We start from the raw sequence: 113338 nt of genomic DNA, 5'->3' as shown, positions 1-113338 counted from the left end.
GGAATTCACCTGGACGAGAACCGCGTCGCACCACCTGGAGTGCTACCGTGTCGCCGGTGCTAGCTAGCCGACGCCTGAGCGTTCTCGTAGTACTCGGCTGAACCAGCGACGGCGGCTGCGAGCACGAGGTCGCCCTGGCCGCCCACGACTTTCGACCAGTACGCAACGGTGCTCGTTGACCCCGTGCGGTGCAGGAGCTTCTGGAAAATGGAGTTGACCCGCACGCCCAGAGTCTCGGACGACTGGTAGAAGCTGTATGCAACGGTGACGCGAGCGACTCCTGATTCGATCGTCGAGACCCAGTAGTTCACCCCGCTCGTTTCGCCGGTGCGCAGCAGCAGCTTGTCGTACAGGTCTGCCACCCACGTTCGGTTCTTGCTCTCGCCGACCGTGCGGAAGTACTCGGCCGAGGAGTAGAACGCCGCCGCGATCTGTGACACAGGCATTCCGGAGCGAGCCAGCGACGTCCAATATGCCAAGCCGCGTGCGTCTGGCTCACGCTGCAGCGTGTCCCTGTAGTACCCGGAGATGACCGTGCTGATCCACTCGTCGGATTGCGACAGCGCGGTCGCGACACCATGGGTGTTCGTCGATCCGGCAGCCAGCTTCGACATCCACATCGACTGCTCGGTTGAGGTGGCTTCGCGGTTCAGGAAATCGCGATAGACCTGCTGCACGAACAACCGGTCAGACAGGTCAGAAATAGTGACATCAGAGCGGATGGAGGCCGATGAGCTGCTGCCCGACCGATGGATCAGAATCACCTTGTGCGCACCAGCCGTTACATCGCGCAGAGGGATGACGAACGATCCTGATGTTGCAGAGACTCTCGCGAAGTATGACGACGACCCATCGAGGTAGGCGTCGACAACACTTCCCGAGGTTGCACCAGAAACGGTGCCCTGGATCGAATCGAACTTGGTACGGTCTGTGGGCGTGGAGACAACGGGACTCTCCACGGTTGTCGCGAGGGTCCAACTCGAACCATAGATCTTTGCGACGCTTGCTTTTCCTGCCGCCGAATCCATCGGGAAGGCCCCGGCGGCGTAGCGGGAGTCCCCGCAGGACACCGTGCCGCTGCTGTCCGAATCGACCGACCATGACGTCACTCCCACCGCGACGCTGCCCATCACGACAGATCCACCGCTGTCGCCAGGGCGCGTGCAGGCGGTGGTGACCACGGAGTTGACGGTCGACCCCTGAACGTTCGCGTCATAGTCGACCTCACGCACGACCCCGCAGGTCCATCCGGTGGTGCTTCCCGACTTGCAGACGCTCGCGCCGACGGTGGCGGCGGAGCGGCCGGTGATCTTCAACGGCGTCGATGACAGCGGCGCGCCGGTGCTTCCACCCCAGGTGAGCACGCTGGGAACGGCGTTGACCGCGGAGGGCACCGAGATGCGACCAACGTCATATCCCCCTGTGCTCACAGACGTGGTTCCCGGAACGGGGTACCCGAGAGTTGCATCCTTGGAGCCCGCTGCGTCCGGAGCGGTCATCTGGAGAGACCACACACCGCCGCGAACCGTGTTCGTGCAGTGCCCGGCGGTCAGGAATTCCTTCGCACCGCTGGAGGCAAAGCCGTTGAACCCAATGGAGCAACGAAATGCCGTGTTGTTTGCAGCTTCGTAGTAGTAGCCCTGCCCACCGTAGATATCTGCCGAAAACGAAAGGACCATGTCGTTGATGTCGAAGGGAGCCGGCTCGCCAATCTCTGCGGCAGCTCCGGCGCTCGCTACGACCGCCTCGTCCGCGGCGTCAGCAATATTCACGACGAGGTTTGTGCCGTCCATGCGGGAACCGAGCACATCGACGCCCACGGCAGTGAGCGACTCAACCACCTCAGGCGCCCGCACCGCTGCTGCCGATTCGGCCAGGTATTGCTCGCCGGAAATGCCGAGATCCCGGTTTACTGCTTCAACAAGCTCAGGGGGCAGCGCGCGTGCCTCATCGACGAAATCTCCGGGCGCAAAGTCGATCATCCGCTCGACGTCGACCGGGGTATCTGCGATCGACGGTGCGGCAGGAACAACGACAAAACTCGCGGCAAGGAGCGCGACGACGCCGGCAGACAGCGCAGTACTGTGGAAAAACTTCACGAACGACCCCCGATGGTTCCCGGCGTGACGCATGCACGCGCGAACACGCCAGTTCACAGATTTTAGGGCTGGCGCCAAGTGAAAGACAATGCAGCGCTTTACCCCAGTTCGGGGAAATCGGCCAGCAACTATCATGGCTATGCCATGCACAGCCACAACCCGCCAGCACACCAACCCCGGGTCACTGTGCTCCTCGCGACCTTCAACGGCAGGCGCTGGCTGCCCGACCAGGTCACAAGCATCCTGAACCAGCGCGGGGTAGCCGTGCGGGTTGTCATCATGGACGACGGATCGGTCGATGGCACCGTCGACTGGATCAACGACCTGGCGTCGCGCGAACCGCGGGTTACAGTATTGCCCGCCGACGAGCCGTCGGGAAGCGCCGCCGCAAACTTCTATCGACTCATCGAACGCGCAGACACCCACGACGCTGACCTCGTCGCGCTCGCCGATCAGGACGACATCTGGGTGCCAGACAAACTGGAGCGTCACGCCGAGCTGATCCTTGCCCGCAGGGTCGCAGCCGTCTCATCCAGCATCACGTCTTTCGACGCCGACGGCCGACGCACGCTCGTGCGCAAGAGCTATCCGCAGCGCAGGTTCGACTACCTCACCGAAAGCCCCGGGCCCGGATCCACGTTTCTCATGACCCCCGCGGTGGTTGCACTGGTTCGCGATGTGCTGCGGGACGATCCGCTGGCCCGCACTGCTGAGTACCACGACTCGTTGATCTACGCGATCGTCCGGGCCCGCGGCTGGGGCTGGCACATCGATGCCGAGCCGACGGTCGACTACCGACAGCACGAGAACAACGTGATGGGTTCCAATGTGGGCGGCGCCCCTGCATTGGCGCGACTGCGCCTCATCCAGAGCAAATGGCACAGGCAGCAGGCGCTCATCCACGCCGAGGTTGGGCTGAAAGTCGCGTCGGATGCCACCCGGCCGGGGCTTCAGCGCATGAACTCCCTGATGGCCGATACCGGTGTGCGGTCGCGGCTCGCGCTCGCCGCAACGGCTGGGTCGCTCAGACGCAGGCCCAGGGATCGGTTCGTCATCGGGGCGCTTATCGCCTGCGGGGTGTGGTGAACGGCGGCACTGGTAGGCTTTCACCGACTTATTGGGAGCGCAATTGACTACGACGCTGCGCGTGATCATCGATCAGATGGTTGCAGCTGTACCAGGCGGAATCGGCCGGTACACCGAAGAAATAACCCGGGAACTCATCAACACCGCCCCATCCGGCTGCGATGTCGTCGGCATCGTCTCATCGTCTCCGCAGAGCGCGTACGACGAGATTGCGGCGAAGCTTCCCGGACTGTCTGGCCTGTACAAGAGTGCCCTCGCGCGGCGAGAACTCACCACCGCCTGGCAACACGGCTTTACGCGACTGCCCGGGCGAGGGATGCTGCATTCCACGAGCATGATGGCCCCACTCCACCGCCATGATCGACTCAACCGAGGCGATCAGGTCGTCGTCACCATTCATGACACTGTTCCGTGGAGCCATCCCGAGACCCTGACGCCGCACGGTGTCGCCTGGCACAAGGCCATGGCGAAGCGGGCGGAGCGGTATGCCGACGGCGTGGTGGTCCCCACTCACGCTGTCGCAGAGCAGCTCTCTGAGATCATCGACTTCGGCGACCGCATCCGCGTTATCGGCGGAGCCGTCAGCTCAACGCTCGAGGTCCCCGCGGATGGTGATGAGCGAGCAGAACGGCTCGATCTCCCCGAGCGTTATGTCATGGCCGTCGGCACTCTCGAACCCCGCAAGGGCCTCGACCGGCTGATCAGGGCGATGGCCTCCACCTCGGATGCCGACATCCCCCTCATCATCGCCGGCCCGAAAGGCTGGGGCGACGTCGATGTTGACGAGCTTGCCGCCGCAGCAGGGGTAGCACCGGAGCGTGTCAAAACTCTCGGCTACCTCTCGAACAGCGATCTCGCTGTGGCAATGGACAGGGCGACAGTGTTCGCCTACCCCAGCCTCGCCGAAGGGTTCGGGCTCCCCGTACTCGAGGCGATGCATCTGGGCACTCCGGTCATCCACACCGATGTGCCAGCGCTAATGGAGGTCGCCGCTGACGCTGGTCTCGTCGTGGCCCTCGATGATGACGCAACGTTCGTCGAACGACTGGCTGGCGCGATCGACTCTGTGATCGACGATTCCCAGCTCGCCAGCCGTCTCGGCTACGCGGGCATGGATCGTTCGAAGGTCTTCAGCTGGCGAAATTCCGCCGACAAAGTCTGGCAGCTGCACGCCGACCTCTAAGTCGTCAGGTCAGGGAGCGGTGCTCAGCACCAGTGCCTCTGAGGCGAGCTGGCGCACATACTCGTAGTCGGGCTGCTCGGGATCGACGTTCGGTGGCACGAGTTCGACACTCGCGATCTCCTGTGTCCGCGCCTTGCCCGCCAACTGGACGAAGTATCCCAGCATGCCCTGAGGGATGTCCGTCTTGACGACCTCGGCGCCCGCCTCGGCTATGCCCTGGAACTTGGTGAGCACGTTTGCCGGTTCGAATTGCTCGAGAACAGCTTCCTGGACTTCGCGCTGGCGCGCCATCCGGTCGTAGTCGCTGGTGCTGTACCTGGAGCGTGCGTACCAGAGGGCTGTGTACCCGTCCATCACCTGCACGCCCGGCTCAATCCATCCATCTACGTCGATCGGGTTGCCGGCCGCGTCAACGTCGCCGTTGATGGGGTAGCGCCCCTGTGAGTTGATCGTGATTCCCCCGAGGGCGTCGATCAGCTGGCTGAAACCCTGCATGTCAATGAGGGCGTAATACTGGATCTTGATCCCGAGGATCCCCTCGGCTGCGTCGCGCATAGCCTCGATTCCCGGACTGCTGCCCGCAGCCTCGGCGTCGGGGTAAAGGTCAGAACTCATGAGCTGCACTTCTGTGTAGATCGAGTTCAGAAGGCACACGTCAACGTTGCAGCCGTTGACTCCGTAACCCTCGGGGTATTCGGCGATCATGGGTGAATCGGCCGCGAACGGCGCGTACTCCAGGTTTCTCGGAAGGCCGAAAATCGTCGGCTTTCCGGTCGCTGCCTCGATGCTCACGACCGAAATGCTGTCTGGCCGCAGCCCGTCGCGATCGGGACCGGCGTCGCCCCCGAGCAACAGGATGTTGTACCTGCCATCGACGGGATCTTCGATCTGGCCGCCCGAGAAGATGGAGTCGACAGTGGACCGGGTGACGCCGGCGACCATCGCGCCGTACGCGACGGTTCCGCCGGTGGCGACCAAAGCCAGCACGGCGACCCCCGCAACGAACCCTCTGGCACGCGGCCCGACCCGCACGAGGCGAATCAGACGCACCGTGTCGAGGGTAAGCACGACCCACAGCACGATGTAGAACACCAACAACACCTGCACGACCCACAGCGCCCAGTAGTTGGTGGCGACGGAGATGAAGGCTGCCTGCGCAAGCACGAAAGTCAGGCCGCCCACGATGACGAGTGCCCAGAGTACGAAGGTCGCGCTCACACCGAAACGCCCGAGCTTCTTATTGCCCGCCAAAAGCTGTGCGGAGCCGGGGATCAGGACGTTCATCACCACGAGCACCCACGCGCGCCGGGTCATCACGGGCTGTGAGCCCGCGTCCGGATATCGGACGGGGTAGGCGGAGGCGAGCGACGTCTGGCTCATAGCGACCTGATCAGGGCGGCGTTCTTCTCTTCCACCATCGCTTCGAGGCTGCTGGCGAATGCCGCGAGCTTCGCGCTAAGCGCTTCGTCCCCTGAGCCAATGATTCGTGCGGCGAGGATTCCCGCGTTGCGCGCACCCCCGATAGAGACGGTCGCCACCGGGATGCCAGCAGGCATCTGCACGATGGACAGCAGCGAGTCGAGGCCGTCGAGTTTTGCGAGGGGCACCGGCACACCGATCACGGGAAGGGTGGTGACTGACGCAAGCATTCCGGGCAGGTGTGCTGCCCCTCCGGCGCCGGCAATGATGACGCGGATGCCCCTGGCTGACGCCGCCTTGCCAAAGGCGATCATCTTTTCCGGGGTGCGGTGCGCAGAAACGACCTGCACCTCATGGGCGATCCCGAACTCGCGCAATGCCGCCGCAGCGTCTGCCATGACGCTCCAATCGGAATCGGAGCCCATGACGACCGCAACGAGGGCAGCTTCTACTTCTGGTTCAGACACGCACCAATGGTAGGTGTCATTTCTCAAAGAACGCCGCTGCGGCACGCGCGCTGTAGACGGCGGTGTCCAGATCGGCACCTCCAGCGGTGACGTGCCCGACCTTTCTGCCGGGCCTTGGTGTTTTTCCATAGAAGTGATATTTCACCTCTGGTTGATCCGCCAGAGCTCTCGGATAGTGATTTTCGCTGGTGCCGCCCAGAACGTTAACCATGACGCTCCATGGCTCGCGCATGGTGGCGGGGCCGAGCGGCAGGTCGAGCACGGCTCGCAGGTGCTGCTCGAACTGGCTCGTCGCCGAACCATCGATGCTCCAGTGGCCGCTGTTGTGCGGGCGCATCGCGAGCTCGTTGACCAGCAGCCGGTCATCCGTCGATTCGAACAGTTCGACGGCGAGCACACCCGTCACGCCGAGCTGCTCGGCGATCTCGGTGGCGATATGCGCAGCCATGTCCGAGATCCGGCCAGCAGACATCGGTGCCGGAGCGATCACCTCGGCGCAGACCCCGCCCACCTGAATCGACTCGACGACGGGCCACAGGGCGATCTCGCCAGACGGCCGCCGGGCGAGCACCTGCGACAATTCGCGGCGGAAGTCCACGAGCTCCTCGACCAACAGCGAGACATCGCCCTCGAACCAGTCAGCAACCTCGGCGGAGCTGGAAACGACACGCACTCCCTTGCCGTCGTAGCCACCCGTCGCCGTCTTCACAACGGCACGTCCACCGTGATCAGCCAGAAATGCGTCTAGTTCGACCGTGGATGCCACGGCTGCCCAGTCGGGCACGGGCAGGCCAAGCTCTGACAGCCGCTGTCGCATCAGAAGTTTGTCCTGGGCGAACTGCAGCGCATCCGGCCCCGGATTCACGTTGACACCCTGTGCGACCAGGGCCCTCAACACGTTCTGTGGCACATGCTCGTGATCGAACGTGACGACATCCACTCCATCGGCGAACCGCAGTACGTCGTCGACGTTTCGGTAATCGCCCAACTGGGTGACGGCAATTCCCGCGGATTCGCCCGCTGTCTCGGCGAACACCCGTAGCTCGATACCAAGCTCTACAGCGGGGGGTATCATCATCCGAGCGAGCTGGCCCCCACCGATGACGCCGACAATGGGGGGCATCCGCAACTCCTGGATCAATTCGACGTGCAATGTTTGGCGGGCGGCTGGCGTAAAGCCGACGCACAGCCTGAAGCGATCTGCGGTAGCTACGCTTTTAGACGCGTGACCACATCACGTACATCCATTCTGACGTAACGAGGACCCATGCGCCGCTTCATCACGCAGCTCGCGCGTTTCGGGCTCGTCGGGCTCGTTGGGCTCGTCATCGACGTCGGTGTGTTCAATCTGCTGCGTGCAACGGTTTTGGAGCCGTCGGTCCTGCATGAGGGCCCCTTCCTCGCAAAAGTCATCTCGACGACCCTCGCCATCGCCGCCAACTACGTCGGCAACAGGTATTGGACTTTCGCTGCGACGAAGCGTTCGGCGGTGGTGCGTGAGGGCCTCGAATTTCTTGCCGTCAGCATCGGCGGAATGCTGATCGCGCTGTCGTGCCTCTGGATCTCCCACTACGTGCTGGGATTCACGTCGTTGCTTGCAGACAACATCTCCAGCAACGTCGTCGGCCTTGCGCTCGGCACAGCCTTCCGCTTCACCTTTTATCGTTACTGGGTTTTCCACCCGAACCGGCAGCGCCCGCTGCGACCGGCGGTCGAATCCGCGCTGGAGCCCGAGGCGGCTACCACTCAGCCCCGGAAGGCTGCGAGCCCTCAATAAGGTCGTGAAGAGCCTCCTGCACGAGACCGGCTGACGGCACATCCCGCAACACCACCGGGTTGTGCTGGCCAGCGTTCAGGATCACGTCGCCGCTGCGGAACACCGACTGCAGCGCTCCCCGCCGCAGAGTGACGTCGTGGGCGCGGCTGTGCAGCAACTCCTGCCTGGACCGCACAAAGATCCCGCTGCGCACCACGATGCGCCTCGTCGTGATCGTGTAGCGGCGAGACAGCCAGCGGCACAACGGAAAAAACCAACCGATGATCACCAGCAATGCAGCCGCCGCGAACACCGTGATCACCTGCCATTGTTCGGCAGCGAGCCCGGCCACGTACCCCACCGCGCCGGCCACAACGACCAGCAGCACCGTCGGCCAGAACAGTGCCCTGGAGTGCGGCCGTAGCCGCACAATCACCGATTCTCGGTCTGGATGCACGCTCATGCGTACCTCAGGTGCGTCACGTCCCCTGCCGCGATCGCCCGCACACCATCGAAACTCGTTCCCGACACCACCAGCCTGCCGGATTCGTCGATGGCGGTGGCCGTCCCGAAGAGCTGGTCACCGTCGGGAAGATCGACCCGGACACTGCGTCCGATGGTGCTGCATGCCGCAGCGACCTGCGACCGCAGGCCACTGTCGTCGGCGTCGAAAGCCGCGGCAGCAAGGCCCGAGTAGAGCGAGTCGAGTTCGACGAGGTACGCACTGAGGGCGGCATCCACCATCGCGTCGTCCGCGGTGGCGCTGCCGTCTCCCCATCCATTGAGGGCAAGGGACGTGGATGTCGGCGTCGGCAGCTCGCTCGCCGTCGTCGTGAGGTTGAGCCCTGCACCGATCACGACGCCGACACCCGGAATCAGTTCGGCCAGGATGCCCGAGATCTTGAGACCGTCCACGTGCACGTCATTCGGCCATTTCAGGCTCACATCGTGGTCATCGATCAGGGAGTCGACGGCACGGGTCATGGCAAGACCGGTGATCAGGGGCAGCCAACCGAGACGGTCCGGCGAGACAGCGCCGGTGGCGAGAAAGACCGAAACCGCCAGCGTCTTGCCCGCCGGAGCCAGCCACGTTCGCCCCAGTCGACCGCGCCCCGCGGTCTGGTCTGTGGTCACCAGCACCGAGAAGTGAGCAAGGGCTCCACCGGATGCCAGCGCCACCAGTTCGGCGTTGGTTGAGCCTGTGCGCGGCAGCACATCGAGCCGCGCAGCGCGCGCGTTCGACAGTGGAAGGTGCATCCCCACAGGTTAGGCCCCCGTTTCTGTAAGGTTCCGCCAACGACATGCCCAACTCGCTGGTGGGTAAAGTGACAAGGTGACTTCCGACGCCGCACCACACATCCCTGACCTGACGACGACCGCAGGCCGCATCGCTGACCTCAAGGTGAGGTACCACGAGGCGGTCACCGCGAGCGGTGAAGCCGCCATCGAGAAACAGCATTCGAAGGGCAAGAAGACCGCCCGCGAGCGCATCGAGCAGCTTCTCGACCACGGGTCGTTCGTCGAGCTCGACGAATTTGTGCGCCACCGCACGCACGCGTTCGGCATGGAGAAGAAGCGGCCATATGGCGACGCAGTGGTGACCGGGCTCGGCACGATCCACGGCCGCCAGGTAGCGGTGTACTCCCAGGACTTCACCATCTTCGGTGGTTCTCTCGGCGAGGTCGCCGGCGAGAAGATCATCAAGGTGATGGATCACGCCATCAAGACTGGTGTTCCCATCATCGGCATGCTCGACTCCGGTGGCGCCCGCATCCAGGAGGGCGTCGTCGCCCTCGGCAAGTACGGCGAGATCTTCCGCCGCAACACCCAGGCATCGGGTGTCATCCCGCAGATCTCGATCGTCATGGGCCCTGCTGCCGGTGGCGCGGTGTACTCCCCCGCCCTGACCGACTTCGTGATCATGGTCGACAAGACCTCGCAGATGTTCGTCACGGGCCCCGACGTCATCAAGACCGTCACCGGCGAGGATGTGGGCATGGAGGAGCTGGGCGGCGCCCTCACGCACAACAAGATCTCCGGTGTCTCGCACTACCTTGCAAGCGACGAGGATGACGCACTCGACTATGCGCGGACCCTGCTCGGATTCCTTCCGGACAACAACCTGGCCGAGCCCATCGTTTACGAGAGCGAAGTGGAGCTCGAGATCACGGATGAGGATCGCAAGCTCAACACGATCATCCCGGACAGCCCCAACCAGCCGTACGACGTGAAGACGATCATCGAGCACATCGTCGACAACGGCGATTTCCTCGAGACGCAGCCGCTGTACGCCCCCAACATCGTCGTCGGCTTCGGTCGCGTCGAGGGTCGCACCGTGGGTGTTATCGCCAACCAGCCGCAGGCGATGGCAGGCACTCTCAACATCGAAGCGGGCGAAAAGGCCGCGCGGTTCCTGCGCTTCTGCGACGCGTTCAGCATCCCGATCCTCACCCTCGTCGACGTTCCTGGCTACCTGCCCGGCACCGACCAGGAGTGGACCGGCGTCATCCGTCGCGGCGCGAAGCTGCTGTACGCCTACGCGGAGGCAACCGTGCCGCTGGTGACTGTCATCACCCGCAAGGCCTACGGCGGCGCGTACATCGTGATGGGCTCCAAGCAGATGGGCGCCGACCTCAACTACGCCTGGCCGACCGCCGAAATCGCCGTCATGGGCGGACAGGGCGCCGTCAACATCCTCTACCGCGGCGAGATCAAGGCAGCAGAGGCCGCAGGAGAGGATGTCGCGGCGGTACGCGCACGTCTGGCCAACGAGTACACCTACAACGTGGCATCCCCGTTCCTCGCCGCTGAGCGCGGCGAGCTCGACGGCGTGATCGAGCCGGCGGCGACCCGAGTGGCTGTCGTCAAGGCGCTGCGTGCGTTGAGAACGAAACGATCGTCGATGCCAGCCAAGAAGCACGGGAACATTCCGCTGTGACCCAGCCGGAACGCGGCGCGATCGACCTGCGGATCGTGTCACCGGGCATCACGCCCGAGGAGGTGGCGGCGGTGACCGCGGTCATCCAGGGCTCCCTCGACGAGCTAGCCGACGATATGGCTGTCGATGCGGCAGCGCGCGTATCGGGCTGGCAGCGCAGTCAGCGGGCCATCCGCACCCCGCTCTCGCCCGGGCCCGGCATGTGGCGCAATTTCTCCGGATAGCCCCCTAAACGGGGGTCAGAGTTGCGGATGCTGCATATTGGCGGCCTCGTGGCAACGAAATCCGCAGGTTCTCCAGTGCAAATCCCCCGAACTTTGCCCGAATTCCTGCCGGAAAGCGCATCCATCGAGGGCACGTACCCCGGTTTTCCGTACATCCGACGGGTGAAATCGCGCCAATACGGTGGATATTCTCACCCCTGCCGGCACATTGTCCCCCGACCGTCCCCCAAAGAGACGACTTTTCATCATCATCGGATCACTGCATAGTTGTTATTGCTAGGTGTCTCACATTGTGATCGACACCACCATTCATCGGCGGACTAGGGTAAGCGCGCCGATGATATGGGGGCGAGTCAGGGCGATATTCGGGTTATCGCCCTGACTCGGAATTTAGCGAAGGGCCGAAGAAGTGCTCACTGAGCCACTTCGGCCCTTCTGCTATTTCCCGGGCAGCGCCTACGGGGCAACCGGGCCTACGGCGTGACCGGCACTCGTGGGATCTCGAGCCACAGGTCAACCTCGTCGTCTTCGAGCGAATCCTGATCGAGGGCCACGGACTCACTGTCCGCAAAGCTTCGCAGGCCGACCACCGTCACGGCGACATCGGATCCCTCGGGAACCGTGCGGGCGATGATCTTGTCGGCGTTGCTCTCGCGAATCGCCAGTGCGAGCCTGTTGAGCACTCTCTCGAACTCGTCATCTGAGAGGTCGTCGATTCCACCCTCATCGAGCAGTGTCACAGTAGCCCCACGCCGGCGAGCCAGCATCACCTCTTCGCGCACCGCGTCATTCAGCAGCTTCCTGCCACGAATCTCATCGCGGATGGCACCCTCGAGGTAGAGACACTCGTTGCGTTGCAGCTCAGTGAGCCGCCCCTCGCTCGCCTGGATCTGCTGCAGCATGTCCAGGGCCATCGCGCTGGTCTGCCCAAGCCGGAATTGACGCTCATGCACGTGCGCGTCCTGGGCTGCCTGCCAATCCGTCGCTTCGCGCTCGGCCAGAGCGAACCGTTGTGCGTCTTTGGAGGCCTTGGCCATGGCCACGCTCAGCAGGTGCGACACGCCCACCCACGACGCGCTGCCGACAATTCCGAGGCTGAAGATTCCCGCAGGGCCGACATCCCCCACGATCGCGATCGTGTGCACCACGAGGAATCCGATACCGAGCCACGCGAAGGTGTGCCTTCCGCGTGTTGAGGTGATCGTGAGCAGTGTGCCGCTGGCCGCCACGTACCAGCTTGAGTAGCCGGCGCCGCCGGGGCGAGCAAAATCCAGCTCGTTGGCGACGAGCAGGGTGATCGCGATGACGACGGCAAAATTGAAGGCCGCCATCGGAATCGGCATGCGGGCGGGCCCGAACGGCAGGAGGCTGATGATGGTGGCGATTCCGTAGATGGCCATCGCAACGAAAATCGGGCCCACGGCCCGTGGCTGGTCGATCGTGAAGACCGCGAGCAGGATGTGGAACGCAGAAAACAACGCGGCGATGCTGATGAACATGTATCGGGGTACAGAGATATTCATCGTGACCCTCCGTCGTGAGTGACTACGTCGATCGGGGCTGGGGCGGGCCCCGCTGGCCAGCGAACGGTAACGACGGTGCCCTTGCCTGGCGCTGTGTCGATGGTCGTAAGCCCGCCAGCATTGGCGACGCGCTCGACGAGCGACATCCGCACTCCGAGCCGCTCATTCGAGATGCCGGAGAGCTCGAACCCTGCACCCGCGTCGCCCACGACGACCTCGATACAGTTTGGAGTTCGCCCGCGCACCGTGACCCAGCGGGATCCAGCGTCCTCCCCCGCGTGCTGCAGGCTGTTCATCATCGCCTGCACCGCAGCCGAGTGGACGGCGTCTGCCGCCTGGGCCGGCATCGAGCCGCTTCCCGGATTGCGCACGGTGACGGCGAACGGGGCGGACAGCTCAGACACGCTCTCCCTGATCCTCCCCGCGAGCACCGAATAACGCACCATGGTGCCGTCATCGGGGTTTACGGCTGCGGCGTCCCTGAGATGCCCGATCGCGTTGCCGGCCATGGTGGCCGCCAGCGCCTGGGCCTGGTCCGTGTGCGCACGCGCCGCCGAGATAAACGTCGTCAACACGCTGTCGTGAACGATCGAATCGACCTCGACGCGTTCGACCTCCATCGCGTGCTGACGCACCGCGAAACCGTACCGGTCGAGAGCGTTCGCCTGAGCGTTGTCGACCTTCGTTGCGGCCTGCCGCAGCATGGTCACAATGATCTGGATCGCGGCGCCAAGGATGAACGCGTAGACGCCCTCAACGACGGCGAGTTCCCACGAGGCGCTACCACCCTGTTCCGTCATGCGCACCAGGGTGTAGATCGTTGGCGCGGCCACCAGGTAGATGATGCCGACGCGCGTGCTGTAGGCGATGGCGGCCATTGCCGTGGCGACAGTGATCAGGTAGTTAAGCCAATGGATGCCCTGAAAGACCTCCACCCCGGGAATGACGGCGAACGGCCAGGTGACAAGCGCGCCCATATAGACAACGGTGAACAGTGCGTGCGCCGCACGCACTGCCACCTGCACGATCGACATCACCAGCACGATGATGAGCGAGCCGAACAGCGCTGGGACGACTATCCACAACCAGACGGGATACGCCCCGTCCATCTGTCCCTGCAGCCAGGGAATCATCTGCGCCCCGAAGACGATGCCAAAGCCCGCGACACTGCGGGAGATTACCTTCTCAACCTGCTTGCGGCTGATCGGGTTGCGCGGCTGCTTGATTTGCGGAAGCGGGCCGACGGCGACGCCGCTACCTGCCATCTCCGCCATCCGAGTCGAGCCCTGGGAGGATGCCGTCTTCTACAGCTCGGCGCAAGAGGTCGACCTTCGTGGGTGCTGGGCGACCGACCTCGACATACTTCACTCGGATGCGGTCCAGGTACTCACGTGCGGTGGAATACCCGATACCCAGTTGCTGGGCTGCGAGTTTCAGCGGCAATCCCGATGCATACAGATGCAGGATCTCGCGTTCGCGGCGCCCGAGCTGGGCTTTCGCGAAGTCACGGTCTGCATCGATCGCGGTGGCCCACTCGAGGTTGTTGAGCACGTCACCCCTGGCGACGGTCGCTGCGGCAGCGAGCACGGTACGCGTCGACGACGACTTGGGGATGACTCCCGCTGCACCGGCGGCGAGTGCCTCACGGACGCTCGCGACCCGGTCGGCGATGCTGTGGACGAGCACCGCGGAACCGGTGGCCTGCACGCGCTTCACATTGTCAGTGACAGTCGAACCGTCGCCGAGGGAAAGGTCGAGCACGACCACATCCACTTCGCGGCCGGCCAAACGCTCGACGAACTCGTCAACCGTCGCTGCTTCGACCAGGAAGTCATATCCCTGATCAATAAACGCAGCCTTCAGACCGAGACGTACCGACTCGTGGTCGTCGACCACGGCGACCCTCACGCCCGACATGCTGAGCGGTGCCGGAGCGTCGGTCACGGTAGTTTCATTCAAAACATTTCCGATCTCGCAGGGGCAATAGTCCATCGTAACTCTGCGGCGAGCCAACTTTGCGTCGACTCCCGCGCAAGGTCAGGTTCGTGACAGCGTTCCTACCGCCTCGACGTGGTGAGTGTTCGGGAAAAGATCGAACGCCCTCAGGCCCGTGAGCGTGTAGCCGTGGCCCGCGAAGAAATCGACGTCGCGGGCGAAGGCAACCGGGTCGCAGGCCACGTAGATGACCTGGGCCGGGGCGAGGGAGGCGACGGATGCGACGACGTCGCGGCCGGCACCCGAGCGCGGAGGGTCGAGTACGACGGTCGCCCTGGCGAGCCGCGACTTTTCCGTTGCGCTGGCCGATGCGGCAAGATCGCGAACCCAGCGTTCGACCCTGGCGGTCTCGGATCGCGCGCCGATCCACTCGGCGAGGTTGTCTGCCGCGTAGTCGGTCGCGATGGCGTCACTCTCCACCGTGGTGATCCTGGTGGCCGGTCCGAACCTGTCCGCGATGGCGGCCGCAAGCAACCCCACACCGCCGTAAAGGTCGAGGTTGTGGGCCTGCGGGTCGAATCTCTCGGGATCCACCGCATCCTGCACCGCCTTCGTGAGGGTTTCCGCGGCGTTTCGATGCACCTGCCAGAAGCCGGAATCGGCCAACCGGAATTCCCGGTCGCCCACGATCTCTGTGATCGTGCTGCGCTTCTGGGCCTTCTTGCCGCCGATGATCAGCCGGACGCCTCCTGACGACGGCGCGAGCACGTCGACGTGCTCCGATCCGGTGAAGTCCTGGTCGAGCGGTGCCGCGGCCGACAACTCATCGGTCGCCAGCGGAAGCTCGCTGACAGGGATGACCCGGTGGGATCGGGCCGCGAACGGGCCGGCGCGCCCGGTGTCGTCGACATGCAGCCTGACCCGGGTGCGCCATCCTGTGCCGCCGCGTTCCTCGTCGCCGGGCAGCGCCTCGACCTGAACGTCGCTTTCGACCTTCGCCATGCGCTGCAGCGATTCTGCGAGCACCTGCCGCTTCAGTTCACGTTGGTGCGCCAGGTTGATGTGGCCGAATTCTGCGCCGCCGGCCCGGTCTGCCGGGTCGCGGTCGATGGATGCGGCACTCCAGACGTGGGGCTGGCGATGCTCGCTCGGCGACACCACCGATACGGTCTCGGCGCGCCAGAACGACTTCTTGGAGTCTTCGCTCACCCTCGCGACCACCCGCTCCCCCGGGATCGCGTCAGCCACAAACACGACCCGTCCGTCGTGGCGTGCGACCGAAACTCCGCCATGTGCAATGTTGGTAACGTCGACCTCGATCGACCTGCCTGCGAATTCACCCATTGTTCGAGCATAGGAGCACCGTGCGGCTGTACCTCGCGTCAACGTCTCCGGCGCGACTCGCGACCCTCCGCGCGGTGGGGGTCGAACCCGTGCTGCTGTCATCCGGTGTGGATGAGGATGCCGTCGCCGCGACTGCGGGACCACTGAGCGGCCCCGCGCTCGTCCAGCTGCTCGCACGAGCCAAAGCCGAGGCGGTCGTCGGCCGCTCACCGATCGACGGATTCATCCTCGGGGGAGATTCCGCCTTCGAGATCGACGGAACGCTCTACGGCAAGCCGCACCTGCCTGAGGTCGCCCGCGAGCGCTGGCGTGCACAACGCGGGCGCACGGGGATGCTGCACTCGGGTCACTGGCTGATCGACCACCGAGGCGGCACACTGGGTCGGGCCGTCGGTGGAGTGTCAACGGCATCCGTCACCTTTGCCGACACGATCACCGACGAGGAAATCGACGCATACGTTGCCACCGGTGAACCGCTGCAGGTCGCCGGTGCCTTCACCATCGACAGCCTCGGCGCGCCCTTCATCTCCAGGGTCGACGGCGACCCGCACGCCGTCGTCGGACTGTCTGTCGCCCTGGTGCGCACCCTGCTTCTCGAGTTCGACGTTCCGTGGCATACCCTGTGGAATCGTCAGGAGCTGTAGAAACCCGCACCCCGGCTCCCGCTGTTTTTGTTTCTACCAACCAAAGGCCTCAGCGCCCTCACACCTAAGCTAGGTAACTATGGCTCGCATCACGAAGGTACTCATCGCCAACCGTGGAGAGATCGCAGTGCGCGTCGTCCGCGCTGCAAAAGACAGCGGCATCGCAACCGTTGCCGTGTACGCAGACCAGGACAGGGACGCCCGGCACGTCAAGCTCGCCGACGAGGCGTACGCGCTCGACGGCACGACGTCTGCGGAAACCTACCTCGTCATCGAAAAACTGCTGTCCGTCGCCCGGCGCTCCGGCGCTGACGCCGTGCACCCCGGCTACGGATTTCTCGCCGAGAACGCCGCGTTCGCCCAGGCTGTCATCGATGCCGGCCTGATCTGGATCGGCCCGTCCGCCGCAGCGATCGAGCAGCTGGGAGACAAGGTCTCGGCCAGGCACATCGCCGAAAAGGTCGGGGCGCCCCTCGCGCCCGGCACGCTCAACCCGGTCTCGGGAGCCGCCGAGGTGCTCGACTTCGTCGACATCCACGGGTTGCCTGTCGCCATCAAGGCCGCGTTCGGTGGTGGCGGTCGCGGACTCAAGGTCGCCCGCACCCGCGAAGAGATCCCCGAACTGTTCGAATCGGCCACCCGCGAGGCGGTCGCAGCATTCGGTCGCGGCGAGTGCTTCGTCGAGAAATATCTCGACCAGCCGCGTCACGTCGAGACCCAGTGCCTCGCAGACAGCTTCGGCAACGTCGTCGTCATCTCGACGCGCGACTGCTCGCTGCAGCGTCGGCACCAGAAGCTCGTCGAAGAAGCACCGGCACCGTTCCTCACCGACGAGCAGAACGAATTGCTGTACTCGTCCTCCAAGGCGATCCTGCGCGAGGTCGGCTACGTGGGTGCCGGAACGTGCGAGTTCCTGGTGGCTCGCGACGGAACCATCTCGTTCCTCGAGGTCAACACGCGACTGCAGGTCGAGCATCCCGTCTCTGAAGAGGTCACCGGCATCGACCTCGTGCGCGAACAGTTCCGCATCGCCGCCGGCGGCAGCATCGACTACGACGACCCCACCCCGGTCGGCCACTCGTTCGAGTTCCGCATCAACGGGGAAGACCCCGGACTGAACTTCATGCCGTCGCCAGGGCCCGTCCATGTGCTCAGGATGCCGGGAGGCCCCGGCGTGCGAGTGGACAGCGGCGTCACCACCGGAGACGTCATCAGCGGCGCGTTCGACTCGCTGCTCGCCAAACTGATCGTCACCGGATCAACGCGTGAAGACGCCCTCGAGCGCTCACGGCGCGCCCTCGACGAGTTCGAGGTCGCCGGACTGCCGACAGTGCTGCCCTTCCACCGCAAGATCGTGCGCGACCCCGCCTTCACGTCGTCGCCCTTCAGCATCTACACCCGCTGGATCGAGACGGACTTCGTCAACGACATCGAGCCCTGGAGCGGGTCACTCACCGACGGGACACCGCCCGTGGCCCGCCACAACGTCGTCGTCGAGGTGGGGGGCAAGCGCGTCGAGGTCTCCCTTCCGACGAAACTCGTCCCGACCACCGGTGGTGGAACGGCTCTCGCCGCTGCACCCAAGCGGCGGGCATCCAGCTCGGTGAGCACCGTCACGGGCGACTCGCTGAAGGCGCCCATGCAGGCCACCGTCGTGAAGCTGGCCGTCGCCGAGGGCGACCGGGTGGTGAAGGGCGACCTGATCCTCGTGCTCGAGGCGATGAAGATGGAGCAGCCTCTCGTCGCCCACAAGGACGGCACCGTGACCGGCGTCAACGCGACCGTGGGCGCCACCGTGGCATCCGGTCACCTGCTGCTGAACATCGTCGACTGACCCCGCGGCGCGACCCCGCCGCGCGCCCGCCCCACCGCCCGACCCCGCCCACCGCGCCCTCCCGGCGCGACCGCCGTCGTGCGCACGCCCGCGGTGGCGCCGAACGGCCGCGCTCGGCGGTCACCGAAGCCCCGCGGCCACAAGGTGTGCCCGCAACGTCGGCAACGACATCGCAACTGCCCAGCCCCACCGTGACATGCCTCGGCCGGATGCGCGCAGTCGATCCTCGCGCTTCTTCTCGTCCGCGAGCGCCCTGGCGGGAGACCGCCCGCGAAGGTACACCGGATTCGTGTATTTGCTGGCTCCATCGAACTCCCCCATCAGCCTGTGGTGCTTCCACCAAAAATCGGTGTAGCCGATGAGCCCGTGCCGATCGAAAAACGGCTGCTGAAGGATGGGCGGCGGAAGGTGTAGCAGGTGCATGCCCACCCGGCTGCACGACTCCCCCGGGGAGCCGGATGCCCCATCCGCGAAGTCGACGACCGCCCGGGCCTGCGCCACACCCCGCCCGCGGCCCGCGCTCACCAGCTCCTCGAAGAGCTCGGCCTTCGACAGCGGATTTCGCGTGACTGCACCCGCAGCATCCCTCGCGCCGCTCAGCGCCGCGTCGGCAACGCACACGGCTTCCCGGAAACTCGCCGTGCGGGCGACATCGATCACGGTGCGCTGCAGCGAGGTCACGTGAAGTCCGTCGATGACGCTGACCTCCCCCGGGTCGGTTCCGTGCCGCGTGAACTGCTTCGTGGATCTGCCTCCGGCCGCAGCCCCAGACGCCACATGCAGCAGTGGGGGCAGCGGTTCGACGGCAGGCAGACCCCACGCCATCGCGGCGCTGCGATGGGAGAAGATCGGGGGCGTCGGTTGCACCACCTGCGCGGCGTGCATCCTCACCAGGTAGCGCTGAAGCGTCCGCTCCTGCTCGGGAAGGATGGAGTCGACCGGCGGCGCGTACGTGCCGCGTCCGACCTTCACCAGCTCGCCGCGCCTCACCGCGGCGACGAGGGCGGCTCGGGCTCCCCTGATCCTGAGCTCAGCGTCGCGCTGGAAGTGGTCGCGCCACTCGGTTCGGGGCGTGGATGTCATCCACCGAGGCTCCCGGAACGCGGCCCCGGGCATCGTGCCGCAGCCGTCTCGGTGCACACCCGCCCGCGGACGGCCGCTGTGGACGAGGGGACCCAGCGCCGAGCGCTGCCCCTCGGCGCGAGCGCGCCCGACCGCACACGCGCGGCGGAGCCGAACGGGCGCGCTCGGCGCCCGCGGGCCTAGTCGACGATGTGCATCGCGCGGGCGGCATCCGTGATGCTGCCCGTCAGCGACGGGTACACCGAGAACGCACGGGCCAGCTGGTCGACGGTCAGACGGTGCTCCACGGCGAGCGCGACCGACATGATCAGCTCGGATGCGTGCGGTGCCACGATGATGCCGCCAATGACGGTGCCCGAGCCCGTGCGGGCGAAGAGCTTCACGAAACCGTCCTTGATGCCCATCATCTTGGCGCGAGGGTTCGACGCGAGGGGCAGTTTGTAGACCTCACCCTGAGCGACGCCATCCTCGATCTGCTTCTGCGTCCAGCCGACTGTCGCGATCTCGGGCTGGGTGAAGATGTTGGATGTCACGTTCCGCAACTCGATCGGAGTGACGCCGTCACCCATCGCATGAAACACGGCCGTGCGCCCCTGCATCGATGCGACGGAGGCGAGCGGCAGGAAGTCCGAGCAGTCGCCGGCCGCGTAGATGGACGGCATGGATGTTCGGGCGACCCTGTTCACGCGGATGTGGCCGGATTCGGTCAGCTGCACTCCGGCCTCCTCGAGGCCGATCCCTGCCGTGTTGGGAATGGATCCCACGGCGAGGAGGCAGTGGCTGCCTTCGACGGTCCGTCCGTCGGCGAGGGTGGCGATCACGCCTGTCTCGGTGCGGGCGACGGACGCGGCACGGGACTTGGAGAGCACCTGCATCCCGTTGCGCTTGAAGACATCCTCGATCACGCGCGCGGCGTCGGCATCTTCGCCGGGGAGGACCTGGTCGCGCGATGAGATCAGCGTGACCTCGGAACCGAGCGCCCGGTATGCGGACGCGAACTCGGCACCGGTCACACCGGAACCCACCACGATGAGGTGCTCAGGCACCTGGCTAAGCGTGTACAGCTGCGTCCAGGTCAGGATGCGCTCGCCATCCGGCACGGCGGTGTCAAGGATGCGCGGGCGGGCGCCCACGGACACCACCACGGTGTCTGCGTCGATCTCATCGAAGTCGGTGCCGGCGGTGCCCTTGCCCGTGGACACGACGAGACGCTGGGGGCCGTCGAGGCGGCCCTCCCCCTGGACGATGCGAACCCCGGCCTTGATCAGCTGGGACTTCATGTCTTCGGACTGCTGGCGCGCGAGCCGCATGAGGCGGGCGTTGACGGCAGACAGGTTGACCGTGACCTCGGGCCGCACTGCCCTGCCCGATTCTGAGCGGGTGAAGAACTGCACGCCGAGGTCGGCGGCTTCGCCGATGCCGTTGGTCGCTTCGGCGGTGGCGATGAGAGTTTTCGACGGCACCACGTCGGTGAGAACGGCCGACCCGCCGACACCTTCGCGCTCAACAAGGGTCACCTCTGCGCCTAATTGCGCCCCGGCCAGAGCTGCCTCGTATCCTCCAGGCCCACCTCCGAGTATCGCGATGCGTTGCGTGCGCTCGAATTCATAGGCCATTGCTCAATTGTCGCAGAATAGAGTGGGGGAATGTCGCAGCCGACCTTCTCCCATCCCCTTGATGATCCCGCTTCCGATCCGTTCGCGATCGCAGCCACCGCCGCCGCAGAAATTGCGGAGAGAACCGGTGTCGAGAAGCACGACATCGCTCTGACTCTCGGCAGCGGCTGGGCGAAAGCCGCCGACCTGATCGGCGAGACGACGGCCACGATCACGGCCCAGGACATCACCGGTTTCGGCGCCCCGGCGCTGGCTGGCCACGTGGGCACCCTGCGTTCAGTTCTTCTGCCGAGCGGCAAGCGCGCCCTGGTGATCGGGGCACGCACTCACTACTACGAGGGGCACGGTGTTCGCCGCGTGGTGCACTCGGTGCGCACCGCGGCCGCGACCGGCGCCACCACGATGATCCTGACCAACGGCGCTGGGGGCATCCGTGAGACGTGGAAGCCCGGCACGCCCGTGCTCATCAGCGACCACATCAACCTGACGGCCGACTCCCCCCTCGAGGGCGCCACGTTCGTCGACCTCACCGACCTATACAGCGCACGCCTGCGCGACCTCGCCCGTTCCGTGCAGAGCGACCTCGATGAGGGTGTCTATTGCCAGTTCCGCGGTCCGCACTACGAGACTCCCGCTGAGGTCCAGATGGCGAAGACGATCGGCGGCCACATCGTGGGCATGTCGACCGCGCTCGAGGCGATCGCCGCCCGGCAGGCGGGCATGGAGATCCTGGGCATGTCACTGATCACGAACCTGGCTGCGGGCATCCAGAAGACACCGCTGAGCCACGAAGAGGTCATTCAGGCCGGCAAGGACGCCGAATCCACCATCAGCAGCCTTCTCGCACGCATCGTGGCAAGCCTGTGATCGCCGAGCTGCTGGCCGACGCGCGTTCCTGGCGCGACCAGGATCCGGATGCCACGACCAAGGCCGAGCTCGATGACCTCGTTTCGGCGACCGAGGCCGGCGACCCCGTCGCTGAGGCCGCTCTCGCCGACCGCTTCTCGGCCCGGCTGGAGTTTGGCACCGCGGGCCTTCGCGGCGAGCTGGGTGCTGGCCCACGCCGGATGAACCGTGTGCTCGTCACACAGGCTGCCGCGGGGCTCGCCGCCTACCTGCTCGGCCGCGAATCGAACCCGAGCATCGTCATCGGCTACGACGGTCGCCGCAACTCCGAGGTCTTCGCGCGCGACACCGCCACGATCATGGCCGGCGCCGGCGTCACGACCACCCTGCTGCCCCGGCACCTGCCGACCCCCGTGCTTGCGTTCGCCGTGCGCCACCTCGACGCGAGTGCGGGTGTGATGGTCACCGCGAGCCACAACCCGGCCAACGACAACGGCTACAAGGTCTATCTGGGGCGCGATGATCACGGTTCGCAGATCGTGCCGCCGGAGGATGGCCTGATCGCCTCCGCGATCGATCTCGTGTCGACCGTCTCGATCGTCGACCTTCCGCGATCGACCGACTTCATCGTCGCCGACGACACTGTGCTCGACGAGTACGTTCGGCGGACGGCGACCCTCGGCCACTGCGCCACGCCCGTGAGCTTCGTCTACTCGGCGATGCACGGCGTGGGATGGGAGACGGCCGAGCTGGTGTTCGCGGCCGCCGGGTTTGGCACGCCCGCTGTCGTAGCCGAGCAGATCGAACCGGATGCCACCTTCCCGACTGTCGCGTTCCCCAACCCGGAGGAACCTGGGGCGATGGATCTGACTCTCGCCAAGGCTGCCGAGGTCGGGGCCGATCTCGCGATCGTGAACGACCCTGACGCAGACCGGCTCGCCGTGGCGGTTCCGGGACGTGACGGGGAGTGGCGCAGGCTGAGCGGAAACGAGGTCGGTTACCTGCTCGGCTGGAGGGCGGCCGAGCGAGCCGTCGCCGGGGGTGCGACCCAGGGCGGCACCCTGGCCGCATCCATCGTCTCAAGCCCGGCGCTTCGGGCCATTGCGGCCGACTACGGGCTCGGCTACGAGGACACTCTCACCGGTTTCAAATGGATCTCACGCGCCGAGAACCTGATCTATGGTTTCGAGGAGGCTCTCGGCTATCTCGTTGACCCGCAGATCGTCCGCGATAAGGACGGCATCTCGGCCGCCATCGACTTCCTTTCGCTCGCCTCTGAGCTGAAGGCCGCCGGCCGCACCATCGACGACCACTTCGACAGCTTTGCCGACCGTTTCGGCGCGTACGCCTCTAGCCAGATCTCGCTGCGGTTCTCCGATCTCACGCAGATTTCGGGAACGATGACGAGGCTGCGGTCGCAGTTGCCCAGCCAGATCGGCACGATCGCCGTCTCCTCGGTTGACGACTTCGTCGCCGGCTTCGAGCACTACCCGGCCGGTGACATCCTGCGCATCCACCTCGTTGGAGGAGCTCGCGTGATCGTGCGGCCCAGCGGCACGGAGCCAAAGCTGAAGGTCTACATCGATGCGTCGAGCACCGAAGGCACCGCCGCCGAACGACGCGCAGCCGCCGAGGCCGTCGTGGCCGAGCTGGATGCCGGAATGCGGACGCTGCTGGAGGCCTGACCCCCTGTCGCAGGTGGGCTACGAGCCCAGCGACGCCTCAAGTTTGACCGTCAGTTCGTCGGTGTCGAAGTAGTTCTCGATGACAATGACGTCGGCGAATGTCGCGCCGATGGCGTCCACGAATTCTGCCGACGTGAGGATCACCTGGGCGTCTGCTGCGACCTCCTTGACCGAGGAGATGTCGGCGGCAATCACCGTGGCCTCGATGTCCAGTTTGCGCAATACCCGCTCGGCATTGACCTTCAGGATGCCCGAACTGCCGATTCCGGCGCCGCAAATGGTCACGATCTTCATGCCGTCACGTCCATGATCGCCCGCACTTCGGCCGGTGTACTGGCGGCCGCCAGGTCGGCGATCGCCGAGGAGTCGTTGAAGACGTTCGCGACCGCGGCAACGGCCGCAAGATGGGTGTCTACCGATGCGATGGCCAGCCCCAGGATGACGCTGACCGGATCGTTGTGCGGATGCCCGAAGTTCACGGGCGTCGCGAGCGTCACGATCGACAGCCCATCGGAGATGACCTCGGGGCCGGGCCGGGCGTGGGCCAACGCCAGCCCGGGGGCGATGACGACGTATGGGCCGAACTGCTCGATCATCCGGATCATCTCGCCCGAATAGCCGGGCTTCGCGGATCCGGAACGCGCGAGCGCCTCCCCCGCGAGTGTCACGGCAGCGCGCCAGTCCGCGGCCTCCGCTGCGATGACGATGGCGTTCTCTGGAAGCGGGGGGAGGCTCATGATCAGGCCGCGTCGAAGCCGGCCGTGATGATGTCGGCGAGCTCCTCGCGCTCCTCCAGCGGCAGGAACGCCGACGCGGCAGCGTTGAGCTGGAATACGGCGAGATCGGTGAGGTCGTAGCCAAAGGTCTCGGCCAGCAGGTACAACTCCCGCGTCAGTGACGTGGCGCTCATCAGCCTGTTGTCTGTGTTCACCGTGACCCTGAAACCGAGCTGGTAGAGCAGGTCGAAGGGGTGGTCGATCAGCTCGTCACCCCACTGCTCGATGGCGCCGGTCTGCAGGTTCGAGCTGGGGCTGAGCTCCAGTGCGATCTCGCGGTCTTTCACCCACTGGGCAACCGGCCCCAGCGTCACGTAGGTGTTCTCGTCGTCTTCGCTCGAGGTGGCGATGTCTTCGGCGAGGCGCACGCCATGACCGAGACGCAGGGCCCGACCGTCGAACAGCGCACCACGAATGGACTCAAGACCGTCGGCTTCACCCGCATGAACGGTGGTGGGGAGGTAGTTGCGAGCAAGAAGATCGAAGGCGTCGCGCATGTTGCTGGCCGGGAATCCCGCCTCGGCACCGGCGATGTCAAACCCGACGACGCCGTTGCCGCGGTGGCGCACTGCCAGCTCGGCGATCTCGAGCCCACGGCCTGCATGGCGCATGGCACTGATCAGCTGGCCGACCCGGATGCTTCCGCCGCCGTTTGCGACGTCGTCAGCGCCCGCATCCAGCCCCTCCTGCACCGCCTCGACAGTCTCGTCGAGGCTGAGCCCGCGAGCGAGGTGCTGCTCCGGCGCCCACCGGATTTCGCCGTAAACGACGCCGTCTGCGCCAAGATCCTGCACGAACTCGCGAGCGACCCGCGTGAGCCCCTCCTTGGTCTGCATCACACCGGTGGTGATGTCGAACGTCTTCAGGTACTCCACCAGCGAGCCAGAATCTGACTGGTTCGCGAACCAGGTCGCGAGCCCATTGGCGTCAGAGACAGGTACCGGCATGCCCACGGCATCCGCCAGCTCGATGATGGTCTGGGGGCGCAGCCCACCGTCAAGGTGATCGTGCAGGGAGACCTTGGGGAGGCGAGCGATGTCCGCTCCGCTTCCGGGCAGGATGTACTCGTTGACCGCGCTGTTCATAAGGTTCAATCTACCGGGTGGCGGCTGAGGGGTAGCCTCATGTCTGATGCCAACCAAGATCATCCTGGACTGCGATCCGGGCCACGACGACGCCATTGCCATGCTGCTCGCCTGGGGCAGCCCTGATATTGATTTGGTCGGGGTGACCACGGTGATGGGCAACCAGACCATCGAGAAGGTCACCCGCAACGCGCTGTCGGTGGCCCGGGTCGCCGGAATCACGGGCGTGCCCTTTGCGCGCGGCGCGCACCGGCCGCTCGTGCGGCTGGTCGAGGTGGCGGAGACCATCCACGGGGAGTCGGGGCTAGACGGCCCGGTGCTGCCCGATCCGACAATCCAGCTCGACCCCCGTCACGCCGTCGACTTCATCATCGACACCGTCATGGCCGCAGACATCGGAGAGATCACCCTCGTCCCGACCGGCGCGCTTACCAACATCGCGCTGGCCGTGCGCAAAGAGCCACGCATCGTCGAGCGGGTGAAACAGGTCGTGCTGATGGGCGGCGGGGTCAACGTCGGCAACTGGAGCGCGACGAGTGAGTTCAACATCGTGATCGACCCCGAGGCGGCACACATAGTTTTCAACGAGTCGTGGCCGCTGACGATGGTTGGGCTCGACCTGACCCATGAGGCGCTGGCCACGCCCTCCGTCGTTGCTGCGATCGCGGCCGTCGGCACCTCCCCCGCGAGGTTTGTCGGCGAGTTGCTTGAGTTCTTCGCTGAAACCTACCGAGAGCACCAGGGCTTCGAGTTCCCTCCCGTCCACGACCCGTGCGCGGTGGCGTTCGTCATCGACCCGACCGTGATGCAGGTCACGCGCGTGCCCCTCGATGTCGAGCTCACCGGCACGCTGACGCTCGGGATGACCGTGGCCGACTTCCGCGCGCCGGCCCCCGACGACTGCACGACGCAGGTCGCCGGCAAACTCGACCACGCGAAGTTCTGGGCGCTCGTCGTCGACGCTCTCGAGCGCATCGGCGACCCCGAGCTTGGGCAGCCGCCGCACTACCGTCGAGGTCGCCCCCTCAGCTAGCGAGCCCGCCCGCCAGCATCGAGACCTCCACTTTTGCTGCCTCCAGACCATGCGAGGCAGCAAAAGTGGAGATCTCGCTGGTTTTGACGAGAGCCCGAGCGGATCTCGGTCAGTCGATGCGGCCGGCGAGCAGCGGCCCGCCATCGTCGATCGTGTCGCCGGCGTCACCGATGCGGTAGGCGCCGTCGAGAGCCTCGATCGCACGCTCGAATCGGTCCGACTCGTGCGTGTGCATGATGAACAGGGGCTGTCCCTTGACGACGGCGTCTCCGGGCTTGGCGAGCAGGTCGATTCCGGCCGCGTGATGCACCGGATCCTGCTTTCGCGCGCGACCGGCACCCAGCCGCCAGGCCGCGATGCCGAAGGGCAGCGCCTCCTGCGCGACGAGCACGCCGTCACGCTCGGCGAGCACGGGCTGTGACTCGAGCGGGGTCGGCAGCGCAGCATCCGGATCGCCGCCCTGGGCCGAGATCATCGCGCGCCAGGTGTCCATCGCGCGCCCGTCGGCGAGAGCGGCCTCGACATCCGCGTCCGGCTGTCCGGCAAGCGCGAGCATTTCGCGCGCAAGGGCAACCGTAAGTTCGACGACATCCGAGGGTCCGCCGCCTGCGAGCACCTCCACCGATTCGCGCACCTCGTTGGCGTTGCCGATGGTGAGCCCCAGCGGAACATTCATGTTGGTCAGCAGCGCCACGGTGTTGACGCCGGCATCCTTACCCAGTCGAACCATGGTCTCGGCAAGTTCGCGGCTGCGGGCTGGATCTTTCATGAACGCGCCAGAGCCGAACTTCACGTCGAGCACCAGGGAGGCGGTGCCCTCAGCGATCTTCTTGCTCATGATGGATGACGCGATCAGCGGTATTGCCTCAACGGTGCCCGTGATGTCGCGCAGGCTGTAGAGCTTTCCGTCCGCGGGCGCGAGGCCGGTTCCTGCCGCACAGATCACGGCACCCACCGACCGCAGCTGGGCATAGAACTCGTCGTTGGACAGGGCTGCACGCCAGCCCGGGATGCTCTCTAGCTTGTCGAGCGTGCCGCCGGTGTGGCCGAGGCCGCGCCCGGACAGCTGCGGAACCGCGACACCGAACGAGGCGACAAGTGGCGCGAGCGGGAGGGTGATCTTGTCTCCAACGCCACCCGTCGAGTGCTTGTCCGTGGTGATCTTGCCGAGGTCGTCGAATGAGAGAGTCTCGCCGGAGGCAATCATGGCCATCGTGAGGTCGCGTATTTCTTCGCGCTCCATGCCGTTCAGGAAGATCGCCATCGTCATGGCGGCCATCTGCTCGTCCCCGACGTACCCGCGTGTGTAAGCATCGACGAGCCAGTCGATCTGAGCGGTGGTGAGCGCGCCGTGATCCCGCTTGGTGTGGATGAGGTCGACGACATCGAATGCTTCAACGGCCATGGTGATTCCTTACGATCGACAGACGCTACTCGGCGCGGTACGCCTCGAGAGTGCGAGGTCCGAACGCGTCCGGGATCACCTCGGCTATGGTGCGGATTCCGGAGACGGTTTCGAGAAGCATGCCGTCAGCGGAATGTTCGAACAGCAGTTGCCTGCAACGCCCGCATGGCATGAGCGCGCCGCCGTTGCCGTCGACGCAGGTGAACGCGACCAGCTTGCCGCCGCCGGTCATGTGCAGCGACGAGACCAGGGCGCACTCGGCACATAACGTCAGGCCGTACGACGCATTTTCCACGTTGGCGCCGGAGATGATGCGACCGTCGTCAACTATCGCGGCTACGCCAACCGGGAAGTTGGAGTAGGGCACGTAGGCGTGGGTGAGTGCCTCGTTCGCGACGGCGCGCAGGGCATCCCAATCGATGGATTCCGAGTCAACGCTGCTCACGATTTTACGTACGCCTTCCCGGATGCGGCCGGCGCTCTCACCTGACCGACCAGGCCCGCGACGGCGAAGATCGTGACGAGGTACGGCAGCATCAGCATGAATTGGCTCGGCACGGGAGATCCGACGATGCTCAGCACGCTCTGCAGGTTGGAGGCGAAGCCGAAGAGCAGCGCGGCCAGCGTCGCCCGGATCGGATCCCACCGTCCGAAGATCACGGCGGCGAGGGCGATGAATCCGGCGCCGGCCGTCATCTCCTTGTTGAAGGCACCGACCGATCCGAGGGTGAAGTACGCGCCACCGAGGCCGGCGATGGCGCCAGCGAGCGAGACGTTCCAGAACCGCGTGCGATTCACGTTGATACCGACAGTGTCAGCCGCCTGCGGGTGCTCACCGACCGCGCGCAGGCGCAGGCCCCACTTGGTCTTGAACAGCGCGAACCACACCGCGGCAACGGCCACGTACATGATGTAGATGATGATGGTCTGGCGGAAGAACACCGGCCCGATGATCGGAATCTCGCCGAGCAACGGAATCGGAAGCCGCGGGAAGCGTGGCGGCGAGTTGAGCAACGCGGCGTTCGGGCTCAGCAGCTTCGAGAACAGGAAGCTGGTGAGACCGATGACGAGCACGTTCAGCACGACTCCGACGATCACCTGGTCGACGATGTACTTGATCGAGAACGCTGCGAGCACGAACGACACGAGCATTCCGGCGATCACCGCGGCGAGCAGGCCCAGGACCGGCTGCTGGGTGATGGATGCCACGACAGCCGACGCGAAGGCGCCGGCGAGCAACTGACCCTCGATGGCGATGTTGACCACGCCGACGCGCTCGGAGATGACGCCACCGAGAGAGCCGAAGATGAGCGGGGCGCTGAGTCCGACGGCGCCGACCAGCAGACCGGGAACGGGGATCAACTGCCCCGCAGCGGCCCACGTGAGGAACGCGACAAGAAACAGCGCGGCGAACAGTGCGGTCATCCACAGTGGCGTTCGCATCGCCCGATACGACAGCCAGGCCGAGTACGCGGCCATCGCGAACAGCAGGATGACCACGACGGTGGTCACGATCACCACGTCAGCCGAGATGGCGGGAAGCTGGATCAGGTCGCTGCTCGTCGACAGCCGGAAGGTGGTGATGCCGCTGCGGGCGCCGACGGTGAAGAGCAACAGGGCGATGATCGCGAAGATGCCGAAGCCGATGGGCGGCTTCCAGTTCCTGACTGCAGCCTTCGAGAGGCTCACGGTCTGGGCGGGGCTGGTTGAGGTAGCGACGCTCACTTGGTCACCATCGCATTCGGGTTGAGCGCCTTAGCTCGGCGCATGGAGCCTGGGACCGGCAGTCGGAAGATCGCTCTCACGAGTGGCGGTGCTGCGATGAACAGCACGATGAGGGACTGCACGACGAGCACGATGTCGACGGGCACCCCCTGCGCTGCCTGCATCGAGTAGCCGCCAGCCTTGAGCGCTCCGAACAGAATTCCGGCGAAGAACACTCCGACAGGTTTGGAACGACCGAGCAACGCGACGGTAATCGCATCGAAGCCAATGCCGGCATCGATGCCCTCGCTGAAGCCCGTGGTGACGGTGCCGAGGATCTGGGCGACGCCGGCGAGGCCAATAAGGCCACCGGAGATGAGCATCGCGTACACGTAGATGTTCTTCACGTTCATGCCGGCGACCCGTGCCGCGTGCGGATTCGCACCCACAGCGCGGAACTGGAATCCGAGGTTCGACCTGTTGATCAGGTACCAGACCCACACGGTCGCTGCGATCGCGAAAATGAAGCCCCAGTGCAGGTTGTACTTCGCGCCGAGCAGATCCGGGAACACCGCGCTCGGCAGCATGGCCGGCGACTTCGGGTTGTTCGAGCCCGGTGCCTGCAGGGCGCCCTGCGTGCGCAGCAGATACGAGATCAGGTAGAGCCCGATGTAGTTGAGCATGATCGTCACGATCACCTCGTGGGCCCCGGTGCGTGCCTTCAGCAGGCCCGCTATTCCGCCCCAGATCGCACCGGCAGCGACTCCGGCGATCACCGCGACGATAAGGTGCAGCGGGAACGGCATCGGGAAGGTGAAGGCGACATAGCCGGCAGCACCGGCCGCGACGAGCATCTGTCCGCGACCACCGATGTTGAACAATCCGGTGCGGAACGAGACCGCCACGCCGAGGCCCGCCGCGATCAGCGGGGTGGCGAAGGTGAGCGTCTCGGTGAGCGGCTTGATCCCATCGGCGAATCCGGGGCGCCTGAAGTTGTAGATGGAACCCTGGAACAGAGCCGAATACGCCCCGGCCGCGGCATCCCAGATCGCCTTCAGGGTGTCACCGGGCCGGGAGAAGAAGTACCCGGATGCCGCCTGGACGTTCTTGTCTGTGACGGCGATCAGGATCGCTCCGGCGATCAGGGCGAGCACCACGGCGAGCACGGAGATCATCGCGCTGCCACCGAGGATGTCCCGAAGCACCTGCTGTGAGCGGGAGCCTTCCTGGGTCTCGGGCTCTGGCGTGACCGGGGTTACGGTCTCTTCCGGCTGCACGGGCGGGGGCAGTTGTTCGCTCATGCTGCACTCTCTACGGATTTGGGTGCTTCCCCGGCCATCATCAGGCCGAGCACTTCTCTGGGGGTATCACCGGGCACGATGCCGACGATCGATCCTCGATACATCACGGCGATGCGGTCAGCGAGCGCGACAACCTCGTCGAGTTCGGTGGAGACCACCAGCACGGGGATGCCGGCGTCGCGTGTCTCCACGATGCGGGTGTGGACGAACTCGATCGAACCCACATCGAGTCCTCGCGTGGGCTGGGCGGCAACAAAAAGGCGCAAATCGCGGCTGAGTTCGCGGGCGAGCACAACCTTCTGCTGGTTTCCGCCCGAGAGTCGACCGACGTGGGTGGTGATTCCCTGGGCGCGAATGTCGAACTCCTTGACCTTCTCGCGCGCAAATTCGTCGAGGAAGCCCAGCTGGAGGGTGCCGCGCTTGACGAATGGCTCCTTATTGGAGCGGTCAAGCATGAGGTTCTCGGCGATGGTGAAGTCGGCTACCAGGCCATCTTCGGTGCGGTCTTCCGGTATGAAACCGACGCCGGCATCCAGAGTCTTTCTGACCGAACCGCGAATGGACTTGCCATCGAGTGTGATCGAGCCCGTCACCCTCGGCTGCAGCCCCAGGATCGCCTCGACGAGCTCGGTCTGCCCGTTGCCCTGCACTCCGGCGATCGCAAGCACCTCGCCCTCAAGCACCTCGAAGCTCACGTTGTTCACGACGAGCTGGTTGCTCGGGTCGATGACAGACAGGCGGTCGACGACCAGTGCCGGCTTGCCGAGCTTCGCCGGCCCCTTGTCGACGGTCAGGTCGACTGCGCGGCCAACCATCAGCGAGGCAAGTTCCTCGTTCGTGGCGGTGGGCGATGCTTCGCCGACCACCTTTCCGAGGCGGATGACCGTGATGCGGTCTGCGACCTCGCGCACCTCGCGCAACTTGTGGGTGATGAAAACAATGGATGTGCCCGACTCCTTGAGCTGGCGCATGATGGCCATGAGCTCGTCGGTTTCCTGCGGGGTGAGCACTGCTGTCGGCTCGTCGAAGACCAGAACCTTTGCATCGCGCGAGAGCGCTTTGATGATCTCCACCCGCTGCTGCACGCCGACAGGCAGGTCTTCGATCCGCGCATCCGGATCGACATGGAATCCGAACCGTGCCGAGATCTCGCGTACCTTCTCGCGCGCACCAGCCAGGTCGAGGCGGCCGCCGAAGGTGGTGTCCTCATGGCCGAGCATGACATTTTCGGCGACTGTGAAGACCGGGATGAGCATGAAGTGCTGATGAACCATGCCGATGCCTGCGGCCATCGCATCTCCGGGACCGGCGAAGTGCTGAACCTCATCGCCGAGCAGGATCTGACCTTCGTCGGCGCGGTACAGACCGTAGAGCACGTTCATGAGCGTGGACTTGCCTGCACCGTTTTCGCCCAGAAGGCAGTGGATCTCACCTGGTTCAACCGTGAGATCGATGTGGTCATTGGCGACCAGCGAACCGAATCTCTTGGTAATTCCGCGAAGTTCTAGCTTCATGTCAACCAATCTAACCTGCAGTCAACTCTGACTGCGTTCGGGATAAAACGAGGGCGGGGAGGCCAGCAGCGCTGACCTCCCCGCCCCTTATTCTCCGAGGAGAACTCGTTACGACGATATTAGCTGAGGTACGACTTCACCGTGATCGTTCCCGCGATGATGTCCGTCTTCAGCTTGTCGAGCTCGCCGGCGAGTGCCGGGTCGACCTTCGACTCGAAGTTGTGGAACGGTGCGTATCCGACTCCGTCGTTCTCGAGCGTGCCCACGTAGGCGTCGGTCGAGAAGTCGCCGGCGGCAGCCGCCGTGACAACCTCAGACACCGCGGTCTTGATGCCCTTGAGGATCGAGGTCAGGATGACGTCCTCGGTGTCGGGGTCGGTGACGAAGAGGTCAGCGTCCACGCCGAGGAGGGCGATGTCCTTGCCCGAGTCAGCGATGGCGGCGACGGCGCTCTGGTAGATCGGTCCGCCGACGGGCAGAAGAACGTCAGCACCCTGGTCGATGAAGTTTTGCGCCGTCGACTTGGCAACGTCGTTCGCTTCAAATCCACCGGTCACCGTGTAGGTCTCGGGGGAGGCTGGGTCATAGCCGAGGACCTTGACGGCCGCGCCCTTCTCCATGTTGAAGTGCTCGACACCCTGGGCGAATCCATCAGAGAAGATCGACACGGTCGGGAACGGCAGGCCGCCCCACGTCGCGACGATGCCCGACTTTGAGTAGCTTGCAGCGGCGTATCCGACCAGGAAGGCCGACTGCGCGGTGTCGAAGAGGATCGGCTTGACGTTGGGAGCGTCGAGCTCGCCATCGAAGTCGTTGTCTGCTGCGTCATCGATGATGGCGTACTCGACGTCCGGGTTAGCGAGGGCCGACTCGACCGTTGCGGCCGACAGCGCGAAGCCAACGGTCACGATGAGGTTGCAACCCTGGGCGACGAGGCCGTCGAGGTTGGGCGCGAAGTCGGTCTCTGCGTCTGACTGAACCGTGATGGGCGTAACGCCGATCTCGTCGGCTGCCTCGTTCAGGCCCTCGAAGCCGAGCTGGTTGAAGGAGTTGTCGTCGAATCCGCCGCTGTCAGAGACCATGCAGGGAAGGAAGTCGTTCTCGGGAGCGGCATTGCCGCCGTCTGTGGTTTCGGGTGCTGCTGCACAACCGGCGAGAACGATTGCGCTCGCTCCGACCAGTGCAATGCCGCTGACGACGCGGCCGCGTGAGGTGATTCTCAAGGTGTCCTCCAAGGTGCTGTCCAACCATCAGGGCTGGGACATAGTGGGTACAGGCTACTAATTTCGGGCTCCCGCGAGTAGCGGAATCCAGAGACGACGCTGAATGGTTACCAAACCGCGACTGCCCGGAAACCGGCCAGACATCTGCCGCGAACGCGCCTGAACGGCGCGAAGTACTAGCGGGGTGTGCTCGGACTCGTCACCGAAACGGCCCCGGAGATGATGGCTGCCCTCAACTGGTCGATCTCGTCCATCAATTCAGGGGTGACCTTGCTTTCGAGATCGTGGAATGGCGCGATATCGACTCCCCCGTTTTCGAGCGTCCCGATGTATGGACTGTTGTCGAAGGTTCCGTCGATGCTCGACTTCACGATCGAAACAACGGCGTCGCCCGTGTTCTTCAACACGGAGGTGAGGATGACCGGGCGGAAGTCGGGCGAAAGCACGTCATATCCGTCGGTATCAACCCAGATGATGGATGCTCTGCCGCCCGAGTCGAGTGCGGCGCGAACCGCGCCCTCGCCGACCTGGCCCGCGACGGGGAGGATGACATCGGCACCCTGGTCGATGAGGCCCTGGGTGACGGTGAGGCCCTTGTTGATGTCTTCGAAGTCGCCGGTGAAGACGCCATCCTGCTGCTCCTTGTTCCAGCCGAGCGAGATCACCGCTGTGCCGTGCACTTCGTTGTATTTCGCGACGCCGTCAACGAAGCCATCCATGAAGAGGGTGACGGGAGGCTGGTTGCCGCCACCGAACGTTGCAACCTTGCCGGTGGTCGAGACCCCGGCAGCGAGGTATCCGGCGAGGAAGGCGGCCTGGGCTGTGTCGAAAACCAACGGCTTGATGTTGGGCGCATCCGCCACATCATCGACGATCGCGAAGTTGACGTCAGGGTTGCTCGCCGCCTGCTCGATCGTCGCCGGGGTGAGCTCGTAGCCGACGGTCAGGATGAACTCGCACCCGGTATCGACCGCCTGCTGCACGTTGGGGGCGAGGTCGGTCTCAGAGGTCGAGACGAGCACATCGACGTTGATGCCGAACTCATCCGCGGCATCCTGCATGCCCTTCCAGCTGGCGTCGTTGAACGAACGGTCGTCGAGACCACCCGAGTTGGTGACCATCCGCGCGCAGGACTGCTCGCCGCCGCCGTCGTCGGTGTTCTTGTCTGGAGCCGCGGCACATCCGGCCAGCAGCAGCACCGCAACTGAGACGAGTGCGCCGACGCGCACAGCTGGTGACTTCGACATGAGTCGGCTCCTTTGAACTGACCGCCGGGACGGCGATCAACTGCAAACGACGCTAGCGCACCGACCGTCCTGGTGAGGCTAGAGAACGTCGTTGCGGCCAGACAATTTGAGCGCGTCGACGACCGACTTCACGCGCTGGGCGTTGGCCGTCGTGGTCACCAGCAGGGCATCCGGTGTGTCCACCACCACGATGTCTGTGACACCGATCAGCGAGATGAGGCGACCGGTCTGACTGATTACCACGCCAGTGGAGGCGTCGGCGAGCACCCGCGCGTTCTCACCGAGGATTGCGAGGTCAGACTTGCGGCCGCCGGAGTGCAGTTTGGCGATCGAGGCGAAGTCGCCGACGTCATCCCAGTCAAAGGCGCCGGGGATGACGACCAGCTTGCCTGCCGCCGCGGCGGGCTCGGCCACGGTGTAGTCGATCGCGACCTTCATCAATCCCGGCCAGATCTTGTCGACGACGGCGCCACGCTGCGGGGTATCCCACGCCTCGGCGAGTTCGGTGAGCCCGGCGAGAAGTTCCGGCTGTGACTCACCCAGCTGCGCGAGCAACACATCAGCGCGCGCGATGAACATTCCGCCGTTCCACAGGTGGTCGCCGTCGGCCAGGTATCGCTCGGCGGTCGCAAGGTCGGGTTTCTCGACGAAGGACTCGACGGTCACCGCGTTCGGGGCGCCCTCGATGGAGAGCGCCTCACCGCACTGGATGTAGCCGAAGCCGATCGCAGCATCGGTCGGGGTGATGCCGATCGTGGCGATGTAGCCGGCACGGGCTGCGGCGATGCCCTCAGCCACAGCGCGTCGGAATGAGCGGATGTCTTTGATCACGTGGTCGGCCGCGAATGAACCCACAATCACGTCAGGTTCACGGTTCATGAGGATCGCCGCAGCGAGTCCGATCGCCGCTGAGGAGTCTTTGGGCTCGCTCTCGAGAACTACGTTCCGGTCGAGGAGGTGCGGCAGCTGCTCTTCGACGGCCGCCCGGTGGGCGCGGCCGGTCACCACCATGGTGCGGTCGGCGCCCGACAGCGGCTCGAGCCGGTCCCAGGTGTCTCGGAGCAGCGTCTTGCCAGACCCGGTGAGGTCGTGCAAAAACTTTGGGGCGTCGGCACGAGACAGTGGCCACAGCCGGGAGCCGATGCCGCCCGCGGGAATCACACTGTAAAAGTCGTCGAACGCCGAGGGGTTTTCCATGCCCCAACCATAGGCTTAATGCGGCATTCACTCCGCGGACACCTTGCCTGCTTAGCGTCGGATCACGGCGATCGAGCGGAGTCGGCATGCGGGTAGCAGTGGTCAGCGAGAGCTTTCTCCCCACGGTCAACGGCGTCACCACCAGCGTCAGGCAGGTGCTGGACCACCTGCGGCGCGAGGGCCACGAGGCGATCGTGATCGTGCCGGCGGCGGGCGCGCCCGAGAGCTACGCGGGCTTCCCCGTTTTTTCCGTGCCCGCGATCGCATACCGCCAGTTTCCGGTTGGGCTGCCGAACCCGCAGGTGCAGCGGCTCATCACGGACTTCTCGCCCGACGTGATCCACGCGGCATCCCCCTTTCTTCTGGGCGCGCAGGCGATCGCGGCGGGCGGACGCCTGGGAGTGCCGTCGGTTGCCATCTTCCAGACCGACGTTGCCGGATACGCCCGGCGCAACCACCTCGGTGCCGCCACCAGATTCGCCTGGCGCGTGGTTCGCTGGATTCACGACGGGGCCGATGTCACGCTCGTGCCGTCGAGCGCCTCCATGTCCGACCTTGAGGCAGCGAGAATCCGTCACCTCGCGCGCTGGGGCCGCGGGGTCGACCTGATGACCTACCACCCACGAAACCGGTCGAGCCCTGCCGCCGCAGCGCTCCGCGAACAGATCTCGCCCAACGGGGAGGTCGTCGTCGGGTACGTCGGGCGCATTGCCCCCGAGAAACAGGTGGAGCGAATCGCCGCGCTCCGGGGGGTCGCCGGGGTCAGGTTCGCCATCGTGGGCGACGGTCCCTCCGCAGCCAATGTCAGGAGGCAACTGGCAGGGATGCCCGTCAGCTGGCTCGGAAAACTCACCGGTGCCGACCTTGCCGCTGCGTTCGGCAGCTTCGACCTGTTCCTTCACACCGGAACCGAGGAGACCTTCGGCCAGACCATTCAGGAGGCGCACGCGAGTGGCATCCCCGTGGTGGCTCCGCGCGCCGGCGGGCCGATCGATCTTGTCGATCACGGGGTGAACGGCTTCCTGTATGAGCCGTCAAACGACTCGGATCTCCGCGCGCGCGTGACGGCACTGGCAGCGGATGCCGCGCTCAGGTCGCGCATGGGAGAGGCGGGCAGGCGCGCCGTACTCCCCCGCGACTGGCACTCGATCTGCACCGAACTCCTCGAACATTACGCTCGCGCAATTGCCGGTCGCGCCGCTCCCATTGCCCGGCAGGTCGCTCCCAGCGGCCGCTGAAAGGACTCGGGTTGTTTCGATTTCGCACCGTGGGCTCCAAAATTAGGTGGGCCTAACCAACGCTCATGCTTTCGTCGGAATAGACTGATTAGGTCCGTCAACCGGACATTCGTCGGCCACTGCATCGATGGCCTGATATCCGCAAGGAGGGTTGATCGTGTCCGATAAGTCGGCCGGTACCCTGGCAGGCGACACGCCTGCTTCGTCCACCATCGCCATGCCCAAACGGCCGGCTGGGACGCTGTATCGAGGAAACGAAGGCATGTGGTCGTGGGTGATGCATCGCATCACCGGTGTCGCCATCTACTTCTTCCTTCTCGTTCACATCCTCGACACCGCCCTCGTGCGGGTCAGCCCCGAGGCGTACAACGCGGTGATCAACCAGTACAAGACGCCCCTCATGGGCCTCGGCGAGATTGCCCTCGTGGCGGCGATCGGCCTGCACGCCCTCAACGGGCTGCGCATCATCCTGATCGATTTCTGGAGCGTCGGCACGAAGCACCAGAAACTGATGTTCTACATCGTTCTCGGATTGTGGGCCGTGCTTATGATCGGCTTCGTTCCGCGACAGCTCATGCACATCTTCGGAGGCGGCGAATGACCACCATCGACGCACCTCGCACCCCGGCCCCCGTTCGCCGCCCCCGTCGCGGCGTGAACTGGGAGAAGTGGGGCTGGATCTACATGCGCGCGAGCGGTGTGGTTCTCGTCGTGCTGATCTTCGGCCACCTCTTCGTCAACCTCGTTGCCGGCGAGGGAGTGAAGGCAATCGACTTCGCTTTCGTTGCCGGAAAGTGGGCAGACCCGTTCTGGATCGTCTGGGACACGCTGCTGCTCTGGCTTGCGCTCATCCACGGCGGCAACGGGATGCGCACCCTCATCAACGACTACGCCACCAACAAGCTCGTGCGCACTGTGCTGCTGAGCGCAGTCGCCGCTTCAACCGCAGTTCTAATCATCTTGGGGACCCTTGTTATCTTCACGTTCGACCCGTGCCCTGCAGCCTCGCCTGCTGACTTGCTGCCCAGCTTCTGCCCGGTGCGCTAAGTGACCGGTGTTGAGAACGGCATGGTCGAAGACGGCGCCATAGTCGACGGAGTTCACTACCACCAGTTCGACATCGTGATCGTGGGCGCCGGCGGCGCCGGCATGCGCGCGGCCATCGAGGCCGGTCCCGGTGCCCGCACCGCGGTCATCTCGAAGCTCTACCCGACCCGATCCCACACGGGCGCGGCGCAGGGCGGCATGGCCGCAGCTCTGGCCAATGTCGAAGAAGACAACTGGGAATGGCACACCTACGACACCGTCAAGGGTGGTGACTACCTGGTCGATCAGGATGCCGCCGAGATCCTGGCGAAAGAGGCCATCGACGCGGTCATCGACCTCGAAAACATGGGTCTGCCCTTCAACCGCACTCCCGACGGCAAGATCGACCAGCGTCGTTTCGGCGGCCACACCCGCGAGCACGGCAAGGCGCCGGTACGTCGTGCCTGCTACGCCGCCGACCGCACCGGCCACATGATTCTGCAGACCCTGTATCAGAACTGCGTCAGGCTCGGCATCAACTTCTTCAACGAGTTCTACGTGCTCGACATGGTGATGACCGAGGTGGATGGCGTAGAACAGCCGTCCGGCGTCGTCGCCTACGAGCTCGCCACCGGCGACCTGCACGTCTTCCAGGCCAAGGCGATCATTTTCGCGACCGGCGGCTTCGGCAAGATCTTCAAGACCACCTCGAACGCACACACCCTCACGGGTGACGGCGTCGGGATCATCTGGCGCAAGGGTCTGCCGCTCGAGGACATGGAGTTCTTCCAGTTCCACCCGACCGGCCTCGCTGGCCTGGGCATCCTGCTCTCTGAGGCCGCCCGAGGCGAGGGCGCCATCCTCAGAAACGCGGAGGGCGAGCGCTTCATGGAGCGCTACACCCCGACCCTGAAAGACCTCGCACCTCGCGACATCGTTGCGCGGTCGATGGCGCTCGAGATTCGTGAAGGTCGCGGTGCAGGCCCCAACAAGGACTACCTGTACCTCGACATCACCCATCTGGAGCCAGCCGTCATCGACGAGAAGCTGCCGGATATCACCGAATTTGCACGCACGTACCTCGGCGTCGAGCCGTACACCGAGCCGGTACCCGTGCTCCCGACGGCGCATTACGCGATGGGTGGTATCCCCACCAACGTGATGGCCGAGGTGCTGCGAAATAACACCGACGTCGTGCCCGGGCTCTATGCGGCCGGCGAGTGCGCCTGCGTCTCGGTCCACGGGTCGAACCGCCTCGGAACCAACTCGCTGCTCGACATCAACGTCTTCGGCAAGCGCGCCGGCAAAAACGCGGTCGAGTACGTGCAGACCGCCGAGTTCATTCCTCTTCCGGAAAACCCGACAGCGGGCATCCAGTCGATTCTCGACATGGTGCGGTCGGGCAACGGAACTGAGCGCATCGCGGTCATCCGCAAAGAGCTCCAGGATTCGATGGACCGTAACGCTCAGATCTTCCGCACCGAGGAGAGCCTCAAAGAGGTCACCGATCTCATCGAGACGCTGCGTGCCAGGTACAAGAACATTCAGATCCAGGACAAGGGGAAGCGTTTCAACACCGACCTTCTCGAGGCGATCGAACTGGGATTCCTGCTCGACCTCGCCGAGGTGCTGGTGTACTCGGCACGATCACGCCACGAGTCACGCGGTGGTCACATGCGCGAGGACTTCCCGAAGCGTGACGACGAGAACTTCCTGGTGCACACGATGGCGTACCGCGTCGGTGACCCCGAATCTGCAGACGCTGGCGAGCACATCCGCCTCGACTGGAAGCCGGTTGTCATCACCAACTACCCGCCAATGGAAAGAAAATACTGATGAGTAACGCGGTCATGGAAAGCAAGCCGAGCATTCCGGAAGAGATTCCGACATTCACGGCCACGCTCATCATTCGACGTTTCGACCCCGAGGTGGACGATGAGCCGCGTTGGCAGGATTTCGACGTCGAAATGCACGGCACCGACCGTGTGCTCGACGCCCTGCACAAGATCAAGTGGGAACAGGATGGGTCGCTGACGTTCCGTCGCTCGTGCGCGCACGGCGTGTGTGGCTCCGATGCCATGCGCATCAACGGCCGCAACCGGCTCGCCTGCAAGACCCTCATCAAAGACCTCGACATCTCCAAGCCGATCTACATCGAGGCCATCAAGGGCCTGCCGCTGGAGAAGGACCTCGTCGTCGACATGGAGCCGTTCTTCGACTCCTTCAAGAGCGTCAACCCGTTCCTGATGGCAGGCGGCCTTCCCCAGGGCGGCAAGGAGCGCAAGCAAAGCCCCGTCGAGCGTGCACGCTTCGACGACACCACCAAGTGCATCCTGTGTGCGGCCTGCACCTCGAGCTGCCCGGTGTTCTGGACAGACGGGCAGTACTTTGGCCCCGCCGCCATCGTCAACGCACACCGCTTCATCTTTGATTCACGTGACGAGAATGCCCAGGTGCGCCTCGACATTCTCAACGACAAAGAGGGCGTCTGGCGCTGCCGCACCACCTTTAACTGCACCGACGCCTGCCCCCGTGGCATTCAAGTGACCCAGGCCATCGCCGAGGTCAAGCAAGCGATTCTCAGGGGCAAACCCTAAGTTCTGAACGAAAGATTCACCGTGTCAACGAAAACAGCTAATCCAATCGTCGGCACAAACCCCAAGTCACGGGTTGTTATCGCGAGCCTTATCGGCACGTCGATCGAGTTCTACGATTTCTATGTCTACGCAACGGCCGCAGTGCTCGTCTTCCCGACGCTGTTTTTCGCGAACGCCGACCCGACCATCTCGCTGCTGTCGTCATTTGCGGTGTTCGGGGTCGCGTTTATTGCGCGTCCGATCGGGTCGATAGTCTTCGGTCACTTCGGCGACAGGATCGGCCGCAAGCAGACGCTCGTCGCCTCACTACTCACGATGGGAATCGCGACCTTCGTCATCGGCCTGCTGCCGACGGGCCTTACACCGGGCTGGGAGATCCTCGCGCCCGGTGCGCTCGTCGTGCTCCGCTTCGCGCAGGGCCTCGGGCTTGGCGGGGAATGGAGCGGCGCAGCACTTCTGGCGACCGAGAACGCGCCAGAGGGTAAGCGTGCGATCTACGGCACGTTCCCCCAGCTCGGTGCTCCCATCGGATTCATTCTCGCCAACACAGTGTTCCTGATCTTCTCGCTCAACCTCTCGAGCGAGCAGTTCCTCAGCTGGGGCTGGCGCGTACCGTTCCTGGCCAGCGCGCTGCTGGTAGTGGTCGGGCTGTACGTTCGGTTGCGCCTGTTCGAAACGCCGGCCTTCCAGAAGGTCATCGAGAGCGGCGAGGTGGCCAAGGTGCCGCTGGCGAGGGTCTTCGTCACAAGCTGGCGTCCGCTCATTCTGGGCACCTTCATCATGCTCGCGACGTACACGCTGTTCTACCTGATGACCACATTCACCCTGACCTTCGGCACCGCACCCGCTACGGTCGAGGCGGCGCAAGCCGCGGCGGATGCCGCCGGAAAGCCGTTCTCACCAGACGCATTCATCGCGGGCCTGGGATACACCAGAGTCGAATTCCTGGTGATGCTCATCGTCGGTGTCGTGTTCTTCGGCATCTTCACCATGGTCTCCGGCCCTCTCGCCGAGCGCTTCGGACGTCGCGCGCACCTGGTCGTGACCACGATCGGAATCATCGTCTTTGGGTTGGTCTTCGTGCCCTTGTTCGGCGGAGGCTTCGTCGGCGTGATGGCATTGCTGATCATCGGGTTCGTCCTGATGGGACTCACCTTCGGGCCGATGGCGGCTGTGCTGCCCGAGCTGTTCCCCACGAACGTGAGGTACACCGGATCCGCGCTGGCCTACAACCTGTCGAGCATCCTCGGCGCCGCAGTCGCGCCGTTCATCGCCCTGGCCCTGTGGGCCGCGGCCGGTGGAAGCCCTGTGCTCGTGGGCGTCTACCTCAGCGCGATGGGCGTGATCACCCTGGTCGCCCTGCTGATCAGCAAAGAGACACGCGACGTCGACTACTCGTAGCGATCAGCTCACAAGGTTGATGGTGATGCCCGAACTGCCGCTGGACAGCTGAAGCGGCCTCACCAGCGCGTTGATGAGTGCGTCAACGGTGCCGAGCACGGTGGCGAGAGCTCCGCCACCGGGCAGCAGGCTCTTGAGGTAGGCGCGATCCACCTCTTGCACGAGGTCGAGAGAGCCGACTCCTCCGGGAATCCCGGTCGCGTTGATCGACCAGCTGCCGTTGGCGCTTACCGTCGTTGTGGCATAGACGTGCCCGCCCGATTGCAGTGACAAGCGTGCGCCTGGCGTCGCGCTGCCCGAAAGCGAGAGCGAAATATCGGCTAAGGGGCCGCCGCCAGTCACAGATTCCGTGACAGAACCAACGACACCACCGACAGCGCCGCCCACTCCTCCGACGACACCCCCCACGGCGCCGCCAACGGCACCGCCGACTCCACCCACGACACCACCGACACCGCCGACCACGGAACCAACGCCGTCGACGACACTTTCGACCGCTCCCCCGAGATTGCCTTTGAGCCCCTGACCGACGCCGCCGACGATGCCATCCACACCCTTAAGGACACCGCCCCCGGTATCGTCGTTGGCGATGCCATCCTGTGTCGCGGCGTCGATGTTCGTCGGGTCATCCGACCGGTTCGTCAGGTTGTGATTCACGCCGGGCACTCGGCCGCTTGCGATGGCCGAACTCGCGTCGACCTGCGTCACCGAGGAAGTGCTGTCGTCGGCCAGCTCGGTCTGCGCGGGGTCGAGCACAACTGCCGATCCCGAGACCGCGACAACGAGCGCGAGAGTCGCAACAACGGCGATGGGAGCTCCGGCAACGCCGAAAAAACCGAGCGCGGCCGCAGTCGACGCGCCCGACGTAAGGGCAGCACCCGGTCCGAACGCGGCCGGGAGAGCCGGGATGGTCCCGGCGCTGGCAACCATGGACGATCCGGCGGTACCGTACGAGGCCAGGATGGCGCCGCCTGCAACACCACCGAGCAGGATGGGGAGCATCACGAACGCGAGCCGCGAGCCGACTTCGTCAACTTCCTCGCTGATGATCACGCACTTCGCGCACGTGGCGAGATGGAAATCCATTCGTTCCGTGTCGCGCGCTGAGAGCCCCTTGCGGGCGTGCTCGCCGATCCGCGAGATCGTCCACTGGCACTCGCCCGACGCCGTGGCGTCGTTGATGTGGGCCTGCAGCCAGGCTTTACGCAAACCTTCGCGCGCCCGGTAGGACAGGGCGGCAACACCGTTCGCGGTCATGCCGAGCACCGGCGCGACCTCGTGCGGATCCATTCCTTCGACCTCGGTGTACCAGAGCACCGATTGCCAACGCTCAGGGAGACTGCGGAAGGCGCGGGCGGTTAGCGTGCGGTCGAGCGCGATCGCCGCCGGGTCGTCAAGGGTGGTGGGGTCTTCAAAGTCAGCAATCTCGTCGACCTGCACGTGCCTGGATGCCGCACCCCAGGTGGACGCAAGATTGCGGATGGTCGTATAGAGGTAGGGGCGGAAAGCGCCAGTGGGGCCGCCGCCCGCCAGAACACGCTGATAGATGCGCGTGAAGGCCTCCGAAACGAGGTCATCAGAATCTATCGACGACGTGAATTGGCGTGCGACTCGCGACCCCGAACGGTAGTGACGGCGCCACAATTCAGCAAACGCGCGTTGATCCCCCGCGCGCGTCTGCTCGATCAGTGTCTGGTCCGAGGTTGTTTGCCCCGTGTCGTCGATACTGTTCATCCCCCTGGTCCAATCCCCCGGAACAATTTCTCAATTGTCTCGCACCGGGTTGTGGCTGCACTAGCTGTCCCTCAACTAGAGAGACCCCCAATGCGGGGAACTATGACGCCAAATGCGAGACCAATTCGGAAAAACTTTTGCGGGAGCCCGAAAGACCAGAAATTCAGTGGCCTGCCGCGGCCGCCGCAGCCCGCGCGCCAGCTGCCGTTGAGGCTCCCAGAGCCGCGGTCGCGCGCGCACGCGCCTGCTCGAGGGTGACACCGACCAGCTCGGCGCGCACGTCGGCGAGCGCCGCTGGCGTCATCGACAGGGTGGTCGCGCCGAGTCCGACCAGCACAACGGCAAGTTGCGGGTCTGCCGCTGCTTCGCCGCAGATACCGACGCCCTTTCCAGCAGCGATCCCCGCGTCACCGAGCATCTTGACGAGGCGAAGCACCGCAGGATGCCAGGGGTCCTGGTAGCTGGCCACCGAGCCGAGCATCCTGTCTGCCGCCATCGTGTACTGGGTCAGGTCGTTCGTTCCGATCGACACGAAGTCGGCGGCCGCCAGCACCTGATCTGCCATGACAGCGAGTGACGGCACCTCGGCCATCACCCCGACGGTCTTCAGACCGAGCGCCTTGCCAAGCTTGACGAAGTACTGGGACTCTTCCGCGTCGGCGACCATCGGGGCCATCACCCAGAGGTCGGCCTCCGTTGCATCCTGCGCCCCCTTCAGAGCGGTCAACTGGTCGAGCAGGATCTGCTCGCTCACCCTGAGCGCACGAAGGCCACGCAGGCCCAGTGCGGGGTTTTCTTCGTGGGCCGAGTTGAGGAAGGCGAGAGGCTTGTCGGCGCCGGCGTCGAGCGCGCGCACGACGACCTTCTGGCCGGGGAAGAACGACAGCAGCTCGGTATATTTCGCCTGCTGGTCGGCCACGGTCGGCGCGGTCTTCGAGTCGAGGAACAGGAATTCGGTGCGGAACAGGCCGACACCTTCCGCTCCGAGTTCGACAGACTCCGGGCCGTCCTTCGGTGAACCAACATTGGCCAGCAGCGGAATCTTCGTCCCGTCGGCGAGCGCGCCGGGCACGATCGGGATGGTCGATGCGGCAGCGCGAGCGGCGATGCGCGCCTTCGCGTCCGTGACGAGAGCCTCGCTCGGGTCGGTCGTAACGAGGCCGGCCGCGGCATCCACCACAACGATCGTGCCATCGGCGATGTCGAGGGCACCCGTCACGCCGACGATCGCAGGGATCGACTTCGAGCGCGCAAGGATCGCCGTGTGGCTGGTCGGGCCGCCGTCCCGTGTGACGAGACCGAGGACCTTGTCGAGATCGAGCAGCGCAGTGTCTGCTGGTGCGAGATCGGGAGCGATCAGGATGAACGGGGTATCGCTGGTGGGAACGCCCGGCGCCGACACACCGCGGAGGTGCGCGATGATGCGCTGCGAGACATCGCCCAGGTCGGTGGCGCGCTCGGCCATGTATCCGCCCATGCCGATGAGGATGTCCTGGAACGCAGCGAACGCCTCGAACACCGCACGCTCGCCGGTCTTGCCGGATTCGATGCGGTCCTTGACGTCGTCGGTCAGGGTCGGGTCCTGCGCCATCATGGATGCCGCCTCAAGCACGGCCTGGGCGTCACCGCCCACTGACGCACCCTTGGCGGCCAGTTCGGATGACACGGCCGCGAGCGACTCCTGCACCGTCGCGTACTCCGCGGCGGCGTCGCCGGCGTGAGATTCGTCGTTCGGATCCGGCAACGGATCGGGCATCCTCAGGATCGGTCCGACCGCTATTCCTCGACCGACTCCTACACCGTGTAGTTCCATGGGCTGATCCTCTCCATCGGAGTTATCGCGATCCCGAGCCGACGCTGGCACCGAAACACTGGCTCCAGCCTAGCTATGGTGGAGAGATGGCGTTGATGCAGAAAGTTACGGCGATCGTCGCGCGGGTGATGAAATTCAAGCCCGTGCGGGTTTTCACCCAGTACGGCGAGCACAACGGGCCACTGCTGGCGGCGGGGCTCTCCTTTCAGGCGCTCTTCGCGGTGTTCGCGGCGATCTGGGTAGGCTTCGCCATCGCTGGCTTTGTTATCAGATCAAACCAGCAGTTCGAGGACGCCTTTCTCGGCCTGCTTCGCACCAATCTGCCCGGCCTGATCGGTGGCAACGGCACTGGGGGCGCCATCAACCCCAGCGAACTGTTCTCGACCGGCATCCTCAGCTGGACCGGTGCCATCGCCGCCGTCGGGCTGCTCTTCACGGCGCTCGGCTGGCTCGCCTGGGGCCGCGACGCCGTGCGCAACATCTTCGGACTCCCATCGGCGCCGACCAACTTTCTGATCCTGAAACTCAAAGACCTCGGTATCGCCGTCGGCTTCGGCGTCGCCCTCATCCTCTCGGCATTGCTCACCGTGTTCAGTACCGCTGCGCTGACCTCGGTCTTGGGCTGGTTGGGCATCGGCGCGACGTCGAGCTTCACCGAGATTGCGGCCCGCATCGTCGGCCTGCTGATCGCCCTCACCCTGGATGTGTTCATCCTCGGTGCGTTTTACCGTGTCGTCTCCGGCATCAAAATCCCCTGGCGAATCCTCGCCAACGGCACCATCATTGGTGCCGTCGCGCTGGGGGTGCTGAAAGCCCTCGGTAGCACCCTGCTCGGTGGCGCGACCAGGAACCCGCTGCTGGCCTCGTTTGCCGTGATCATTGGCCTGCTCATCTGGTTCAACCTCATCTGCCAGGTCATCCTGCTTGCGGCATCCTGGATCTCGGTGAGCGCCGAGGATAAGGGCGTGAGCCTCGCAAGCGGCCGCAAGCTGGGTCAGAAGACAGACAAAGCACCCAGCAAGACGGCGACCGCGCTCTAGGGCCGCGCGGAGTCGGCAGCGTCGGCGGCTCTCAGTAGGCTCGAAGCATGGCCACACCGCTGCGCATTGCTTCCGTCAACACCAACGGGGTACGCGCCTCATACCGCAAGGGAATGGGCGACTGGCTCGATGCTCGCGGCGTCGACATCCTCGCGCTGCAGGAGGTTCGGGCATCCACCGAAGACCTCGAGGGGCTTCTCGGCCCTGAATGGACCATCCTGCATGATGCCGCGACGGCGAAGGGCCGCGCGGGGGTGGCTCTGGCATCCCGGGCGGAGGCTCACGTTCACCGCGTCACGCTCGGCGCCGACGATTTCGACAGCGCCGGACGCTGGCTGGAAGCCGACTATGAGGTGGGCGGGCGCATCGTGACCGTCGTCAGCACCTATGTGCACTCGGGCGAAGTCGACACCCCGAAACAGGTCGAGAAATACAAGTTCCTCGACGCGATGACGGAACGGATGCTCGAACTCACGACCCACACCGACCTCGCCGTGATCGTGGGCGACCTCAATGTCGGGCACCGCGAGCTCGACATCAAGAACTGGAAAGGCAACCGCAAGAGCGCCGGATTCCTGCCGCAGGAGCGCGCATATTTCGACAGGTTCTTCGGCGCCAGGGGCGAATCCGTCGAGTGCATCGACGGCTCCGTCGGTACCGGGCTCGGCTGGATTGACATCGGGCGGCGGGCCGCCGGGGAGGTCGAGGGGCCGTACACCTGGTGGTCCCAGCGCGGGCGGGCGTTCGACACCGACACCGGATGGCGCCTCGACTACCACCTCGCCACACCCGAGCTTGCGGCATCCGCTACCAACTACACGGTTGACCGGGCCGCCGCACACGACCTGCGCTGGAGCGACCATGCCCCGGTCGTTGTCGACTACGAGGTCTAGTTTCTTCTGGGAGAATATGCCAATGAGCACCAAACCCCGACTTTTCTCCGGCATGCAGCCATCTGCCGACTCCCTCCAGATCGGCAACTACATCGGGGCGCTCCTGCAGTGGAAAGAACTGCAAACGACTCACGACGCCGTCTTCTGCGTCGTCGACCTGCACGCGATCACGGTTCCGCAGGATCCGGCCCAGCTGCGCGCCGCGACCAGGCGCACCGCCGCCCAGTACATCGCGGCCGGGATCGACCCTGCGGCGTCAATCCTGTTCGTGCAGTCACATGTGGCTGCGCATCCTCAACTCGCTTGGTTACTGAACACCATCACCGGCTTCGGCGAAGCCTCGCGGATGATCCAGTTCAAGGAGAAGTCGCAGAAGCAGGGATCGGACGGCACCAACGTCGGGCTGTTCACCTACCCCGTGCTGCAGGCAGCAGACATCCTGCTGTACGACGCTCAGATCGTGCCGGTGGGCGAAGACCAGCGCCAGCACATCGAACTCACCCGCGACCTTGCCAACCGGTTCAACACGCGCTTCGGCCAGACCTTCGTCGAACCCGAGGCGATCATCCAGAAAGAGACGGCCAAGGTCTACGACCTGCAGGAGCCAACCAACAAGATGAGCAAATCGGCGTCGTCGACCGCCGGTGTGGTCTGGATTCTCGACGAGCCCGCCGTCACCGCAAAGAAAATCAAGTCGGCCGCGACAGACAGCGATCGCGAGGTGCGCTTCGACAGCGCAGCAAAGCCGGGAATCTCCAACCTGCTCACCATCTACTCCGTGCTCTCGGGCCGCACCATCGCCGACATCGAGCGCGAGTATGAGGGCCATGGCTACGGGGACTTCAAGAAGGGGCTGGCCGAGGTCACCGTCGAGACGTTCGGGCCGATCCGCGCCCGCACACTAGAACTGCTGGATGACCCGGCCGAACTCGACCGCATCCTCGCCGCCAACGCCAACCGCGCCGCCGAGATCGCCGACGCCACCCTCGCGCGCGCCTACGACCGCATGGGCTTCCTCGCGCGCACATGATCCCGGTCACGCTCACAACGGCGCGGTTGCAGCTGGACGCGGTGACCCGCGGGGATACCGACGCGGTTTTTGAGTACTGCAACGACACCGCCTTGCAGGGTTACGTTCCCGTTCCCGTGCCGTACACCCGGCACGCGGCGGCGAGCTACACGGAAGGGTACGTGCCCAAGGCGCCGTGGCTGTGGGCGATCCGGCTCATCGATGACCCAGCGCTGCTGGGGGTGATCGAGCTGAAGCCCGGGGAGCTGCGGTCGGCCGAGCTCGGCTACTGGCTCGGGCATCCACACCGGGGCAACGGCATCATGACAGAGGCCGCCGCGGCGGTGATCGACTTCGGATTCAGCCGGGCGGGGGCTGCCCTCGTCCACATCGGCTGGAGCGCCATCGTCGGTAACATCGGCTCGGCCACCGTCGCGCAGAAGATCGGGATGCGCTACGAGGGGATGCGCCGGCAGGGGCTGCCGCACCGCGACCACCGGCGTGATGCCTGGGTGGCGAGCATCCTGAGCACGGATGATCGCGCCCCGCAGCCCGGCTGGCCCCTCTAGCTGCCTGGGCGGCCGCCGCGCCGCTGGGCGGCGAGCGGGCACGGCGGGCGCATCCATCGATCGGTGGATGCCGCATCAGCCGGTGCACGGCTGTTGCCGCCGTGCGGGCGCGGGCACTATTGACTCATGACAACCACCGAGCCGGTCGTGAGTGTTCGAAACCTCCACAAACGATATGGCAGCTTCACCGCCCTCGACGGGGTAAGTTTCGACATCCACCGCGGCGAAACTTTCGCCCTGCTCGGCCCCAACGGCGCGGGAAAGTCGACCACGATCGAGATTCTCGAGGGCTACCGCGACCGCACCAGCGGTGAGGCGAGCGTGCTCGGCGTCGACCCCGGCACGGGCGGCCTCGCGTGGAAAGCCAGGCTCGGCATCGTGCTCCAGTCGACCGGCGAGAGCGGAAACGTGACGGTGCGCGAGCAGCTCACCCACTTCGCCGGCTTCTACCCGAACCCGCGCGACGTCGATGAGGTGATCGCCGCGGTAGGGCTTCAGGACAAACAGAAGACGCTGATCCGCAAACTGTCTGGCGGGCAACGTCGGCGCGTGGATGTCGCACTCGGTATCATCGGACGCCCCGAGCTGCTCTTCCTGGACGAGCCCACCACCGGCTTCGACCCCGAGGCCCGTCGCCAGTTCTGGCAGCTCATCGACAGCCTGAAACAGGATGGCACCACCATCCTGTTGACGACGCACTACCTCGACGAGGCTGCGCAGTTGGGCGACCGGGCCGGCGTCATCGCCGGGGGCAGGCTCATCGATATCGGCGCCATCGACGAGATCGGCGGAGCCGAGGCGCGGGTGCCGATCGTGCGCTGGAAGCAGGACGGCGAACGGAAGAGTGTGCGCACGAGTGAGCCAGGGCTGGTGGTGGCCAAAATTGTCGCCCAGCTTGGCGAACCGGAGGCTCTGGAGATCATCCGTCCGAGTCTTGAAGACATCTACCTGCAGCTGGTAGCCGACCACGCGGCGGCCGAGGCCGCCGACCTGATGGAGAACGCATCATGACCACCACGACCATCCCGACATTGCCGGCGGGCCGCACCATCAAGCTGGGGCTGAGCCGCATCCGGTACGAGGTGAAAACCTACTTTCGCCAGGGCGATGCGGTGTTCTTCTCGTTCCTCTTTCCGCTGGTGATGCTCACCATCTTCTCGGTGGCATTCAGCGAGCAGAGTTTCGGGTCTGAGGCGGCCCCGCTCAGCGCTGCGGCCTTCTACCTGCCCGGCATGCTCGCCGCAGGGCTGCTGCTGAGCGGCCTGCAGAATCTCTCGATCGACATCGCGGGCGAGAAGGGCGACGGAACTCTCAAGCGGTTCGCCGGGACTCCCCTCCCCGTGCTGAGCTATTTCATCGGCAAGATTGGCCAGGTGTTCGCGACGGGCATCCTGCAGGCGGCGATGCTGCTGTTCGTGGCGGGTGTGGTGTTCCAGGTGGAGCTGCCCAGCGAGCCGGCGAAGTGGGCGACGTTTGCCTGGGTATTCCTGCTTGGGGTGTCGACGTCGGCAATTCTCGGCATCGCCCTCAGCGGGCTCCCCCGCACCGGGAAGAGCGCCACGGCCGTCATCATCCCGATCGCCCTGGTGTTGCAGTTCATCTCGGGTGTCTATCTGGGCTTCTCGCTGCTGCCCGAGTGGCTGCAGAATGTGGCCAGCGTGTTCCCCCTGAAGTGGATGGCGCAGGGCATGCGAGCGGTGTTCCTGCCCGAAGATTTCGCCAGCCTCGAGCAGGGCGGAACCTGGGATCTGCCCGGCGTGCTGGTGGTCACCGCGATCTGGCTTGTGGTCGGGTTGGCGGCGACCCGCATGACGTTCCGTTGGATCCGCAAGGATAGCTAGATGAGAAGCCTGCGCTGGTGGGACGTCGCTGTCGTCGGGATGACTGTCATCCTGGCGGCCATCGCGGTCGGCACCGGCTCCGACAGTCGGGAGACGGTCGGCGGGCTCGCCTCGGCGGGGGCTCTGGCTGTCGTGTGGTTCGCGCTGGCCCGGCGGGCGTTGCGCCGGCCGTCAACCTCGGCAATTCTCGTCGTCGCGGTGATCGTGATCTGCGCGGTCGGCACGGCGTTCCTGCCGGCGTTCGCCACGGTGCAGTGCATCGCGTTCCCGCTCGTCTGGACATTCGTTCGCGGCACCCGGCGTGCGATCGCCGCCAACGTGGTGCTGGGCGTCGGCGTCGGGATCGGCACCTGGCTCAGCACCGGCTCGCTGCTCCAGGCGTTCGCCGTGCAGGGTGTGTCGATCGCGCTGAGCATCTCGCTCGGCCTGTGGATCACCTCGATCGCGCAGCAGAGCGAGGAACGCCAACGGCTGCTCGACGAGCTGCGCACGGCACAGGAGAAGCTGTCGGCACTCGACCGGGACGCTGGGGTCGCCAGTGAACGGGAGAGGCTGGCCCGCGAAATCCACGACACCATCGCCCAGGATCTGACCGGGCTCGTGATGCTCGCCCAGCGGGCCCAGCGGGAGCTGTCGAGCGGGGTTCCCGCTGCAGAGACCCTCGGGATGCTGGAGGTGAGCGCCAGAACGGCGCTGGCCGAGACGCGTGCGCTGGTGGCATCCGGAACGCCGGTGGCCCTCAATGGCGGCATATCGGATGCGCTCGACCGTCTCGGTGAAAGGTTTGCGCGCGAGACCGGGCTCACGGTGACCGTCGCCGCCGACGGCCTCCCCGAGCTCGACCGCGATACCGAGGTCGTGTTGTTGCGCTGTGCGCAGGAGGGGCTCGCGAACGTCCGCAAGCATTCTGGTGGCCGCACCTCGACGGTGACCGCCTGGGCCGACAACGGGAGTGTCGCCCTGCGGGTGACGGACGATGGAACAGGTTTTGATCCGGATGCCGCGACCGACGGTTTCGGTCTCGATGGCATGCGCAGCCGGCTGGCCCTGGTCGGTGGCGCGCTCGACATCTCGACCTCGCCGGCGGGAACCGTGCTCACGGCGACACTGCCGCTGCGGGTGAGCGCGTGATCCGCGTACTGGTGGCGGACGATCACCCGATCGTGCGCGGCGGGATCGTCGCACTGCTGGCCGCCGCCCCCGACATCGAGGTGGTGGGCGAGGCGTCCGACGGGCTCGAGGCCGTCGCCATGGCCGCAACGCTTGCGCCGGATGTGGTCCTGATGGATCTCAGGATGCCCGGCCTCGACGGTGACGCCGCGACAGCCCGCATCCTCACCGACCGGCCCCAGGCCCGGGTGGTGATCCTCACGACCTACGAAACGGACGCGAGCATCCTCACCGCGATCGAGGCCGGCGCGAGCGGCTATCTGCTGAAAGCCGCGCCGCAGGACGAGATTCTGGCCGGAGTCAGGTCGGTCGCGCGCGGCGAAGTTGCGCTCGCCCCGGCCATCGCGGCGATGCTGGTGAACCGAGTGGCGAAGCCCTCGATCTCACTGAGCCCACGCGAAACCGAGGTGCTCACCCTCGTGGCCCAGGGCGACAGCAACCCGACCATCGCGAAGAAGCTCTTTGTGGGCGAGGCCACGGTGAAGACCCACCTCCTGCACGTGTTCGAGAAGCTCGAGGTCAGCGACAGGACCCGCGCCGTGACGCGGGCCATGGAGCTCGGCCTGCTTTAGTAATTTTGGATGTCGGCGCACAGCGTCACCCATCGAGACCTCCACTTTTGCTGCCTCGCCGCCGTTCTAACCCGCAGAAGTGGAGATCTCGGTGAACAGTGGCCGCTGCGCGCCGCCCGGCGCGACGGGTCTAGAGCTGCATCCCGATCATCACGGGCTCTGCGTGTAGTGGCACCCCAAACTCGGCGTGCACCCGCGCCTGCACGAAGCGCGCGAGCTGTGTGACCTGGTCGGCTGTGGCGCCACCCCGGTTGGTGATCGCCAGGGTGTGCTTGGTGGAGATGGCCGCGTTGGAGCCCGGGAGCGAGAATCCCTTGCCGATGCCGGCCTGTTCGATGAGCCACGCAGCGCTGAGCTTGACGAGGTAGGGACCATGGTGAGGCCTCTGGGGCGGCTGCTGCCCGAGGGGCACGACTACGTCCGGCTCGTCGTCGACGATCGGCCACCGCGGGGCATCCTTCGGCAGGCCGCGCGCGAAGTTCTCGTCGACGATCGGGTTGGTGAAGAACGAGCCGCAACTGGTCGAGTCGGGGTCGGCAGGGTCGAGAACCATGCCCTTGGCTGCGCGCAGCGCCAGCACGCTCGCGCGCACGTCGGCGATCGACACCTCGGTGCCGAGCGGCACGCCGAGCGCCTGGGCAAGCTGCGGGTAGGCGACGGCTCCGCGCTGGCTGCGCCGCAGCTCGAACTCGACGGAGAGCACAACACCCTGCCGGCCGCGCTTGATCACCGATGTGCGGTATCCGAACCCGAGCTCATCCAGCGTCAGATGCTCGATGTCACCGCTCAGGTAGTCGAGAAACTCGATCGACACGAGGGTGTCGCCGACCTCCTGACCGTACGCCCCGATGTTCTGGATGGGTGCGGCCCCGGTCGATCCCGGGATTCCGCTGAGCGCCTCGATACCCGCCAAACCGTTCGAGACCGCGAAGTCCGCGAGGGCGTCCCACGGCTCACCGGCCTGCGCCACCACGCGCACAGCCTCGCCGTCAGCAACGACCTCGACGCCGCGAGTCAGGGTCCGGATGACCGTGCCATCGAATCCGTCATCCGAGATGACCACGTTGGATCCGCCTCCCAGCACGAACCACTCGTCGCCGCCGGCCCAAGCCTCGCGGGCAGCATCGACCAGTTGAGCGGTGGTGGTGGCATCCACGATGCGCGTCGCTGGACCACCGACCCGCATGGTAGTGAGCTCGGAGAGCAGCATCAGGTGAGAGACACCCTGACCTGAGCCTTGCCGAGCACGGTCTGGTCGGCGGCGGTGACGGTCAGGTCGACGCGAGTCGAGTCCTCGTCGGTGGCCGCAATCTTCGCCACGACGGTGACGGAGGCGCCAGTCGTGGAATCCACCAGCACCGGGCGCGTGAAACGCACCTGGTATTCGAGCACGATGCCACGCTCACCCAGCCAGTCGATGACGGGCTGCACGGCAAGTCCCATGGTGAGCATGCCGTGGGCGAGAACGCCGGGAAGACCCACCGACTTCGCGATGTCGTCGCGGTAGTGGATGGAATTGAAGTCTCCAGATGCGCCGGCGTAGCGCACGAGTGAATCTCGGGTGATCGAGAACGTGTGCTCGGCGACCACGTCGCCAACGGTCAGGTCGCTCATACGTCACCCCTGACGACGAGTGTTGAGATCGCGGTGACCACGTGCGAGCCACCGGCATCCACGATTCGCGATTCGGCTGTCACCATCGAGTTGCCTCCGAGGGTCTTTACGCTCGTGACGGTCAGGGTGGCGGTGAGCTCGTCGCCGGCGACGATCGGCCGGGTGTAGCTGAACCTCTGCTCGCCGTGCACGACCATCGTGAAGTCGATGCCTGCATCTGGCTCGGCCAGGAGTTGCGCGAGGGTGGCTTCCTGCACAACGACGGGGAACGTCGGCGGCGCGATGATGTCGGTGTAGCCGGCGGTGATGGCGGCGTCAACATCGAAGTTGAGGGGACTGGAGGAGAAGACCGCTCGCGCGAACTCGCGAACCTTCTCCCTGCCCACGAGGTAGGGGGCGGTGGGGGCGAACACCCGGCCCTGGATGTCTGGATTCACTGGCACCATGCCAGCCTACCGACCGAGGCGCGCGCTGGAGGGTGGGGGAAATGCGAAACCCCGGCGGCCACATGGGCGCCGGGGTTTGCGGAATCTCTAGAGGTGGGACAGGCCTACTGGCAGCTGTCGCACTGCAGAAGATCCATCGGGTCGACGGGAACTGCGTATCCGCCGACGTTGTCGCTGTCGTTATCCATATGCGATCCTCCCCAAATCTTCTGTGGCCGAGACTGCCAGCGGCAATCTTTTCGGCTGTGCCTCTCGCGTTCTGCGGGTGGGTCTCCACTATATAACCTGAATGACAGCCGTGTCATTCCACTACATGTTGTGTTTACGGCGTGTCGCCAAAGTTTTTTCGTTTTCGTTGGGAGACCCCGCGGGAGTGGCAACTTTCGCGCTTCAGGCTTTCCGTCCCGCGATGGACAGACCGGTCTGCTTCCAACTTCCTGAGCATCAGGTCAAGCCCTCGACATCGGTTTGATCGACAGCTTGAATGATTTATACAGCAGTGCAAAACCCGGAGTGTGTTTCAGCGTTTCCTTTGAGCGATAAATGGAGAGCGAATCATGACGATTGCGACATCGAGACCCAGTCGCGAACGCAAATCCAGCGGGCCCATCCGCTGGAAGAGCGTGCAGAAGGGCCTCTGGGTAGGTGAACGTGACGGAGAGTTCGCTGGCCTGATCGAGTCGACGCGCGGCGGCGGTTTCGCCGCGATGACCTGCTTTGGAAGTCCTAAGGGGGCATTCACCACGCTGGATGCGGCGAAGCAGAGTTTCGCCGCCTGATCCGGCCCAGCGCGGCGGTGTGGACTTGAACGGCTGACGCGCATCCGCGACCATATACTGGCGCTCCCACCTGCATCCACGGACCGGAGTACCAGTGTCATCTGACTCGATCATCGAGCCGCGCGGAAACCTTTCCTTCCTTCGCAAGCACGTCGAGGTGATCATCGCGGTGCTGTTGGGCCTCATTTCGATCGCCACTGCTTATGCGTCATTTCAGAGCTCGCTCTACGACGGCAATATGACGCAGGCGTATACGACAGGCTCGAACCTCTCGACCGAGGCTGAATCGCTTTACCTCGAGGGAAACCAGCAGTACGTGCAGGATGCCCAGCTCCTCGATCGCCTCACCGACCTGCAACTCGACATGGCCAACCCCGACCCGGCGATCGCCGATGCTGCGCAGATCAAGTACGACTTGATCTACTTCCAGTCTGTGTCTGAAGACTTCGACAGGGCCATTACCGCGGCGGACGCGTTGAACGAAAGCGACCCCGACCTGTACTACAGCCCGCTCGACGATGAGGACTACCAGGCCTCGCTGTTCGGAACGTATGCAGAGACGAAAGACCAGGCGGTCGCATCCATCGCCGATGGCGACAAGGCGAACACCCTCAGCGACAAGCTGACGCTCGCCACCGTCGTGATGGCCATCTCACTGTTCCTGCTCGGTATCGCGGCGGTCGTGGGCGCTTTCCGCATCAAGCTGATCATGGGCAGCATCGCCGTCGTCATCTTCGTTCTGGCCGCGGCGCTCACCGCGACGATTCCGCCCCTGACGATCGGCTAGCGCCCACAGAGAAGGTTGCTGGCTCGGGCTACTCGCCGCCGACCCGGATGATCAGGGCATCTCCCTGGCCACCGCCGCCGCACAACGCGGCAGCGCCGATCCGTTCCCCGCCCATCTGTCCGAGCTCAAGCGCAAGGGTGAGCAGCAGTCTGGTCCCGCTCATCCCCACCGGATGCCCGACGGCGATCGCCCCACCGTTGACGTTGACCTTCGCACCGTCGACCCCGAGTTCGGCAGCGGATGCCATGGCAACGCTGGCGAACGCCTCGTTCATTTCGAAGAGATCGATGTCGTCGACGGTCAATGTGCCTTCCCTGCGCAGGGCATCCCGGATGGCGTTGGCCGGCTGGTGGAGCAAGGAGGTGTCTGGACCCGCCACGGTGCCGTACGACACGATCTCGGCGATCCAGCTCAACCCAAGCTCCTGCGCCTTCGACTTCGACATCACGACGACCGCTGCCGCGCCATCCGAAAGCTGCGATGCGGATCCCGCCGTGATCGTGCCCGTCGGCGAGAATGCCGGCTTGAGTTTAGCGAGACTCTCGACCGTCGAGTCTGGCCGGATACCCTCATCCGAATCGACGACCACACCCTTGCGGGTGGTCAGGGGCACGATCTCTTTTGCCAGTCGCGCGCTCGTCGTGGCGGCATGCGCCCGGCGATGGGACTCGGCAGCGAACGTGTCCTGCTGCTCGCGAGTGAAGCCGAACTTCTCCTGATCGTGCTCGGTGGCGGCCCCCATCGTGATTCCCTCGATGGCGCCAACGAGGGCATCACGGTCCAGGGCGTCTTCGAAGGGCTTGCTGCCGTAGGTGATGCCGCGGCGCACGCCCCGCACGAGGTGCGGTGCGTTCGTCATCGACTCCATGCCGCCGGCCACCACGATCTCGTGCTGACCGCTGGCGATGGCCTGGTCTGCCATCGCGATAGCGGTCAGACCGGAAAGGCAGAGCTTGTTGATAGTCGTGGATGGCACGTTGAGCGAGATCCCACCGGCGAAAGCGGCCTGGCGCGCAGGCCCGGGGCCCACGCCCGCCTGCACCACGTTGCCCATGATCACGGCATCGACCTGATCTGCCGACACTCCCGCGCGCTCGAGTGCTGCCGCGATCGCGGCTCCCCCAAGGTCGGGAGCGGTGAACTCTGAGAGCACCCCTGAGAGGCGACCGATCGGAGTGCGCGCTCCTGCGATGATGACTGACCCTGCCATGATGACCTCTTCCGCGAGCTTCTTTGCTCCTTCAATCCTGTCATCATCCGGCGAAGTCGGCCCGAGATTAGGCTGGGGTTATGCCCCCAATCTCGCAACTCTTCGACCCCACCCGCTGGCAGGATGTCGAGGGATTCGAGCAACTCGAAGACATCACCTACCACCACGACACCAGCGGCCGCATCGCCAGAGTCGCCTTCAACCGACCCGAGGTTCGCAACGCGTTCCGGCCCCAGTCGGTGGACGAGCTGTACCGCGCCCTCGACCACGCCCGGCAGAACACGCGCATCGGTGTGGTGCTCATCACGGGCAACGGTCCGAGCGAAAAAGACGGCGGCTGGGCGTTCTGCTCGGGCGGCGACCAGCGCATCCGCGGGCGGGACGGCTACCAATACGCAGACGGCACCGCGGCCACGGGTCGCCTGCACATTCTCGAGGTGCAGCGACTGATCCGCACCATGCCGAAGGTCATCATTGCGGTGGTTCCCGGCTGGGCAGCCGGCGGCGGGCACTCCCTCCACGTCGTGTGCGACCTGACTATCGCGAGCGCCGAGCACGCCCACTTCAAGCAGACGGATGCCGACGTCGGCTCATTCGACGGAGGATACGGAAGCGCATACCTGGCTCGCCAGGTCGGGCAGAAGTTCGCGCGCGAGATCTTCTTCCTCGGGCAGGAATACAGCGCGCAGCGCGCCTACGAGATGGGCACCGTCAACGCGGTCGTCCCCCACGCCGAGCTCGAGAGCACGGCCATCCAATGGGCAGAAACGATCATGGAGAAGTCGCCCACCTCCATCCGGATGCTGAAGTTCTCGCTGAACGCCATCGACGATGGTCTCGCCGGCCAGCAGGTGCTCGTGGGTGAGGCGACCCGGTTGGCTTACGGCACCGATGAAGCCGTCGAGGGCCGGGACGCGTTCCTCGAGAAGCGCGAACCGGACTGGGGCCCGTACCCCTGGCAGTTCTAGCCCGCCGGTTCTAACCCGCCCAGGTTCCCTCGGGTGAGGTGACGATCTGCGCGGGCGCGTATGACCAGTGACCGCCGTACTCGTAGTGGCTCGATGCCCACGGTGACGCCCAGATCGCCGATTCGATGACATCCATGGGCGCTGACGACGCGAAACCCGCGACGATGTCGCTGTATCCCCCAACGCTGTGCAACGCTTCCGCGGCGCTCTCGGCGGCGTACTCGAGGCTGTCGTAGCTGCCGAGGCCGCTGTTTCCGCCAGAGTTCCAGCCGTTGTTCAGGGGGTTGTTGCGGTTCCACCAGTTGTCCACGCCGTTCTCCTGGCGCATCCATCTGGTCATGACCGTGACGTTGTCGTCGGTGACCGGGAAGCCAGCCTTGAGCAGCACAAGCTTGGCCCAGTCGTAGTTCGTACCTCCGGCGGCGAGGGTTTGAACTCCGGCCGTGGCCGAGTACGCATCCCGGGTGATGGCAACGCCCTGGGCACTGTCGGGCACCGTCAGTTTTTGGGTGCCAGCCGGGCGAAAAAATTGAACGTTCGCACTTGCTCGATCAGAGACGCTTGATACAGGCGGCGGTGCCAGCGACCCCACCGTCACGAGGGAAAAGGCGAACACGAGAGCACCCACCGCCATCCCGTTTCGGGCGCGCACACGCCACGATCGGCGCGGTGCGCGGATGCGATGAGATGCGGTCATGGGTGAGGTCCTGTGTGGAGGTGAGCAATCGTGAGGCTGCCACGGTAACAGGCGGTGTCGGGAACCTGCCGATATTACTTCTCTCATGTTCCTTGAAAGCGCTCCCATCACTCGTTAGGGTTCTGAGTGAGGCGGCGTAGACCGCTCGTTCTATAGGGCGGCAGTCGCCGCGCTATCCCTCAATGGAGAGGACCATCGCATGACCATGCCTGAATTCCCCCACAAGAAGTCCCGGATGCGGCGGTTAGCAGCAGCCGCGACCGGCGTCGCCCTCCTCGGCGGAGCACTCATCGCGGCCCCTGCCCAGGCGGCACCACCGCGACCGGTGGACCCGCTGAATCCGAATTTCGGCCCCAATGTGCAGATCTTTAGTCCAGATACTCCCCTCGGCGAGATTCAGAACACCCTCGATGCTCTCGCCGACCAGCAGCGCGATGCCGAGATGAGCAGCGCTCGGCATGCCGTGTACTTTCTGCCGGGCAGCTACGGCACCGCTGAGGCGCCGCTGCAGTTCGAAGTCGGCTATTACACCGAAGTCGCCGGGCTTGGGGCCTCGCCCAGCGACGTATCCGTAAACGGCGCGATCGAGGTGTACAACCGCTGCATCGGCGAGGGGGGAACGAACTGCATCGCTCTCAACAACTTCTGGCGCACCCTCTCGAACCTCTCCATTCAGGTCAACAAAGCAGGCCAGGATGGATGCCGCCAGAGCGCCAACTTCTGGGCGGTGTCGCAGGCAGTGTCGATGCGTCGGGTGAGCGTCACGGGAGCAAACCTCTCGCTCATGGACTACTGCACAGCTGGTCCTCAGTACGCCAGTGGCGGCTTCATCGCCGACTCCGACCTGCCGACCACGATCAACGGTTCGCAGCAGCAATGGCTGATCCGCAACAGCGAGGTCGATGAGTGGACCAACGGCGTCTGGAATCAGGTCTTCTCGGGCGTCGTTGGCGCTCCCGATGAAGCCGGATTCCCGAACCCTCCATACACGACGGTCGCCGAAACCCCAGTCAGCCGCGAAAAGCCGTACCTCTTCGTCGACGACGGCGGTCGCTACAACGTGCGGGTGCCCTCAGCTCACACGAACACGAGCGGCACGACGTGGGGCGAGGACGCTACGGCAGGACGCAGCATCCCGATCACCGACTTCTTCATCGCGACGCCGAGCGACTCGGTCAAAGACATCAACAACGCGCTCGCGCGGGGCCAGCACCTGATCTTCACCCCCGGCGTGTACGACATCGACCGCACGATCGAGGTCAAGCGAGCAGACACGGTCGTGCTGGGAATGGGACAGGCAACCCTCACCTCTGCCGGTGGCGCAGTTCCCATGGAGGTGAAGGATGCCGACGGCATCGTCATCGCCGGCATCACGATCGACGCTGGGCCAACACTCTCGCCCGCGTTGATGAAGGTCGGTAAGCCGAACGGCGGCAAAAAGCTCGACCCGAGCAACCCGATCACGCTGAGCGACGTGTACTTCCGCGTCGGCGGCCCGCACACCGGAAAGACGACGACCGCACTTGAGGTCAACTCCGACAACGTGCTGATCGACCACACCTGGGTGTGGCGCGCAGACCACGGCATCGAGGGGTTCACCAACGGGGTGAACGGCGATACCGACCGGTGGCAGACCAACATCGGCACAAACGGCGTCATCGTCAACGGCGCGAACGTGACGGCAACCGGCCTCTTCGTCGAGCACTTCCAGACGTTCAACACCGTGTGGAACGGGGAGAACGGCCGCGTCATCCTGTACCAGAACGAGCTGCCCTACGATCCGCCCACGCAGGCGGACTGGACCCAGCCCGACGGCACGCTCGGCTACCCCGGCTACAAGGTGGGAAGCAACGTCAAGAAGCACCTGCTCGAAGGAGCCGGCGTCTACGTGTTCAACCAGAACAACCCGTCGAGCGTCACCGCCAATGGATTCGTGGCACCTCAAACGCCGGGCGTGGTGCTTCGCCACATCATGACGGTGAACCTCGCGGCTGGCACCGTCCAGCACGTCGTGAACGGGGTCGGCGGCCAGGTGGACAACTCCAACACCGGAACGCCCTCGTACGTCGTGCAGTACCCGACGCCGTAGCGCAGCGCATGACGGATGCCCCGGCGGATCGCGCGAGCGACTGCCGGGGCCTCCGCCTGTGTCAGGCAGTCTCGCGACGGGCGCTCTTGGCCGCTGGCTTTTTCCTGGCAGGTTTTTTGGCGTCGGACTTTTGGGCGGCCCGATTCTTCTCAACGCTGCGCTGGAGCGCCTCCATGAGGTCGAGCACCTCGCCCTTTCCCGTCTCATCCGTGGGCTCGCCGAATGTCTCCTCGGTGCTCACGGTGTCACCCTTCTTCAGCTTCGCATCGATCAGCTCGCGCAACTGCTCTTGGTAGTCATCGGTGAACTTCTCGGGGGCGAAGTCGGAGGCAAAGGAATCGACGAGCGACGACGACATCTCCAGTTCCTTCGCCGAGATCCGCACCTTCTCGTCGAGTGAGGGGAAGCTGGCTTCCCGCACCTCGTCGTCCCACAGCAAAGACTGCAGCATGAGCACATCACCGCGAATGCGAAGTGCCCCGAGCCGGGTCTTCTGCCGGAGCGCGAAGTGCACGATGGCCGTGCGCTCCGTCTCCTCGAGCGTCCGCCGCAGCAGCACGTAGGCCTTCGTCGACGCTCCGTCGGGCTCGAGGAAGTAGCTGCGGTCGAACATGATCGGGTCGAGCTGGTCTGAGGGAACGAATTCCACTACCTCGATCTCGCGACTGCGCTCTTCCGGCAGCTTGCTGAGGTCGTCATCGGTGAGGATGACGGTCTGCTCGCCGTCGTCATACGCCTTGTTGATGTTCTCGAAGTCGACGATCTTGCCGCATATCTCGCATCGGCGCTGGTATCGGATGCGACCGCCGTCTTTGTCGTGCACCTGGTGCAGGTGCACGTCGTGATCTTCTGTCGCGCTGTACACCTTGACCGGCACATTGACGAGACCGAACGCGATCGCGCCTTTCCATATGGATCTCATGGCCTTATCGTCCTCCGGTTACCCCATGAACGAAACCCCTTGCATCCGTCAACCACTAGAGCGCAGCGCGCCCGACTGCCACGATGGCAAGCAGACAGCGAAGGAGTCGTCGTGGCGCAAAAGCAGGTCGTATCCATCGACGGCCACCGCATCACCCTGACCAATCTCGACAAGGTGTTGTATCCGACGACCGGAACCACGAAGGGCGACGTGCTGGCGTACTACGCGGCCATCGCCGATGTGCTCATCCCCCACGCGGCCAATCGGCCCGCTACGCGCAAACGCTGGGTGCACGGCGTGGGCACCGCCGAGCAGCCCGGTGAGGCGTTTTTCCAGAAGAACCTCGATAACTCGGCTCCGTCGTGGGTGAAGCGGCGCCCCATCGAGCACAAGACCCACTCCAACGAATACCCGCTCGTCAACGACCTGGCCACCCTCTCCTGGCTCGGGCAAATCGCGGCCCTCGAGGTGCATGTGCCCCAGTGGCAGTTCGGTCGCACGGGCACGCGCAAGAACCCCGATCGGCTGGTGCTCGACCTCGACCCGGGCGAGGGGGTCGGGCTTGCCGAGTGCGCCGAGGTCGCCCGGCTCGCGCGGGCGATCCTGACCGGGATGGGCCTCGACCCGATGCCGGTCACCAGCGGAAGCAAGGGCATCCACCTGTATGCCGCTCTCGACGGCAAGCAGGATTCGGATGCCGTCAGCGCCGTCGCCCACGAACTGGCGCGATCGCTCGAAGCCGATCATCCTGATCTCATCGTCAGCGACATGAAGAAGGCCGTCAGGGCGGGCAAGGTGTTCGTCGACTGGAGCCAGAACAACGGCAACAAGACCACCATCACTCCCTACTCGCTGCGCGGGCGGGTGCGCCCCACTGTCGCCGCGCCCCGAACGTGGCGGGAGCTCGCATCCAAGGAACTGAGCCAGCTCGAATACCCGGAGGTGCTGGCGCGGGTGAAGCGTCGCGGTGACCCGTTGGCTGACCTCACGAAGGGGCACCTCGAATCGCTGGAGCCCACGGTCGAACATCAGGCGACCTTCGTGACGACCGCCGCCAGCCGGGACCGACTCGAGAAATACCGCAGCATGCGGGATGCGGCGAAGACACCGGAGCCGGTGCCGTCTGGTGTCGCCCCTTCCACCGACGGCCTGAGTTTCGTCATTCAGGAGCATCACGCCCGGCGCCTGCACTGGGACTTTCGGCTCGAACACGACGGCGTACTGGTCAGCTGGGCTCTGCCCAAAGGTGTGCCCACCGACGCGAAACAGAACCACCTCGCCGTGCAGACTGAGGATCATCCGCTGGAGTACGGCACGTTCGAGGGCACCATCCCCGCCGGGGAATATGGCGGCGGCGAGGTCACGATCTGGGACGCGGGCAGCTACGAACTCGAGAAGTGGCGGGACGACGAGGAGGTCATCGTCACCATCCACGGCGAGAAGCACGGCTCACACCGCTATGCCTTGATCCACACCCGGGGAGGCGGGCGGGCCGAGAACAACTGGCTGATCCACCTGATGTCGGATGCCGCGCACGCGCCCAGAGCGCGGACCGTGGTCGGCTCGCGCCGGGCACCGTCGCGCTCGGTGAAGCCGATGCTGGCGACCCTCGGCGAGCAGGGCCAACTCGCCGACGACGATTGGGCATTCGAGATGAAGTGGGATGGCGTGCGCGCCATCGCCACGGTGACGGATGGCGAGGTGACGCTCACGAGCCGAAACGGCAGCGACGTGACGGCGACATATCCCGAATTGGGCATACTTGCGGAGTCCGTCGGCCAAGATGCCGTCATCGACGGGGAGATCGTCGCACTTACCAAGTCGGGCCGGCCCGATTTCGGCCTGCTGCAGAACCGGATGGGCCTGACCAAGCCGCAGGATGTCGTGGCCGCCATGGCGAAGACGACTGTGCAGTTCATGGCGTTCGATCTATTGGCCTACGCCGGTGATTCGCTGGTGAAGAAGAGCTACAACGAACGCAGGAACGCGCTCGAGAAACACCTCAAGCCAGGAGGGCCGATTAAGATACCGCCCGCGTTTGACGGGGACGAAGACGCCGCGATGACCAGCAGTCGATCGCTCGGTCTCGAAGGGGTGGTCGCCAAGAAGCGCGACAGCACCTATCGGCAGGGAGCGCGGTCCCGCGCCTGGGTGAAGCTGAAGCACCACCGCACCCAGGAGGTTGTCGTGGTCGGCTGGACTCCCGGTCGCGGAAATCGCAGTGGACGGGTGGGTGCGCTGCTGCTGGCCGTGCCCGGCGACGATGGGCTCGACTACGTGGGTAAGGTCGGCACCGGCTTCAGCGACCGTGAGCTCGACGCCCTCACGACGAAGTTCGCGCGGCTGGAGCGGGCGTCCAGTCCACTCGCGGATGAGTCGGGGGTAACCGACGCGGGAGTGCGGTGGGTGCGGGCCTCGCTTGTTGGCGAGGTGGAGTTCACGGAGTGGACCGCGACCGGGCGGCTGCGGCATCCATCATGGAAAGGCTGGCGATCCGACAAGGCCGCCGCCGATGTGGTGCGGGAGTGACCGCTACGGTGATGATGGAGTCAGGTTATCGATCCCCGTCGGCGTTGGCTTTCTGTCGAAACAGGTCCTTGGAGCGCAGCAGTCTCAGTGCTGTCACCAGCACGAGCCCCCCGAGCATGTTGAAGAGCAGGGTGTATCCGAACCAGCCGAGCCACTGCAGGTAGGTGATCGAAGCACCGGACTGGATCGCCCCGAAAATGAGAAGCGAATCCAGAATCGAGTGGAACAACTGCAGCCCTGCCAGCAGAAAACCGCCGATCACTGTCGCGACGATCTTCGCCACCTCGGAGTCTGTGCCCTGCTGCATGCGCGTCATCAGGGTTATCGTGCTGCCTCCCAGTACGGCGAGCACAACGCTTTGGAGGTTGAACGGGGCGTCAGTGAAGTGCAGCGCCGACTCGGTGAGGGTGTCATGCCATTGCGGAAAGGCCTGCACAACTAGCCACATGAAGACCCAGCCGCCAGCGAGATTCATGACGAGGGTGCCTCCCCACAATTTCGCAAGCTGGCCGACCGTGCCCTCGCCGGCCACGAGTGCGGCGACCGGCATCAGGAAGTTCTCGGTGAAGAGCTCGCTGTGCGCGAGCATCAAGGCGATGAATCCGATGCTGAAGGCGAGCCCCGCCAGGAGATGGTCCCCGGTCTGATCCAGGACCGCGAGGTAGGCCAGGATGCCGAGACCGACTTCCAACCCGCCGAAGAAACCGGTGATGAGGGTTACCCGCCAGGTGCGATGGAGCCGCTCAGCGCCCTCGGTGATGGTGCTGTCGAACGACTCTGCGATCTCGTCTTCGACGGGGTCGCCGCGATCGCCGATTTCCCGCCGCCGTTTTTCGCTCATGGGGTGCCTCGTTGCGTGCGCATGTCTCACTCTCTGCGGATCGGCCCGAAAGCGCAACCTCCTTGCGCATGCCGGTGCGAGCGTGTCAAGGCCTCCCCCCGATTCCGGCGATGTGCGCCGGGAATCCTAGGATTTTCGCATGCCAAGAACTTCCCTCCCCTACCCGCTCGGAGTCAGCCTTTCGGAGGGCGGCGCGAACTACGCCATCTATTCCGAGTCTGCCGATTCTGTCGAGTTCTGCGTCTTCGACGAGTCAGGAACCGAGCACCGCACCATCCTTGACGCCCGTACCGGGCACGTCTTCCATGGCTTTATCCCGGATGTCGGGGCAGGCACGCGCTACGGCATTCGCGTGGCTGGCCCATGGGATCCAGCCAACGGCCAACGCTCCAACGTGAACAAGGTGCTGCTCGACCCATACGCGCGGGCGATCGAAGGCGACTACCGCTGGGGCCAGGAGGTGTTCGCGCACGATCAGAACAACCCCGAAGAGATGGATGAGAGCGACTCGGCCGCTTTTGTGCCGCGCTGCGTCATCGTGGCCGACGACTTCGATTGGGAGGGAGACACGTCACCCCGGGTTCCCCTCTCGCAGACCGTCGTCTACGAAACCCACGTGAAGGGCCTCACCAAACTGCACCCGGAGGTACCCGAGGAGGTTCGCGGAACCTACGCCGGCCTGGCGCACCCCGCAGCAATCAAGCACCTCACCGACCTCGGCGTCACCTCTGTAGAACTGCTACCCGTGCACCAATTCGTGCAGGACAGCCACCTGCTGGAGAAGGGCCTCCGCAACTATTGGGGCTACAACAGCATCGGATTTTTTGCTCCCCACGGTGACTACAGCTCGGCTGGCGACGGGGGCGGGCAGGTCAACGAATTCAAGTCGATGGTGAAGGCGCTGCACGCCGCCGGCCTCGAGGTGATTCTCGATGTGGTGTACAACCACACCGCTGAGGGCAATCACCTGGGCCCCACGCTGTCGTTCAAGGGCATTGACAATGCCGCGTACTACAGGCTGGTCGAAGACGACAGGTCGTCGTACTTCGACACCACCGGAACGGGCAACAGCTTCAACGTCGGCCACCCCGCCGCACTCGGACTCATCATGGACTCGCTGCGCTATTGGGTCACCGAGATGCACGTCGACGGGTTCAGGTTCGACCTCGCGACCACCCTGACCCGCCAGGACGGTTCGGCAGAGCTGCACAGTGCGTTCCTCACACTCATCCATCAGGATCCGGTGCTTGCACCGGTCAAGATGATCGCAGAGCCATGGGACACCGCCGGCTATCAGGTTGGTGGATTCCCGGCCGACTGGTCCGAGTGGAACGGCAAGTTCCGCGATGACGTGCGCGACTTCTGGAACGGGGACGACCAGGTTCTGGGCACGCTCTCGCAGCGCATCCTGGGTAGTCCCGACGTGTATGAAGCAAGCCGTCGTTCACCGCTGGCCAGCGTCAACTTCGTAACTGCTCATGACGGATTCACCATCGCCGATCTCGTGTCGTACGCCGAGAAGCACAACGAGGCGAACGGCGAAGACAACAACGACGGAGAGAGCGACAATCGTTCGGCCAACGGCGGAGTTGAGGGCACAACCGACGACCCCGCAGTGCTGGAGTTCCGCGCCCGGCAGCAGCGCAACCTCCTGGCATCTGTGTTGCTTTCCGCGGGAATTCCGATGATTCTCGGCGGGGACGAACTCGGACGCACCCAACAGGGCAACAACAACGCCTACTGCCAGGATGATGAGATCTCGTGGTTCGACTGGGAGAACGCGGATTCCGAGCTGACCGCGTTCACTGCCAACCTGATCGCGCTGCGCCGCGACAACCCGGCGCTCAGGCCGACCTGGTTCCGCCAGTCTCCCGAGGTGGAGGCCTCCGACTCAGTATCGGTCGTACAGATCAACGGCAACGCGTTTGCCGAGGAAGACTGGGACAACCCCGACATTAGGGCAGTGGTCTACCTCTTCGAGCACCCGGGGAAGAACGCGTTTGCGCTGCTGCTGAATTCGGCGAGCAACGGTGTCGAGGGCACGCTGCCGGCCGCCCCGGGCGCCGAGTGGGAGGTGGCCGCATCGAGCGATCCCGACCAGTCGATGGAATCGGGGACCACCACGCTGGTCGTCCGCGATCACTCTTTCACTCTGCTGATCTCACGCCACCGCGACTGAGCGCGAAAAAGGGCGGCCCCGACCGGGACCGCCCTCCTCGCTATCAGCTAGCCGATGGTGCCCATGCGGCGACGCAGGTACAGGGCAGCCGCCCCGAGGAACACCAGACCGCCGCCCAGCGAAATCAGGCCGGCAATGCCGTCGCCAGAGCCAGTATTCGGCAGCCCAGCGCCAGAGCCGTTACCGGCTGGCGTCACTGGCACCGGCGGCGTCGTGACCGGCGAGCAATCACTGGCCGAGGGTGCGGCGAACACGAACGCGGATGGATTCACCCAGTCGACATCGATCCCGTCAGGTGCGACGGGTTGGACGGTGACCGTGATGGATCCGTTTGCTGCCGCATACGTTCCCGCGAGTACGCCGGGGGTGCCGTTGACCGTGAACGTCACCTGGTTAGGGGTGAAGCCCGCAGCGACGCCGAGAGTGTACGACCCCGCCGCGGTGCAGGTGGCCTGTGTGAAGGTCACAGTCGGGAGCACGAGCGCCAGAGTGGGGATTTCCTGTTCGCAGTTGTTCGCGAAGAAGGCCTGCCCCGCCGCATCCCAGTTGAGTCCGGCGAATTCCATGACCTCGCCCTGTGTGAGGTACGAGAACGGCGGAACGATATCGGCCGAGCCGTCATGCGTGTCATGGCTTCCCGCAAAGAACGCGCTCACCGAGATGTTCAGCAACTGGTAGACGCCAGCCGGGCCGAACGCCACAAATACCAACTCATCTGAATCGGTTTCGACTCCAGCCGCGTGGCAGAACTGCACCATGGTGAAGTTCGTGTTGTCGCAGGCCTCACTCGTGTCGATCGGCTTCAGCACTCCGTGGAATGTAATTTCGGTGAGGCCGCCGGCGAATTGAGCATCGCCAGTCGCAGTAGCGGTAACGGAATAGTTGTCGTCACCGGCGGGATCCGTGACCGGGCCCCACGTCGCGTTGGCCACCGCGCCAAGCACAAGCTGCTCGCCAGCCGTGCAGGTCTCGGGCGAGAACGACACTGCTGCCGTCGCGACATCCGGGATCACCACGACCGTGTCCTTGCAGCCAGCCTCCAGGAAGGCCCGACCTTCGGCATCCCAGTTGAGGCCCGGGAATTCGACGACCGCACCCCGCTTGATGTAGCTGAACGGAGGAACGATATCTGCGGAGTTCCGGTGAGTGTCGTGACCGTCCCTGAAGAACGTCTTCACCGAGGTGTTGAGCAGCACGAACGGATTCGAGTCACTCCTCGTGGCGTGGCAGAACTCGACCTTCACGATTTTCGTGTTGTCGCACGCCTCGCTCTTGTCGATGTGGTCCAGCTCACCGCGGAAGGTGAGCTTGGTGAGCCCCCCGGCGAAGAGTGCGTTGCCTGTCGCAGTCGCGGTCACGGAGTAGTCATCGCGGCCCCGAGGGTCGGTGACCGGCCCCCATACAGCGTTGGTCACAGCGCCAAGCACCAGCTGCTCAGCAGCCGTGCAGCTCGCTGGGGTGGTGGACACCGATGCCGTCGCGACATCCGGAATCACCACCGGCTCCTCGCATCCTGCCGCCAGGAAGGCCTGTCCTGTCGCATCCCAGTTCAGTCCGGGGAAGTCGATGGTCTGGCCCTGCTTCACGTAGGAGAACGGGGGAACAATGTCAGCGAAGTTCTGGTGCGTGTCGTGCCCAGCGTTGAAGAACGCGTTCACTGAGGTTTCGATCAGCACAAACGGGTTCGAATCGCTGCCGGTGGCGTGGCAGAACTCCACCTTCTTCGCGGTTGTGTTGTCGCACGCCTCGCTCGTGTCTACCGGATTCAGTACTCCGTGGAAGGTGAGGGTACTCAGTCCGCCCGGGAAGAAAGCGTTACCAGTCGCGGTAGCGGTGACTGAATAGTTGTCGCTCCCCGCAGGATCGGTGACCGTGCCCCAAGCGGCGTTGGTCGCGGTGCCCAACACGAGCTGTTGTGCGGCTGTGCAGCTCGCCGCGATAAACGAAACTGATGCGGTCGCAACACCTGGCACGACGACTACACGCTCACAACCGTTGTTGAAGATCGCCTGACCGGCAGCGTTCCAGTTCAATCCAGGGAAGTTGATGGTCTGGCCCTGCTTGACGTAAGAGAACGGGGGAACGATGTCCTCGAAGTTCTGGTGCGTGTCATGCCCGGCGTTATAAAAGGCATTCACGGACGTATCGACCATTACATAGGGGTTTGACGCGCTTGCCGTGGCGTGACAGAACTCAACCTTTTTTTCGACCTCAACCACCGGCTCCGGCTCCGGCTCTTCCGCCGGCTTCGTTGAGAAGCTCATCGCAGGAGGACCGACGTTTACCGGCTCGGACGCAACGGACTGCTCGGGGATCGGTGCGGTCGCGCTTGTCTCCGGCGCATCCGGCACAACCACTGGAGCTTCGATGCTCGGTTCAACCACTGGAGCTTCAACGCTCGCGATCGTGGTTTCGGTGTCGGTGACGACATCGTCATTGGCGAATGCTGGTGCAGCAGTGCCGATTACGGCGCCGCTCGCCAGCGTAAGTGCGGCAAGCGCCGCGAGAAATTTGTTGCTGAACATGGCGGGGTTCTCTCGGGTAGAACAAGTGTGCCGGGGGGAGCGGGCGCAGGCGCGTTCGGAGCGCGCACAACGTCCGTCGTTGAGCGAACAAGCACGAAGAGGGGGTAGACGTGCGCTCAACGTTCGGGGGCGTTGAATGGGTTAGCGATCACCTTCTCAGGTAGCGGCTCGGCGTCGAGCCAGCCGGGGTTTTCGGGTCCGGCATCTAGTTCGCACGCTAACACGTCCCCTATACAGGGGACAATCCCCTTGACTGAATCGGTATCGCTGCTTTAAGGCCGGGGTGCGGCGCCCGTCGGAGATCTCTCGACGCTGCTCCTGAGCGTGAGGTCTGCGAAGCGGCAGCCTCGTCAAGCCGCTTCGCAGACCCGCTTCAGCTCGAGCATGTCTTTGAGCAGTGCCTTCTTTGTTGCGCCGGCGAAGAACACCATGAGGAGTGACCCCACACTGGCACCGAACGTGAGCGGCCGACCCTCAAACGTCATCTGCACTCGGGTCGATGAGCCGACGGGGGTGAAGAGGTATTCGCTTCGGTAGTGCGTCCCGTGCGATTCCGCCTCTACTACGTAGGAGGCATCCTGTTCAATCGCCGTCACCCACATCTCCTCGGTCGCCTCCTTGCCGAACATGATGCGGGTTTCGCGCCATTTCGTGCCGGCTTGCATTTGGACGGGGCCGGCGAGGATCTCGACCTTGGTGATGCCCGGAACCTCTGCCGCGAAAACATCGAGGTCACTGAAGACAGCGAACACCTTCTCTGGCGCCGCGTCGACGTCGACGCTGGACTGGATCTTCATGGGAGCTCCTTCTGGCGATGGCTCCCAGAGTAGTGCGGCGCGTTCCGGCGGACCGCGGTTGCTCGTCCGGCTCAGAGTCGGACAGACGACAACGATGTACGCCGGCGAGGAGTTTGTGGTTTTCCGCACCGCATAGCAAGGAGGAGGGCGCCTGCCGCCGCAGCTATGAGGCGTTCACGCCATTCTCGTCGCAGTCCGACGATCACGCCGCGAACCAGGAACTCGCGAGCAAGGCCGCTTCGACCCGAATGATGACGATCGCCCTTACGGCAACGTCGTAGGCATGCCGCGCATCAATTCCACCCCACGAGCCGCGGCAGATCGTCGCCACAGCGCGCAACTTCAGCAATTTGCCGCAGTTCGGCGCTGTACGGGCTGCCACGCCAACGGATCGGTCGCGTCTAATGCTCCGCGTCCCGGCGATTAGGTGAACAAGGTAGCTGAGGCGGGATTCGACTCCCCTACTGAGCTGCATCCACATCGCGCGGTAGAGCGAAGGGACAGGCCGCGCGTTGAGCGCAATGCGGCTGACTGCTCAGCGGGGGCCCACGAGCGGCTTCTCAATCCGCCTCGCCCGCCGAGACAACAAAAGACCCCACGTAAACGGTGGGGCCTCTTTTTGTCTCTGTAGCTGAGGCGGGATTCGAACCCGCGACCTCACGATTATGCCCCCATCGATATCGGGGGTTTCTGCGGGGTGTCAGAGGATGCGCGATGCCAGTGATTCATAGATCAGGGGGTATCGCAGCATTCCGCTATCGATCACTGAATGTGCGGGGTAAATGCGGGGTTCTGTAGCGGACCAATCCCTCATTACCCGTGGTTTCGTTGCCGCTCGGGATTTTGGTCTGTGGATAACTTTTGAGTCGTCCTTGGTTTTGTCTCGTCGCCTGCGAGAGGATTGCCGGATGTTATTCGCGTACATCGATGAGACAGGCGACCGAGGGCTCGATAAGGGCGGCTCGAGCCCGGTCTTCGGAATGGCTGCGCTTATTGTCGACGACGACTCAGCGGAGGCGGTTCAGGCTGCTGTATCGCGCCTTCGGGCGGACTTTAACGTGCCTGCAAATCGCGTTATGTCCTGGAAAGACCATCTGAAAACCCACGCGAGACGCAAATACGCAGCAGGAGTTCTCGGTGCGATCTCAAACGTGCGCATCATTTACGTGTATTGCCAGAAGGACCGAGTTGTCGGTCAGTACACATCGAACCGTGAACTCTTCTACAACTATGTTGCGATAAAGATGTACAAGAACATCCTCTGGGCGGCCCGAAATTGGAAAGGCGTGTCTGAAGGCATCCACACCCGGTTCGGTCACGTCCGAGGGCATGATCATACGTCGACGGAGGCCTACTTCAGATTCCAGCTGCAGTTCGACTCGAAGGTCCCGTCTGGAATGGAGCGAGGATTGCGCTGGGTGTCCGCGGATCAATATCTTGAAAGCCAGGCTGCCGACTTGTACGGAGGTTTTCTTCGCGCAGCTATTTGGCCGGATGAGTTCGGCAACGTTGAAGGCCAATACCTGAAGCAGATCTGGCACCAGATTCGTCGTGGTAGCGGAGATTGCCCGATCCCGCTTGGGCTCTTGTCGATGCCGTCGAATGACATCGCAAAAAACTCGTCGTGGTACGAGTGCACACACTGCACGCACGACAGGCCGCTTGAGACCTCCAGGAGCCGATCCACTTAAGGAGTGCGGTGGCAGCACCGCTGGACATTCCTGGCAAGTCTCAAGCGACCTGTCCCACCGAGGTTAACAGACATAGCTGACATTTTGGTGAGGTTTCTGGACTTTTACCCAAGAATCTGCCACGTTCGGAAACTCATCGAATTTTCCCGAGCGTTAGGTCAACGACCTCACCCTCCTCGCTCCGCAGAACCGCGAGCGCTGCCATCCCCGCGATAACCTCCGGGTCGTCGTCGGGCACGAGCTGGTCGAAGTCGTCGTCGGTAGGTCGGGCCATGCGTTCAAGCTACGCCTTAGGCGTCTCGGGTGTCGATCCTCATTGTGGCGTCGTCGTCGCCGTCTGACCAGCTCCAGCTCACAGCCTTGATGACCTTCGTGATTGGTGCGTCACCGGCGAGGGTGATGTTCACTGTCTTGCCGGGAGCGGCGGTGTAGTCGCTGATCGCGGTGACAGAGATGTTGCGTCCGCGGGTCAGTGCGCGTGCGAGGAGTGCGGCTGCTCCCCCTGATGCGGGAGGCTTCGTGTCGGTGTACCTGACGACGAGGGTCTTCCGGGGCGTTGTGGTGCCGCCTGCGCTGTCGTAGTCGACCCGTTGCACGTTCGGCGTGACTGAGGTGTCTGTCCACTTGTATTCGATGACAACGCAGTTGGCGAACCCGCTGCCGTTCGATCCGTCGCGGGAGATGTCGTCGTCGGCGAGCTTGACGTTCTCGGTATCGGAGAGGCTAATCGTGCCTGCGACAGACACTGGGGCGACATCGAGCCGGAACGCTTGCCCGCCTTCGCTCCATAGGCGTAGGCCGGCTGTTTTGATTGGCCCTTCGATGATTTCCCACACTGTTGTTCCGGGAGCCCATGGGTAGGGCACCGCGAGCGTGTGGGAGCCTGCTGTGGTGATCGTCCGGGTGGGGATCGCGTCGGCGGTGCGGGCGGATACGAACGCCTGCACGGTGCCCGTGGTGAAGGTGATGACGGTGGTGCCGCGCTGTCCGTAGTCCTGCAGAAGGCACTCATCGGACTCGGCGGTGACGGTCATTTCGGCGTTGACCCTGTCCACTTTCCGGGTGCGCAGAACGAGGTCCCACACCTTCTCGGTGATGAGGGCACCTGCCTCGTCGGTGTGGGTGACGGTGATACTGATTCGGTGGCCCGCAGTGGGGTCGATGGTCGCGTAGTCGGCGGGGACGCTGCACACAAGGTTGGCCTGGACGTAGGGTGTCCAGCCTTCGTCGAGGGTGATCGTTGCGCGCTTGATGGTCAGCCATACGCCGGTGGAGGTTTCGGCGGTGATCGTGTGCCTGCTCGGTGCTGGAATCACAGCGGCACCACCACCGCTTCGCTAACTTCTTGGAAGTCGACCGTAAGTGTCCACATGGTGCGGGTGTCGGGGTCGAGTGCAAGTGTTGATGCGCCGGTGGGAAGGTACTGCATCTCACCGAAAGCGTCGGGGTCGTCGAGGGTGATCGTTGATGGTTCGGCGTGGAACCGTTCTGCGAGGTGCGCGGTTGCTGCGGTGTCGAAGAGGTAGCGGATCGTTCCTGCCCGAAGTGCTGCCGGGCGGAGGGTGACTACGTTCTCCGGGCTCGAGAGGAGCTTGTGGGCGACGGATCGGATCGCCCTGGATGTTTCGTATCCGAGGATCAGTGTGGGGCTGATCGGCTCGGTGTCGGGGTCTTTCCCCAGTCGTTCGGTGTGCGAGTTGTCGGCGGTGCCCTGCCATCGGTAGATGTGGAAGGCGTCGGCGGGAGTGAGCCCGTCGAAGTAGGTCGCGTCGTCACCGATTCGTGCGTCACGGAATGAGACGGACTGCCCCGCGGTCGCAGACACCGCGTTTACGACGGCGACGGTGATCGTCCCGATGCCGAGCGGAACGAAGGTGACCGAGACGCGAGCCATCGCTCCACCGGCCGCCTGCACTGCGGAGAGTACCGAGCCGCCAACGATGGCACCCGACACTTTCAACTGCGAGCTGCATCCGACTGACTGGATGTCGGCGCTGAGCGTGTAGGTGTTCCCGATCACGACCGACGGAATGCCAGTGCTACCGAAAGTGAGTGTGAGCGCGCCTGCTGCCGGCGAGCCGGTCGCAACGACGCTGGTCTTGTTGCCGGGGTCGGCCGAGATCGTGCCGCCCGCGACGGTGTAGCCGGTCGTGCCGCGACGCCCTGACGGGTTGATGATCAGGTTCATCCCGTCGACGGTGTCGAGCGGTCGGGAATCGAGGGTGATCGTCGTCATGGGTTGGTGACCCCGTTTCGGTAGAAGATGTCGACCGGCACGTTGATGCGCCTGTCGTTGATGTCGCGCTGTATTCGCGTCACGAAGTCAGAAACACCGGGGTCGCTGAGGTTCACGGGGATGTCGATTGGGGCAAGCTTGGAGGCCTCGTCGTGCTTCGTCTTGAGGTTCTGGAACCGTCGTGTCTCGGCGTCCTGCCTGTTTTGGTTGGCTGCGACACCATCGCTGGTGGTCTTAGAGATGGCATCCTCAGCCACGATCACCTTGCCGGCAGCGGTGCCGTACTCGTCGGAACGTTTCTGGACAGCGGCGAGGATGTCGTTATTGGCCTGGATCTGTAGGTCGGCCTGCTGTTGCACGTCGGCGGTTGATCCCGCGAAGTCCTCGGTGAGCTTGTCGTTAGCCAGCCCGACACGCTCGGCCACCTTCTCGACCTCGGCCGGTGCGCCAGCCATCGCAGCGACGACGGTCGAGACGCTGAGCCCTAGGTTCTCTGCATACTTCTCCGCGCTGGAATAGAGAGCAGGGTCGCTGACGATGTCAGCGATCGCCTGCGTCAGGAACTGATTACTGACGAACTTCTGCCCCGATTCAAGCATGTCGTCGAACGCTGCGACGATCCGCTCCTTTGATGCCTCAGCGTCCTCGGACATCTGCTGAAACAGCGCACCACCGGCAGCACCGATGAGCCCGAAGGCGACACCGAGCGGCAGGGGGAGGCTGGATGCCAGCCCGCCGAACGTGCCCTGGATGCCGTCAGCTACCCCGCTGAGTGAACCGTCGAAGCTTGAGGCTGTCTCGCTGAAGTTCTGGACGGCCTCACTCTTGAACTCGCGTACCGAGTCTCCGGCGCGGGACGTGTTCTTCTTGAAATCGTCGCCGATGTTCTTGCTGGCCCGCCCAGATGCGGCCTCGAGATCCTTCATATCGGCCGAGAAGTTGCGCTCTAGCTTCGCGGAGTCCTTGACGGTGTCACCGAGCTCGTCCTGCAGCTTCTCGAGCCCGTCGCCGATCTTGTCGACACCTTTGACCGCGTCCTTCGTGTCGGCGCCAATGTAGAGACTCAGGCCCTTAGCCATTAGGTTCTTCCTTCGAATGCAAACGCGATGGTGCGCACCACGGTCTGCGCCCACAGGGACGCGATACGAGGCACGAAACGGGCCGTCGCGGGATAGAACACATGCCCGGTGCGCTTGCGCCACCTGAGCTGATTGGACGTGTGCCGGGTGACCTCGTGGGTGCCGCCATTCTTCGAACGGCGCCTGTACGTCTTGACCTGGTTGCGGTTCGCGCCAAACTCGACAGGGGCAGCAAGGTCGACAGCCTTCACGCCACGTCGAACCCTCCCCGTGCCGGCCGCAGCGAGTTGCACATTCTGATTGCTGGCATTCACCCGCGCCGTGCCGACAATCACGCGATGCTCAAGTCGGGTGCTGGCCTGCTGCGCCAGCTCCCTCGTCCACTCCGGGGTACCGAGCACCTTCGTCTGCATACGGATCTGCGCCTGGAACTCTTTCGGAGCAGCACGAATAGCCGAGAGGACCGCTAGATACTCTCGGCTCGACGCCGCGCTGATCCGAAGTACCACCGTTTAGGTGAGTACCGGGCGGCCGCGCACACCGAGGGTGACGGTCGAGACGGCTACCGAGTCGACCTGCCCACCGATCGACCCGGGAGTGATGAGGAGCGTAGCTGCGAAGCTCGCACCGCCCGAGATTGGCTGGAATGTGGCAACCACCGCGGTTCCCTCGTTTGCGAACAGGTACTTCGAGAGGCTGTCCGTGGTGGCCCAGTCCTGCGCGAAGCTGAGGTTGCAGGTCCACGTCGCCGTCGTGACATCGGTGAAGATGGAATCGGGCGTGAGGCCCTTCCAGTTCACTGTTGACGCGCTGGGGATAAGTTCAACCCCGGAGACGTGCTTCTGGTACTCGTTCGTCGCGCCAAGTTTCAGCAGGACATCCTTCAGGACAATTGGGACTACGGCGATTGTGGGCATGATCAGGCTTCCTTCTGTACGTGCATCTCGGTGGTGATGTCCCACCCGAGGCGGGTTTCATCGACGGCAACTTTCTTGGCGGCGGACCACTGCACACCGGGGATCGTGTCGAGCGCGAAGAGCAGATCGATCACGTCATCGTCGAGTTGGTATTCGGCTTTCGTGATGTCCTGATGCGGCGAGATAATCGTGATCGTCCAGGTGCTGGTGAACATCCCCTGAGGTGCAGCATCTGTCTTTGCGATGTCGCCGAGCTTCAACTGCACGACCGGGGTGTTGGTGGCATCGACATTTCGCTCCACGTCGACGAGCTTCCACGCGGCAGGTAGCAGCGGCCTGAGCTGGTCGGCGAGCTGCTCGCGAAGAGTGCCCATCAGCCGACCACCGGAACGCCACGCTTCGGGCGCAGGAGAGCTTTCACTGTCCAGTCCATGGGGAAGACGGTGACGTGAAACCCGCCCTCCCCCATGCCGTCCTGAGTGTCGGAGACGGTCGACTGCCACAATGCGCGGGTCTGCATGATCAGCGCGAGGCGGTAGGTTTCGGGGAGGGCACCCTCAAACGCCGGTGCGAATTCGCTGCACTGGATGTAGGCGGCCTCGAGAAGGCGCCCACACGTCTGGTAATCCTCGGGAGCATCGGGCCACGCATCGCGCAGCTCCTCAAATCCCACTCCCCACCACCCATCCACGGGTTAGACCGTTGCTGCCGTGACGAGCTGCAAGCCAGTCGCGTCGTTGATGACCACGCCGGCGTATCCGAAGGCGGCCTTGTCGATGCCGCCCTTGGCGAGGTCGAGTGCGTCGATTCGGATCGGAACTCCCGGGAGTTCGTACACCGTTGCGGCTTCCTTCGCTCCGACGAGTACCTTGCCTGCGGTGACCGTCGCGGAGGGTCGGATCACGAACCCGTCGAGGTCACCCTCGCTGAGGCCGAGAGCCGCGTTCAGGTAGCCGAGCACGTTCGCCTTCGGCTGCTTGGCCATCTGCTTCCAGAGGGCCGGTGCGACCAGCGCGAACGAGGGAAGTACACCATTGGTGACCAGCACTGTCGCGCCGTCGATGATCGCGGACGCTGCCGAGCCGATCGTGCCACCACTTGCGCCCGGGAGGGTCGTGAGCGCATCACCGGCGAGGGCGGTCGCTCCGGCGAGGACTGCGGCTGCAACCTTCGCGTCTGCCCACTTGGCGTAGTCCTCGGTGACGGCATCCGCGTAGCTCTCGAAGAAGCCGGGGACGGGGAAGTCGACGAACTCGCGAGCGATGTCGTGGCCGACCGCGTAGCGGCTTGCGGAGCCGGTCACAGCGGCGACGGTGAGGGTGTTCGAGGGCACTGCGGCCTTGTTGCCTGCCCAGTCTCCACCTGCTGGCTTCTGCGTCCACTTGAACCCGTTCAGCGTGAGGCTGGTGAGGTCTTTGTGACCGAACAGCGGGAGAACCTGCTGGCGGTAGTTCAGTGCCGACCAGATGAGGCCCATCCACTGCGGGAGGATGCCCTGCACGCCGGCGATGCCACCAACTCCGTCGTACTTCACGTCGGAGAGAGCAGCGAACAGTGTTGCGCCGTTCTCGTGGCCGAGGCGTTCGGCGAAGTCATCCACCGAGAGGGTGCCCTGGTTCATGGCGTAGAGCATGCCGCCGATGTCACTGACGGAAAGAGCAGGAGTGGACTGTGTGCCCGCTCCCGCCTGAAGGGTGTTCGGGATCACAAGTGTCTCGCTTTCGGTGTTGGGTGTGAAGGTGATGCTGTTGTCCGCGGCAGTCACGGTGACTGTCTCGGGGATCTCGGTAGCGACGATGGAAATGTCACCGTCTACTGGCTCAAGCAGAGTGGGGATCTCTTCAGCGGGAATCTCTTCGCCGATGTCTGCGGCCATGAGAGTCGCTGACGGGAACGCGCCCTTGGCAACGACCGCGGCGCCGAAGATGTGGCCCGCGATCGCTTTGCCGGCTCGGATGACGAGGTTCTTGGCCTCGACACTCAGCGCGCCCCTGGTTCCCGCGTCGTACGCGAGCAGAGCCTCGTCAGCCTCGTCCGTGTTGGCGAAGCTGAAGGTCGCATGTATGCCGTCTGCATGCTCAGCGAGTACCGTTGCGCGGCCGACCGGGATCTCGCGGTCGTGGCCGATGTTCAACGTCACCACCGAGGGATCGCGGGGCAGGGTCAGCACGCCCGCCTCGACGGTGAACTTGCCGAGGTTGGTGTTTCCCTGTTCTCCGAACGGCACGAGCAGCCCGGAGAGGGTGCGTGCGTTGAGGTCGGCGAGCAGGGTGCTCGTCGAGATAAGGCCGTCAGTCATCAGTCCTCCGTAGGTACGCCGGTAGGCAGCACCGGGTTGTCAAGCTCGATACGGTCGAAGCGAACTCGCTGGCCGCGGGGCACGACCTTGTCGACGGACAAGGCATGTTCGATCGGGTTCGTCCAGAACGGGAGATCCAGCTCGTAGAAGCTGTTCTTCTCCCCGTCTTTCGTCGTGTAGGTCAGCGAGTCGATGCCAGTCGTGCCATCGAGCAGCGCAGCGCGGACGTTCAGGAATGAGCCAACGTCGGTGCGGATCGCGTTGCGGCCTTCCTGCATGAGGTCGGCTTTCACCTCGCCGTGGACGCGCACTTCCATGCCTGCAGGGGTGAAGCTCACTCCCCCGTTCTCGGCCTGGCGAGCGGCAGCCCACGCCTTCACGTAGGCGTCGACCTCGGCCTGGGTCAGGTTTGAGTCGTCGGTAACTTTCAGCTCGATGAGCGGGATGGGGTTGCGCATGCGACCCGTCCACGCCTTCTCGGTGTCGCGGGCACCCTTCAGGGTGCGACTGCCGACGTTCAGCAGCCCCTCGAAGGGCGGGTTAAACAGGATGTAGTCCTGGGAGTCGACTGCGATGTCGTTGACGAGCACATGCCCGTCTGTGATCTTCCATAACTGCGGCGGGCACCACTCCGCGTTCAAGATTTGGCCAGCCGCTCCCCGTTCGGTCAGCCACAAGCTGACCCCATAGAAGATCAGGTCATCGACTGTCCAAGCTAGCCGCTCGTACGGGCTCACAAGCCCGTCAGTGCGGTACAACCATGTGGGCTGCTCGCCCAGCGCGCCATCCTTGTCGAGCGCCACCAGCGGCAGCTTCGCGATGGTGGATACGAGGAGGTTTCGTGCCTTCGATACGGCGGGGATCTGGATGGCCTCAGCCCTGCTCAGCGGCATCCCGGCCGCGGCATCAGCGCCGAGCACATCGGCGTAGACGATCGCCGCGAGCGAGCCCTCAGCCCACGGCGACCGCAGCCCGAAATCATCGAGGGTCGCCAGATAGTCAGGCCGCTGTCGGCCTAGTCCGAGTAGATCGAGAAGTCCCATTACTTTCAGGATCAACCTCGACCGTTACATACTCAGTATGTATTTCCTTCGGCGTGTCGCGGAATCGTTGAACCCGCAAAGCACCCTTCGCACGATCCGACCCGGGATGCACCTGGGACTCATGGCGAGCGCCCGCCCTGCGCCCCTCAGCACGGTCAGCGGCCATGTAATCCCAGCCCGGGCACTCACTGCAAACGACCAACGTCATCGCCGGGGAACAGTCGACACGGATAGTCATGAGGCCACGCTCGGGGTGAGAGCTGCGCGAGGAGGCGCATCGTCGAAGGTGTGCAACGCGATCGCTGCGGCCTCGAGCGCGGTGATGTCGTCATCCTCGTCAGGTCGACCGAACGACCACCGTTTGCTGTCCCTCGCACCGCGCTTCGTAGCGAGCCTCACCGCGCCATCGAGAGCGTCCTGCCCCCAATGGACGACGTTCTCAGACTCAATCTCCTTGACCGTGAGAGACGCAGCAGTCGACACGTCCGACCACTTGCGCGCCACCATACGGGGGCGTGGACGTGCCTTCATCAGCTTCTGCGCCTCGCTGTCCGTCGCACCATTGCCGGAGTCGTAGGCGACGTTCGCGCGGTACTTCAGCGCCAGTCGCAGCACCTCCCGGTGAAGCCCGCGCACCGGCCCGTTGTACATCACGAGCCAGCATGCGCGCCCGTCGTCGTCACGCCACGCGGCAACGATTGATGCGACCGTCGAGTTCAAGTGAACCGAGAACGCGAGGGTGAACAGCTCGGGCGGTGCCGGGAGCGGCGATGCCTGCAGTCCCTTGCCGAACTTGATCTGGTCCAGGAACGACATCGAACCGATCTGACCGAAGATCCCCAGATACTCCTTGAGGAACTGCTGCGGCTTCATCTTGTCGAAGTTGGTGCGCAGATCCGCAAGCGTCGTGCCGTGGTCGATCCCAGGGTGAGCGGCAACGAGCAGCGGCACCGTCTTGTCCCAGTCCTTCTCGCCCGAGGTCATGACATTCTCAAGGGTCGTAGTCGGGGGTGCCGCGAACTCGATGACCGTCGTCCGGTTGCGTCCCTCCCGCCCATCGTCCAACGTCTGATAGAGCAGGTTCCCTGCGCGGATATCCCCTGCCGTTCCCGCCGCGATGAACAGCGCATCGGGGATCGTGTCCATCGTCGCCAACGCACCCGAGATCAGGTCGTCAGTCATCTCCGGCTCGGCCTCGCCAGCCTCATCCACGATGATCAGATCCCACGCATCCGAACGGTAGTTGTCACCCTTCGGCGCGCCGAACTGCAACAGCGACCCCGTCTCAAGCCACCGCACCGACTCCGAGCCGCCCCCATAGTTCAGCTTGAACGGGCGCGAGCTCGTATCTGGAAACAGGAACTCCAGCGGCTCCGCGATGTCCTTCTTGAACCTCGCCCGAGCCTTCAACGCCGTCGTCGCCATCGTGTAGCTGATGCTGTAATCCTCACGCAGCGAGATCCTGCCCATCGCCACCGCGAACAACGCCGAAGTCTTCGTCGACCTCCGAGGCGCAAGTATCCCCATGAAGCGATCGGCAGCATTCACAGCGTCCGAGATCAGCAACTGCGCCGGCCTAGGGGTCATCAACTCCCCCGTGCGCTTGTCACGCTTCGCACGCGGCCCAGTCAACCTCGTCAACCCCGCGCCCTGAATGAACTCCTCACGCCCTCTCTGAGAATCAGACAGACCCGACAGATTCAGCGGAGGTATCGACAGATCACGAACCGATTCCCAGTTGTCTGTGTGAAAAGCCGTGCTGCCAACGGGCGGGGGTGATGGTGATTTCTCAAAAACGGCGGTTGATTCTTCGGCGTGTCGCGTGTTGGTGGTCATGCTACGTCCACGTAGGTTTTGCCTGCCTTGATGAGCTGGACGACTTGCATGGAGGTGTTGAGGGAGGCAGCGATTGATGCGGTGCCTTCGCCGGCGTCGGTGCGGCGGCGTATGTCTCTGACTTGCTCGTCGGTGAGTGAGCGGTTGTGGGCGATCTTCCCGAAGGCGCGGATGATGTTGCCGTGCTGCAGGAGGTCGGTGATGTAGGACACGTCTTGTCGGTAGCAGTGGGCTACCCATCCGAGCCAGGTGGAGGTGTCGGTTCCGTATCGTCGCCAGATGTATTGCTCGAGTTCGGGCAGGGTGTCGGCGATGTTGAGTTTGCGTGGGGTGATGGGTGGTCTGGGTTCGGCTGCGACGAGGGTGAGTGCGTGTTCTCGGATGCGTCCGCAGATCTCGGTGATGTAGTTGATGGAGCGGTCTTGGCTCATGTCGGTGAGTTTCCCTATCTGCTCGTATGGGAGTTCTTCGAAGTAGCGGAGGGCGATGAGGATTCGCCAGTCGCGGCGCGTCATGATGATTTGGTCGGCGATTTGTTCGTGGAGCATGGATGCGGGTCGGTGGCGTGAGAGTTGGGTGCGGATGATGTCGTCGCTGGCCCAGTCGTCGGGGTTGTCTTCGCCGCTGATCTTTTCGAGGCTGGTGTCTGTTTTTTGGTAGCGGTGTTGTAGGTAGTTGGCGAGGCCCCAGTCGATTGCTTTGCGGGCGTATGCCCAGAAGATCGCTCCTGAGTGGGGGTCGAGTTGTCTTTCGGTTGCCCAGGCGGGGTATTCGTTTGCGGCTTTCCAGAGGATTTCTGAGGCTTCGGAGATGAGGTCGTCGTAGGTGACGATGCCGGCGTGTCGGTCTTGTTGGAGTCGGTGTTTCCAGTGCTGGTTGACGTGTGCGATTGTGGGTCGCAGGTTGGTCATCATTCTGCGTTCGGCGGTGACGGGTTCGTAGTCTGACGGGTTGAGGTGGAGCCCTGCGAGGGCGTTCACCATGAGGGCATGTTCTTGTCGGTTTGCCGTTTGCGGTTGGTGGCGGCGGCGCCGAGTTTGCCGCCTGCGATTTGGTTGCAGGCTTTCTGGCCTTTGGCTTTGGTGTGTGAGGCGCCGAGGTTGCTGGGGTCGTTGATTTGTTGCACTGACCAGCCGAGTCGTTTGGCGATGCTGACTGGGGTCAGGTGGGCGACTTGCCATTTTTGGCCGGGGGTTACGGGTCGTCCGCAGTCGGCGCAGGGTCGCGGGAGGGTCGCTTCGATGCGTGGACGTTGTACTCGGGTGACGGCCGCCCATGCCGCGGTGCGGTGGTGTGCGGTCACGCCGCTTCCTGCGCTGGCGCGATCGGGTATCGGTGGTTGATCTCGTATCCGGCGTCGGCGAGCTGCCGGTTGTAGATCGCGCACTGGTGCTGGAATTCTGCGGGGTCGTTGTAGGCGGCGCTCATGGCCTCGTAGTTCGCTGGTTTGGGCCACCCAGATCCGATAGGTGCGTCGTCGATGGGTGGCGCCTCGAGTGCGCGCTGCTCGCTGAGTCTGCGTGCGTTGGCGACGATGTGGGCGGGTGTGAGGTAGGCGGTGGATTCGCGGAAGTGCATGACGATGGCGGTCATGGCGTCGGTGACGGGCAGGTGTCCGATGATTTCTTTCCAGTGGCTCATCGTGACGCGGTCGACGGTGCGGTTGTCGCCTGCTTGGATGCGGGCGACTACGCGGGCGAGCTCGTGGTCGTTCATGAGATCTCCTTGATGTCGGGGACGAGGGCGAGTGTGGCCCTGAGTCGCTCCTCGGGTGTGTTGCGGCGTGCTGGCCTGTCTTTGGCGGTTTCTTGGTCGCGGAGCATCCAGTTGCGCCAGGTGGCGGGCCAGTCGAGTTTGGTGGCGTTGCGGCCGCTGGTTGCTGTCCAGTGGTTGATGAACTTCTCGGTGGCGCGTGGGCCGTCTACGAGCGGTGTTCGCTCTCTGGCCCATTCGACCATCGCTGGGGTGACGGTGAAGTCGTCGGGGATGCGTGTGCCGCGTTGCGCGGCTCTCTTCCGGTTATCTTCCGGTTCTTTTCCTGTTGGTACTACTGCCCCGTCACCATGAGCACCACTTTTAGTCACGGTGAGCACCGCTTTGTTGCGTGGTGAGCGGCGCTCATGGTGACGGGTACTTCTGCGGGCTCATAGTCGTGGTTGAGCTGGTATTCGTCATTGCTGCGATACCTGCCTTTGACCGTCTTCGTCCGCGTGATCAGTTTCGCTTCGACCAGATCACCGAGTGAGCGTCTTACCGTCGCCGGGGAGAGGCCCGTCATCGCGACGAGTTCCTGCTGGCTGGGGAAGCATCGGCCGGTTTTGCCGTTCCTGCAGAAGGCGAGTGCGAGGAGCACTGCCTTCGGTGAAGCGATCAGGTCGACGGTGTAGGCCCACGCGGTGTCATTTATCGACAAATTTCTGCTCTTCCTTCCTTCAGCACGATCGACGAAAGCAGCGCAACTCCGATGTCTTGGGCGTCGTTGTTTGCGATGAGGATGTGGCGGGCACAGAGGGAGCTGTCTGCTGACTCGACTCGTGGCCAGGGGCAGACGGGGCGCTGTCCGGGCACTGATGCGGTGCAGAGGGCCATTAGGCGGCGACCGCGACGAGAACCTCGGCCACGCGTCCCCAGAGCCGGCCATCCTCGTCACGCCATGTGGAGATGACCTCGACGAGGGCGATCGACTCGTGGGTGAACTCTGGCGTTTCGCGCTTCTTGGTCTTTCGGAGTTCGCTGGCCCACTTGTGCCCGGGGCTCAGCTGTTCGTTTTCAGGTGTCGCTGGATTTACGAAGGGCCGGTCAGGGCTGGTGGCGCATCTCTGGATGCCGAGGTAGTACCGCTCGTTTTCCGGATTGCGAGAGTTCCAGTCGATGGTCCATGTGCGGCGCCCGTTTGCGGCGAGTAGATCCTGCTCGAGCTGGTCGGCTGCATTTAGCAGGGAGGCTGCGTGGGCGCGCATGCTCGCTGGGGTTTCGGGGGTTGTACCGGATAGACTGGTTTCCATATTCATTTCCTTTTCTGAGGGTGTGGATGGTGAAGGTCCCGGAGCTGTTAGAGCAGCGTTGATGGGGCCTTCTTTAGTTGTTGCGGTCATGCTGCCGATGCTTCGAGCCATGCGAGAACGTCTGCCTTCCGGTATCGGACGGCTCCTCCGAGCTTCGTCATGCGCGGTCCGGACTTCTCGACCGCCCAGCGAGCGAATGTCTGCACTGAGATGCCGGTGTAATCGGCGAGTTCTTGCCGCTTGAGCAAGTCGGGGAGTTGGTCGGCTCGCTCCCTCACCTTCGCCGCGGTGGTCTGTGTCATTCTCCGTCCAATCGTTTGTGTAGAAATTACATAATTGCGCGGGATTTGCGCCGAACTTGCACTTCTAATCGGAACGCTACACCAACCCAGCGCTTTTCGCTAGCACAAAGTGTTGATTTTGCTCAAGGCGTTCCGATAGAGTGCAGAAATGACATCCTCGACCGAAGCGAAAGAGCCGCCGGCGATTGGTCGAAGAGTGGCGGGTTACCGCAAGATGCAGGCCCTGACCGCGGCGCAGCTGGCGGAAGCCATCCCGAACGAGGCCATAACTAGGTCACTGATCGCGAATATCGAGAGTGGAAGAAAGCGAGATTTGACCTCAAGCGAAGTGGTCCTGATTGCCTCAGGGCTGCGGATCAGTCCACTTGCTCTGCTGATCGACACGGACGATCCGTACGGGAAGCTTCCCTATGAGGGCATGGGCATCTGGGGTGCCGGTATCTCGGTTGCCGAGTACGTCACGCTAAGTAATCTCGACGATGTTACGCCTCGTGGGTTTGCGCGACTTCCTCACCCAGCGTGGGCGCTGATGCGTGCTCTGGTTGAGGCGGAAACTACTCTCGATCACATCGCGGTCATGGAATCCGCTCGGAACGACCCGGACATCCAAGCTGAGTTCAAGGCCGACCCGGAAAAACATCAGATGTTTTGGACCTCTCCCCTAGTGAGTTTCGGCCTAACTGCCGACAGCCTTACGGAAGAGACCCTCCACGACCGTCGCCAAGATCTTGTTACGGCATACCGCAACCTGCTCGGGCGGTTGCCCGAATGGGGAACACAATTTGGATCCAGCCCTAGCATTCCACGCTGGATTCAAAATCGAATCGACACGATTCGGCGTGAAGTCGCCTCCGTACTCCGACAGGACCCCAGCATAGAAACGAAGGCCACTGAATACCTGTCTCCGAGCTTTGGCGAGATGGAGAGAGTTTATGGCCCCGCAATCGACGATGCCGGTAAGCCTTATGGCCCGCCCGCGGACTCCGATTAGTTCCCACGGGTCGATCGCCGTTCAGGAGGTCGAGCCGGGGAAGTGGCGGGCGCGGACTAGATACCGTCACGAGAACGGAAAGCTTCGCCAGGTTGAGCGTTTCGCTCCATCACGAGCGAAAGCAAAGGCTGCGCTGCAGACTGCGTTGACGACTATGTCCGCGAGTGCCGGCGTCGAGGTCAAGCGGGAAACGAACCTTGCGGCTCTTGCGGATAAGTTCCTGGCCTCGAAGGTCGATCGGGCGCCGCGAACCTATGACACGTACCGGCAGACTATCGAGCACCACATACGGCCGAAGATCGGCAACCTCGCCGTCTCTGAGGCGACAACCGAGCGGCTCGGCCGGTTCATTCAAACAGTCGTCACCGACCATGGGCCGGGAGCCGCGAAGGCTTGCCGGTCCGTCCTGTCGGGGATGATGGGCATGGCCGCTCGGTCGGATGCGATTCGCGTCAACCCAGTTCGCGAGATCAGCAACATCGAGGCTCGCGCTGAGGGTGCCATCCCGATCCCACTTGCTGACCTCCCGGGGTTGCTGGTGAGTGTGCGTGAGGATGCTCGTCTCCGCGAGTTGGATGTTGCTGACCTGATCGAGTTCCTTGCGGGAACCGGATGTCGTGTCAGTGAGGCGTGCGGGCTCGCATGGGAGGACGTTGACCTCGCGGAAGGCTCTGTGACCATAAAGGCCAACGCGGTGCGTGCGAGAGGCCTCGGGGTGCTCCGGCAGGACCACACGAAGACGAAGGCGGGCATCCGGACGATCACTCCCCCGGCCACGTTGGTTTCGCTTCTGACCGACCGGCGAGTGAATGCGACGACTGAGCTCGTCTTCCCGACGATTCTTGGCAATCTGCGAGATCCGCGAAATACGTCTCGGGATTGGTCGGAGGCTCGAACTCGGCTCGGGTTCCCTGGCGTCACGACTCATAGCTTCAGAAAGACCGTCGCGACCGCGTTGGACAGGGCAGGCCTCAGCGCTCGGGAGATTGCCGACTATCTGGGGCATGAGAATCCGAGCCTCACGCAGGATGTATATATGGCCCGCAACACTGGTGGCGCGAAAGCAGCGAAGGCTCTCGAGCCGCTCGTTGGGTGAGATTGAATGTGCGGGGTTTATGCGGGGTGACCGTACCCGATAACCGCTACAGCCCCGGAATTCCGGGGCAAACGTAGCTGAGGCGGGATTCGAACCCGCGACCTCACGATTATGAGTCGTGCGCTCTCACCAACTGAGCTACTCAGCCATCCGGCGCCGAATCATCCGACACCGAGCCCCCTGTGGGAATCGGACCCACTACCTCTTCCTTACCAAGGAAGTGCTCTACCAATGAGCTAAGGGGGCGCACAAAGGACTTAGCCGTCCATTTGGCACCGTAAGAGACTAGCACCCGCGCGGGCCTCTCAAGTGCACGTTGCAGCGAACCAGACAGCGGCCGCCTCGGGTGCTGCAAGCGCTTGCATGGATGCCGGAATGAAGTATCGTGTTCCAATGACCATCGAGAGTGCCGAAGACTTCACCGCGCCCGCAGACCAGTCTGAGATGACCGAGGTCATCACCTCGACAGGCTCCGAGTGGTGGCGAACAGCCGTGATCTATCAGATCTACCCGCGCTCGTTCGCGTCGTCCAATGGTGACGGCATCGGTGACCTGCCGGGCATTACAAGCCGCCTGCACTCCCTCTCCGAACTCGGCGTCGACGCCGTGTGGTTGTCGCCGTTCTTCCGGTCGCCCCAGAAAGATGCCGGCTACGACGTATCGGACTACTGCGACGTCGACCCCATGTTCGGCACCCTTGCCGACTTCGACACGATGGTTTCGACGGCCCACGACCTCGGACTGAAGGTCATCGTCGACATGGTTCCCAACCACACCTCTGACCAGCACGTCTGGTTCCAGGAGGCACTGGCCGCCCCCGAGGGATCACCCGAGCGCGACCGCTACATGTTCCACGACGGCAAGGGCCCGAACGGTGACATCGCGCCAAACAACTGGGAATCCGTCTTCGGCGGCCCCATGTGGGAGCGCACAACCAACCCGGACGGCACTCCCGGCCAGTGGTACCTGCACATCTTCGACGTGAGCCAGCCTGACCTCAACTGGGAGAACCCGTGGGTTCGCGAGCAGTTCTTCGGCATCCTGCGCTTCTGGCTCGACCGCGGCGTCGACGGCTTCAGAGTGGATGTTGCGCACGGCATGATCAAGGAGGAAGGCCTCCCGGACTACACCCCGCCCGTCGAGGGAGCCAGCATGGGCGGCACAGCGGCCGTCGGCACGGATGTCGACCCCGACATCGTTGAGGCCATCCAGGAAACGCCGTATTGGGGCCACTCCGGCGTGCACGAGATCTGGCGCGAATGGAACGCGGTGCTCGCCGAATACGAGGGTGACCGCGTCATGGCCGCCGAGGCCTGGGTAGACCCGCTCGAAAAGATGGCTCTGTGGGTGCGGCCCGACGAGTTCAGCCAGGCCTTCAACTTCGGCTACATGTTCACCGAATGGACTGCGGCGACCATGCGCAGCATCGTCGACGAGTCCATCGCTGCGTTCTCCAGCGTGGGCGCGCCCAGCACCTGGGTTCTGTCGAACCACGACGTGGTCAGGCACGCCACCCGCCTGGCGCTGCACGTGGATGTTCCGCAGGGTGCCGGAATCGGCCCGATGACGAAGGGCAAGCCCGACACGGCCGAGGGGCTGCGCCGGGCGCGCGCCGCGACATCCCTCATGCTGTCGCTTCCCGGCAGCGCCTACCTCTACCAGGGCGAAGAGCTCGGCCTCCCCGAAGACATGGACCTTCCCGACTCTGCCCGCCAGGATCCGACCTGGTTCCGCACCAACCACGAAAAGTACGGCCGAGATGGATGCCGCGTGCCCATCCCCTGGGAGGCAGACAAGCCCTCATACGGCTTCGGCCCGTCGGCGAAAAGCTGGTTGCCGCAACCCGCGGACTGGGGCCCGTACGCTCGTGATGCGCAAGAGGGAGTGGCCGGCAGCACGCTGGAGCTGTACCGTTCCGCGCTGGCGCTGCGGGCCGAGCACAACCTCGGTTCCGGCACCGTCGAATGGATCGACGGCTACGGACCAGATGTTCTGGCGCTGCGCAACGGCGCAGTGACCGTCATCGTGAACTTCGGCGCAGTGGCCGTCGAGCTCCCGCTTGATGACCTTCTGCTGGCGAGCGACGGGATCGTCGGCGGTGCGCTGCCCGCAGACACCGCGGTCTGGCTGCGAAGCTAGAGCGCGGCAGGGCTGAACGCTAGCTGCCGGAGGCGTTGGCCCGCAGCCAGGCGTACGGATCGACCGGAACGTCGTTGACGTACACCTCGAAGTGCAGGTGAGCGCCGTAGGAGATTCCGGTGTCTCCGACGAGGCCGAGGAAGTCGCCTGCGACGATCTGCTGGCCCGCCACGATCGGGCTGGAACCGAGGATCATGTGGGCGTAGTTGGTCCTCACATTGACACCGGCGATGTTGTGCTGGATCACGACGTGGTCACCGTATCCAGAATCGTCATAGCCCGACGACACCGCATAACCATCGGCTATCGCATAAATCGGGGCGCCCTCGCCTGGCACGAAGTCAACACCCTTATGGAAACCGCTGGCGCGTTCACCGTAGCCGTCGGTGGTGGGCGTCGACGCAGGCAGTGGCCAGCGCACAATGCCGGTTGCCTGGCTGTAGAAGTAGTCGACGCCCGAGAGCTGCGCAGACAGAATCTGGGCGTACGACACCGCGCCGAAGTTGTCGCGCACTGGCGCGCTGTCGATGGCCTCGCCCGACACACGCAGCGTCTGGCCGGCGGAAAGGCGTGGTGCCACCGCGATCGCCGCGGTAGCCGCTGTCGCGCTCGAATCTGTCGTGAGCACGTTGACGGGAAGTGATGACCCCACCAGTAGCGCGCCGACAATGATCAGCGAGCCAAGGGAGACGAGCCTCGACCCCGCGCTTGAGTGACGTTTCGGAGACCGCCGGGCGGAGCGCACCGCGTGGCTCACGTGGCGTGATGCCCGGCGCTGCGCGCGACTTCTTCTCGGCCCAGGCAATGCGCGGCGGCGCGGCCCTGCCACGGGCGCGACAGGAGCATCGGCGAGCGGGGCTGGCGCTGCGGACAATATCTCCGGTTCTGGCTGGGCAACATTCGGCGCCGACTGCTCTGCGGCAAGCGCTGCTTCTCGGGCTCGTGCCTCGCGGCGTGTGAGAAGAGGCTGCTGTCCGTCGCTGAACTCGTCCATTAGGCGCGACCCATCCTGAGCATGGTGGGCAGCGCGGCCGTGCCGGTGTCAGGCATCGCGCGCTGTGACATGGCATGCTCCTCAGGGATGATGCGCGCAGGCAGCACACATCGAATCTTCGGGTAAACGATCACGAGCCGATCGGCTCGCAATATAACGGGTAGGTAAAGATTAGCGGGTGCGTGGTGGCACCGCGAACCCCCGTCTGGGTCACAGACCAAGCAGTCTGATCGCGCTCTCAAGCTCGGCCACGACCGTGGGGTGTCCGGCGACGAGGAGATTGCGGCTGGGCGCTTCATCGCCGCGGCCCTTCACCATTGCGCCGGCCTCGCGAGCGATGAGGACCCCGGCGGCGTGATCCCAGGGGCTCAGGCTGCGCTCGAAGTAGGCGTTGCAGCGGCCGGATGCCACGGCGCACAGGTCAAGCGACGCCGTACCCATCCGGCGGATGTCACGAACCCGCGACAGCAGTCCGGCGATCAGCGCGCCCTGTTCCCCCCGCGTGGCGGCGTCGTACGAGAAACCCGTTGCGACCAGCGCCTGCGACAGCTCCACAGCGTCGCCGACCCGGATGTCAGCCCCACCGAGGTGGGCGCCCCCTCCGAGCGTGGCCGTGAACAGCTCCTTTGTTGCCGGGTTGACTACCGCACCGGCGAGGGCGTTCCAGGTCAGCGGGTCCGGCTCGCCCTCGACCACAGCGATGCTCACCGCGTAGTGAGGAATGCCGTACAGGTAGTTGACCGTGCCGTCGATCGGGTCGACGATCCAGGTGAGTCCGCTCGTGCCCTTCTCTGCCCCGCTCTCCTCGCCGAAGAAACCATCGTCAGGCCTGGCATCCGCCAGAAGTGAGCGGATGAGCGCCTCGGTCTCATGATCGGCGGCGGTGACGACATCCACCGGCGACGACTTGGTGGCGGCCACCTCAATGCCTTCGGTGCGGCGCTTTCTGGCGAGCTCACCCGCTTGAAGGGCGATGGTTTTAGCGATGGTGAGAAGTTCGTCGTGAGGCACGGCACCAGCTTAAGGCGTGCTCGCTTACCGGAATCTGTGCGGCCTCCTAGGAGTCGAACCCGATCCCGAATTTGTCGGCGATCCGGATCAGCAGCCCGTCTTTGCCACCATTCTCATCGGATGCCGCGACCGCTTTTCGCATCAGCTGGATGGCGGGGTACCGCACAGGTTCCGGCGGGATCGGGAACGGATGCGACTTCGCCCAGGACAGCTCGGTGCGGTCGGTCGTCTCGCCGCTGAGAAGGTCAAGCATGGTTTCGGCGCCAAACCGGGTGGCCGCCACTCCGAGCCCCGTGAATCCGGCGCTGTAGGCGACCCGCCCACCCCAGGCGAGCCCGTGGAAGGCGACCAGCTGGGTCGACATGTCGATCATCCCGCCCCATTTGTGTGTGAAGCGGATGCCCTTCAACTGCGGGAACGTGCTGAAGAAGTGATCGGCCAGCAGCTCGAAGGTCTCAGGTCGCTGATCCTGTCGGGGCCTGATCTTGCCACCGCGGTGGTAGATCGCGTCGAAGCCGCCGAACAGGATGCGGTCGTCGGCGCTGCGGCGGTAGTAGTGGAATTCGCGGGATGAGTCGTTAATGCCGTGCCGGTCAACCCATCCGATGCTCTCGAGCTGTTCGCGGCTCAGCGGCTCGGTCATGATCGCGTAGTCGTAGATCGGCATGGTGAGCAGTCGCGTGCGTGCCAGGAGGGACGGGAACCCATTCGTTGCAAGCGCGACCTGCGCGGTGCGCACCGCGCCATCCTTAGTGACAACTCCTACCCCGTCGCCGTCACGCGAAAGCGAGCGCACCGGACTCTTCTCGAAGATGCGCACACCGAGTTCGAGGCAGACCCGTCTGAGCTCCCACACCAGCTTGGCGGGATGCACGTAGCCGTAGCCCGCCGTCTCGGCGACGGCCGCCCGGTACAGCGGCGAGCGCACGGGGATAGCGTCACCCTCGTAGAAGGTGGCGGCTGGGCTCTCGTCGGCAACCTCGCGCAAATAGTCGATCTGGTGCGGTTCGGTGGCCACCATCAGCACCCCGGTCTCCTCGAACTCGACATCCATCGAGTAGCGGGCGATCGTGGCCTTGAGGTCGGCGAAGTTCTCGTGCGCCAGGCGGTCGAGCACGTCCAGTTCGTCGGGGAAGTGACGCTCGCCATTCTCGGGACCGTGGGTGAGGCTGTACTCACAGAACCCGCCATTGCGGCCGCTCGCCGCCCACCCGAGCTCTGCCGCCTCGATCAGCACGACGTCGCGGGCCGGGTCGCGTTCCTTGGCGATCAGCGCGGTCCAGAGCCCGCAGTATCCACCGCCCACCACGACCAGGTCGGCCACCGCGTCGCCGGCGAGCGCGGGCAAAGCGTCGGGACGATCGGCGGAGTCGAGCCAGAACGGGGTGGTGCTGGCATCCCGCAGCGCCTCCCGGAGCTGCTCGACGGGATGCTGCCGCCTGCGCGAATAGGCAGTGGGGGGAATGCTCATGGTGACTCCGATACTCAGGCGATGTAAATCTTGCGGAGGGTTTCTGTCACGGACCAGCGGGTGGCGGTGCCAGCAGCGAGCCTGCCAACCACCCCGGGTTCAAGCTGCAGAACCTGCCCGGTCTCGACGAACTCAACCGTCGCGCGACCGGAGAGAACGACGAACACCTCGTCTGCCTCGACGTCGGTCGATTCTCCGGGGGTGTGTTCCCAGATGCCAATCTCGGTGTCGCCGACGATCAGGTCGCTCACTCCAGCCGACGGTGATCCGGAGAGAACCTGATCGGCGGGAAGCGATTCAAGGGTGATCGGCACGGTGAGGGCATTGATCCCCGAGTTGGACCGAAGCGTATCCGTCATGCTGTGACACTATCGAACGCCCGGTCGGGCGGTCTGGTGGTCGCCGTGAAGGCTCAGATTCGAGCCATCTCGCGCTCCAGGCGCCCATCGACCATGGTGACAGTCGCGTGCATTCGTGGGAGGTGCACCAGGTCGTGCGTCACGAGCAGGGTCGAGGTGTTGAGTTCGTCGGTCAGGCTGAGGATCAGCTCGATAATGCTCGCCCCACGCTCCTGGTCGAGAGCGCTCGTCGGCTCATCGACGAGAAGAACACTCGGCTCGTTCACGAGGGCGCGCGCAATATTCACCCGTTGACGCTGGCCACCGGACAGCTGGTGGGGTCGCTTGTCGACATGGTCAGCCAGCCCCACGGCATCCAACAGCTCACGGGCGCGCGCCTGCACTTTGCCGCGGCGCGACCGGCTGCCACGAGCGCCCAACTCGTTCATCACGGACAGCTGCTCGACGGCGGTCAGCGCCGGCAGCAGGTTGGACTGCTGGAACACGATGCCGATCTGCGCCCGCCTGAGGGCTGTGGCGTCGTCGCGACTGAGGGCTGCGGCATCCACCCCGTCGATCATCACGCGGCCGGAATCTGGCCGGATGAGGGTGGCGGCGACCGCGAGCAGGCTGGACTTGCCGGAACCGCTCGGACCGGTGATGCCGGTCACAGTCCCGGGCTGCGCGCTGAGCGACACTCGGTCAACGGCGGTGACGCGACCGTCGCCATCCGGGAAGGTGAGGGTGAGGTTGTCGAGCTGGATCATCGGTTGCTCCCAAGGGCGGTAAGAGGGTCGGCGGAGGTGACGGAACGCAAGGCGAATGCCGCGCCAGCGAGGCCGAGAATGATCATGATCGCTCCCGGCAGGACGGTAGTTAATGGACTCAGGATGAACGGGAGCACACCCGACGCAAGCGCGCCGAGGATGGCGACAACGCCGATGCCAATGCCGACGCCCAGCAGCAGCACCACAAGCGCCTGGCCCAGCGCATCCCGAACGAGGGAACCGGTGGATGCTCCGAGCGCCTTCAACATCGCGATGTCGCCCTTGCGCTGCATGGTCCACACGGTGAAGAACGCACCAATGACCAGCGCCGAAATGCCGAACAGCATCGCCACCATGAGCAGTAGCGAACCGATCTCGGAGCGGAATGATCCGATTGCCGTGAGCGACGCGATGGTGGTGTGACTGATGGTGCCAGCGGCCTCGTTCTCCGCGGCCCAGTTCGGCTCCCCGGTCACGGCGATGATGGTGGCGAACGCGTCTGGGTTTCCGGTGGCAGCCGAATAGGCCTGCCAGTCCTGCAAGGTCATGTGGATGACCGCGGTGTGGCTGTACCAGGAGTCGGCACCCACTGCCGCGACCGTGTAGTAGCTGCCGGCGAGCGACACCGTGTCGCCCGTCGACGCGTCGAGGCTTGAGGCCACCGCCGCCGACAGCACCAGGGTGCCATTATGTGCGGGCGTGTCAACGTCAAAATCCGGGAGCGTACCGAAAAGAGCGACGGCGGTCGCCGACTCCCCCAGTTCGGCTCTGCCCTGACTGATCCCTACCGGACCTGCCCGATCGACCCCCGGGGCCGCAGACCAAGCGTCGACTTGTTTTTCACTGATGGTCGAGTCGGAGAAGCTCGCCTCGGAGTCCCCGGTCGGTGCCGAGAATACGAGTTGATCCGCGGGAAGCGCGAGCACCGCTGAGATGTTCTGAGCGGCCAGGCCCCCCGTCAATCCGCTGAGAAACCCCACCAACAGGGTGATGAGTGCGACAACCGAACCGATAAGAACGAACCGGCCGCGCGCAAAGCGCAGATCCCGCCAGGCGACAAACATGTGTGGAGTCCTTTCCGTGGTGCTCAAGCAGCACCCCAACCAGACTCGCGGCTCGGTTGATTCGAGGCATCCCTCACGAGACCGAACTCCCGACACCGAAGTGCGGAACGCTGACTCGTACTTTCGATGGATGCCATCACCCAACCTCCGACGTAGGGTGGAGCCGATGATCCACACGGCGCTCACCCCCGTATTCATCGGGCTGCGGACGAGCCTGCACGTGCTCGTCGCCACGTTGACGGCGCTTGTCGCGGTGCGGGCGATCGTGCTCGGGCTCGACACCGCCGTGGTGATTGTCGCGCTCTCGGTCCTCCTGCTCGCCACCTACGCTCTCGGTGGAACCGTCGCGCGCCTCGGCCGCTCGGGACGGAAGGGCCACGCGTGGGCCTGGCTGGTCGCACTGTGCGCCGAATGGCTCGCACTCGTCTGGCTCATACCTGATGCGGCATATCTCGTCTTCCCGCTGTTCTTCCTGTTGCTGCACGTGCTGCCGCCGCTCTGGGGAAGCGTCGGAGTGCTCGCCGCGACATCCCTTGCGATTGTGGCCCTGGGTCTTCATACCGGTTTCACCGCCGGAGGGGTTATCGGTCCGCTTGTCGGAGCCGCCGTCGCCATCGTCATCGCCCGTGGGTATCACGCACTTGCCCGCGAAGCGGCAGAACGCGAAGCTCTCATGACCGAACTTGTCGCCACCCGCAGCCAACTCGCTGCCACCGAGCACGAGGCCGGAGTTCTCGCGGAACGCGCACGACTCGCACGCGAGATCCACGACACCGTCGCGCAAGGGTTGTCGAGCATCCAGCTTCTGCTGCACGCCGCCGAACGCGCGGCGCCCGACGCCGCCGGGGTCGAGCACATCCGCCTCGCGCGCGAGACTGCGGGGGCGAATCTCGCCGACACGCGACGGTTCATCCGGGAGCTGGCACCACCCGCCCTCATTGAGCAGGGGATGGGGCCGGCACTGCGCCGGCTCGCCGACGGCCAATGGTTGAGCGAAGGTCTCGAGGTGAGGGTGCTGGTCGCAGACGCGCTCGTGCTGCCGATGCACATCCAAACCGCCTTGCTCAGGATCGCGCAGGGCGCCATGGCCAATGTGCTCCAGCACGCGGATGCGCACACCGCGACCATCAGCATCGAGCTGGACTCCGAGCGGGTGCGGCTGACGGTGGCCGATGACGGTCGGGGTTTCGACACGACTGCGGTCGCGACATCCACCGCCCTGGGCACGTCTGATTCGTTCGGACTCACCGCCACCCGCGAGCGCGTCGACCAGCTCGGCGGGGTGCTCACGATCACCTCGAGGCCCGGCGGCGGAACGACCCTGACCGTCGACCTGGTCGTGGAGGATTAGATCATGATCAGACTCGTGATCGCCGACGACCATCCCGTGGTCAGGGCCGGGCTCCGCGCCCTGCTCGAACAGGAGGAGGGGCTCGGAGTGGTCGGCGAGGCGTCGACACCGGATGAAGCTGTCGCCGTGGTAGAACGCGAGAACCCCGATGTCGTGCTCATGGATCTGCAATTCGGCACCAGCGAGACGGGAGCCGACGCCACGCGGCGAATCCGCGCGCTCGACGCTCCTCCCTACGTGCTGGTGCTGACGAACTACGACACGGATGGCGACATCCTCGGCGCGGTGGAGGCGGGGGCCAGCGGCTACCTGCTGAAAGACGCCCCACCGCACGAACTCATCGCGGCGGTGCGCGCCGCTGCCGCCGGTGAGAGTGCGCTCGCTCCGGCCATCGCCAACAGGCTGCTCACCCGGATGAGGGAGCCCCAGGTGAGCCTCAGCCGTCGCGAGATCGAGGTGCTTCAGCGTGTCGCGGCCGGGCGCTCGAACGTTCAGATCGCCGAAGAGTTGTTCGTCTCCGAGACCACCGTGAAGTCGCACCTCGTGCATGTTTTCTCGAAGCTGGACGTCTCATCCCGCACGGCCGCCGTGTCTGTGGGGCGACGGCTGGGCATCCTGCGCTGACTGCTGCCGCAGTACGGGGTCTGGCCCCCGCCGTGGAAGACTGGCCAGCGGAGGAAGACAACGATGGCTCGCACACCCACGATGAACGATGTGGCACGTGAAGCCGATGTCGCCCTCAAAACCGTTTCCCGTTTCGTGAACGGCCAGACCAACATCGACCCGGTCCTGGCGGGGCGGATCGCCGCAGCGATCAGCACACTGGGCTATCGCCGCAACCTCGCCGCGGCGAGCATCCGCCCCGGCTGGACGAGCAAGACCCTCGGGCTCATCATCAGCGACCTGGCGAATCCGTACTACTCCACACTGACCCGCGCCATCGAACGTTACGCTCGCGACCGCGGCTACCTCGTGATCAGTGCCAGCTCAGACGAGGATGGCACGCAACACGATCGACTGGTCGACCGGCTCATGGAGCAACGCATCGATGCCCTCATCGTGGTGCCGCCGCGGGATGCTGGCCGCTCCTGGTCTGAGGTTCCGCCGCCGCTGCCTCCCATCGTGTTTCTCGACCGCCCGATGGAGGTTGCCGGGGCGGACGTGATTCTCGCCGACAACGAGGGCGGAGCCCGGGCCGCCGTCGATGCGCTGCTGCACAACGGCGCGCGCCGGATCGCGTTCGTGGGTGACGCGCTGTCGATCTACACGATGAGCGAGCGGTACTCCGGCTACCGGCAGGCTCTGGATGCCGCGGGCATTCAGGTCGATCCGGCGATCGTAAGCACCACGGCCCACAGCAGCGATGAGGCGGCTATCGCGGTCGAGGAGTTGATCTTCGGCGATAGCGCCGACGCGGTCTTCGCTGCCAACAACCGTGCGGCTGTGGGCGCAATCCAGGCATTTCTCAAGACCGGCCGGCGGCTTCCCCTGATCGGCTTTGACGACTTCGAGGCTGCGAAACTCAGCTCCCCCGCGATTTCGGTGGTCAGCCAGGACATCCCCGAGATGGGTCGCCTGGCCGCGCAGATCGTGCTCGACCGGCTGGCGGGAATCGTGGCCGAACCGACCCGGCACGTTCTGCCCACGACTCTCAAACTCCGGGGCTCGGAACGCCCCTGACGCCCACGCCGCCTCAGATCACCGGAGCGGCGCGGTCGCGGTACCCGTGTCGTTGGATTCGATGCCAGCCCTGAAGATCCCGTGCGTCGCGGCGGCCTCCTGCGGCGTGACGCAGCCGAAGCGGTCGCCGAGCTGGCCCGCACGCTCGGCGAGGAAGGCGGCCCACATCTGCAGGATCGAGTCTGAGAACCCGAATTCGAAGTTCGGTCCGGTCACGGTCGGCCACACCGACTGGCTGCCGGAGTCGATGTGCTGCCAGACCTGTTCCCGGCCAGCGCCCGGCACATCGGTGACGGCGAAGATCTCGACAGCCTTGGGGTTCTTCGTACTGAACCGCACGCCGCCATCCAACCCGAATGCCTCGAACACCCAGGTGTTCTTCTGCCCTGGATCGATGCGCTTGGTTTCTGTGGTGAGGGGAAACCGCACCCCATCATGGGTGGCCCAGCTGTGCAGCACGGCGTTGTCCCACGTGTCACAGTCAACGAGCGCTCCGTCCTGGTCGGGGCGTTGGGTGACGATGTTTTGCAGAACGCCGTAGACAATGTCGGGAGCCCAGCTCAGGCGCAGCGGCACGTGCCAGGTGTGAAGGCCGAGGTCGTTGAGCACGCCCGCTTCTCCGCAGAACTTGTTCTGGCGCTTCCAGCCGATCGGCTTCGTCACATCGACGTCGCTGGCATGGAGGAAGCTGTTTCGTGCCTCCACGATGGTGCCAAGGGCGCCGCTGCGAACGTAGTTGATCGCCATCTGGGCGCCGGGGAAGAAGGGCATCTCGCTCGAGCACCGCACGAAGCTCTGCGGATTCGCCTCGACGGCGGCGAGGATGGCCTGCGCGGCCGACTGGTCGATGCCGAACGGTTTCTCGGCCAGAAGGCTCTTGCCGGCTTCAATCACGTCGATGTAGATGCGCTCGTGCAGGTCGTGGCGCACCGCGACATAGACCACGTCGATCGTGGGGTCGGCGAGCAGCTCGTGGTAGTCGGTCACCTTCGTCGTGACGGTGTCGATCTCGTCGAACCAGGCAAGCGCCGCGGGGTTGATGTCACAGACCGCGGTCAGCCGCGGGCGCACCGGGTGGTCGATGAGGGCTGGCCAGCGCTGGATGGCCGCGGCGATCTCGCGCCCCATGAGGCCGGCGCCGATGATGGCGATGTTGACGGTTGCGGCGCTCATTCCTGGCTCGCTTCCAGGATGGCGAGCGCATCATCCACGCCTGCCCCGTCGTGCAGCACCGCCATCAGAGCGGCGGTGATTCCCGCCGGCTTCGGATGCTGGATGACGTTTCGGCCGTAGACGATGCCGCTCGCACCGTGGTCGAGCACCGCCACCGTGCGTTCGAGCAGGGTGCGGTCATCCACTCGCCCTCCACCGCGCACCAGCACGGGAACGTCGCCGGCCACGGCAATGACCTTTGCGTAGTCGGAGATGTCGTCTGTCGGATCGGCCTTGATCAGGTCGGCGCCGAGTTCCTTCGCCTGGCGCACGAGGGTGACGATCTTGGCGGTGTCGCCGTCGACCATGTATCCACCGCCAGCCTTCGCGTTGTCCTGCATCACGAGGGGCTCGATCATGAGCGGCATCCCGTACCGCGTCGCCTGTTCGCGCAGCGCCATGATCGACAGGATGTTCGCCTCGCGGATCTCGGGACGCCCCGGGATGTGCATGAGGTTCGCGCAGACGGCAACGGCATCCAGGCGAACGGCTTCTTCGATCGCGTTCGGCACGTGGTGGCTGAAGATGTGGCTGTCGAGAGGATTGCCGTACACGTTGGCGACATCAGCCCTCATGACGAGTGCCGGCTTCTGCTTGCCGGGGATGCGCTGCAGAAGCCGCGCCTGGCCGAGGGTGAGCTGCACCGCGTCCGGGTTGGCGCGAACGAGTGTCGCGACCACGGCATCCATGTCTTCGATGCCGGTGATGAACGACGGTTCGCCGAAGAAACCGTGATCGATCGCCACGTCGAGCGCTCGACCTGAACGTGAGTTGAAGAGCCTGTTGAGGCGGAATTGGGACATGTCCTGACGTTCTCCCTGACAGATTGTCGTAGAGCAGCGGTGTATTTCGGGCTGCGTTTGTGCCAGAGTAGCCTCGGTGAGACAACGTTGTCTAGCTGCTGTATCCGCTGGAAAGGAACGCTCGTGCATTCGATCGCCGTCGCAGGCCACCTCTGCCTCGACATCGTGCCCAGATTGGGCGAGTCGGCAGAGCTCATCCCCGGTCAACTGATCGACGTCGGCCCGCTCTCCATCACTCCCGGTGGCTCGGTCGCCAACACCGGTGGAGCGCTTGCCAGCCTCGGCGCGAAGGTGACGCCGTTCGCCACCATCGGCGACGACGAACTGGGCGAGCTGCTGCTGGCGAAACTCGATGCGCAGGGGTTCGCCTCACCGCGGGTGGCCGTGTCGGGGCGGATGTCGACCTCTTACAGCCTTGTTTTCGAGAAGCCGGGTGTCGACCGCACCTTCTGGCACCACACGGGCGCGAACGAAGAATTCGACGGCTCGAGCGTCGAACTTCATGGCCATGAGATGCTGCACGTCGGGTATCCGCCGCTGCTTCCCGGTGTGGTCACCGACGGCGGGCGCCCACTTCACACCCTGTTCGCCCGAGCTCGGTCGGCGGGCATCGCCACGTCACTCGACCTCGCCGTCGTCGATCGCACCTCGGCCGTCGGGGCGCTCGACTGGAACGCGATCCTCGCGTCAGCGTTCTCGGAGTGCGACATCGCCAGCCCCAGCCTCGACGACCTCACCTCCGCACTTCACATCGACGAGCCATACTCCCCCGCGCTCGTCGATCGCCTTGCCGACCGCATGCTCGCCGACGGTGTCGCGGTCGTCGCCATCTCGGCGGGGCACCACGGCCTGCGCGTGCGCACAGCGTCGGCAGACCGCCTGCGGGCCGGAGGCACGGTGCTCTCCCCGCTCGCTGACACCTGGGCTGACCGCGACATCACGTTGCCGGCACTGCGGGTCGAGCATCCCGTCACCACGAATGGCGCCGGGGATGCGAGCACCGCCGGTCTGCTTTTTGCCATCAGCCGCGGCGCAACCCCTGAGCAGGCCGCGGCTCTGGCCGCCGCGTCATCCGCCGTCACCATCAGCGGTGCGCGTCCGACCCCGGACGCCATCGCCACAGTCGATCCGTCGCTCGCTCGCCTGTTCGAATCGTGAGCCGGCGCATCCGTCAACGAAAGGCCCAGAAATGGATCCCATCCTGCTGCCCTCCAACCAGCCGCCCGGGCGCTTCTACCAGGGTGGACAACGCATCTCGGCCTTCCGCGACGAGCAGCCATCGCCGCCCAACACGCCAGAAGACTGGGTGGGCTCAACAACGAGCGTGCGAGGGCAGGCGCCGGTCGGGATGACCCGACTTCGGGATGGGCAGCTGCTCGCCGACGCCATGCGTGAGGCACCACTCACGTGGCTCGGCCCCGACCACGCTGCGGCCTATGGCGACGACGCGATGCTGCTCGTCAAGCTGCTTGATGCCGGTCAACGGCTACCCGTGCACGCGCATCCCGACGGAGCATTTGCCGAGCTTCACGTTTCTGCCGCTCACGGCAAAGCCGAAGCCTGGTACATCCTGTCGCCCGGAACCGTCTACCTGGCACTCACCCGCACGGTGACGCCCGACGAGATGCTGGCACTGGTTGCGGCGCAGGATTCCACGGCCATGCTCGGTCTTATGCATGAGCTGCGCGTGGAGAAGGGAGACTGCGTCTTCGTGCCGCATGGAGTTCTGCACGCGATCGGTGCCGGCATCCTGCTCGCCGAGGTGCAGGAGCCGGAGGACCTTTCGATTCTGCTCGAGTGGAACGGCTTCGACCTCGACGGCGAGAACGACGGGCATTTGGGCCTGGGGTTCGACCTCGCCCTCACGGCTGTGGAGTCTCGCGGACGCAGCGCCGACGAGGTCGACGCGCTGGTGCAGCGCAGCGCCACTAACGGTTCGACTCTCCCCGCGGAGGCCGACCAATACTTTCGGCTCGACAGTGTCACGGGAACGCGAGACTTTCCGGCCGGTTTCGGCATCGTCATCGCTCTCGAGCAGAGCATGCTCACCGTGGAGTCCGGGTTGTCACGCCAGCTGGCCGCGGGATCGACCACGCTCATGCCCTATGCCGCCGGAACGTTCCGAATCCAGGGCGTCGCCCTCGTCGCCCGACCGCCGGTTGGTCGTCACTCCCCGGTGTCGGTGGTTCCCTCGTAGAGGCCCATCACGTTGCCGTCCGGGTCTCTGATCACCGCCCACCAGCTGGTGTCGGAGATCGCGTCCTTGCCCATGACAACCTCACCGCCTGCGGCGACCGCGGCCGCGAGGGTGTCGTCGATCGAGTCGACCTCGACATAGGAGCGGGGCTGCGAAAAGCCTTCGCTGCGTGGCGCCAGTCCTCCGCCGCTGATCTTGTTCGGCGCCTGCCACATCGGGTAGCCCTCGAATCCCGGCATTTCGGCGATCTGCCAGCCAAACAGTCCTGAGTAGAACTCGGCGGCCTTCGCGAGGTTGCTCACGGGAATGTCGATGTGGGTGATGTCTCCGTGCGGCATGGTGTCATCCTTTCGTCACAGCTCACCACCAGTGTGAACCGCGACCATGGCCGCCGCAAGGGAGCGACCGGGCCCGTGTTCGGGCCTACGCGTTCGCGAATCGCTTCGCGCTGCGCTCGCGAGCCTTGGCCGCCTCGACCTCGCGATCTTTAGGCGGGGCAGTCGACACGAGGTCCGCGAGAAGATGCTGCGTGATGTGCGCAATCTCGTGCACAGCGCGCTCGAACGCTTCCGTGTTCGCTTTCGAGGGTTTGGTGCTCCCGCTGATTTTGCGCACGTACTGAAGCGCGGCGGCGTGCACCTCATCCTCGTTCGCGGCGGGCTCGAAATTGTGAAGGGTGTGGATGTTCCGGCACATGCCATCGAGGGTACGCCTCTGCACAGCCGACGAAAAGGGGCCGCGAATCTCGGCCACCGCCGCCGGCATTACCGTGCCAATGAACGGATAAATTCCGCGTTCCCGCTGATCGCCGCTTTGTACCTGTCGATGTCCGGAGAGCTAACGAACTCCACGACCAGCTCAAGAAGGGATGCGACGGCGGCATCCACTTGCCCAGAGGCGTGGAGCGTAATCGCCTCAAAGACACCAAGCGCAGGGGACTCTGGAAACGCGCTGCGTGCCGCCGCGAATACCTCGCGAGATTTCTCGTATTCGCCCACGTTCCTCAGGGTTGAGCCATATTGAACGTAGCAACGGCGAAGCAGCTCGCCCTCCAGCCCGGCGGCGAGAGATCGCTCATAGAATCCCTGAGCTGTTTCTTCCTGGCCGGCCGTGTCGTAGGCCCCTCCCACTTCGTAAAGCACCCGCGCAATTTGGGGATGGGAAGCGTAGATTCGAAGCAACGCCTCTATCGTGGGCTGCATGTTTTCACGGTCTCGGGCCGCGAAGATCCGATCGAGCTCATCGTCCACATTCATGGCGAGCAGTCTTTCACGGGCGTGTTGAGCTCCGGGACGACATCACACTTGCCGCGTTCGGCGGGAACCGAGGTTTAGGTACCGGGAATCGTGCGGCCGCGGAGACACCACAGCACGATCGCTGCAATCAGGAATAGTGTGGGGTGCAGCCCGCGGGTGGGCGTTGCGATTGTCGCGCCTACTGCTCATCGAGCGTTCAGGAGAACCAATTGGCCAAGAACACCCCCATTGACCCCACGTCGACCGATGCCTGGAAGCAACTCGCGGGCATCGCGACCGACTTCTCCCCCGACCTGCGTGGATGGTTCGACTCAGACCCGTCGCGTGCCGCTCGCTACACCTTCCAAGCAGCCGACCTCACCGTGGACCTGTCGAAAGGCCTCGTCACCGAGGAGATCCTGGCCCATCTCCTGCAGCTGGCGCAGGATGTGGATGTCGCCGGTCGATATCAGTCCATGATCGAGGGCTCGCACATCAACGTGACCGAGGATCGCGCTGTGCTGCACACCGCCCTCCGGCGTCCCAAGGATGGCTCGGCGCTTGTGCCACCCGCAGGCTTCGTCGTTGACGGCGACGACGTCGACGCCGAAGTGCACGCCACCCTCGACAAGGTCTATCAGTTCGCCGACCGTGTGCGATCGGGCTCCTGGACCGGCGTAACCGGCAAGCGCATCACAACGATCGTGAACATCGGCATCGGCGGTTCGGACCTCGGCCCGGTCATGGTCTATGAAGCGCTGAAACCGTACGTCCAGGCCGGGCTCGAGTGCCGGTTCGTTTCAAACATCGACCCGAACGACATCGCCGAAAAAACAGCGGACCTCGACCCTGAGACCACCCTGTTCATCGTCGCGTCGAAGACCTTCGGCACGCTGGAGACACTCACGAACGCGCGCCTCGCCCGGCAGTGGCTGTGGGGACGCCTCGGAGGATCCGGCGCCCTCGCCGACACGGACGACGCGCGCGCCGACGCGGTCGCCAAGCACTTCGTCGCCGTCTCCACCGCGCTCGACAAGGTTGCGGCATTCGGCATCGACCCCGAAAACGCTTTCGGATTCTGGGACTGGGTCGGCGGACGCTACTCCGTCGACTCCGCGATCGGCACCTCGATCGTCATCGCCATCGGACCGGACAACTGGCGGGAATTCCTCGCCGGCTCCCACGCCATCGACGAGCACATGCGCACCGCCCCGTTTGAGCGGAACGTGCCCGTGCTTATGGCGCTCCTGAACGTCTGGTACACCGACTTCCTGAAGGCGCAGACCCACGCGGTGCTTCCCTATGCGCAGAACCTTCACCGGTTTGCCGCCTACCTGCAGCAGCTCACCATGGAGTCGAACGGCAAGAGCGTCCGCTGGGATGGCTCCCCGGTCACGACCGAAACGGGCGAAGTCTTCTGGGGTGAGCCGGGCACCAACGGTCAGCACGCGTTCTACCAACTCATCCATCAGGGCACTCACCTCATCCCGGCCGATTTCATCGCGGTCGCGAATCCCGCCCATCCGCTGAAGGACGAGACCGGCGACGGCAATGCAGTAAAGCCGGGCCAGGATGTGCATAACCTGTTCATGGCGAACTTCTTCGCCCAGACGAAAGCGCTGGCCTTCGGGAAAACTGCGGAAGAGGTGCGCGCCGAAGGCACCGAGGAATCGGTGGTGCCCGCACGGGTGTTCAGCGGAAACCGCCCGACCACATCCATTCTCGCGCCCGCCCTCACGCCCAGCGTCCTCGGCCAGCTCATCGCGCTCTACGAGCACATCGTGTTTACGCAAGGAACCATCTGGGGCATCGACTCGTTCGACCAGTGGGGTGTCGAACTGGGCAAACAGCTCGCAATGCAGATCGCCCCCGCAGTCGAGGGCGATCGCCGTGCTCTCGAGTCGCAGGACTCGTCGACGAAATCGCTCATCGAGAGGTATCTCGAACTGCGCGACTGACGCCGCATCCACATTGCGCGGTGGCATGTGAGGGATTCGACTCCCAACCCGAGCCGCCGCCACATCGCGGCCGCACGCACCCAAAAGCTCACGCACCGCGCGATGCGACGGACTGCGCGGGTCGGGGCCCACGAGCAGGATCTCGTCCTCCACCGCGATGGCGACCACGCTCGTCGAGCGCAAGAGCACCGCCAGGCGAGCCGTCGGCTGAGGTCAGAGTAAATTGCTGGGCCAGCGTCGGCCTCTGCCAACATCCGCATACTCCTCATTGGTGAATAGGTTCACCGCACAACGCCCCTTCCGGCTACGCCCGACTGAAGAGGAAGATAGCCGTAGGCCTCGAAGACCGTCTGAGCGCCATTACCACCGGAGGTGCAGTTGATGTTGAGTCTCATCGACGCACCTCTGCTCAAGAGTCTGACGGATGCGCATCAACATGTGCTGAGGCCATCATGTGCGCAGAGCTTTGGGGCTACATCGTGTAGTCGGTCTGATTGAGGATGCGTCCGACTGCACCGAAGGAATTGTGCGACGGAACGTTCGGCTTGGGGTCCCACCCAAAGAACCGCCCAATGTTGGTCGATGCTCCGGGCGTGAAGTCGAGCACGAAGACCCCGTCCCAGGGTTGTGCTGTCTCGGTGACAAAGAATACATAGGCGGTGCTATTCAGCTTGTAAGTCTCAGTGCGATCGACGTCGGCGATGGACTTCTCAGGGCCGGCGAGGCAGTGCCAGGCGTAGGTGCCCGCGTTGAAATAGACGTGCTCGTAGGCGTGGTCATCGCTGTAAACCCATAGCGCGCGCCGACCGACAAGATCAGTTGTTCGGGCGATGGGATCGGCGGCGGGCCCATCGATGCCTACCGGAGTGATTCGTGACTTGGTGCGACGGGCATCGCCTCGATCGTAAGTCCAACTGTAAATCACCAGTGCGCGGTCGTTTGCACGATCAATTACGACTGTGGCGCCCGTGGCGCCCTCGGGGGACCCGCCGCCGATCACCATATCGATGAAGAAAATATCGCCATTGAGCGGCAGCACCTCAACGGGCGCGGATCCACTGGAGAGACCAAACCAGTCATCCTTCTCAACGATCGCCGGTGCCTTCGTGACCTGCCAGCGCGCTTCGCCGGCGTCGATGGTGAGTTCGAGAACGGCGCCGTCTTCGCGGTGCAGTTCGACGACGCCGTCAAGTGCGTCAGTGTGGTCGGGCCGATTTGCCTCCATTCCTGCAGTCCATTCGAGAAATGCCGGGCCGGTCTCCACGTCGTGGAAGTCGTCGTGGTCCACGTAGTCGCGGGTTGCTGCAGTCATGAGGGTTGTCCTTTCGGGAGATCCGAGTCTCTTTGACGTTCCCACGTCCTGGTGCCCGAAGGAATGGCATGGGCAGCGGTCTTGCGCCCGTGGCCACTGGCTGTGCGCGCACGGTCAATCTGACCAAGAGGCGGGCTTTAAAGCGAGCAGCGGTGCTTGGTCTTCTTCGGGCGAGGCCGTGCAACGAATGCTCGACCCTCCGTGCGCCGCAATCGACGTCTGTGCATATCTGTTCGAGGCCGACCTCGACGCGATGCGATCCAGCGCAGCCTCACGCCTGAGCCGGGTTGCTCACAAAGCCACTGCGGGTTTTTCGGGGGGGTCTGCTGCACGGCTAGCTGACTGATTAAGCTAACGCACCGTTCGGTTAACGCGTTGCTCAACGGCGTATCTCGCTTCGACCTTCTCAAGGCCGCACCGATAGGCCCTTTGTAGTGAAAGCGAGTGGTTCGCCATCTAACGGAGCAGTCGATCACAACACCTATCTACAGGTTCGGTGGGCGTTCTGTCGGGATTGTGGGGTTTTCGCGCATGACATTACTTAGAACACCACACTGACCAGCACTTTCTCGGTGGCATGTGAGGGATTCGACTCCCAACCCGAGCCGCCGCCACATCGCGGCCTCACGCACCTAAAAAGCTCACGCACCGCGCGATGCGACGGACTGCGCGGGTCGGGGCCCACGAGCGGGATCTCGTCCTCCACTCGCTACGGAAACGAAACAACGCCCCGCGATGATGCGTGCGGGGCGTCATTTCGTTCGGTGGCATGTGAGGGATTCGACTCCCCTACTGAGCCGCATCCACATTGCGCGGTTGGGCGGATCAACCCGTGACGGGAGAGCGCAATGCGGCTGACTGCTCAGCGGGGGCCCACGAGCGGGGTCTCGTCCTCCACCCGCTACAGAAATAGAAAACGCCGGCCCAAAATGCATGGGCCGGCGTTTTCTATTCGGTGGCATGTGAGGGATTCGAACTCTAAAACTAGGCCTAGTAGCGGTGGGCAGGCATCCAAGGTTCGTTCACTTCCGCATATTTACGCGCAATCGCCGACCGACGGCCCCATGGTCGTCTCGAAGCGTTGTGGGGTTTCTGTGGGGAATAACATTGATTGAGGACTCGACCAGTCCGCGAATCGTCGGACTCGAAGTAATACCGGTCGCCGGCCACGACAGCATGCTCCTGAATCTCGGTGGGGCTCATGCGCCGTACTTTACGCGCAACATCGTGCGCCTCACTGACAGCGATGGGCGCACTGGGCTCGGCGAGGCCCCGGGCGGAGAATCGATCCGGCAGACCCTCGAGGACAGTGAAGTCATTGTTGTCGGAAGCCTGCTCGGCGCGCGTCTCGACACCTTACGAGAGGTGCGCGAAGGGTTCTCGTCACGCGACACGGCGGGCCGCGGGCATCAGACTTTTGATCTGCGGACGACGATTCATGCTGTCACCGCACTCGAAGCGGCAACCCTGACCTCCTCGGAAGCGCCTAGTTCCCGCAGCCACACTCCTGGGCGACGGCATACAACAAACCAGCGTCGATGTTCTCGGCTATCTCTTCTTCATCGGCCACTGCACGAAGACCGACCTGCCGTACCGATCCGATCCGGCGCAGCGAAACAGACGCGTGGGCCCGGACTCGGGATCAAAAGGCACTCACCCCTGAGAGCATCGTCAGGCAGGCCGAGTCCGATAAATTCCAGTGCCGCACTCAGCCGGAGACCGGGTGTGATGGGTAGTTCGAGGGCCTCTAGTGCGACTCCCGAGGCAACCAGCGCAATTCTCGTGCACATTCAAGCGAGGGATGTTCTCTCGTTCGCGAGATTGAAGCGCGGGTCGGGCTCCCTCCCCTGCCCGAGTACACCGCGCGGGAATCGGTTCACGAGGCGCGCTGCACTCTCCGGACTGGCCCGAGCTCTGACCCCGCCGCCAGTCGCTTCTCGGCCAAGTCGGCCTCGCTCGGTCCGACCAAGAGTTCGCCAGGGAAGTGGCAGGCAACCTCGCGGCCGTCGCCGACCGTCCGAAGTTCGGGCTTTTCGGTTGCGCAGACGGAACGGTCTTCGCGGAACAGCGGACCGATGGGGCAGCGCGTGTGGAACCGGCAAGCCGACGGCGGGTTAAGGGGGGTCGGCACCTCCCCGGTCAAGATGATCCGCTCGCGCGACGCCTCGACCTCAGGGTCAGGCTCGGGCACGGCCGAGAGCAGGCTGGCCGTGTACGGATGCAGTGGGCGAGCGGTGATTTCCTCTGACGGCCCTGACTCCACCACCTCTCCTAGGTACATGACCATGATGCGCGATGCCACATGCCGCACGGTCGCGATGTCATGCCCGATGAACAAGTACGAGAGACCAAGTTTCATCTGTAGTTCGCGGATAAGGTTGATGACCTGAGCCTGGAGTGACACATCGAGGGCAGCGACCGCCTCATCGCACACGATGAGACGAGGATCGACGGCGAGGGCCCGTGCAATGACGATGCGCTGCCGTTGACCACCGGAGAATTCGTGCGGGTAGCGCTCACCCACGGAAGGATCCATCCCCACCATCTCTAGCAATTCGGCCACTCGCTGCTGGACGTCGGCCGGAGACGCCCCCCGCACCCGCAACGGCTCCGCCACCGCCGCACCCACAGTCATCCGGGGATTGAGCGATGACATGGGGTTCTGGAAAATGAGCTGCACGTTCTTGTTAAAGTCACGGCGCGCCCGCGCCCCGAGGTGGCCAGTTTCCACCCCCTCGTATGTGATCGATCCGGCAGTGGGTTCCTCGATGCCGAGGATAAGCTTGGCGATTGTTGACTTACCACAACCCGACTCACCCACCAGGCCGACCGTCTCGCCGATGTTGATGCGAAAGCTCACCCCGTCAACCGCGTGCAGTGATTTGCGGTATTTTCCGAATAGAGTGCGACCGCCCGCTGGATACTCCTTCACCAGGTTGGTCACCTCGAGCAGGGGCGTCTGGGAGTGCTGCGCTTGGGTCAGAGGCAGGAGGATCGATTCGGGCCGGGGAGGGAGGCTCTCACCATGTTCGGTGAGAAAACATGCGTGCGCGTGTCCCTCACCATCGCGCAACAGTTCTGGCGACTGGACGAAGCAGCGGTCGAACGCAAGGGGGTCGCGCGCCGCGTAGGAGCATCCTTGAATCGGTGTTCGCAATGTCGGCGGACGACCCTTGATGGCGACCAGTTCGCGATCGCGGGGATGATCGAGGCGAGGGGTCGCACCGAGAAGATCGCGCGTGTAGGGGTGTTTGGGTGATGAGAAGACCACGGAGGTCTCTCCCTCTTCGACGATCTTTCCCGCGTACATCACCGCGATCCGGTCGCAGACGCGCGCGACGATACCGAGGTTATGGGTGATGAGGATGACCGAGGTACCGCGCTCCTTGTTGAGAGTGACCAGCAGTTCGAGAATCTGGGCTTGAATCGTGACGTCGAGTGCCGTAGTCGGCTCGTCGGCGATAATCACCTCAGGATTGTTGGCCAGAGCAATCGCGATCATCACGCGCTGCGACATCCCCCCAGAGAACGCGAGCGGATAGTCCGCGAGGCGCGCATGTGGGTCAGGGATTCCCACCTGCACCATCAGCTCAATCGCTTCCTCTTCTGCCGCAGCACGCCCAATCGGTCGGTGGGCGAGAATCGTCTCGACGAGCTGGTCACGCACCTTCATAAGGGGGTTCAGCGAGCCGGTGGGATCCTGAAAGACCACACTGATCGACTTGCCGCGGATGCTCCGCAGCTCGTTCTCGGACATGCCGAGGAGGTCCACCCCATGAAATAGGACCCTGCCTTCTTCGACCCGACCGGGTCGACGCACCATGTTGAGCAGAGACAGCGCGGTCACTGACTTGCCGGACCCTGACTCGCCGACCAATGCCATTGTCTCGCCCGCCCGGAGCGAAAAACTCACGCCGCGGACGGCGTTTACGGGACCCTCTCCGGTGTGGAAGGTGGTGACGAGGTTCTCGACTTCGAGAACCGGAGCTGTGTCATTCATCGCTTGAGTAGTCCCTTGTTTAGGCCGTCCCCGACCAGGTTGAACGCGAGTACGAGGGCCGTCACGACCAGCATTGGTGGGATGGCGTAGGTGGGCGCTTGCGCCAGGAAGTTGATACTGGTGCGCAGCAGCGAGCCGAGTGAGGGCTCGGGTAGTTTGACTCCGATGCCGACGAAGCTCATGGCACCTTCGATGAACACGGCGAGCGAGAGGCTCAATGCTGCCTGCACGACGAGAGCGTCGATGGAATTCGGGAGCACGTGCCGCAGGAGGAGGCGGATCGGCGGCACGCCGACGACGCGCCCCGCGGTTACGTAGTCTCGTGCCTGCTGCGACCTCAGAGCGTTGCGTGTAAGTCGGCCGAACAGTGGAATATTCACGAACGCCACCGTAATGAGCACCGCAGGAAGGCCCGGGCCGATGATTGCAGCGACAGTCACACCCATCACGAGGCTGGTAAAAGCGAGGCTCACATCGAACCCGCGTTGGATCACTGTGTCTAGCCACCAGGCAAGTGTGCTGGCGAGGCCGAGCAGCATTCCTAAGATCGCGCCAATTGGCACGGCAACGGCGCCGACGATGACATCCTGGCGGATGCCGTAGAGAACCCGACTGAACAGGTCACGGCCGAATTCATCAGTTCCAAACCAGTGATCCGGGGAGGGCGGCAGAAACGATCCAGAGCCCTGCGCGTAAGGCGAGTACGGGGCGATGATCGGCGCGAGAAGACCCAGCGCGAAGATCACGGCGACGATAATCAGGCCGATCACGGACTCGACCGAACGTAGGCCTCTAAAGAGCCCGCGACCGCGTCCGCGCGATCTTATGGCGAGGGTGGGTATGGCGCCTTGCGCGGTCATTTGCGCTCCAATCGAATTCTTGGGTCCATCGCCGCGTCAACGACATCGGTCACGATCTGCACCATCACGAAAACTACGACCGCCAGCATGAGTAGCCCTTGAGTGAGCAAGTAGTCGCGCCCGATAACGGATTGCAGTAGCAGCTGGCCGATGCCGGGCCAGGCGAAGATTGTCTCGACGATTATTGCTCCGCCGAGCAGCTGGCCGATCTGGATCCCCAAGACAGTGATCACAGGCGGCAGGGCGTTGGGGATGACGTGCGCCCTCATGAGCCGAGAGCGGCGCAGGCCCTTTGCGATCCCGGTCTGAACAAAATCCTCATCGATGGTCTGGCGAATTGAGGCAGATAAGAAGCGAGCTAGCGTGGCCCCGGTGGGCAGGCTCAGGACGATCGCTGGCATGAGCAGATATTGCAGGCCGATGGCGGGGTCGGCAAGCCCAGGGCCGATACCGCCGGAGGGCAGTAGTCGATTGACAACGGCAAAGATCAAGATGAATAGCACGCCGCTGACGTACGTCGGAACTGCTACGGCGAGCGAAGTGAGCAGCCCGAGCGCGGACGAGATCCACGAAGTTCGGGACGAGCCCATGATGTAGCCGACGATCCCGCCGCCGACGACGGCGAGAATCAATGCGCCGGAGGCGAGTTCGAGCGTATTGAGCAGGCTGTTGCTGATCAGCTCGGAGATCGGCGAGTGCAGGAGGTAGGACTCCCCCGGGTTGCCGGTCAGGATTCCGCCGAGCCAGAGCAGGTACTGGATGACGAGAGGTCTGTCGAGTCCAAGTTGCTGGCGAATTGCTTCGACGGTTTCGTTGCTCGCATCCGGTCCTGCCAGTGTTGCCGCCGGGTCTCCCGGCGCGAGCCGTAGCAGGAAGAATACTGCGACGGAGGCGACGAACAGCACCAGGAGTGCTGCTGGAATTCGTCGGAGAAGATAGCGGATCATCGTTGAACTCACCCAGTTTCGATAGGGTCGGGGGGGCCGCCCGGGGGGGCG

109 protein-coding genes and 2 tRNA genes (1 of these 111 running past the window's edge) are annotated in these 113338 nt (G+C 64.3%); 41 read left to right on the top strand and 70 right to left on the bottom strand.

Features of this window, described 5'->3' with window-relative positions; genetic code table 11:
- On the top strand, positions 1–67 hold the 3' end of the coding sequence (locus QMG83_RS14875) for a glycosyltransferase family 4 protein (protein ID WP_283506186.1). Its footprint begins 1067 nt before the window's first position; only the last 67 of its 1134 coding nucleotides appear in the window; the start codon falls outside the window, past its left edge; it ends in the stop codon at positions 65–67.
- On the opposite strand, the gene QMG83_RS14870 is transcribed toward QMG83_RS14875, so the two are convergent.
- Complete coding sequence (locus tag QMG83_RS14870; RefSeq protein ID WP_283506185.1) at positions 60–2099, bottom strand: DUF4214 domain-containing protein; 2040 nt, start codon at positions 2097–2099, stop codon at positions 60–62. The two genes, QMG83_RS14875 and QMG83_RS14870, sit on opposite strands and share 8 nt — an antisense overlap.
- Positions 2100–2243: 144 nt before the next feature.
- Here QMG83_RS14870 and QMG83_RS14865 point away from each other — a divergent pair, with 144 nt between their 5' ends.
- A complete protein-coding gene (locus QMG83_RS14865; protein WP_283506184.1) occupies positions 2244–3185 on the top strand; it encodes a glycosyltransferase in 942 nt (313 codons plus the stop codon).
- Between the two features lie 43 nt (positions 3186–3228).
- Complete coding sequence (locus QMG83_RS14860; protein ID WP_283506183.1) at positions 3229–4368, top strand: glycosyltransferase family 4 protein; 1140 nt, start codon at positions 3229–3231, stop codon at positions 4366–4368.
- A 9-nt stretch (positions 4369–4377) separates the two neighbouring features.
- On the opposite strand, the gene QMG83_RS14855 is transcribed toward QMG83_RS14860, so the two are convergent.
- Genes QMG83_RS14855 through QMG83_RS14845 form a run of 3 tightly spaced genes read right to left on the bottom strand, consistent with a single transcriptional unit; the run spans position 4378 to position 7377 of the window.
- Positions 4378–5748, bottom strand: a complete 1371-nt coding sequence (locus QMG83_RS14855) for an LCP family protein (protein WP_283506182.1) — start codon at positions 5746–5748, stop codon at positions 4378–4380.
- Positions 5745–6212 (bottom strand): 5-(carboxyamino)imidazole ribonucleotide mutase, encoded by a 468-nt coding sequence (gene purE, locus QMG83_RS14850; protein WP_283506243.1) that lies wholly within the window; start codon positions 6210–6212, stop codon positions 5745–5747. The genes QMG83_RS14855 and purE overlap by 4 nt, the downstream gene beginning before the upstream one ends.
- A gap of 58 nt (positions 6213–6270) precedes the next feature.
- On the bottom strand, positions 6271–7377 hold the full coding sequence (locus QMG83_RS14845) for a 5-(carboxyamino)imidazole ribonucleotide synthase (protein ID WP_283506181.1): 1107 nt from the start codon (positions 7375–7377) through the stop codon (positions 6271–6273).
- A 144-nt stretch (positions 7378–7521) separates the two neighbouring features.
- Between QMG83_RS14845 and QMG83_RS14840 the strand changes: the two genes are divergently transcribed.
- Positions 7522–8031, top strand: a complete 510-nt coding sequence (locus QMG83_RS14840; protein WP_283506180.1) for a GtrA family protein — start codon at positions 7522–7524, stop codon at positions 8029–8031.
- On the opposite strand, the gene QMG83_RS14835 is transcribed toward QMG83_RS14840, so the two are convergent.
- Both QMG83_RS14835 and QMG83_RS14830 read right to left on the bottom strand, forming a co-directional pair.
- On the bottom strand, positions 7994–8473 hold the full coding sequence (locus tag QMG83_RS14835; protein WP_283506179.1) for a PH domain-containing protein: 480 nt from the start codon (positions 8471–8473) through the stop codon (positions 7994–7996). The two genes, QMG83_RS14840 and QMG83_RS14835, sit on opposite strands and share 38 nt — an antisense overlap.
- Positions 8470–9267, bottom strand: a complete 798-nt coding sequence (locus QMG83_RS14830) for a biotin--[acetyl-CoA-carboxylase] ligase (protein WP_283506178.1) — start codon at positions 9265–9267, stop codon at positions 8470–8472. Before QMG83_RS14830 ends, QMG83_RS14835 begins: the two co-directional genes overlap by 4 nt.
- Positions 9268–9343: 76 nt before the next feature.
- On the opposite strand from QMG83_RS14830, the gene QMG83_RS14825 reads away from it, so the two are divergent.
- Positions 9344–10948, top strand: coding sequence for an acyl-CoA carboxylase subunit beta (locus tag QMG83_RS14825; RefSeq protein WP_283506177.1), 1605 nt, complete (start codon positions 9344–9346; stop codon positions 10946–10948).
- A complete protein-coding gene (locus tag QMG83_RS14820; protein WP_283506176.1) occupies positions 10945–11172 on the top strand; it encodes an acyl-CoA carboxylase subunit epsilon in 228 nt (75 codons plus the stop codon). Before QMG83_RS14825 ends, QMG83_RS14820 begins: the two co-directional genes overlap by 4 nt.
- A 473-nt stretch (positions 11173–11645) precedes the next feature.
- On the opposite strand, the gene QMG83_RS14815 is transcribed toward QMG83_RS14820, so the two are convergent.
- From QMG83_RS14815 to QMG83_RS14800, 4 genes are all read right to left on the bottom strand, one after another.
- Entirely contained in the window at positions 11646–12695 is a 1050-nt protein-coding gene (locus tag QMG83_RS14815) for a DUF8320 family protein (RefSeq protein ID WP_283506175.1), read from the bottom strand.
- Entirely contained in the window at positions 12692–13960 is a 1269-nt protein-coding gene (locus tag QMG83_RS14810; RefSeq protein WP_283506174.1) for a sensor histidine kinase, read from the bottom strand. Before QMG83_RS14810 ends, QMG83_RS14815 begins: the two co-directional genes overlap by 4 nt.
- Positions 13950–14612, bottom strand: coding sequence for a response regulator transcription factor (locus QMG83_RS14805; RefSeq protein WP_283506242.1), 663 nt, complete (start codon positions 14610–14612; stop codon positions 13950–13952). Before QMG83_RS14805 ends, QMG83_RS14810 begins: the two co-directional genes overlap by 11 nt.
- A gap of 120 nt (positions 14613–14732) precedes the next feature.
- On the bottom strand, positions 14733–15974 hold the full coding sequence (locus QMG83_RS14800) for a class I SAM-dependent RNA methyltransferase (RefSeq protein WP_283506173.1): 1242 nt from the start codon (positions 15972–15974) through the stop codon (positions 14733–14735).
- 20 nt (positions 15975–15994) lie between these two features.
- Here QMG83_RS14800 and QMG83_RS14795 point away from each other — a divergent pair, with 20 nt between their 5' ends.
- Positions 15995–16618 (top strand): Maf family protein, encoded by a 624-nt coding sequence (locus QMG83_RS14795; RefSeq protein ID WP_283506172.1) that lies wholly within the window; start codon positions 15995–15997, stop codon positions 16616–16618.
- A gap of 79 nt (positions 16619–16697) precedes the next feature.
- Positions 16698–18452 carry an acetyl/propionyl/methylcrotonyl-CoA carboxylase subunit alpha gene (locus QMG83_RS14790; protein ID WP_283506171.1) on the top strand — a complete coding sequence of 585 codons (1755 nt, stop codon included), beginning with the start codon at positions 16698–16700 and terminating at the stop codon, positions 18450–18452.
- Positions 18453–18572: 120 nt separating this feature from the next.
- Here QMG83_RS14790 and QMG83_RS14785 read toward each other — a convergent pair whose 3' ends face one another.
- Positions 18573–19535: a hypothetical protein gene (locus tag QMG83_RS14785; RefSeq protein ID WP_283506170.1), complete on the bottom strand. Its 963-nt coding sequence runs from the start codon at positions 19533–19535 to the stop codon at positions 18573–18575.
- A 179-nt stretch (positions 19536–19714) separates the two neighbouring features.
- Positions 19715–21151, bottom strand: coding sequence for an NAD(P)H-quinone dehydrogenase (locus QMG83_RS14780; RefSeq protein WP_283506169.1), 1437 nt, complete (start codon positions 21149–21151; stop codon positions 19715–19717).
- A 30-nt stretch (positions 21152–21181) separates the two neighbouring features.
- Between QMG83_RS14780 and QMG83_RS14775 the strand changes: the two genes are divergently transcribed.
- Together QMG83_RS14775 and QMG83_RS14770 are read left to right on the top strand one after the other, a co-directional pair.
- Positions 21182–22018: a purine-nucleoside phosphorylase gene (locus QMG83_RS14775; RefSeq protein ID WP_283506168.1), complete on the top strand. Its 837-nt coding sequence runs from the start codon at positions 21182–21184 to the stop codon at positions 22016–22018.
- A complete protein-coding gene (locus QMG83_RS14770; RefSeq protein WP_283506167.1) occupies positions 22015–23682 on the top strand; it encodes a phospho-sugar mutase in 1668 nt (555 codons plus the stop codon). The genes QMG83_RS14775 and QMG83_RS14770 overlap by 4 nt, the downstream gene beginning before the upstream one ends.
- 18 nt (positions 23683–23700) lie before the next feature.
- Here the strand turns inward: QMG83_RS14770 and QMG83_RS14765 are convergent, their stop codons facing one another.
- Genes QMG83_RS14765 through QMG83_RS14755 form a run of 3 tightly spaced genes read right to left on the bottom strand, consistent with a single transcriptional unit; the run spans position 23701 to position 25543 of the window.
- Positions 23701–23976, bottom strand: coding sequence for a PTS sugar transporter subunit IIB (locus QMG83_RS14765; RefSeq protein ID WP_283506166.1), 276 nt, complete (start codon positions 23974–23976; stop codon positions 23701–23703).
- Positions 23973–24419, bottom strand: a complete 447-nt coding sequence (locus QMG83_RS14760; RefSeq protein WP_283506165.1) for a PTS sugar transporter subunit IIA — start codon at positions 24417–24419, stop codon at positions 23973–23975. The genes QMG83_RS14765 and QMG83_RS14760 overlap by 4 nt, the downstream gene beginning before the upstream one ends.
- Positions 24420–24421: 2 nt before the next feature.
- Complete coding sequence (locus QMG83_RS14755) at positions 24422–25543, bottom strand: adenosine deaminase (protein WP_283506164.1); 1122 nt, start codon at positions 25541–25543, stop codon at positions 24422–24424.
- A gap of 46 nt (positions 25544–25589) precedes the next feature.
- Between QMG83_RS14755 and uriH the strand changes: the two genes are divergently transcribed.
- Positions 25590–26576: a uridine-preferring nucleoside hydrolase UriH gene (gene uriH / locus QMG83_RS14750; RefSeq protein ID WP_283506163.1), complete on the top strand. Its 987-nt coding sequence runs from the start codon at positions 25590–25592 to the stop codon at positions 26574–26576.
- 109 nt (positions 26577–26685) lie between these two features.
- On the opposite strand, the gene QMG83_RS14745 is transcribed toward uriH, so the two are convergent.
- The 8 genes from QMG83_RS14745 to QMG83_RS14710 all read right to left on the bottom strand — a co-directional run bounded on the left by QMG83_RS14745 (position 26686) and on the right by QMG83_RS14710 (position 36167).
- A complete protein-coding gene (locus QMG83_RS14745) occupies positions 26686–27981 on the bottom strand; it encodes a thymidine phosphorylase (RefSeq protein ID WP_283506162.1) in 1296 nt (431 codons plus the stop codon).
- 25 nt (positions 27982–28006) lie between these two features.
- Positions 28007–28426: a cytidine deaminase gene (locus tag QMG83_RS14740; RefSeq protein ID WP_283506161.1), complete on the bottom strand. Its 420-nt coding sequence runs from the start codon at positions 28424–28426 to the stop codon at positions 28007–28009.
- Positions 28423–29706, bottom strand: a complete 1284-nt coding sequence (locus tag QMG83_RS14735; protein ID WP_283506160.1) for an ABC transporter permease — start codon at positions 29704–29706, stop codon at positions 28423–28425. Before QMG83_RS14735 ends, QMG83_RS14740 begins: the two co-directional genes overlap by 4 nt.
- A complete protein-coding gene (locus QMG83_RS14730; RefSeq protein WP_283506159.1) occupies positions 29703–30986 on the bottom strand; it encodes an ABC transporter permease in 1284 nt (427 codons plus the stop codon). Before QMG83_RS14730 ends, QMG83_RS14735 begins: the two co-directional genes overlap by 4 nt.
- Positions 30983–32500 carry an ABC transporter ATP-binding protein gene (locus tag QMG83_RS14725; RefSeq protein ID WP_283506158.1) on the bottom strand — a complete coding sequence of 506 codons (1518 nt, stop codon included), beginning with the start codon at positions 32498–32500 and terminating at the stop codon, positions 30983–30985. Before QMG83_RS14725 ends, QMG83_RS14730 begins: the two co-directional genes overlap by 4 nt.
- A gap of 119 nt (positions 32501–32619) precedes the next feature.
- Positions 32620–33723, bottom strand: coding sequence for a BMP family lipoprotein (locus tag QMG83_RS14720; protein WP_283506157.1), 1104 nt, complete (start codon positions 33721–33723; stop codon positions 32620–32622).
- Between the two features lie 176 nt (positions 33724–33899).
- Positions 33900–34970: a BMP family lipoprotein gene (locus tag QMG83_RS14715; protein WP_283506156.1), complete on the bottom strand. Its 1071-nt coding sequence runs from the start codon at positions 34968–34970 to the stop codon at positions 33900–33902.
- Between the two features lie 78 nt (positions 34971–35048).
- Positions 35049–36167: a mannose-1-phosphate guanylyltransferase gene (locus tag QMG83_RS14710; RefSeq protein WP_283506155.1), complete on the bottom strand. Its 1119-nt coding sequence runs from the start codon at positions 36165–36167 to the stop codon at positions 35049–35051.
- An 86-nt stretch (positions 36168–36253) separates the two neighbouring features.
- Here QMG83_RS14710 and QMG83_RS14705 point away from each other — a divergent pair, with 86 nt between their 5' ends.
- The 6 genes from QMG83_RS14705 to QMG83_RS14680 all read left to right on the top strand — a co-directional run bounded on the left by QMG83_RS14705 (position 36254) and on the right by QMG83_RS14680 (position 42429).
- Positions 36254–37405: a glycosyltransferase family 4 protein gene (locus QMG83_RS14705; protein ID WP_283506154.1), complete on the top strand. Its 1152-nt coding sequence runs from the start codon at positions 36254–36256 to the stop codon at positions 37403–37405.
- A 217-nt stretch (positions 37406–37622) separates the two neighbouring features.
- Positions 37623–38006 carry a succinate dehydrogenase, cytochrome b556 subunit gene (sdhC, locus tag QMG83_RS14700; RefSeq protein WP_283506241.1) on the top strand — a complete coding sequence of 128 codons (384 nt, stop codon included), beginning with the start codon at positions 37623–37625 and terminating at the stop codon, positions 38004–38006.
- Complete coding sequence (locus QMG83_RS14695; protein ID WP_283506153.1) at positions 38003–38452, top strand: succinate dehydrogenase hydrophobic membrane anchor subunit; 450 nt, start codon at positions 38003–38005, stop codon at positions 38450–38452. Before sdhC ends, QMG83_RS14695 begins: the two co-directional genes overlap by 4 nt.
- A 21-nt stretch (positions 38453–38473) precedes the next feature.
- On the top strand, positions 38474–40267 hold the full coding sequence (gene sdhA, locus QMG83_RS14690) for a succinate dehydrogenase flavoprotein subunit (RefSeq protein ID WP_283506240.1): 1794 nt from the start codon (positions 38474–38476) through the stop codon (positions 40265–40267).
- A complete protein-coding gene (locus tag QMG83_RS14685; protein ID WP_283506152.1) occupies positions 40267–41028 on the top strand; it encodes a succinate dehydrogenase iron-sulfur subunit in 762 nt (253 codons plus the stop codon). The genes sdhA and QMG83_RS14685 overlap by 1 nt, the downstream gene beginning before the upstream one ends.
- A 21-nt stretch (positions 41029–41049) precedes the next feature.
- The gene (locus QMG83_RS14680) at positions 41050–42429 is read left to right on the top strand and encodes an MFS transporter (protein ID WP_283506151.1); all 1380 of its coding nucleotides are present in this window, start codon (positions 41050–41052) and stop codon (positions 42427–42429) included.
- Between the two features lie 3 nt (positions 42430–42432).
- Here the strand turns inward: QMG83_RS14680 and QMG83_RS14675 are convergent, their stop codons facing one another.
- Complete coding sequence (locus tag QMG83_RS14675; protein ID WP_283506150.1) at positions 42433–44163, bottom strand: sigma-70 family RNA polymerase sigma factor; 1731 nt, start codon at positions 44161–44163, stop codon at positions 42433–42435.
- 163 nt (positions 44164–44326) lie between these two features.
- Complete coding sequence (gene ptsP / locus QMG83_RS14670; RefSeq protein ID WP_283506149.1) at positions 44327–45976, bottom strand: phosphoenolpyruvate--protein phosphotransferase; 1650 nt, start codon at positions 45974–45976, stop codon at positions 44327–44329.
- A gap of 86 nt (positions 45977–46062) precedes the next feature.
- On the opposite strand from ptsP, the gene QMG83_RS14665 reads away from it, so the two are divergent.
- The 8 genes from QMG83_RS14665 (at position 46063) to QMG83_RS14630 (ending at position 53070) form a co-directional block, all read left to right on the top strand.
- Positions 46063–47016, top strand: a complete 954-nt coding sequence (locus QMG83_RS14665) for a YihY/virulence factor BrkB family protein (protein WP_283506148.1) — start codon at positions 46063–46065, stop codon at positions 47014–47016.
- A 47-nt stretch (positions 47017–47063) separates the two neighbouring features.
- Positions 47064–47909: an exodeoxyribonuclease III gene (locus QMG83_RS14660; RefSeq protein ID WP_283506147.1), complete on the top strand. Its 846-nt coding sequence runs from the start codon at positions 47064–47066 to the stop codon at positions 47907–47909.
- 22 nt (positions 47910–47931) lie between these two features.
- Positions 47932–48939 carry a tryptophan--tRNA ligase gene (trpS, locus tag QMG83_RS14655; RefSeq protein ID WP_283506146.1) on the top strand — a complete coding sequence of 336 codons (1008 nt, stop codon included), beginning with the start codon at positions 47932–47934 and terminating at the stop codon, positions 48937–48939.
- Positions 48936–49487, top strand: coding sequence for a GNAT family N-acetyltransferase (locus QMG83_RS14650; protein WP_283506145.1), 552 nt, complete (start codon positions 48936–48938; stop codon positions 49485–49487). The genes trpS and QMG83_RS14650 overlap by 4 nt, the downstream gene beginning before the upstream one ends.
- 126 nt (positions 49488–49613) lie before the next feature.
- A complete protein-coding gene (locus QMG83_RS14645; protein WP_283506144.1) occupies positions 49614–50498 on the top strand; it encodes an ABC transporter ATP-binding protein in 885 nt (294 codons plus the stop codon).
- A complete protein-coding gene (locus QMG83_RS14640) occupies positions 50495–51328 on the top strand; it encodes an ABC transporter permease (RefSeq protein WP_283506143.1) in 834 nt (277 codons plus the stop codon). Before QMG83_RS14645 ends, QMG83_RS14640 begins: the two co-directional genes overlap by 4 nt.
- On the top strand, positions 51329–52459 hold the full coding sequence (locus QMG83_RS14635; protein WP_283506142.1) for a sensor histidine kinase: 1131 nt from the start codon (positions 51329–51331) through the stop codon (positions 52457–52459). It abuts the gene before it with no gap.
- Positions 52456–53070 (top strand): response regulator, encoded by a 615-nt coding sequence (locus tag QMG83_RS14630; protein WP_283506141.1) that lies wholly within the window; start codon positions 52456–52458, stop codon positions 53068–53070. The genes QMG83_RS14635 and QMG83_RS14630 overlap by 4 nt, the downstream gene beginning before the upstream one ends.
- Positions 53071–53200: 130 nt before the next feature.
- Here QMG83_RS14630 and QMG83_RS14625 read toward each other — a convergent pair whose 3' ends face one another.
- From QMG83_RS14625 to QMG83_RS14615, 3 genes are read right to left on the bottom strand one after another with little or no spacing between them, the layout of a single operon-like run.
- A complete protein-coding gene (locus QMG83_RS14625) occupies positions 53201–54280 on the bottom strand; it encodes a UDP-N-acetylmuramate dehydrogenase (protein ID WP_283506140.1) in 1080 nt (359 codons plus the stop codon).
- Complete coding sequence (locus QMG83_RS14620; protein ID WP_283506139.1) at positions 54280–54684, bottom strand: MaoC family dehydratase; 405 nt, start codon at positions 54682–54684, stop codon at positions 54280–54282. Before QMG83_RS14620 ends, QMG83_RS14625 begins: the two co-directional genes overlap by 1 nt.
- Positions 54681–55127 carry an FAS1-like dehydratase domain-containing protein gene (locus QMG83_RS14615; RefSeq protein WP_283506239.1) on the bottom strand — a complete coding sequence of 149 codons (447 nt, stop codon included), beginning with the start codon at positions 55125–55127 and terminating at the stop codon, positions 54681–54683. Before QMG83_RS14615 ends, QMG83_RS14620 begins: the two co-directional genes overlap by 4 nt.
- A 560-nt stretch (positions 55128–55687) precedes the next feature.
- On the opposite strand from QMG83_RS14615, the gene QMG83_RS14610 reads away from it, so the two are divergent.
- Both QMG83_RS14610 and QMG83_RS14605 read left to right on the top strand, forming a co-directional pair.
- Entirely contained in the window at positions 55688–55909 is a 222-nt protein-coding gene (locus tag QMG83_RS14610) for a hypothetical protein (RefSeq protein WP_283506138.1), read from the top strand.
- 94 nt (positions 55910–56003) lie between these two features.
- A complete protein-coding gene (locus QMG83_RS14605) occupies positions 56004–56696 on the top strand; it encodes a hypothetical protein (protein ID WP_283506137.1) in 693 nt (230 codons plus the stop codon).
- A 28-nt stretch (positions 56697–56724) separates the two neighbouring features.
- On the opposite strand, the gene QMG83_RS14600 is transcribed toward QMG83_RS14605, so the two are convergent.
- Complete coding sequence (locus tag QMG83_RS14600; RefSeq protein ID WP_283506136.1) at positions 56725–57906, bottom strand: acetyl-CoA C-acyltransferase; 1182 nt, start codon at positions 57904–57906, stop codon at positions 56725–56727.
- Positions 57907–57986: 80 nt separating this feature from the next.
- Here QMG83_RS14600 and QMG83_RS14595 point away from each other — a divergent pair, with 80 nt between their 5' ends.
- Entirely contained in the window at positions 57987–58874 is an 888-nt protein-coding gene (locus QMG83_RS14595) for a 1,4-dihydroxy-2-naphthoyl-CoA synthase (RefSeq protein WP_283506135.1), read from the top strand.
- 10 nt (positions 58875–58884) lie between these two features.
- Here QMG83_RS14595 and QMG83_RS14590 read toward each other — a convergent pair whose 3' ends face one another.
- Positions 58885–59571, bottom strand: coding sequence for a hypothetical protein (locus QMG83_RS14590; RefSeq protein WP_283506134.1), 687 nt, complete (start codon positions 59569–59571; stop codon positions 58885–58887).
- A 199-nt stretch (positions 59572–59770) separates the two neighbouring features.
- On the opposite strand from QMG83_RS14590, the gene QMG83_RS14585 reads away from it, so the two are divergent.
- Entirely contained in the window at positions 59771–61660 is a 1890-nt protein-coding gene (locus tag QMG83_RS14585; protein ID WP_283506133.1) for a pectate lyase-like domain-containing protein, read from the top strand.
- Between the two features lie 61 nt (positions 61661–61721).
- Here the strand turns inward: QMG83_RS14585 and ku are convergent, their stop codons facing one another.
- Positions 61722–62582 carry a non-homologous end joining protein Ku gene (ku, locus tag QMG83_RS14580; RefSeq protein WP_283506132.1) on the bottom strand — a complete coding sequence of 287 codons (861 nt, stop codon included), beginning with the start codon at positions 62580–62582 and terminating at the stop codon, positions 61722–61724.
- Between the two features lie 111 nt (positions 62583–62693).
- Between ku and QMG83_RS14575 the strand changes: the two genes are divergently transcribed.
- Complete coding sequence (locus QMG83_RS14575; protein ID WP_283506131.1) at positions 62694–65111, top strand: ATP-dependent DNA ligase; 2418 nt, start codon at positions 62694–62696, stop codon at positions 65109–65111.
- Positions 65112–65136: 25 nt separating this feature from the next.
- Here the strand turns inward: QMG83_RS14575 and QMG83_RS14570 are convergent, their stop codons facing one another.
- Positions 65137–65952, bottom strand: coding sequence for a formate/nitrite transporter family protein (locus QMG83_RS14570; RefSeq protein ID WP_283506130.1), 816 nt, complete (start codon positions 65950–65952; stop codon positions 65137–65139).
- Positions 65953–66091: 139 nt separating this feature from the next.
- Between QMG83_RS14570 and glgX the strand changes: the two genes are divergently transcribed.
- Entirely contained in the window at positions 66092–68131 is a 2040-nt protein-coding gene (gene glgX / locus QMG83_RS14565) for a glycogen debranching protein GlgX (protein WP_283506129.1), read from the top strand.
- A 47-nt stretch (positions 68132–68178) separates the two neighbouring features.
- On the opposite strand, the gene QMG83_RS14560 is transcribed toward glgX, so the two are convergent.
- The 3 genes from QMG83_RS14560 to QMG83_RS14550 all read right to left on the bottom strand — a co-directional run bounded on the left by QMG83_RS14560 (position 68179) and on the right by QMG83_RS14550 (position 71835).
- On the bottom strand, positions 68179–70656 hold the full coding sequence (locus tag QMG83_RS14560) for an LPXTG cell wall anchor domain-containing protein (RefSeq protein WP_283506128.1): 2478 nt from the start codon (positions 70654–70656) through the stop codon (positions 68179–68181).
- A 350-nt stretch (positions 70657–71006) separates the two neighbouring features.
- On the bottom strand, positions 71007–71453 hold the full coding sequence (locus QMG83_RS14555) for an SRPBCC family protein (protein WP_283506127.1): 447 nt from the start codon (positions 71451–71453) through the stop codon (positions 71007–71009).
- Between the two features lie 202 nt (positions 71454–71655).
- A complete protein-coding gene (locus QMG83_RS14550; RefSeq protein WP_283506126.1) occupies positions 71656–71835 on the bottom strand; it encodes a hypothetical protein in 180 nt (59 codons plus the stop codon).
- Positions 71836–72361: 526 nt separating this feature from the next.
- On the opposite strand from QMG83_RS14550, the gene QMG83_RS14545 reads away from it, so the two are divergent.
- Positions 72362–73144 (top strand): DUF3800 domain-containing protein, encoded by a 783-nt coding sequence (locus QMG83_RS14545; protein ID WP_283506125.1) that lies wholly within the window; start codon positions 72362–72364, stop codon positions 73142–73144.
- Between the two features lie 133 nt (positions 73145–73277).
- Here the strand turns inward: QMG83_RS14545 and QMG83_RS14540 are convergent, their stop codons facing one another.
- The 18 genes from QMG83_RS14540 to QMG83_RS14455 all read right to left on the bottom strand — a co-directional run bounded on the left by QMG83_RS14540 (position 73278) and on the right by QMG83_RS14455 (position 85861).
- A complete protein-coding gene (locus QMG83_RS14540; protein WP_283506124.1) occupies positions 73278–73418 on the bottom strand; it encodes a hypothetical protein in 141 nt (46 codons plus the stop codon).
- A gap of 16 nt (positions 73419–73434) precedes the next feature.
- Positions 73435–74460: a hypothetical protein gene (locus QMG83_RS14535; RefSeq protein WP_283506123.1), complete on the bottom strand. Its 1026-nt coding sequence runs from the start codon at positions 74458–74460 to the stop codon at positions 73435–73437.
- Positions 74457–75380, bottom strand: a complete 924-nt coding sequence (locus QMG83_RS14530) for a hypothetical protein (protein ID WP_283506122.1) — start codon at positions 75378–75380, stop codon at positions 74457–74459. The genes QMG83_RS14535 and QMG83_RS14530 overlap by 4 nt, the downstream gene beginning before the upstream one ends.
- Entirely contained in the window at positions 75377–76459 is a 1083-nt protein-coding gene (locus QMG83_RS14525; protein ID WP_283506121.1) for a hypothetical protein, read from the bottom strand. The genes QMG83_RS14530 and QMG83_RS14525 overlap by 4 nt, the downstream gene beginning before the upstream one ends.
- Positions 76459–76872: a hypothetical protein gene (locus QMG83_RS14520; RefSeq protein ID WP_283506120.1), complete on the bottom strand. Its 414-nt coding sequence runs from the start codon at positions 76870–76872 to the stop codon at positions 76459–76461. The genes QMG83_RS14525 and QMG83_RS14520 overlap by 1 nt, the downstream gene beginning before the upstream one ends.
- Before the next feature lie 99 nt (positions 76873–76971).
- Entirely contained in the window at positions 76972–77376 is a 405-nt protein-coding gene (locus QMG83_RS14515; protein ID WP_283506119.1) for a hypothetical protein, read from the bottom strand.
- Positions 77377–77378: 2 nt separating this feature from the next.
- Complete coding sequence (locus QMG83_RS14510) at positions 77379–77750, bottom strand: hypothetical protein (protein ID WP_283506118.1); 372 nt, start codon at positions 77748–77750, stop codon at positions 77379–77381.
- Complete coding sequence (locus QMG83_RS14505) at positions 77750–78049, bottom strand: hypothetical protein (RefSeq protein WP_283506117.1); 300 nt, start codon at positions 78047–78049, stop codon at positions 77750–77752. The genes QMG83_RS14510 and QMG83_RS14505 overlap by 1 nt, the downstream gene beginning before the upstream one ends.
- 21 nt (positions 78050–78070) lie before the next feature.
- A complete protein-coding gene (locus tag QMG83_RS14500) occupies positions 78071–79675 on the bottom strand; it encodes a phage major capsid protein (protein ID WP_283506116.1) in 1605 nt (534 codons plus the stop codon).
- Positions 79675–80718: a phage portal protein gene (locus QMG83_RS14495; protein ID WP_283506115.1), complete on the bottom strand. Its 1044-nt coding sequence runs from the start codon at positions 80716–80718 to the stop codon at positions 79675–79677. The genes QMG83_RS14500 and QMG83_RS14495 overlap by 1 nt, the downstream gene beginning before the upstream one ends.
- Before the next feature lie 234 nt (positions 80719–80952).
- Positions 80953–82305: a hypothetical protein gene (locus QMG83_RS14490; RefSeq protein ID WP_283506114.1), complete on the bottom strand. Its 1353-nt coding sequence runs from the start codon at positions 82303–82305 to the stop codon at positions 80953–80955.
- Between the two features lie 245 nt (positions 82306–82550).
- Positions 82551–83537: a hypothetical protein gene (locus tag QMG83_RS14485; RefSeq protein ID WP_283506113.1), complete on the bottom strand. Its 987-nt coding sequence runs from the start codon at positions 83535–83537 to the stop codon at positions 82551–82553.
- A complete protein-coding gene (locus tag QMG83_RS14480; RefSeq protein WP_283506112.1) occupies positions 83531–83680 on the bottom strand; it encodes a hypothetical protein in 150 nt (49 codons plus the stop codon). The genes QMG83_RS14485 and QMG83_RS14480 overlap by 7 nt, the downstream gene beginning before the upstream one ends.
- Before the next feature lie 173 nt (positions 83681–83853).
- On the bottom strand, positions 83854–84270 hold the full coding sequence (locus QMG83_RS14475; RefSeq protein ID WP_283506111.1) for a hypothetical protein: 417 nt from the start codon (positions 84268–84270) through the stop codon (positions 83854–83856).
- Positions 84267–84638 carry a hypothetical protein gene (locus tag QMG83_RS14470; protein WP_283506110.1) on the bottom strand — a complete coding sequence of 124 codons (372 nt, stop codon included), beginning with the start codon at positions 84636–84638 and terminating at the stop codon, positions 84267–84269. The genes QMG83_RS14475 and QMG83_RS14470 overlap by 4 nt, the downstream gene beginning before the upstream one ends.
- On the bottom strand, positions 84635–84967 hold the full coding sequence (locus tag QMG83_RS14465; protein ID WP_283506109.1) for a helix-turn-helix domain-containing protein: 333 nt from the start codon (positions 84965–84967) through the stop codon (positions 84635–84637). Before QMG83_RS14465 ends, QMG83_RS14470 begins: the two co-directional genes overlap by 4 nt.
- Positions 84968–85142: 175 nt before the next feature.
- Complete coding sequence (locus QMG83_RS14460) at positions 85143–85559, bottom strand: hypothetical protein (protein WP_283506108.1); 417 nt, start codon at positions 85557–85559, stop codon at positions 85143–85145.
- An 86-nt stretch (positions 85560–85645) separates the two neighbouring features.
- The gene (locus QMG83_RS14455) at positions 85646–85861 is read right to left on the bottom strand and encodes a helix-turn-helix transcriptional regulator (protein ID WP_283506107.1); all 216 of its coding nucleotides are present in this window, start codon (positions 85859–85861) and stop codon (positions 85646–85648) included.
- Positions 85862–86009: 148 nt separating this feature from the next.
- Between QMG83_RS14455 and QMG83_RS14450 the strand changes: the two genes are divergently transcribed.
- Together QMG83_RS14450 and QMG83_RS14445 are read left to right on the top strand one after the other, a co-directional pair.
- Positions 86010–86852 carry a helix-turn-helix domain-containing protein gene (locus QMG83_RS14450; RefSeq protein ID WP_283506106.1) on the top strand — a complete coding sequence of 281 codons (843 nt, stop codon included), beginning with the start codon at positions 86010–86012 and terminating at the stop codon, positions 86850–86852.
- A gap of 154 nt (positions 86853–87006) precedes the next feature.
- Entirely contained in the window at positions 87007–87948 is a 942-nt protein-coding gene (locus tag QMG83_RS14445) for a site-specific integrase (RefSeq protein ID WP_283506105.1), read from the top strand.
- Positions 87949–88022: 74 nt separating this feature from the next.
- Here the strand turns inward: QMG83_RS14445 and QMG83_RS14440 are convergent.
- Both QMG83_RS14440 and QMG83_RS14435 read right to left on the bottom strand, forming a co-directional pair.
- Positions 88023–88096, bottom strand: a tRNA-Met gene (locus tag QMG83_RS14440).
- A 26-nt stretch (positions 88097–88122) separates the two neighbouring features.
- Positions 88123–88194, bottom strand: a tRNA-Thr gene (locus QMG83_RS14435).
- 198 nt (positions 88195–88392) lie between these two features.
- On the opposite strand from QMG83_RS14435, the gene QMG83_RS14430 reads away from it, so the two are divergent.
- The gene (locus tag QMG83_RS14430) at positions 88393–90087 is read left to right on the top strand and encodes a glycoside hydrolase family 13 protein (RefSeq protein WP_283506238.1); all 1695 of its coding nucleotides are present in this window, start codon (positions 88393–88395) and stop codon (positions 90085–90087) included.
- Positions 90088–90106: 19 nt separating this feature from the next.
- Here QMG83_RS14430 and QMG83_RS14425 read toward each other — a convergent pair whose 3' ends face one another.
- The 6 genes from QMG83_RS14425 to QMG83_RS14400 all read right to left on the bottom strand — a co-directional run bounded on the left by QMG83_RS14425 (position 90107) and on the right by QMG83_RS14400 (position 95732).
- Entirely contained in the window at positions 90107–90844 is a 738-nt protein-coding gene (locus tag QMG83_RS14425; RefSeq protein ID WP_283506104.1) for a M23 family metallopeptidase, read from the bottom strand.
- A gap of 447 nt (positions 90845–91291) precedes the next feature.
- Positions 91292–92092, bottom strand: a complete 801-nt coding sequence (locus QMG83_RS14420) for an inositol monophosphatase family protein (protein WP_283506103.1) — start codon at positions 92090–92092, stop codon at positions 91292–91294.
- 46 nt (positions 92093–92138) lie between these two features.
- The gene (locus QMG83_RS14415; protein WP_283506102.1) at positions 92139–93563 is read right to left on the bottom strand and encodes an NAD(P)/FAD-dependent oxidoreductase; all 1425 of its coding nucleotides are present in this window, start codon (positions 93561–93563) and stop codon (positions 92139–92141) included.
- A 14-nt stretch (positions 93564–93577) separates the two neighbouring features.
- Complete coding sequence (locus tag QMG83_RS14410) at positions 93578–93922, bottom strand: cupin domain-containing protein (RefSeq protein WP_283506101.1); 345 nt, start codon at positions 93920–93922, stop codon at positions 93578–93580.
- A gap of 53 nt (positions 93923–93975) precedes the next feature.
- The gene (locus QMG83_RS14405; RefSeq protein ID WP_283506100.1) at positions 93976–94668 is read right to left on the bottom strand and encodes an ABC transporter ATP-binding protein; all 693 of its coding nucleotides are present in this window, start codon (positions 94666–94668) and stop codon (positions 93976–93978) included.
- The gene (locus QMG83_RS14400; protein WP_283506099.1) at positions 94665–95732 is read right to left on the bottom strand and encodes an ABC transporter permease; all 1068 of its coding nucleotides are present in this window, start codon (positions 95730–95732) and stop codon (positions 94665–94667) included. Before QMG83_RS14400 ends, QMG83_RS14405 begins: the two co-directional genes overlap by 4 nt.
- Positions 95733–95898: 166 nt before the next feature.
- Here QMG83_RS14400 and QMG83_RS14395 point away from each other — a divergent pair, with 166 nt between their 5' ends.
- From QMG83_RS14395 to QMG83_RS14385, 3 genes are all read left to right on the top strand, one after another.
- Entirely contained in the window at positions 95899–97083 is a 1185-nt protein-coding gene (locus QMG83_RS14395) for a sensor histidine kinase (protein ID WP_283506237.1), read from the top strand.
- A gap of 3 nt (positions 97084–97086) precedes the next feature.
- The gene (locus QMG83_RS14390; RefSeq protein WP_283506098.1) at positions 97087–97707 is read left to right on the top strand and encodes a response regulator transcription factor; all 621 of its coding nucleotides are present in this window, start codon (positions 97087–97089) and stop codon (positions 97705–97707) included.
- Positions 97708–97770: 63 nt separating this feature from the next.
- On the top strand, positions 97771–98763 hold the full coding sequence (locus QMG83_RS14385) for a LacI family DNA-binding transcriptional regulator (protein WP_283506097.1): 993 nt from the start codon (positions 97771–97773) through the stop codon (positions 98761–98763).
- 18 nt (positions 98764–98781) lie between these two features.
- On the opposite strand, the gene QMG83_RS14380 is transcribed toward QMG83_RS14385, so the two are convergent.
- Entirely contained in the window at positions 98782–99936 is a 1155-nt protein-coding gene (locus tag QMG83_RS14380; protein ID WP_283506096.1) for a Gfo/Idh/MocA family protein, read from the bottom strand.
- Positions 99933–100778: a class I fructose-bisphosphate aldolase gene (locus tag QMG83_RS14375; protein ID WP_283506095.1), complete on the bottom strand. Its 846-nt coding sequence runs from the start codon at positions 100776–100778 to the stop codon at positions 99933–99935. The genes QMG83_RS14380 and QMG83_RS14375 overlap by 4 nt, the downstream gene beginning before the upstream one ends.
- Positions 100779–100901: 123 nt before the next feature.
- Here QMG83_RS14375 and QMG83_RS14370 point away from each other — a divergent pair, with 123 nt between their 5' ends.
- Positions 100902–101936 carry a carbohydrate kinase family protein gene (locus tag QMG83_RS14370; protein WP_283506094.1) on the top strand — a complete coding sequence of 345 codons (1035 nt, stop codon included), beginning with the start codon at positions 100902–100904 and terminating at the stop codon, positions 101934–101936.
- Positions 101937–101967: 31 nt separating this feature from the next.
- Positions 101968–102975 (top strand): class I mannose-6-phosphate isomerase, encoded by a 1008-nt coding sequence (locus tag QMG83_RS14365; RefSeq protein WP_283506093.1) that lies wholly within the window; start codon positions 101968–101970, stop codon positions 102973–102975.
- On the opposite strand, the gene QMG83_RS14360 is transcribed toward QMG83_RS14365, so the two are convergent.
- From QMG83_RS14360 to QMG83_RS14350, 3 genes are all read right to left on the bottom strand, one after another.
- Positions 102945–103313, bottom strand: a complete 369-nt coding sequence (locus QMG83_RS14360) for a VOC family protein (RefSeq protein WP_283506092.1) — start codon at positions 103311–103313, stop codon at positions 102945–102947. The two genes, QMG83_RS14365 and QMG83_RS14360, sit on opposite strands and share 31 nt — an antisense overlap.
- Before the next feature lie 85 nt (positions 103314–103398).
- Entirely contained in the window at positions 103399–103671 is a 273-nt protein-coding gene (locus tag QMG83_RS14355) for a DUF2277 domain-containing protein (protein WP_283506091.1), read from the bottom strand.
- Between the two features lie 68 nt (positions 103672–103739).
- Positions 103740–104231, bottom strand: coding sequence for a tetratricopeptide repeat protein (locus QMG83_RS14350; RefSeq protein ID WP_283506090.1), 492 nt, complete (start codon positions 104229–104231; stop codon positions 103740–103742).
- 209 nt (positions 104232–104440) lie between these two features.
- Here QMG83_RS14350 and pgi point away from each other — a divergent pair, with 209 nt between their 5' ends.
- Positions 104441–106168 carry a glucose-6-phosphate isomerase gene (pgi, locus tag QMG83_RS14345; protein ID WP_283506089.1) on the top strand — a complete coding sequence of 576 codons (1728 nt, stop codon included), beginning with the start codon at positions 104441–104443 and terminating at the stop codon, positions 106166–106168.
- Between the two features lie 472 nt (positions 106169–106640).
- Here the strand turns inward: pgi and QMG83_RS14340 are convergent, their stop codons facing one another.
- The 4 genes from QMG83_RS14340 to QMG83_RS14320 all read right to left on the bottom strand — a co-directional run bounded on the left by QMG83_RS14340 (position 106641) and on the right by QMG83_RS14320 (position 113299).
- A complete protein-coding gene (locus tag QMG83_RS14340) occupies positions 106641–107480 on the bottom strand; it encodes a MoaF C-terminal domain-containing protein (RefSeq protein ID WP_283506088.1) in 840 nt (279 codons plus the stop codon).
- 1876 nt (positions 107481–109356) lie between these two features.
- Positions 109357–111480, bottom strand: coding sequence for a dipeptide ABC transporter ATP-binding protein (locus QMG83_RS14330; RefSeq protein ID WP_283506087.1), 2124 nt, complete (start codon positions 111478–111480; stop codon positions 109357–109359).
- Positions 111477–112250, bottom strand: a complete 774-nt coding sequence (locus QMG83_RS14325; RefSeq protein WP_283506086.1) for an ABC transporter permease — start codon at positions 112248–112250, stop codon at positions 111477–111479. The genes QMG83_RS14330 and QMG83_RS14325 overlap by 4 nt, the downstream gene beginning before the upstream one ends.
- An 86-nt stretch (positions 112251–112336) precedes the next feature.
- Positions 112337–113299, bottom strand: a complete 963-nt coding sequence (locus QMG83_RS14320; RefSeq protein ID WP_283506085.1) for an ABC transporter permease — start codon at positions 113297–113299, stop codon at positions 112337–112339.
- Positions 113300–113338 lie beyond the last annotated feature (39 nt).

The organism is Salinibacterium sp. G-O1, assembly GCF_030063305.1.
In the GTDB taxonomy this organism is placed as follows: domain Bacteria; phylum Actinomycetota; class Actinomycetes; order Actinomycetales; family Microbacteriaceae; genus Rhodoglobus.
The sequence above is the reverse complement of the archived record's forward strand: the minus strand, read 5'-3'. Positions and strand labels throughout refer to the sequence as shown.

What these genes read in the sequence shown, in the direction of transcription:
- QMG83_RS14865 (WP_283506184.1), top strand. Translation starts at nt 2,244, where the DNA reads ATGCACAGCCACAACCCGCCAGCACACCAACCCCGGGTCACTGTGCTC.
- QMG83_RS14855 (WP_283506182.1), bottom strand. Translation starts at nt 5,748, where the DNA reads ATGAGCCAGACGTCGCTCGCCTCCGCCTACCCCGTCCGATATCCGGAC.
- purE (WP_283506243.1), bottom strand. Translation starts at nt 6,212, where the DNA reads ATGGGCTCCGATTCCGATTGGAGCGTCATGGCAGACGCTGCGGCGGCA.
- QMG83_RS14845 (WP_283506181.1), bottom strand. Translation starts at nt 7,377, where the DNA reads ATGCCCCCCATTGTCGGCGTCATCGGTGGGGGCCAGCTCGCTCGGATG.
- QMG83_RS14840 (WP_283506180.1), top strand. Translation starts at nt 7,522, where the DNA reads ATGCGCCGCTTCATCACGCAGCTCGCGCGTTTCGGGCTCGTCGGGCTC.
- QMG83_RS14835 (WP_283506179.1), bottom strand. Translation starts at nt 8,473, where the DNA reads ATGAGCGTGCATCCAGACCGAGAATCGGTGATTGTGCGGCTACGGCCG.
- QMG83_RS14830 (WP_283506178.1), bottom strand. Translation starts at nt 9,267, where the DNA reads ATGCACCTTCCACTGTCGAACGCGCGCGCTGCGCGGCTCGATGTGCTG.
- QMG83_RS14815 (WP_283506175.1), bottom strand. Translation starts at nt 12,695, where the DNA reads ATGAATATCTCTGTACCCCGATACATGTTCATCAGCATCGCCGCGTTG.
- QMG83_RS14810 (WP_283506174.1), bottom strand. Translation starts at nt 13,960, where the DNA reads ATGGCAGGTAGCGGCGTCGCCGTCGGCCCGCTTCCGCAAATCAAGCAG.
- QMG83_RS14805 (WP_283506242.1), bottom strand. Translation starts at nt 14,612, where the DNA reads ATGTCGGGCGTGAGGGTCGCCGTGGTCGACGACCACGAGTCGGTACGT.
- QMG83_RS14800 (WP_283506173.1), bottom strand. Translation starts at nt 15,974, where the DNA reads ATGGGTGAATTCGCAGGCAGGTCGATCGAGGTCGACGTTACCAACATT.
- QMG83_RS14790 (WP_283506171.1), top strand. Translation starts at nt 16,698, where the DNA reads ATGGCTCGCATCACGAAGGTACTCATCGCCAACCGTGGAGAGATCGCA.
- QMG83_RS14785 (WP_283506170.1), bottom strand. Translation starts at nt 19,535, where the DNA reads ATGACATCCACGCCCCGAACCGAGTGGCGCGACCACTTCCAGCGCGAC.
- QMG83_RS14780 (WP_283506169.1), bottom strand. Translation starts at nt 21,151, where the DNA reads ATGGCCTATGAATTCGAGCGCACGCAACGCATCGCGATACTCGGAGGT.
- QMG83_RS14775 (WP_283506168.1), top strand. Translation starts at nt 21,182, where the DNA reads ATGTCGCAGCCGACCTTCTCCCATCCCCTTGATGATCCCGCTTCCGAT.
- QMG83_RS14765 (WP_283506166.1), bottom strand. Translation starts at nt 23,976, where the DNA reads ATGAAGATCGTGACCATTTGCGGCGCCGGAATCGGCAGTTCGGGCATC.
- QMG83_RS14760 (WP_283506165.1), bottom strand. Translation starts at nt 24,419, where the DNA reads ATGAGCCTCCCCCCGCTTCCAGAGAACGCCATCGTCATCGCAGCGGAG.
- QMG83_RS14755 (WP_283506164.1), bottom strand. Translation starts at nt 25,543, where the DNA reads ATGAACAGCGCGGTCAACGAGTACATCCTGCCCGGAAGCGGAGCGGAC.
- uriH (WP_283506163.1), top strand. Translation starts at nt 25,590, where the DNA reads ATGCCAACCAAGATCATCCTGGACTGCGATCCGGGCCACGACGACGCC.
- QMG83_RS14745 (WP_283506162.1), bottom strand. Translation starts at nt 27,981, where the DNA reads ATGGCCGTTGAAGCATTCGATGTCGTCGACCTCATCCACACCAAGCGG.
- QMG83_RS14730 (WP_283506159.1), bottom strand. Translation starts at nt 30,986, where the DNA reads ATGAGCGAACAACTGCCCCCGCCCGTGCAGCCGGAAGAGACCGTAACC.
- QMG83_RS14725 (WP_283506158.1), bottom strand. Translation starts at nt 32,500, where the DNA reads ATGAAGCTAGAACTTCGCGGAATTACCAAGAGATTCGGTTCGCTGGTC.
- QMG83_RS14715 (WP_283506156.1), bottom strand. Translation starts at nt 34,970, where the DNA reads ATGTCGAAGTCACCAGCTGTGCGCGTCGGCGCACTCGTCTCAGTTGCG.
- QMG83_RS14710 (WP_283506155.1), bottom strand. Translation starts at nt 36,167, where the DNA reads ATGGAAAACCCCTCGGCGTTCGACGACTTTTACAGTGTGATTCCCGCG.
- QMG83_RS14705 (WP_283506154.1), top strand. Translation starts at nt 36,254, where the DNA reads ATGCGGGTAGCAGTGGTCAGCGAGAGCTTTCTCCCCACGGTCAACGGC.
- sdhC (WP_283506241.1), top strand. Translation starts at nt 37,623, where the DNA reads ATGCCCAAACGGCCGGCTGGGACGCTGTATCGAGGAAACGAAGGCATG.
- QMG83_RS14695 (WP_283506153.1), top strand. Translation starts at nt 38,003, where the DNA reads ATGACCACCATCGACGCACCTCGCACCCCGGCCCCCGTTCGCCGCCCC.
- sdhA (WP_283506240.1), top strand. Translation starts at nt 38,474, where the DNA reads ATGGTCGAAGACGGCGCCATAGTCGACGGAGTTCACTACCACCAGTTC.
- QMG83_RS14685 (WP_283506152.1), top strand. Translation starts at nt 40,267, where the DNA reads ATGAGTAACGCGGTCATGGAAAGCAAGCCGAGCATTCCGGAAGAGATT.
- QMG83_RS14675 (WP_283506150.1), bottom strand. Translation starts at nt 44,163, where the DNA reads ATGAACAGTATCGACGACACGGGGCAAACAACCTCGGACCAGACACTG.
- ptsP (WP_283506149.1), bottom strand. Translation starts at nt 45,976, where the DNA reads ATGGAACTACACGGTGTAGGAGTCGGTCGAGGAATAGCGGTCGGACCG.
- QMG83_RS14665 (WP_283506148.1), top strand. Translation starts at nt 46,063, where the DNA reads ATGGCGTTGATGCAGAAAGTTACGGCGATCGTCGCGCGGGTGATGAAA.
- QMG83_RS14660 (WP_283506147.1), top strand. Translation starts at nt 47,064, where the DNA reads ATGGCCACACCGCTGCGCATTGCTTCCGTCAACACCAACGGGGTACGC.
- trpS (WP_283506146.1), top strand. Translation starts at nt 47,932, where the DNA reads ATGAGCACCAAACCCCGACTTTTCTCCGGCATGCAGCCATCTGCCGAC.
- QMG83_RS14650 (WP_283506145.1), top strand. Translation starts at nt 48,936, where the DNA reads ATGATCCCGGTCACGCTCACAACGGCGCGGTTGCAGCTGGACGCGGTG.
- QMG83_RS14645 (WP_283506144.1), top strand. Translation starts at nt 49,614, where the DNA reads ATGACAACCACCGAGCCGGTCGTGAGTGTTCGAAACCTCCACAAACGA.
- QMG83_RS14640 (WP_283506143.1), top strand. Translation starts at nt 50,495, where the DNA reads ATGACCACCACGACCATCCCGACATTGCCGGCGGGCCGCACCATCAAG.
- QMG83_RS14635 (WP_283506142.1), top strand. Translation starts at nt 51,329, where the DNA reads ATGAGAAGCCTGCGCTGGTGGGACGTCGCTGTCGTCGGGATGACTGTC.
- QMG83_RS14625 (WP_283506140.1), bottom strand. Translation starts at nt 54,280, where the DNA reads ATGCTGCTCTCCGAGCTCACTACCATGCGGGTCGGTGGTCCAGCGACG.
- QMG83_RS14620 (WP_283506139.1), bottom strand. Translation starts at nt 54,684, where the DNA reads ATGAGCGACCTGACCGTTGGCGACGTGGTCGCCGAGCACACGTTCTCG.
- QMG83_RS14610 (WP_283506138.1), top strand. Translation starts at nt 55,688, where the DNA reads ATGACGATTGCGACATCGAGACCCAGTCGCGAACGCAAATCCAGCGGG.
- QMG83_RS14600 (WP_283506136.1), bottom strand. Translation starts at nt 57,906, where the DNA reads ATGGCAGGGTCAGTCATCATCGCAGGAGCGCGCACTCCGATCGGTCGC.
- QMG83_RS14595 (WP_283506135.1), top strand. Translation starts at nt 57,987, where the DNA reads ATGCCCCCAATCTCGCAACTCTTCGACCCCACCCGCTGGCAGGATGTC.
- QMG83_RS14590 (WP_283506134.1), bottom strand. Translation starts at nt 59,571, where the DNA reads ATGACCGCATCTCATCGCATCCGCGCACCGCGCCGATCGTGGCGTGTG.
- QMG83_RS14585 (WP_283506133.1), top strand. Translation starts at nt 59,771, where the DNA reads ATGACCATGCCTGAATTCCCCCACAAGAAGTCCCGGATGCGGCGGTTA.
- ku (WP_283506132.1), bottom strand. Translation starts at nt 62,582, where the DNA reads ATGAGATCCATATGGAAAGGCGCGATCGCGTTCGGTCTCGTCAATGTG.
- QMG83_RS14570 (WP_283506130.1), bottom strand. Translation starts at nt 65,952, where the DNA reads ATGAGCGAAAAACGGCGGCGGGAAATCGGCGATCGCGGCGACCCCGTC.
- glgX (WP_283506129.1), top strand. Translation starts at nt 66,092, where the DNA reads ATGCCAAGAACTTCCCTCCCCTACCCGCTCGGAGTCAGCCTTTCGGAG.
- QMG83_RS14560 (WP_283506128.1), bottom strand. Translation starts at nt 70,656, where the DNA reads ATGTTCAGCAACAAATTTCTCGCGGCGCTTGCCGCACTTACGCTGGCG.
- QMG83_RS14555 (WP_283506127.1), bottom strand. Translation starts at nt 71,453, where the DNA reads ATGAAGATCCAGTCCAGCGTCGACGTCGACGCGGCGCCAGAGAAGGTG.
- QMG83_RS14545 (WP_283506125.1), top strand. Translation starts at nt 72,362, where the DNA reads ATGTTATTCGCGTACATCGATGAGACAGGCGACCGAGGGCTCGATAAG.
- QMG83_RS14540 (WP_283506124.1), bottom strand. Translation starts at nt 73,418, where the DNA reads ATGGCCCGACCTACCGACGACGACTTCGACCAGCTCGTGCCCGACGAC.
- QMG83_RS14530 (WP_283506122.1), bottom strand. Translation starts at nt 75,380, where the DNA reads ATGACGACGATCACCCTCGATTCCCGACCGCTCGACACCGTCGACGGG.
- QMG83_RS14525 (WP_283506121.1), bottom strand. Translation starts at nt 76,459, where the DNA reads ATGGCTAAGGGCCTGAGTCTCTACATTGGCGCCGACACGAAGGACGCG.
- QMG83_RS14520 (WP_283506120.1), bottom strand. Translation starts at nt 76,872, where the DNA reads ATGCAGACGAAGGTGCTCGGTACCCCGGAGTGGACGAGGGAGCTGGCG.
- QMG83_RS14515 (WP_283506119.1), bottom strand. Translation starts at nt 77,376, where the DNA reads ATGCCCACAATCGCCGTAGTCCCAATTGTCCTGAAGGATGTCCTGCTG.
- QMG83_RS14510 (WP_283506118.1), bottom strand. Translation starts at nt 77,750, where the DNA reads ATGGGCACTCTTCGCGAGCAGCTCGCCGACCAGCTCAGGCCGCTGCTA.
- QMG83_RS14500 (WP_283506116.1), bottom strand. Translation starts at nt 79,675, where the DNA reads ATGACTGACGGCCTTATCTCGACGAGCACCCTGCTCGCCGACCTCAAC.
- QMG83_RS14495 (WP_283506115.1), bottom strand. Translation starts at nt 80,718, where the DNA reads ATGGGACTTCTCGATCTACTCGGACTAGGCCGACAGCGGCCTGACTAT.
- QMG83_RS14490 (WP_283506114.1), bottom strand. Translation starts at nt 82,305, where the DNA reads ATGACCCCTAGGCCGGCGCAGTTGCTGATCTCGGACGCTGTGAATGCT.
- QMG83_RS14485 (WP_283506113.1), bottom strand. Translation starts at nt 83,537, where the DNA reads ATGGTGAACGCCCTCGCAGGGCTCCACCTCAACCCGTCAGACTACGAA.
- QMG83_RS14475 (WP_283506111.1), bottom strand. Translation starts at nt 84,270, where the DNA reads ATGAACGACCACGAGCTCGCCCGCGTAGTCGCCCGCATCCAAGCAGGC.
- QMG83_RS14460 (WP_283506108.1), bottom strand. Translation starts at nt 85,559, where the DNA reads ATGGAAACCAGTCTATCCGGTACAACCCCCGAAACCCCAGCGAGCATG.
- QMG83_RS14455 (WP_283506107.1), bottom strand. Translation starts at nt 85,861, where the DNA reads ATGACACAGACCACCGCGGCGAAGGTGAGGGAGCGAGCCGACCAACTC.
- QMG83_RS14450 (WP_283506106.1), top strand. Translation starts at nt 86,010, where the DNA reads ATGACATCCTCGACCGAAGCGAAAGAGCCGCCGGCGATTGGTCGAAGA.
- QMG83_RS14445 (WP_283506105.1), top strand. Translation starts at nt 87,007, where the DNA reads ATGTCCGCGAGTGCCGGCGTCGAGGTCAAGCGGGAAACGAACCTTGCG.
- QMG83_RS14430 (WP_283506238.1), top strand. Translation starts at nt 88,393, where the DNA reads ATGACCGAGGTCATCACCTCGACAGGCTCCGAGTGGTGGCGAACAGCC.
- QMG83_RS14415 (WP_283506102.1), bottom strand. Translation starts at nt 93,563, where the DNA reads ATGAGCATTCCCCCCACTGCCTATTCGCGCAGGCGGCAGCATCCCGTC.
- QMG83_RS14410 (WP_283506101.1), bottom strand. Translation starts at nt 93,922, where the DNA reads ATGACGGATACGCTTCGGTCCAACTCGGGGATCAATGCCCTCACCGTG.
- QMG83_RS14405 (WP_283506100.1), bottom strand. Translation starts at nt 94,668, where the DNA reads ATGATCCAGCTCGACAACCTCACCCTCACCTTCCCGGATGGCGACGGT.
- QMG83_RS14400 (WP_283506099.1), bottom strand. Translation starts at nt 95,732, where the DNA reads ATGTTTGTCGCCTGGCGGGATCTGCGCTTTGCGCGCGGCCGGTTCGTT.
- QMG83_RS14395 (WP_283506237.1), top strand. Translation starts at nt 95,899, where the DNA reads ATGATCCACACGGCGCTCACCCCCGTATTCATCGGGCTGCGGACGAGC.
- QMG83_RS14390 (WP_283506098.1), top strand. Translation starts at nt 97,087, where the DNA reads ATGATCAGACTCGTGATCGCCGACGACCATCCCGTGGTCAGGGCCGGG.
- QMG83_RS14385 (WP_283506097.1), top strand. Translation starts at nt 97,771, where the DNA reads ATGGCTCGCACACCCACGATGAACGATGTGGCACGTGAAGCCGATGTC.
- QMG83_RS14380 (WP_283506096.1), bottom strand. Translation starts at nt 99,936, where the DNA reads ATGAGCGCCGCAACCGTCAACATCGCCATCATCGGCGCCGGCCTCATG.
- QMG83_RS14375 (WP_283506095.1), bottom strand. Translation starts at nt 100,778, where the DNA reads ATGTCCCAATTCCGCCTCAACAGGCTCTTCAACTCACGTTCAGGTCGA.
- QMG83_RS14365 (WP_283506093.1), top strand. Translation starts at nt 101,968, where the DNA reads ATGGATCCCATCCTGCTGCCCTCCAACCAGCCGCCCGGGCGCTTCTAC.
- QMG83_RS14360 (WP_283506092.1), bottom strand. Translation starts at nt 103,313, where the DNA reads ATGCCGCACGGAGACATCACCCACATCGACATTCCCGTGAGCAACCTC.
- QMG83_RS14355 (WP_283506091.1), bottom strand. Translation starts at nt 103,671, where the DNA reads ATGTGCCGGAACATCCACACCCTTCACAATTTCGAGCCCGCCGCGAAC.
- QMG83_RS14350 (WP_283506090.1), bottom strand. Translation starts at nt 104,231, where the DNA reads ATGAATGTGGACGATGAGCTCGATCGGATCTTCGCGGCCCGAGACCGT.
- QMG83_RS14340 (WP_283506088.1), bottom strand. Translation starts at nt 107,480, where the DNA reads ATGACTGCAGCAACCCGCGACTACGTGGACCACGACGACTTCCACGAC.
- QMG83_RS14330 (WP_283506087.1), bottom strand. Translation starts at nt 111,480, where the DNA reads ATGAATGACACAGCTCCGGTTCTCGAAGTCGAGAACCTCGTCACCACC.